Raw genomic sequence first — 115343 nt, forward strand, 5'->3', positions numbered from 1 at the left:
TGTCGGAAAAGCAAAGTGAGCTGTAAACCATAAATCAAGCGATTCAAGTATTATGGCCAGGCAAGACCAAAACAATAAGATCAGTCGAGCAGCATTCGAATCACTCGATCAGGAAACGAAGATTGCCGCGGTGGGCGGATCGGCGGTGAGCGATGGCAAAGTTATACCCGAATTTGAACAGGCCCTCAGACTTGCACCCAAATCGGACGTTCTCAGACACTTCGCTATTTCCCATATAGACCCTCAAGTTGAGAGCGCGGCGCTGTACATCGCCAACGACTTCAATACCTTCTATAGTGTCTCAGACTGGAAAGAAGCGCTGACTGACTTCGCTCAACACCTCGAAAAGCAGATGCAGGCGCACATATCGACTGGACATTCAGAGCAAGCTTTCAGTGGTTCCTGGATTTCGAGCTATATTGATACTTTGTATCCGCTGAAATGGCGCCAACAGCCAATCGGCGCGCGGGAACTTTGCTGGCGACGCATGGCTGAAGTGGCCGGCAAGCAGTTCGAGGCACCCTGTTCGTACGATGAAGCCGATACCTTCGAATGGCTCTCCACTATTCAAATTGAGTTTCTCAGCAATCCGGACCTGAGAAAGCGCATATTCGAAACGAAATCGGTTGTTGTAAAGGTGCTACGATCACTGCTACTAAGCGTCGAAAGTGCTCAACCGATTGACCAACGGCGCCTGGAGCGGACTATCGAAGAAGTGGCTGTGGCGGTTCGTGAGCGCCTGGATAAAGCTGAACTGGAGCAGCTTAAAAATATTGACCTCAAATATCATGACAAGATGTGCGTGACGCTGCCGAACTACCCCCTCGCCCCGGGTTACCCATGTCCAGGCGGTATCGGCGATCTTATGACCATGACATCCCTGGTGCTCTGTGAGGCTACGAATCGCTACTATCCTGAGCTGCGCGCCGCATTGTCGCGCTGGGAAGCTGAGCCGCCGCGTGTCGGTGTCGATGGTCGTGACTTTTTGCTGACCTGGTATGAGTGTCAGCCTGACTCGAACACCAGCCATTCCTGGACTCTCCTCCTACAGCAGATTGGGAAAGCGAAGAGCCTTGCTGAAGTAACCCAAAGCGAGTTGTGCGAAAAGCTCCATAGTCGACTTCGTTCAATTAATGTTGCTACAGTAGCTACAATAGTTGACTCGACTACTTCCAGAGAGGCACCTGAGAGAGTATCTTCTTCCCGACGCTGACTATCGGATCATTCGCTGGAGAAAGTCTGCGAAGAGCAGTTGGATGAACCATACCAATACGAAGCGTGGTGCTAAGGCATTTCGCCGTGCGTGGGAACGGTACTTGGAAGGACAATTCGAGTTCACGGATGATGATCTATTGAGAGCAGCAAACGAATTGAGCTACACAGACCCGGCACCGGGAGGTGACATAAAGGATCTTGTCCAGCGGGGGCTAATGCCGATGCTACGCAGGGGTCGCGGCCGCGGGCTTTGGCGGTTCGATATCCCGGACCCAGACACGAAAATTTGAGCTTTCCCATAGGTTTTCATTTTGAGTTTGTCACCCATGCTACAGCTACATGAACGTTTATGAATAGTCATCCTAATTCGTTTGAATCGAGCACTTTAGAACCTCGGCGATTTGAATTCAAGGGAAAGCGCGCAGAGAGTGTTGTAAATGAACTGGCGTTCCGCTCGTTCCTGAGCGAATGGTGCTTCCCGAATCCCAGGTGGGAGGACGGAAAGGAGATTTGCGATCTTCTGGTCGCATTTGATCGTATCCTGATAATTTTCCAGGTCAAAGTCATTGCTCATTCTGGGAAGGACCAACGATACCGACGTGAGGCTATCGAGAAGCCCACACAGCAGGTTCTTGGTGCTGAACGCCTCATGCGCAAAAAGGGAAGAACCCCACCCTTGACAGCGGCCTCGGGAGCAAAAGAGGCAATTGAGATCTCCGCTTTCGACCGAATCTATCTCGTTGTAGTTACCTTGGGAGATGGAAACGTTGGACTTCCAACGGTCCAGGTACTCAAGGGAAGAGTTGTGCATACCTTTGATCGCAGTTTTGCGTTGATTCTAAGTGAGCTTGATACAATCGCGGACTTTGTGCGCTACCTCGGCGCCAAAGAAGAAATGCTCGGACCGCGAGAGTTAACGATCAGCGGTCGAGAGGAGGACCTGCTCGCCGACTACGTCCAACACGGTAAGTCACTTGCACACTTGACCAATGTTGGCGCGATACAATATCCAGTGGGCTTCGCAGAGGGGCTATTTCAAGACGCGAAGTATCTGTCGAAGAAAGAGGCGGATAATGCAAGTTACCTCTGGGATCATTTCATAGAACTGGGCAAGTCTGACCCAGACCCAATATACAGACATGTGGTTCGAGAACTATCGCGACTCGATCGCGTACAAAGGCGAGCCGTAAGTGCTGCGTTTATTAGCGCCTCCTTGGTAACCAAGAAACTGGAAAAGGCTTAATTCGCTATTGGACCTGCGAACAAATGGATACGGCTTACGTGTTCTACTTTTGCAGTCACGGGTTATCGCGAGATGAGCGCCGAACCGTCTTGGGAGATATGTGTTTTGTCACGCGAGACAAGTTCAGGGACAAACAAAAAGTTATCGGAATCTCTACCTCTGCCGGTTGCCCTAAGTTCCAGCTGTATGAGTTTGTCTATCTGTACGCGGAGAACTGGGGGGAAGACGAGCAGCGGAAGAGCGAGATTCGCGCAAATACAGGGTTAATGCTGGGCGTCAAAGAATTCAGAGGAACGATTCGTGAGTACCCTATACTTCTCAAGCCTGAGCCAGTGCATTTCAAAGGGCCCAACGAAAATGTAAGCACGAAAATCGCAAGAAATGAGCAGTGCCCTTGCGGAAGTGGGAGGAAATATAAGCGTTGTCATGGTCGCTGACCAACACGTCACGCCTTCTCGGATTTCCTGAGGGTAGTGCTTAGCCGGTCGCCGCCATCCATTAAGTCTCTGGAAGGAGACACAGCAAAGGTGAAATGGTAATGCGGGAGCGTCACTCCGGGCAATGACTGACAGCATTCTCCGAAATTCTTACCGGAATTGCATGGACAAAAATCGCCAGGCTCCATCTCTTCAAATGCTGACCGGGGATACCACTTAGTAGTGTTCTTTACATCCCATGCGTGCCATGGTGACTTCAGCCTATCCATCAAATACTCAAGTACCGCGTAATCATATCGATCTCCTCTTTCCGATGGAGTTGCGCCGGACGGGAAACAGACCGAATATTTCTGAAACGGATTGTTCACCAACGCTATGTGGTCAACCTTTACGTCTTGCACAATGCGACCGCACAATTCACCATCGTAGATTTCGCCGGGATAGTGACCACAATGATGCCTGAGTGAGACGATTAGTCCACAGATGTTGCACTTCTTGCTTCCGTATAGCAAGGCTGGACTAAAGAAGAATCGATATGGGAAAATGGATTGGTAAGCTCTAGTCCGATTCCTATAAATTCCAGATAGTACTTGTCAGGCGAAAGAGCGAGATGGCGTGAAAGAAATATTAGCTTTATTTCAATTTGTTCGAGATCACACCATGCGCTATAGAACTCGGCTGAGCTCAAGCTACGAAAAGTCTGTACATACAGCAATTGAATGTCTAATATCTGTTGATAACACCAGATTTCTTTGGCAATGCCTTGCCTCCCAGCGGCAACCGCATGAGACTTCTCGCGTGCCAGCACATTGCGAATAGTTTCGACTGTGGATGGCCTTGATCGGCGCTTTCTAACATTGCGAAGAAATGTCAGGATGCACTTGAGCGTCATCGCCATTATCTATACCTTTGGCCGCTTCAATGACCTTGTCTAGGTGTTCGATTGGTCCATTATAGACAATTTGCCGTGATGCCCCGTCTTCGAAAACAACGATGACTTTCAACTTGATCCTTTGTCCTGACTCTTTGTCGGGACGTCGAACTTGAATGTAATTAACCAAGACACTGACCAATATCGGCAGGGCTATATCACGGACTACTATGTCTGCCAATATCCACCAGTCAAAGTGCAATGCGAGTTCGTGATAGTCTTTCTCAGACACGCAAAAATCTACGTGATGTCCACTGGGAAGATTGTCCCTCAAATATAGGAATAGCGATTCTGTGTCTTCTGGAAACGCGAGTGGTACCTGATCTGAATAGTTCTCCAATGGCACGAGTAGCACTGAAGCCCGAAGAAGATCCGGTCGAAGTGTTGCATCCACATACGGACGATTGACCCAAGAATGAAAGTTCTCCTTGCATGGAGCAACATTTATGCTGTAGTCTGACTCAGCTGCCAAATCGCTGAACTCCTTTCTTGAACGAGACAGGATGACGAAGAAGACCTCTGCAAATAGGATAGCGATGCATGACATGTGCGTAAAGAAGAAATTGCTCTGCCAAATCGAATTGTGATAAAGCGTGTAGGTGATTGATAGATAAGGCGTTCAGGCGGCACGTAAGGTAGACACCAATTCGAGTCGAGACACTCCAATAGAAGGAAAACTGGCCCCCCGGTATTTGATCTCAACGCTTTCTCAACATCCCTCTATTCATGACTGGTTCTTTAAGTTCACCTTTGGTGCTGCCCGCTTTCAGGTCAGTGACCGGCACTACTGAAGAAGAATTCGTTTTGTGTCCGCTAGCCGCGGTACACGGGAGTCCGAACTCCGCGGGCACGCCGGTGAGATAGTTAATGAGTCTTGACAAGTCAGAAATATCAATGTGACAATCGCCTGACAGGTCAGCTGCCTGCGGAGAGTCCAGGACATTCGATCGACGGATCATGTATGCGATCAGAGCGGAGAGGTCAAGAAGATCGATCTTTCGGGATAGATCAATATCGCCTTGTCGCCAAGTCCAGAAGCTTCCAACTGGCGACCAAAGAGTATCCCCCGCATTATTGGTCGCTTTGACGCGCCACCAATAGCGGGTATTGACCGCCAGAGGTTCAGTCAAAGTGAACGTGGTGTCAGTCAAAGTATCCCTGACGAGCCAAGGACTTAGAAGAGAATCATGACACACTTCCAACCTATATGTGGAAACCGTTCTAGGGTCAGGATCTTCGGCGGTCGACCAGACAAGTTTTGGGCATAAGGACGGAATAGCGTTGGATTCCAGAAGTGATGGAGAGAGAAGCATGAGGTAGATCATTGGTTCCTGGACGGAATTGAGCCAGAACGGCGAAGGAGTTGCCCAAGGTGAGTACTCAAATCCATCCCAAGCCCGAATTGACCACCAGTAAGCACCATTCTCAGTGAGCGATGCGTATGAATTCCATCTGACGGTACCGCTCTCCTGTTCATGAATCCCCGTCGTACTGTCATACCCGTGCTGCATAGAACTATCGTGCGCGACATAGAAGTCAAAGGTCAGGGGATCGCTTTCCGCATCGCCATTAGATGATGCGGCGAAGTGTGCCAGATAGTCGTTGATCACTTGAACCACTGGCGAGACAGGCGTCGGAATATTGGGGAGTGAGTTCACGCGAAAAGCAAACTGCCTCCACTCCGACCATTCTGAGCCGACAGCCACCTTCAGACGAACCCAATACTGTTTCCCTCGCTCCAGAGTGGCTCCCTGGTAACTTATGGAAGTATCGGCGCTTTGCGTTGGCCCGGAATCCCACAATTCTGCGCTTGACCAGTCAGAGTCAGTGCCAAGCATGATATGAAACGCAGTTTGGGGCGCCAATCCGGCAGCAACGGGGAGCCACACGAATTTTGGTGTGACGGTGCGAACATGGGCAAGTTCTTCGTGCTCTATAAGGAAAACGCGCACATGCACACCAGATTGCACGAGATAAGGATAAACGCCAATATCGTTTCTGGAATGGTCGAGGTCATTATAGCGTGTGTCGGGATCGCCGGCATCAATACATGGCGAAGAACCATCGAGGTGATAATCCCCACTCAACGGATCAGCAAAGACAGGATCAGCCAACAAGTTGGTGCCATCCAGTGCGGGGGGGCTAAAGACTGGGTCGATATCCTTAACGTTTTTCCAGAAGAGATTGTATCGAATGGTACCGGAGGAACGCAGGATGCCGGTGATTCGCGATCGGGTGAAGATGTTGTTCTCTACCAATCCCGGTCGCGAAAAATTGGCGGCATAGACACCGACGTCATTACTGTCGAAAACATTGTTCAGGATTCGAGCCGTCCCTCTTTCCAGGAAAACACAGCCGAGGCCGGTACAGTCGTAGAAGACATTACGTGTGATGAGTGGGTCGCCGTCATTGCAGGCAATGACGACAGACGAACTCGACACGTGAGCACTCCTGAAGTAATTACCGGTGATTGTCGGGCTGGCATTGGCAAGGATGTATATAAAGGGTCCTGAATGGTTGCCGGTGAGGGTGAACCCAGTCAACACGGCACCCTCCGCTTCGGTCTTGCGAAAGTCAGCCACGGTGTAACTCTGCGAAGCCGGGATTAACGTAGTTACCGAGGGGCCATCGGTTGAAGCGACCACGACGGCTTTGCCATTGTAATTCAGAGCTACACTGTAGCTACCCGGACTAACCAGGACAGAATCACCATCTATGGCGGTGGCCAAAGCGGTTTCGATGGTTAGGACTTCTCCGGGAACCCGGAATTTTCGCGGAAACCGGATATGGAATCCAGATTCCGTCCAGCGGCTCCACTGCACGCCATCAAACAATCGCACTCGAACAAAGCAGACATCACCTTCGAACAGTGAGACTCCTGAGTAGCTGACAATCGAGTCGGAAGACATGATCACGCCAGGTTGCCAGAACTCTGCAACCGTCCAGTCTCGATCGACTCCAACTTCCACCTCATAGGCAACCTGGGTACGGCCGGTCGATGATCTGAACTTCCAGGAGATGCTTGGGTTTGTCGACACCACATATCCATAACTGGCCGGCAATGTCGCCAGATCGAAGAGACGAGACGGATAGTTGGCGTCGAAAGGAACTGCGCCAATGTCGTTTCGAGTTCCATCAGGATCGAAGTAGATCGCCTCTGGATTGCCGGCATTAATGGCCTGAGAAGCGGGTTGGAGTGAAAAGTCAAGCCCGTTGGGATCAACCATCAAAGGATCCACCGAGAGGTTTCCCGTGCCGGGGACTGCGCCTGAGTAATAGTCTGGATGGTTGTTCCACACGAGGTTGTATTGTTGCGTCGCGTAGTTGTTTCCCCATATGCCGTAGTCGGTAGAGTTGATGACCATGTTGTTCATGGCAATGCCAGGGCCGGTGGAGAAAAATCCGCGAGGGTTGTTCGTGAATGTGTTGTTAAGTATGCGGGGTGCCGCAGGAGCGTAGCTGCCAATGCAGGCAAAACCTTTGGTATTATGGCAGAATATATTGTTCCGGATAATGGGCGCTCCGTTACTGATGCGGATGATCATCCCGTCGCCATCGGCTCCCTGAAATCGAGTGAAGATATTATTGCAGATGATGGGGGTCGCGCTGCCGCCAATACCAATGGCGGTGGTCGTTCCCTTTTCAAAGGTAAATCCAGAGATGACCGCGGACGAATCCTCGTCTTGACCAACTGTTATGGTGCACGCTCTGAGGAAGGTGGAGGATGGTCCAAAGGCAGATACCAGGGCCACTCTCTTGCCGCCGAAGTTGACCTGTTCGGTATAGATTCCTGGGAAGACCAGGATCGAATCCAGCTGCTCGGAGGCGCTGATGGCGCTTTGGATCGTTGGGTAGTCAAAGGGTACGCGGATCTGTCGGCCGAGTAAAATAGTGAAGCCTTCTTCGACCCACTCTCCCCAAGCTGTACCATTGGACAGACGAATACGCACGACATACGATTCGCCGTCTTCAAGCGCAGTGCCGCCGTAAAGGATTGAAGTATCGGCGGAAGTGATCTCGCCCGTGCTCCATAGCTCAGCTTCAGTCCAATCCCAATCGGTGCCGACCTCTACCTCAACCGCTGCCTGCAAGTATCCCTCACGGTCGAGAAATTTCCAAGTGAAGGTCGGGGTCAGCGAGCGAATCAGGTCCGAAGAACCACGCGGAGAGATGACGAGAACTGGAAGAGGCAATGCGGGGTAGTTGAGGTTATAGGCACCAATATCACCACGCGACCCATCTGAATCATTGTATCGGGGATCCGGGTCAGCGGCATCTATACATGGTGAAGTCGGCAACAGGCGGTAGTCGCGACCGGGGATGTTCCAATACAGGGGATCAACGGAGAGACTTCCAACGCCAGCTCGTGCACCTGACTCATAATTCGAGTGGTTCTGCCAAGCATTATTGTATTCGAGTGCGGCGAAGCTCCCGGCGATGCCGTATTGGATGGAATTGGTGACAAGATTGTTGCGGCCAACTCCCTGGCCGGTTAAACAGAAGAAACCGCGATTGTTGGCGTCAAAAGTGTTATTGATGATCTGGGCTGAGCCACTGTAGATCCCGACACAGCTAAGCCCCTGGTTGCCATAAAACAAATTGTGCGAGATAAGTGAACTATCAGTCTCGCAGCGAATGGCAACCTCGCCGGAGGTGTATCCGGTAACAATGCACTCGGAGATCTCTGCGTATGCATGAGAGTTGATCAGCACAACGTTGGTGACACTTGCGCCGATGAGGGTGAACCCCCTAATGACCGCGTGCTCCTCACCGTTTATCAGACGTATAAGAGGCCAACCATACGAAGGTTTCAGGATTGTAGAGCGGGCGCCATGGGTCGCCACAAGAATGACACTCTTACCATGGAAATTGATGTTTTCCGTATATGTGCCCGGTCGGACCAGGATCGAGTCGCCATCACTGGAGATATCGATCGCTTGTTGAATGGAGAATAACTGGTCCGGTACGTAGATGGTATTGGCGCTTACTCCAACACTGAGAAGGACGAGCACGAGCAAGACCGATAGTAGATACATGCGGATTCCCCGAGTTGTAATGCGTAGCCGTTAGTCTATGATAACGTTAACGACTTGATTTGTCAACGTGGGAATCGACCAAAACTTCGAGATTCAAGCTTGCTGTCGGGCGGAGTGACGGAGGACTTTCGCCAATCTCTCGGCGCCGACGCGGGTTTGGTCAAGCGTGGTCGCGGAGAATGAGATCCGTACGTGCCCTTCCCTGCCAAATGTCCCACCCGGGATCACGGCAACATCGTTTTCCATGAAGAGCTGAAGCAGGAAATCATCGGAGTCTTTCGTATGCGCCGGAACAAGCGACGATACATTAGGGAAGAAATAAAACGCTCCCTGAGGTTTGACCAGGTTCGGAAAGACAGTCGAGAGTTCATGGAAGAGGATATCCCGACGTTGCTGCAGTTCCGTGCGGAGAGAAGTGAACCAGGCATCGCGATTCGGTTTGTCCGTCAGTGCAACGGCATACGCATCCTGGATCGGCGTTGCGACCCCCGCGGTCTGGCTATAATCGGCTCGCGAAAAGAGGTCACAGATAAATGGATCACGACAAACGACATAACCGGCGCGAAGCCCAGTCGCGGCGTATGACTTGGACATGGTAAAAACGGCAATAGTCTGTTCGTTGTCGAACTCGAGCATGCTGGTGTGGCGGACATTGTCGAAGAGGATCTGATCGTAGGGTTCATCGGAAACTATCACGACGCCATGCTTGCGGCAGAGCTGATCGATGAGTTTCGTTTCTTCGCGAGTGAAGACCTTGCCGGTCGGGTTGTGCGGCGAATTGAAATAGAAGAGGTCCACCTTGCGCAACTCCGACTCGAGGCGGTCAGCATCGAAGGAGATGCCGGTCTCGGTCTCCTCAAGGTCGATAGTATGGAACTCGTTCTCACCATACGGGAAGATGTTGCCGGTCAGACAGGGCCAATAGGGGCTGAAGCCAAGGACTTTCTTGCCACGGAAAAGGCCAAAGGCGAGTTGCAAGCCCTCCTGTCCCCCATGCATGCAGACGATGTTCGACTTATTCAGGGTAACGCCTGACTCAGCATGGTAGGTCTGGACAGAAGCGATGAAATTCGGTTCACCACCGGATTTAGGGTAATTGGTGCGGCCGCGGCCCAGGGAGCTAACCAGAGCATCACGGACATACTGCGGCGTGACGAAGTTGAGATCACCGCGCTGAAACTTGGTGATAGAGCGTCCTTCCCCTTCAAGTCGGCGGACCTCTTCGCTGATGGCGACGATTGAAGAGAGGCCGAGATCGGTGAACGAGGGGTGGAACTTGTGGGCGAACTGACCTGACATGTGTAACTCCCTTACAGTGGCAAAACGATCGCGCTGTGCTGTGCGGTCCGGTATTCGGACGCTGCATCGCGGACAATATAAGTCCATCCTCGCACTGACACAAGCGGACGGGACGAAAATTCGCCTTGGAGTGCTCCCCTTGCGACAAACGTCACAATCAGAGTTACAAAGGCGAATATTTCGGCAAAGAAAAAGCCTGCGATGATTCGCAGGCTTTTTCGCTCAAAATAACATGGAAGCTGGATTAGTAGAGCATTCCCTCGTCGCAATGGCCAGGGCCGATCAAACCGTTGTTGTACATGTCGAGCATGTCTTTCCAACCGTTGACCATACTGCGATCGGCGCGAGACATAGTGGCCCAATCCAGGTAATCGTGGCTGGCCAGGAAGGCATCGGCGGCCGCGATGGTGGCGGCGATAGCGGAACCATCCGCACCATCGGCCATCGACAACTTGGCGCCGAGCATCTGCGCATACAGTTTGGTGATACCGTTTGAGGAGGTACCATAGTAGTCCTGGTTGAGGACGCGGACAGCCTGAAGCGCAGAGGTGACCTGCATGGACTTGGTTCCGCCATCGGTACCGAGCCAGATCGGCAGGTACTGGGTTACTTCGTCAGCCTGCGGGCCAAAGCCAGCATGGGTCTTCCAGTAGCCAATCGTGTGGCTGCAGCCGCCCATTTCGGGCTTATAGATACCGGCATCCCAAGTCAGATCTACTTCACCGGCGTCCAGCGTGGTGCAGATAGTCTGGCCAGTATTGATATCGGCATCAGAATCAAGCGCGTCGTCGCCGCCCTGATCCTGCGACGTGAAGACATAGTCAGCCGGCAGGTTGCTGAACTTGACATAGTAGCCGCCAGCCGGGAGGCTGTCGAACAGATAAAGCCCGTCGCCATCGGTCAGCATTTCGTCGAGAAGCAGACCTTCGCAATTGAACAACTGGACGGTAACGCCAGAGACGCCGGTTTCACCTTCGTCCTGGATGCCATTCATGTTGTCATCATACCAGACATAGTTGCCAAGGGCGCCGAGCTGTTCTTCGATCGTCGGGACCGGGAAGAGCACCAGACCCTGCTTTTCATACGGAGTAGCGGCGACGTTACCAAAGGTGATGATGCGGTTGGTTCCGAAATTCCAGGTAGCATCGCGCTCGTTAATGAAAGTGTCCATATCGATGTAGATAGTGTCGCAGCCCTGGTCGCTGCAAATGACGACAAACGGATGATTGAGATTCTCGGAATCGCTGGAGACGACCTCGGTACGAAGGGAGAGATTGTCCTGGTCGAGCAGGAGGCCGTAATTCATGTGGGTGCCATCGGCCCAGGCAGTGACCAGAGCGGTGACGTCGATCATTTCCCAGCCGACGGCATCGGCGACAAAAGTCGCTTCAACGGCCGGTGAGAATGCGGCGCCAAAGTTGTTCCAGGTGACGGTCATTTCATCCCAGGGGCCGGTGATACGATGGATCCGGACTTCCTGTGAGGAAGGAGAAATGACATAGAGGTGAAGGGTGGCGGACGTAATTCCGCTGACGGCGGTGGCAAGACCGAGTGTCGCGCGCTCGGAGCCATTCGCGGTCTGGCTGTTCAGATCGGAAGAGAGCGGTGAGTTGGGCTCCTGAGAGCAGCCAACAACCACCAGTGCAATCATCGCGACCAGCAGCAGCATTTTGGACAGTTTGAACATGAAGATGTTCCTCCGTTGTGCCGGTCGGTGACCGGCCAGATTCGGGTTTTGATTTGGCTTGAGGACTTGGGTCAGGCCGCGACAGTTTCTGCCGACAGTCTCAAGTGTTAGGATTCACTATTATCCAAGTAATGTGTAGAGAGAGCGGCGACTTGGTCACCGTACTCATCCGCAATATACACGAGAATCGGATTCTGTCAATCACCAAAACATGGATTGTTGCTATCTTCGATTGAATGGCAATCGAATTGCGCAAAATAAGGACAGTTATTCTCTTTTATCCTTATCGGTTGGCGGAGCGAGAGGAGAGCTGTATACTGTCGGAGCGCCGATTCAGGGGAAATGACTGGCGGTATGGTTGTCTTGAGTCATACGAGAAGGAGTAAGAGATATGCCCAATCAATTGCGGCCGTTGGGGCGCTCAGGAATATCTGTCGCCCCGCTGGCGTTTGGCGGCAATGTATTCGGCTGGACGGCGGATGAAGCGACCTCTTATCGATTGCTGGATCAGTTTGTTGATGCCGGTTTTACGCTGATCGACACGGCCGACGTGTATTCCAATTGGTATCCGGGAAATGTCGGCGGCGAGTCAGAGACGATCATCGGGAAGTGGATGAAAGCGCGGAATAACCGGAGCAAGGTAATTGTGGCGACGAAAGTCGGACACCACATGTCTGAGACTGATCGAGGATTGAAGCGGGGCTATATCTTGCAGGCGGTGGAGCGGTCTCTTGCTCGCTTGCAGACGGACTATATAGATATCTATCAGACGCATAAAGATGATCCGGAGACTCCAGTTGAAGAGACTCTGGGGGCGTATGATCTACTGGTTCGTCAGGGAAAAGTGCGCGTGATCGGGGCATCGAATCTCTCGCGCGAGCGGATGGCGGCATCGCTGGAGGCAAGTATGCGGCTCTCTCTCCCCCGCTATGAGACGGTTCAGCCCCGTTACAACATGTATGACAGACTGGATTTCGAGCAGAACCTTCAAGAGTATTGCATCGAGAATAAGCTGGGGGTTATCCCCTACTTTTCTCTGGCGAGTGGTTTCTTGACCGGCAAGTACAAATCCGAAGCCGACCTTTCGACCAGTTCCCGCCAATTGAGAATCAAGGATTATTTGAACGAACGGGGGTACCGAATAGTTGATGCCCTGAGAATGGTGGCGGAAGAAACGGCGACTTCTCCTTCGCAGGTTGCGATCGCCTGGCTCAATTCTCAGCCAGGGATCACTGCGCCGATCGCGAGCGCAACAAACCACCAACAAATGAGTGATCTTCTTGCGGGGGCCCGGCTGGAATTATCAGCCGAGCATCTGGATCTTCTCACTCGAGCCAGCGACTCTTAGGCCCGCTCAGGGGCAGGCAGGCAAGGTCGGGCGAGGCGTAAAGGTCAGATAAGATATCAGAAGTGACAGATCGCTCAGATCGATGCTATCGATACCGTTGATATTGGCGGCATCCACGCAAGGCAGAGCTGGCCTTGGTACGACGCTCAGGTAAGCGATCAGGGTCGAGAGATCAGAGAGATCAATTGTCCCAGAGCTGGTGACATTGCCGCGAGTTCCACTGCAACAACTGACTGAGCAGTTGGTGGCGCCAAAAGTCGGGCCGCTGACGGCAAACGCACCGGTAGCATCGGGGCAACGGGCCATGCTCGAGTCTGTCACCTGGGCTCCAAACACGACGGAATCAATCAAAATCAACGCAGAGTCGGAAAGAACGACTGCCTCCCCTGATTTGGAGAGGGCGAAGTTGGCATGGAGTCCGGCCTGCGTGACATCCTCATCGGCCCAGATCGTCATGTAGCTGAAGGGAGCAATGGCGGTATCAGGGAAAGTCCATTTGCCGAAATTCGTCAGTTTGTCGGAAAGGTGACAGCCGACCAGAGAGATCGGGGCGGCGGTTGGATTGTACAGCTCTATCCAATCCTCGAACTCGCCATCCTGGTCAGCCAGAGTGGAGAGGTTGTCGGCCATAAACTCATTGATCTTGACGGCGGAGACGGTTGGCGTCGTCACGATCAGGACTGAATCCTCGAATTCAGCGCGCGGCGGCATGAAGGTCGCGGAAGTGGCATTCTCGGCGTAAATATAGTAGTGGATGTCTGATGTCCCGGCGATCACGGAAGCACCAAAGATGCCATCGGAGGCCAAACCATCGTTGTGAGCGCCATCATCAAACATGGCAACCACGGTAAAGGGTGAAATCAGGTCATCACGATACTTCAAGGCAACCGAAGTGGCATTGCTGACGGACGCTGCGACCCAGGCGGTGGTACCGGCGGCGAGAGGGGTATTGGTATGGGTCACCTGAGAGATGACCGGAGCAGGTGCCGAGAAAAGTGGCTGACTGTTGAGATGATTGAGCCGCCCTGCCATCAGTTGCACGATTCCAGGGGTGGCGCCGACCGCGGACGTGATGTTGTTCAGAAAATTGGCATAGGTGGAGAACTTGTTCGGATCTGCCTGAACATGGGAATTGATGATGGCCTGAAGTTCGAGAGCACGAGTCCGATACCAGTCTGAGGCTATCATCTCAGACATGATCGTTTTCATGTGAGCGACATATCGCTTTTTATAGGTAGAGTTGGACAGGATCTTCTCGATGATAGGATAATCGTCGTTGGTTTCGTTCAGATACGGATTCAGATTCTGCATCTGGGTAACAGACAGAGGCCCGCCACCAATGATCTGACTGAATCCTCCCATATTCATATTGAGGTCCCAGATGATCGGATTGAATCGCTTGGAGGCATCGCGATAAAGATAGTAGTTGTGGGCGAAATTGATCGGCCCGTCGAGATTAACAAACAGGTTGTCGTAGGCAAGCATCCAGAGATGCCGGTCGACATCAAGTACTCTTTCAATTTCTTCCGTAAAATTGTTCAGGGTATCAAAGAAATCTATCAATTCGGACCATCCTTCATTGGACTCAATCTCGAATCGATCCATATAAGTGGTTGAGTCTTCTCCCTCGTATGTCCAGATTGGATAAACGGTCTGTGGGCCGCCAGCGACTTCGCCCTTAAACCTGACACCGGCATCCTCGTAGAAATGGGTGCGCATGAAAAGCTTGTCGACATCCTGCACGCTGACATACAAGCCCATCAAGGTACCATTGACGTAGACATTGCAGTAGTTCGCCCGGGAGGCGGGCATGTAATTGCGGGCGATCTCGTACGTGAGGACCTCACGCACGAAACTCGGATCAAACCAGACGTTGGCCAATTTGAGGGTACCATAGCCCTGGATCGTCTGGTTATTTATGATGTGGTCAAGTTTGATATTGAACGGATTTTTGGTGCGGTTGGGGTTGTACGTGCTGAAACCTTTGTAGCGTACACCAACGCTGTCGTACTGGACGCCATCGATAGTGACAGTGCCAATGAGCCGTTCCTCGCCTATCGCGTAGAGGCTGTCCAGTATGTGGTCCCAATTGGACTGAGTGAAAGTTATCTGAATGGTACGGACGGAATCAATGTCGTAAAAGTCCTGGCTGGTTGCAGGCAGAGCGAAGCCGAGAAGTAACAGTCCGGCCAAAATCAGTTTCCGCATGGCAAGCTCCGTTGAGGTAGCAAAGGTTGAGAGTACGGCTCTTGGGGTCATCGCAGTAATATAGATGGCTAACGGCCAAAAAGCGTGCGGAAAAGAATCGTCACCAATTGTTTCGGCATTCGCGCCAAAAAGGATGACCGGGTCGGAGGCCGACCCTGCCGCAAAGCGGGATGGCTCGCGCTCAGATCTTTCTCAGATCTTTTCCATATCCGACATAGGCTTTAAGCGCTGTATGGAACTCGCTCCATCCTTCGCACATCATAAACGCGTTGCGAAGGTGTTTGGTGGCGTAGCCGGAGTCATGGACGCGAAAAATCGTCTTGTTGCCCTTCCTGACAAACTCAAACCGGATAGTGAGGAGGTATTTTTCATCCGGGCCTGGGGCCAGGAAGATAATCTCCTTTTCGCGGACAAACTTGACCGGGATGAAAGTCCAGCTTCCATACTCCTTCCATGTCCAGGTTACCGGTTCCAGAGCGGGACCAAACTCGCCCAAGAAGTCATCGATGAAGTGCTTTTTGAGATGTTTCCCTTGGGTGGCAGCTTCCCAGACCTTTTTGAGGGGGGCACGAAAGACATTGGAAGTCGTATAGCCCAGTTTCCCTTTGCCGACTGGCAGCTTCTTAGAACGAGGAGTAGCCATGAGTCATATCTCCTTCTCTCAAGTTGACCGTGGTGTCCCCACTATATGGACATGGACTACTTCTGTCAATTATTAGTCAGTGATTCAGCATCAAAAGTGAGGTTATAGATTCCAGATCCGCTGGATGACCGGTTCGCCGTATTCGGCACCGCCGGTATGGACAGTCAGATTGGGGGCGGGTGAGAAGGAAGCTGTCCAGTGGCTATGGCCACACAGGACTGTGATGCGGGTCTGCGGGGAGGCGATGGCAGTCCGGAGCAACATCTCCCCCATTTTCCGGCTGGAGAAAAAAGGCTGGTAGTTGTCGCCGGAGATATGGCCACTGTAGAGGGAGGCTTCGCGAAAAGGCGGGACGTGCGTTGCTATCAGCAGATGAGAAAAGTTGGGGAGCGCCTCAGCAACCTGTGTCTCGAGATAATTGGTCGCCTCGGCCGAGAGCCGCTGCATGACAGTCAGCCAGTGGCGCCGGACCTCAGGATCGAGACGCGGGATAGTCTGGTCAGGGCGGCGGAAGTCGCGGATCAGCAGGAAGTCGTTCAGCAGGACCGGAGATCTTTCGTAGTCGCCATTGCGGCCATCGGGCCAGCCGTCATGACCGATCAGGCAGGTAGAATCTGATAATGGGATGATCCCGGATTGGGTCAGGTAGGTCAGTCGGGAGTTTTCCTGATTGAGGTGGCGCATCTGCTCGCGAACAGCTCCAATCGACCCGCGATAGAAATCGTGATTACCGAGGACGAAATAGATGGGGCACTGGAGATGGGCGGCAAGTGCACGAAGATAGCTTTCGAGAGAGTCAGCCTCGCCAATGTCACCCGTAATGACCAGGGCATCGGGCCGGTTTTCCGTCAACGTGGAGTAGAACGAGGCCAGTGCCGCATCAGAGAGAAAATTGAGGTGAATATCCGTCAGCCAAGTCAGTCTCATGAGCAGGTAGTTACAAAGCAGGAGGTTTCAACACAATCAAAAACACACAAGAGCCAAAAAGGTGCAGGGAAGCCTATCATTGACAAAAACGTCCTATTTGCTATATTGAAGGCATGAAACTCGCGCCCCCTTCCCTACCATGATGCCATCATGATCCGATTGCACATATCCCTTTACAGACAGGCAAAATTGAGCGAGGCAGGCGACCGCGCTCATGGTGCTGAACACAGGAGAGTTATCTGATGAAGAAATTCTGGATCGTCGTCGCGGTGCTGTTGCTGGCAGCGGCCAATGCCACTTCAGCCGATCTGTACAAAGTCACAGCCTCATCACCGCTGGACCATCAGCGGGTAGCGGCACTCGGCGGAGAACCGGTGGTTCGTCTGCTGGATGGTTACCTTGTGTTGATAGAACCATCCTCATCTGCAAACCTGGTCGAGAGTGGTCTGGAGTTTCGGCTGGTTGCCAACAATATCGAACGAGCAGATCTGGCGCTGGATAATCGGAAGGATCGCGCCAATGCGAGCAAGTATCGATTGCTATTCGAGGAGTCCGGTTTACGGCTCTACGATGTCGATCGGCTGATTATCGCCAGTCAGGCAGAAACGGGAGTGCCGGACCTTCGTCCGCTCCCCGAATCTTCCGTAAGTCTCCGAGTTGAGGAGACGACATTGCGCGCTGAAGAGATGCTGGCAGAGGTGGCGATCGCCGGTGCACCATTGGATTCCCTGATTGGATTGATTTCGCAGGATTCGCTGCAGGCCAACTTGCTGACACTTCAGGCATTTGGGACACGTGTGGCCGGAACAGCTCCGAATATCACTTCGCGCAATTGGATCCGGGACAAATTAATCAGCTATGGATATACCAGCGTGGTTTATGACAGTTTCACGGCCTCTGTCTCAGGCGGGACGAAGATGTGCTACAACGTGCTGGCCACGCAAACCGGGACAGTCCATCCCAATCACTTTGTGATCGTCGGGGCACACCGCGACGCGGTTACTGGTTCGCCGGGGGCCGATGACAATGGTTCGGGGACAATCGCGGTGCTGGAGATCGCCCGCGTGCTTAAGAATATTCCGACCGAACTGACAATGATCTATGCTCTATACGACGCGGAAGAATACGGGTTGTACGGATCAGCACACCATGCGGCAGAGCTAAACGCACGCGGGGACTCCCTCGTGTACATGCTGAATATGGATATGATCGCGCACTTCCAAAATACCGCAGACGCAAATTTGTATCATGGTTCCAATACTGAGTTTTCGTCGCTCTGGATCACCTTAGCAGATTCCTTGGTTGGGATCACGGGACATCTGGCGGGAAGCTCTTCCGGGTCGGATCACTATCCATATTCTCAATATGGTTATCCGGTTACGTTCGCCGCGGAGTACATCTTCTCAACGGTATATCATTCGGTTCGCGACTCATCGAGCTACATGAACTTCCCTTACATGACAAAGTTGGTAAAAGGATGTTTGGCGACCGGGTATACGGTTGCACAAACGGCCGGACCCCGCCCGTCGTTGGCGATGGAACTTTCGTCCGCGGCACCGATCATGGTGCAACCGGACGGATCAACGTCGTTCAACGTAACGATAACCTCGGCATATGACGGGACAGTGGTACCGGGGTCGGCGCGCCTGCACTACGCGCTTGATGGTGCGGCGTTTGTTGACGTTCCGTTAACACTCGTCGGCGGCAATGTATATACGGCAGTATTCCCCGAACTGACGTGCGGAAGCGACCTGCAATATTATCTGTCGGTGGACGAAGTGGTCTCCGGGACATTCAGTTTCCCGGATCTCGCACATCCGTATCAGGCGGTTGTGGGAACCTCGATGACGGTGGCGTTCGAAGATAATTTTGAGACGAACAAAGGATGGACAGTGACCGGAAATGCGGTAGACGGCCAGTGGAGCCGAGGAGTTCCGGTCGGGTTGGGCGAGCGCGGAGATCCTCGCTATGACTATGATGGTTCCGGCAGTTGTTTCCTTACAGATAATGTTTACGGAAACTCTGATGTAGACGACGGGACGACTTACCTAATATCGCCGACCCTTGATCTCTCTGCAGGAAACGCGCAGGTCAGTTATGCGGTCTGGTTCTCCAATAACTTTGGCGCGGCTCCATACGAAGATGTATTCAAGGTATGGATCTCCGAAGACAACGGGTCAGTCTGGAATCAGGCAGATGCGGTCGGACCGGTGACGGACGCCGGTGGTGGCTGGTATGTCCGGACATTCTGGGTGGGCGATTGGGTGACGCCGAGCAGTCAGGTCAGGTTGCGTTTTGAGGCGGCCGATCTTGGGTCAGGTTCGGTGGTTGAGGCGGCGGTAGACGCGATAGCAGTGAGACGGTTCGACTGCGCTCCTCCCTCATGCTGTACCGGTGCGACTGGGAATGTGAACTTGAGCGCGTTGGACAATCCGGATCTTTCGGATCTGGCGATGTTGATCAGTTACTTGACGTTGACCGAGCGACCGGAACTCCCCTGCGCCGATGAGGCAAACGTGAATCAGATCGGCCCATTGACGCCAGATCTGTCAGATTTGTCATTGATGATCGCCTATCTGACGCAGACTCCGCGCCCGGAACTTCCGGCCTGCCCATAATTCAGGCGATTGAATAGAATGAAGACGGGGATGGCATGTGCTGTCCCCGCATTTCTGGAGAATAAGTAGCCTCACGGAGTCCTGTTTTATCAAGAAAACTACTTGGCAGGAACCGAGTTAGCGTGTATCTTGTTATGACGACGAAGTAAATCCCGCTCGCCTACCCTCACTGGGCGCGTACACCAGACAGAAGGAATGTAGAAATGGTCACACTGAGATTGGACCTTCCCGGTGCTGTTCCGGCAGGTCTTCGCGCGCTTCTCACCATCACACTATTATGCATGGTCGGAGTTATCCTGTTGATATCCAGCGATGTTGCCGCGCAGGATGTCGGCTCCACAGGCGCCACCCAAATGCCGGAGAACGGCGAATGGTGCGGGACGCAGAAATTGTGGGAGCTCAAGAGTGTGGCGAATACTAATGAAGCGGCGGCCTGTATCGGTAATGGACCGTGCGATATTGCCGGGACGCGCAATGCGTTCATTCCGGAGCCGGACCAGTCAATGACCATCATTCGCTTGATGTTTCATATAATTACGCTGGATGACGGAAGTAACCCATCCACTACCCCGAGCATGATAGCACAACAGGTGGCGAACCTGAATGCGGATTACGCGCCGCTGCGCGTTTCGTTCGAATACGATTATCGGACGCATGCATCGACGGCTTACCGCTCGCTGAACGGGGGCGAATTCGATCTGATGAAGGAAGCATACGCGATCATGCCGGATTCTCAGATGAACGTCTTTGTTTCGTACGTGGAAGAATCATATTCGTACGGCACGTTTCCCTGGGACGGGGACGCCTTGACCGCCCGTGGCGGCATTGTTATGACGACCGGGCACTTTAGTTCGGTACAGTCGACACTGGCGCATGAAGTCGGACATTGCCTTGGGCTCTGGCACACGCACCACGGGGTCAGCGAAGTCAATCAGTGCAGTGATTGTTATGAAAAAGCAGCAAGCGGCGACGGAGACGTGACCGGAGATTTCTGCGAAGATACCGAACCGACTCCGTTGAGTTACGCGTGCGGCGGCCCGGGCGGGTCCGATCCGTGTAACGGTCAGCCTTGGGGGGCAACCGATCCGCAGAATTACATGGGATATGCGGGCGAGGGCTGCTGGAGCGAATTCTCCCCTCAGCAAAGAGGCAGAATGCATTGCTGGATCAATGATCGCCTGCTCGGCTGGTCATCGGGGGTCAGATTCAATTATTCAAACACGCTGGGCGAAGCGCCCTTGACTGTTGACTTTGAAGGTATCACCGCCAAGACGGTGAATGACTGGAATTGGACGTTTGGGGACGGGCAGTCGTCGACTGAGCAGTCGCCGAGCCACATGTATAATAATCCGGGACAGTATGATGTTCGTTTGACGATTGACGCGGTCGAGGGGACGTATGAAGCGATCCGTCGCGAGTTAGTCTGGGCCCACAAGGATACCCTAAAGGTGGCGACAGTGAGCACTGTTCCCGGGACCTCTCAGCGCATCGATATCTACGCACACAACTATTTGCCGGTACAGGAATTGTTGCTGCCAGTAAGCTGGGATGGCCCGGCGACGGTGACCTTTGATTCCGTCTCAACCGCGGGACTTCGGACAGCCTATATGGCAGTGCAGGACTATGCGCACTATGATGATTACAGCAAGCGGATCACCTATCGACTGGCAATCTCGCCGTCGGGGATGCAGTCGCCACTGGCGGCCGGGACTGGTCCGGTGTTGTCTGTGTACCTGACTGCTGCTCCGGGGACAGTGGTTGATAATCCGGTTTCGCTGATCAGCTACTCAACCGCGTTTCAGAGCTACGCGCCGACGTTTACCGTTTTGCCGGGCAACTATGGTCCGACGACCGTAGCCGGAAAACTGAAGGCGTGTCTGGCGGGCGATGTTAATAATGACGGAATCGGTCCAGACGTTACAGACCTGTCATTCCTGATCGGATTCCTCACCGGAAGCGTGCCGCAGTTGCCGAATCCGGCAACCGCAAACGTAAACGGCACGGGGCCGGTTGATATTTCAGATCTTTCATATTTCATTCTTTTCATGGTAGGCGGTGGGGCTGCGCCGGTCTGCCCTTGACCCTTGTTGAGCCAGGATTGTCGGAGAGACGATGAGTCGGTCTTCGCTTGATTGGTTAAAGAGATTGAACATACAGGGACCGGTTCTGCTTGATGGCGGAACTGGTTCTTTGTTATGGGAGCGGAAAGGGAAGGCAGGTGGGAATGCCGGAGCTCCCTCTTCCCTGTTCAACCTGACTGATCCGGGGATCGTGGAAACGGTCCATCGAGAGTTTGTGGCCGCGTCGTCTCAAGTACTGGTGACTAACAGCTTTGGAGCGGTATCGCGATACTTACAGCAATTTGGGATGGCGGGTCGTCAGGAGGAGATCAACGTTGCAGCGGTAACTTTGGCCAGGCGTGGCGCGAGTGGGGCGCTCTCGGAGGTCCTCATCGCGGGATCAATAGGGCCATTGCCGCCGGACCTTCCGGACGACGAGGTCCGGTCGCTCTTTTCGGAGCAGGCGCGGACCTTAATTCAGGCCGGTGTCGACCTGTTGCTGTGCGAGACGATGATGTCGGGAAGGCAGGCGGCAGAAGCGGCGAAAGCGGTAAAACGAGTGATGGCGGAACTTGATCGAGCGATGCCACTGGTAGTATCGATGGTTCCCCCACCAGACAGAAAGCCTCCGGATGATTGGGCCGCCGTAAGTGAACTGCTGACTGCCGGTGAAATTGACCTGTTTGGGTTGAATTGCGGAGAGGGCCCGGATGCGATCTGGAGAGTTCTGGACAGACTGGATAAAGAGAAATTTGGTCCCTATTGGATCAAGGCAAGCGCCGGTCTACCCCGAGTTATGGATGGGAAATTGGTCTACCCTATTAGCCCAGAGCAGTTCGCAGGAGAAGTTGCTGAGATAGTGAAATCTTTTCCGGTTGTCGCGGTGGGTGGTTGTTGCGGCGCGTCGCCGCAGCACATTCATTCTCTGGGCGCAGTTCTTCATCGCACGACAAGGGTTGAAGTGTGAAAAGCATGACACATCAATTTCTTGCCGAAGACGCGACAAGTAAACGAATTGTGGTGCACGGTCGTCTTGTGAGTGATATGCCAAAAAGTCTGGTCCCAATACAGAATATGTTTCGCCAAAGCAGTGCTCTCCTCTGGATACTTCTCCTGCTTGTCTGGCCAATGAGCTCAGGAGTGGCAAACAGTGGCAAAGGGTATATCCCGGGCAGATTTATCGTCAAATTCAATTCCGATATTGCGGCCGGACAGGTTCGTCAGGCGTTGTCCGCTACCATGTCGATGGAGCCGCTGTATCCGACTCCGATGCGCGCGGCCGCAACGGCGGGAAACGAATGGGGAAGGTACTTCATTGTGACTGCTGACAGCGGAGCGACTGTAGAGGCGATCCGCACCGAGATCGGCGATGGTTTGATCGCGTACGTGGAGCAGGATCAGTACCTTGAATTCTCCGACTGGCCGACCGATCCCCTCCTGTCGAATCAGTGGTACCTGGTAAATGAAGGTCAGGAGTACTTCGGTATCGCGAGAATTGACGGATACTTCAATGACCAGTTGGTTATGAAATCCGGGGACCCAGACGCTGATATCAAAATCAGAGCGATCTATGAGAATCCGCCGTCAGACACACACGATGTGGTGGTTGGCGTGATCGACACCGGCACCGATCCGTTGCATCCGGAGCTGGCTGGGCGGCTCTGGCAGAATCCGGGTGAGATCGCTGGAAATGGCGCTGACGACGATCATAACGGATTCGTGGATGATACGATCGGGTGGGATATGTCGGGGGATACATCGCGATTTATCGACATCGTCGGAGATAACGACATCACGGATATTCATGGCCATGGGACTCATATTGCAGGGATAGTGGCGTCGAATGCGGATGGGGTTGGAATAGTTGGCGTTGCTCCCTGGTCAAAGGTCATGACAGTTAAGATCCGGCCAAACGCGTTTTTGTCGATCGGAACCGCCGGTCTGCTGTATGCGATCAACAACGGGGCAAATGTCGTGAATATCAGTTGGGGGACACCCTTCCAGGCACTGGTTCTGGAGGATGCGTTGCGATATGCCCGACAGAGCGACGTGTTTGTGGCGATAGCGGCCGGAAACAGCGGCGATAGTACGCGGGCCAATCCGGCGGCAATAGATTCGGCGTTTGCCGTCGGCGCGGGGAATTCTCGCGGATATATGACCTGGTTCTCGACTTGGGGACCATTCGTGGATATTGTCGCTCCCGGAGAGGATATCCTCTCACTTAGAGCGACCGGAACAGATATGTATGGTTCGGAGGCGGGTGAACCGGGAGTCAGAATAATTGGGCCGGACTCGCTGTACTACCTGTCAGATGGTACCTCGATGGCCGCGCCGGTGGCGGCTGGGGCTGCGGCGCTCTTGAAATCGATCAGGCCCGACCTGGCAGTTGGTCAGATAGAAGATCTACTGCGCCTTGGGGCCGATGACTTAACCGATCCTCTCGAACGCGGCGATACGCTGATCGGACCGGACTCAGTCTGCGGTTATGGTTACCTGAACATTGCGCAGTCGCTGGCACTGGTGACACATGGATCAATCACCTTTAGCTCTCCCCTTCAGATGCAGCGATACTTCGGCGCCGTCGAGATCCGGGCGTTACCGCTCGCAGGGTACAGCGGGAACTGGACATTGGAGTACAGCTACGGGCTTCTCTCAGAAAACTGGCAGACGCTGGCAAGCGGCAGTAGCCCGATGTCAGACAGCGTGCTTTTTCTCTTCGATGAACCATCAATGAACGGCTGGATAAATCTTCGCTTGAGTGACGACTTCGGTCACCAGTCGATCAGGCGATTTTTGTATGTCAACGAGGATTCGTTGACGCTGCTGTCCCCTCGCATGGGTGACACTCTTCGCTATTCGATAGCAGTTCGCGGCAGTGTGTATGGTCCGACTTTCGACTCATTGCGGGTTAGTTATCGGTCAACTGGTTCGGAACAACTGCTCTTTCATGGAAGCCAGGAATACTTCGATTCAGTGATCACCAACTGGAATGCATCGGGACTTAAGAGCGGCAATTACACGCTCTACTTTCGAGGGTATTTTGAGGACTCGACTCGAGTTGATTCCGCCCGCATTTATGTAGCATCCTCGTTTGCCGCGGGATGGCCGCAAGCTCAGCCATCGCGCGGGGCGGCCTCAGTGGTGATCGCGGACCTGGAACATGACGGCGTAAACGAACTGATCGCCACCAGTGCTTATGGGTTGTTCGTTTTTGAAGCGAATGGAGTGCTCAAACCTGGTTTCCCGGTGCTCACCGACAAAGATATGCGCTGCATGCCTGCGGTATATGATGTCGATCAGGATGGCGTGGATGAGATCATCACGCTGAATCCGGAAGGGGTGCATGTTTTCAATCCGGACGGAAGTTATGCGAGTGGTTGGCCGCGCCTGATGGAGACCGGAGTCTCAACACTGTTTGGCGCACCAACACCATCGGTGGTGAACCTGATGGAAGGGCAGCCGCCGGTTATCATGTTTGTGGATGGGCTCGGTGAGGTCAAGGCGTATCGACTGAATGGTGAGCCATACTTCTTCTCGCTCGGTGGAATATTTACGACCTTTCCACCACATCCGACTCCAGTCTATTTCTTTGCCGGAAACTCTGTCTCGACAGCAGACCTGGATGGGGATGGGACAATCGAAGTAATCGTCAATTACTGTGGACTTGATCCCTGGGCAGGTGTGGCAATTTATGAAGGGCGGACCGGTCGGCCTGCGTTTCGACAAACCTCCGCTTTATCAGTATTTGGGATGCTTACATATGGAATGGTTTTATCCGACCTGACTGGCGATAGTCTGCCGGAAGTGATCGTGGTCGGCCAGAATGAGACGTTTCAGCGAACGATCTGGGTGAAAACACGTTCCGCGACGTGTGGCCTGAAGGATCTTCCCGGCTTCCCGATCGTGATGCCGGAGTACAATGGTTGGATCGGGAATTATCCGACGGTGGCGGATCTCGATCTGGACGGCATCCCGGAGATCATCTGCACCTTTTATGAGTTTGATATTTGTGCATTGGTGATCTTTAAGGCCAACGGGCAGCCCTATGTGACGGTGGAGGGTCATCCGGAGGGTGAGGCGTTCCGTGGGGCGGCGACGCTGAGTAATCCGATCGCGGCAAATCTTGTGGGAGATGAACATCCTGAAATTGTTGCTCGAGGTGGGTATATACTCCCCGGCACCGGGAATGAGACTATCTATCTCTTTGATTTCACAGGAGCATTGGTGCCGGGATATCCGATCGTTACACCGGCCAACAAGCGGGTGGTGATCTCCGATAACTTCTCCCCCCTCATTGATGATATTGATTCTGATGGACTGGTGGAGTTGGCAATGGCCGGAGACGGATCAGAGATATATGTATGGGATTACGAAGCATCGGCAGAAAGTGGCGACAATCAGAGCCGGCTTTTCCGGGATAGCCGCAATCGCAATATCTTCCCCGGCGCAAGTGTCGCGACAGATGTTGAAGAGGAAGAACCAAATCTCCCCGCGGCCTGGCGATTGGATCAAAACTACCCCAATCCGTTCAATCCGACCACGACAATTTCCTTTGACATACCTCGTCAATCACGAGTGCGGCTGACTGTCTACAATCTGCTTGGACAGGAAGTGCGAGTATTGGCGGATCGCGTCATGGCACCTGGGCGGCAGGAGATCGAGTTTGACGGATCATCGCTGGCAACCGGGCTTTATCTGTATCGACTCGAAGGTGACGGATTTGTGGCGACCCGAAAGATGGTGCTACTCAAATGAAGCGACTGATAGCAGCTCTTTGGCTGATCTGCGTGGCGGCGGCTTATGGTGAGATCCCGGATAGTCCGGACTATTCCCTACGTTGGTCCGGCTATACGGGTGTTTCGGTCATCGATAGCTACCTGGTCTGTGCGACCCACTCCGGGCTGGTCGTACTGGAACGGAAAGCAGGACCGACGCTGGCATATGAGATGGTCAATAACTTGCCGCTGACCACATCGTTGGTTTCGCAGAAGCTGAGTTATCCCTGGCTGTTGGTGCACACAGGTGCGGACCAGATCTGCCTGGTGGATGTTTCGGATCTCCCCAATATAGCAGTGGTGGCGACGTATGATATTGCGTTTCCATTCGAGGATTATGAACTTCGGGACAGCAGTCTATATGTGTCGATGGGGTTCGACGGTTTGTTGCGATATCGTTTGCATGGGATGACGGATGCGGAATATTTGGATTCCAGCATTGTCGGCATCAATTATACGCAGTTGGAGCGCAAGGGGGATACACTGTACGCACTGGACACCTACAACGGTGTCCTTCGGTATCTTCTGTCCGATACGGCTGCGCCAGCGTTTCTCGACTATCTCTATGTACCGTTTCAGGTGCATTCTTTTACCATTGAAGACAGCACGATCGTGCTGCTGACTCACAATAGCAGATTCCTGGTGGCCAATGCGGCAGTCACTCCACCAGTGATTGTCGACTCATTCCAGACAATCACGCAGCCGACCTGTCTGTTTGCGCTGGGAAATCTGGTGATCATGTTCGACACACTCGTAGAGACGATAGAGGTGATCGACCGAAGCACCGGGCGGGATATATTCGTTACGGTGGATGACTTGCCTGCCAATCCGGGGATCGGCGAGGCCTACACCGCAGAGACATTGGATTACCTGATCTACCCATCGACCATGGGCAATTTGCTGGCTATCGACTTGCAGTCATTATATTTCGGGCCAATCGCCCCTCTTCAGCTCGTCGAGCAGCGCGGTGCTTTGGCTGGCCTGGCGTTGCACAATGACAAGCTATTTTACGGTGGGCCGTTCAATCCACTGGAGATGCAGCAACTGGCGACCGATGGCGAACCGTTGAACAGGACCACCCTGTACAGCGGACTGACGGATGTCTCCGGCATGGAGCAACAGGGAGATTCGCTGTTGGTCCTATACCCACAGATCCGCAGGTCACTGACACTGGAGGTCCAGGCGGATACGAATATCTTCCGAGGGACGCTTTTTGTAGATACATCGCGATATCACATGTTGCGTCTGAACCCGAACAAGATCGATTCCATGCGGTCGTATTTCCTCATTGGTGATACTCGGGTGGATATCTACACCATCAGTGATTCGGGCGAGATCTCGCTGATCAACTACATCAACACGGTCGGAAAGATCACCGATGTTGAACTGGTTGACTCGCTGATCGCGGTGACCTCGACAAAGTTTGTCCGCTTCTATCGCTTGTACAACAACTTTGCGGTTGAATATCGGAGTCAGTTCAAGACGGAGTTGGAGATCACAGAGACGCGGGCGCATATGCATCGGCTGATGGTCTTTGAAGGGGGAAATCTGCAGATGGTGAATGTTTCATCGCCGACCAATCCGGTGATCGATACAACCATCCGACTGGACCGCCGGGTCTACGCGACCGACACGGACAACGCGATGATGTATGCCTCGACCAATCGAGATATTGCGGTATTTGACATCTCCTCCCCCACTCCCCGCCTGCTGGATGCCGGTGGCATCGGCGGGTATTTCATAACGGCAGAGAACGGTATCGCGGCAGTTTCGGACAGCTTTTCGATCATGCTCTATGACCTTCGGTCGATCCAGACAGATGTTGAGGAAGAGCAGTCGACGGTGCCAAGACAGTTTGCGCTGGCACAGAATTATCCGAATCCATTCAACCCGACTACGACGATCAGTTACACGTTGCCTCGCAGAGCAAACGTTATTCTTGAGGTATTCAATCTGCTCGGGCAGCGGGTCGCGACACTGGTCAACGGTGAGCAGTCTGCGGGGGATCACCGAGTTGAATTCGATGCATCCGGCGGGACAAGCGGGCGATTGGCCAGCGGACTCTACTTCTATCGTTTAGAGGCTGGGGAGATCCGTGAGACTCGTAAGATGCTGTTGGTGAAGTGAGCGGGGTCAACATGTATCTCCGCATAGCTGTCTCGTTTCTTCCGGCATTTTTGGCAATCTGGCTGTGCGGCGTGGCAGAAAGTACCCTTGCCGCAACCTGGCGTGTCAATAGTTCTCAAGACGCGCATGACCTGATTGCGGGAGACGGCATCTGCGGGGACCCTTCTTCCCCCGATTCAACCTGCACTCTTCGTGCGGCACTCGAAGAATCCAACAGCACTCTACAGGCTGATACCATTGTGGTGCCATTCGGTTATTCGCCGATTCGATTGCGATTGGATGAGTTAGTGATCGGTGATCGAGAGACACTACTCCGATCGGAGGATGGTTCGACGGTAATCGATGGAGCGAATCAGCCGCTCGGTTCGGATCTGCTGATCATCCGGTCACGAAAGAACCAGGTCGCAGGATTGACTTTCCGTCGAGCGCGCGGCAACGGTATCGTGATCGAGAGTGACAGCAACCTGATCGGCGGGACGGGCGCATCAGACGGGAATACGGTCGTGGGAGCGGGGATTGACGATCGGGACGCGTTTGGCATTCTGATAAGCGGCGCGTATAACCGCGCTAGTGGCAATTATGTCGGGATGATGCCAACCGGCGGAGTGGTCATTGGGAATGCGCATGGGATCGGAGTGGTCGGCAATGCGCATCACAATCTGATCGGTGGAAGCAGTCCGGCGGAAAGAAATATCATCACCGGCAATAGCGGTAATGGGATCTCTCTTTTGGGTGGGGCGCATCAGAATCAGGTGATCGGTAATTTTGTCGGGCCCGACCAATCCGGGATCACTGGCCCCGGGAATGGCGGTCACGGTTTGTATATCGGAGCAGGATCATCAGACAATTTCATCGGTGGGATCGGAATCACAAATCGGAATTATCTCTGTGGGAATCTTGGTGACGGGGTAAAGATCGAAGGACCAGATAGTGAAGGAAATATCGTGCTGGGGAATTCGATCGGCATGGATATCACCGGATATGTGGCGATGGGGAATCGCGGACATGGCGTATCACTGACAAATGGCGCGCGGCGGAACCAGATCGGTTTGACGGACTCGGGTTCGACAAATATCATCTCAGGGAATCTCGGACATGGGATATCCATAACCGGAGCGGGATCGGATGAAAACAGTATTCGCGGCAATTTGATCGGTTTTGATTCATCTGGATTCGGGCCGGTCGGTAATGGCGAGTATTTTGGCGCCGGGGTATATCTTGGTGAAGGAGTGGCTCGAACTGTGATCGGCGGAGCGCTGGAATCGGAGCGGAATTACTTCGCCTATAATTTGTTGGGGGGGATCTACCTCGATGGTTCGGATGACAATGTGATCCAGGGGAATTATGTCGGGGTCAGCCTGTTCAACTTGAGTGCGGGATACAACGGGAACGGGATTGTCCTTCGAAATGGAGCCTCAAATAATCTGATCGGGGGAAGTTCGGCAGGTGAAGGAAATACGCTCTCCGGGAATCTAATGGACGAGTTTCCGTTTGGTGCGGGGATACTCATGGCCGATCCCGGCACAGACCGGAATCGGGTGTTCGGGAATGTTATCGGACTGGATGCGACCGGTTCGCGGCGAATCCCCAATGCATCGGCAGGCGTGGTTATTTGCGAAGGAGCCAGTTATAACCAGATTGGCGGGGCGAATGCCGGTGAAGGAAATATCATTTCAGGGAACGGGTATGCGACGAATCTGGTGTCGATCGGTCGCGGAGTGCACCTGTATGGCGATGGTACGGCGCACAATGTTATCAGTGGGAATCTGATCGGACTGGCCGGTGATAGTCTCTCAGTGACACCGAATCTGGGGAATGGAGTCGGCCTGTATTTCGGCGCCCGCGACAATGTCATCGGCGGGACAACCGAAAGTGCGGGAAATCTCATTGCGGGGAATCGGTCACACGGAATCTATCTGCAGTCGGGTGATACCAGGCGAAATCTGATACGGTTTAACCGGATCATGGGGAATGATAGTCTGGGAATAGCCATCCGACAGTTGGCACAGGATGAGATTGAGCCTCCTCTGCTCGTCTCCTATGTAGCGGGCGAGGTCACGGGTATGGCTCTCCCCTTTGCGACTGTTGATATCTATCTGGCGGAGGATGATGCCTCAGGAGCGGGCGAAGGCTCAGTCTGGTTGGCAAGTGGCGCAGCCGATGCAAACGGCGAGTTTGCGATTGCGATCGACGCCCAGCCGGCGGACGCCCTGGTGACAGCAATCTGCACGGATCTGTCGGGGAACAGCTCGGCGTTTTCCAGTAATCTGTCACTTGACCTGATCACCGACGTAGGCGAGCCGGAGCAGTTGCGTCCGGTCAGATTTGCACTGGCCCAGAATTACCCAAATCCGTTTAACCCGAGCACATCAATCACATTCACTTTGCCGTTTCCATCTCGGGTGCGGCTGTCGGTCTATAATATCCTTGGGGAGAAAGTAACAGACTTACTTGTGGCGACGTTGCCTGCCGGTGAGCATAGCCGTATCTGGGACGGGGCCGACCAAGCGGGCAGTCCGGTGGCCAGCGGGGTTTACTGGTACCGGCTCGAGGCAGGCTCGTTCACCGCGACCCGCAAAATGCTCTTGCTTAAGTAGACGCAACACGCCGCTTCATCAACATTTCGATAATCTTCCACTCGCCTGCGGTAACCGGCTGAATTGAGAGCCTTGCGCCGCGCTGACAGACCATCATCTTCTCCAAACCCGGAGTTGCCCGCAATTCTGCAAGCGTGAGGATAGTGGCAAGCTTTGAATTGAAGGTAACATCGACGGTAAACCAGATCGGTTTATCGGAGTTGGCTTTGGGATCGAAGTATTGGCCATTCGGTTCGAATTGGGTTGGATCGGGGTAGCCGGACCGAGTGACAATGCAGGTCCCCGCTATGCCGACGGGATCAGTGGAGCTATGGTGGAACAGGACTTCGTCCCCAACTTTAACTAAATCACGTAATGTATTACGAGACTGGTAATTGCGTACGCCAGACCATGAAGTGGTCTGTTCAGGCGAACGATGCAGGTCATCAATCGAAAAACAATCCGGTTCGGTTTTGAAAAGCCAATACTGCTTTGCCATAGGTCGTCTCACAAAATGAGGTTCGACACAAAATACGGTTCACGGCCACAAAGTGCAATCACTTCATCAGGGATAATCTGAGACGCGGCAACGAGATAGCAATTGACATGGGGAGAAAGAACGGTATATTTGGGTGTACTCTTATGTTCTACTGAGAACCGCCGACCTTTACTGAAGACAGACCTAGAGGACGACATGAATTATCTGACTCGCATCACGATCATTTCAATTGCCGCAATCATGTTTGCCGGAATCGCCTTGGCGGACTCGGCTCCAACAATCTTACTGCGTAATGGCCGATTTTCGCCGGACCCCATCAATTCGGTAGATATTCAATCCGGTTTAGCCAATCGTCACGCCCTGATGCAGTTCGAGCGTGCACTTTCCAGCAGCGACAAAGAGGAATTGGAAGCCAGAGGGATCAGACTGGTCGCGTATGTCCCGGAGAATAGCTGGATCGTCCGTTTTGAAGGTCGTCTCGAGGATTCGGATCGGGGGCAGTTTGGAATCCGCTGGTTTGGGGCGATAGAGGCTTCGCAGAAGATCTCTCCCCTCGTTTCACTATTAAGCGGGCCATCGGCCAAAAAAATGGCAGATGGGCGAGTTTCATTTGCGGTGGTTCTTCACGCCGATGCAGACGCCTCGGTAGTGACGGAACAACTCCGTCAGACGATCGGCGCAGAACTGATCGGCGTGGATCCTTCGACCAACACAATTGATATCATCTGTGCTGTCGACCAGTTTGAGCAGATCGCCAGATTCGACGAGGTCCAGTGGGTCGAGCCATACGTGCTGAAGCAGGAAGAGCATAATGATAATGCGCGGTCGAATCTGAAGGCCGACCAGGCACAGGCGGCTCCGTACAATCTGGATGGCGAGTTTATTGTAGTCGCGGAGTGGGACGGTGGTGCCGTGAGCACGACGCATCCCGATCTCTCAGGTCGAGTGACCGTTCTTGGCGGGGCCTCGACTGCCGCGCATGCTACACATGTTGGCGGGACGATCATCGGAAATGGAACCAATTCCTCGGGCACTTATCGCGGAATGGCTCCGGCAGCCTCGATCGTCTCGCAGCTCTGGTGGAGCAGCAGTAGCGAGGTTTTCAGTGAATACCAGAATGTGCTGCAAGCGCACGGTGCATCACTTGGCACAAATTCCTGGGGATATTCGGTGGGAGATCCTGCAACTCAGCAGGCTTGCGAAGATGTTTTGGGAACATACTTCTCAGTCGATGCCACCCTGGACAATATTGTCCGTGGAAGTGCCGGTCGACCGGTAACGATCATTTTCTCCGCTGGAAACCAGCGTGGGACTGCCTCCAAGTATTGCGGCTCGCTTGGTTGGACCTATGGGACTTTGGATGGCCTTGCTTGCTCGAAGAATGTGCTTTCGATCGGCGCGATCAATTCAAATAACAGCAGTATGACCTCATTCTCATCCTGGGGACCGACAGACGATGGCCGCATTAAGCCGGATGTTGTCGGGCCAGGATGTCAGTCGACCGGAGACGGTGGTCTCACCAGTACAAACACAACCACCGGATACACGGTGATGTGCGGGACTTCCATGTCTGCTCCGGCAGTGGCCGGTGTGGTAGCACTGATGCACCAGCAGCAGTATCTCAGTTGGGGGGCGCAGGCGATCCTGCCTTCCTCAATCAAGGCGATCCTGGTCAATTCGGCGACCGATCTTGGGTCGACCGGACCAGATTATCAGTACGGACATGGTCGCGTTGAGACAGTCAACGCCGTGAAGAAAGTAGCAATAGGAAGTCCTTCCTATATCGAGAGTCAGATCGCACACGGAGATGTGGTGCAATACGACATTACGGTCCCCGGTGCGACGAGCCGTTTGAAGGTGACGCTGGCATGGGATGATCCGGGTGGAACTGCCATCTCTGGCAATACACTCATCAATGACCTGGATCTGGTACTGATCGATCCATTTGGAGCCGAGACCAAGCCATGGGTAATGAATCCAGCGGTGCCTTCAGCTTCGGCGACGCGCAATTTCAACCGCAGGGACAATGTGGAGACGGCGGAAGTCGTCAGCCCGAGCGCCGGACTCTGGAAGGCGCGGGTAACCGGATTTAATATCCCGGATGGACCGCAGAAGTTTTCTCTGGTTTTCACACCGGACAGCATTTATCAGCCGGGCCAATCACTGGCGATGGCGGTCTACGAGGAAGGGGATCAGGTCGTTCAGCCGGGAAGCAGTTCTCCGGTAAACTTCTGGGTATCCAATGTAGGCGGCTCGCAGGACTCGATCAGGGTTCGGATCACCGATGATCTCGGCTGGATCAGCACGACGATTGACACGACCGTGCTACTTTTCCCCTATGATTCAGCAATGTTTACCGTGACGGCCAGCGTCCCGGCGATGGCTTTCGCTATTGATTCGACCATAATTACTTGCCGCGCGAATTCGCAGACGGATACAACAGTTGTCACGACCAACGGTACGAGCATACGGGCCGCAACAACCTATGCCCTATCGCTGGCGACAGTAAATGCAGATACCGCCAATTCTCCGGAACAGGTGCCTCTGTCACTGAAGATCCGGAATGAAGGGAATGCAGTAGGTCAGTTCGACATTTATCCCGGCTCGATTGACAATTGGCTGGTGGCGCCATCGTATACTGCAACTACCATTGGCCCACGTGATAGTACTACCCTTTTATTTACCTTGCACATTCCAGAGGAAGTGCTTCACGAAAGTGATCATATCATCTCGTTACGGGTCGTTGGACCTGGCGGGACGGAAGATACTTCGGAAGTGACGTTCCATACGCTGAATCCGGTCTTCCCCCCTGCGCTGATATCTCCGGATACGGTATTGTATACGCAGGACCGCCGTCCACTTCTGCAGTGGGACGGAGCGGCAGACAGCTACACGCTATTGCTTGGCAATGACACAAACCTGAGCGTCGTGAGTCGGACATTTGCCGGCCTCACCACGACATCGTTTGCGTGGTCACCGAGTGATTCGCTGCCGGATGGTGAGTACTTCTGGGCAGTGAAAAAGTATGTGAGCGGGGATTCATCCTCGATTCAGCGATATCCCCGACGTCTGGTGATCGACAATATTGTACCAGAGGCGGTTGAGTTGTATTCGCCGGTCTCAGGCAGTGCGACTGCCTCGCCACACCCGGGCTTCGCCTTTTCAGAGCCCGCAGGCTCTGGACCAGGGACCGCGCCTGAGAACACACAGTTGGAGCTGGCGACCGATACGGGTTTCACGCAAGACCTGATCGTCTATCAGCCGATCATCGGAACCAGTTTTGTGGTGCCTGACTCTTTGTCGGACAACCGCTGGTATTTCCGTTTCCGCAGGCTTGACCTGGCCGGGAATATTTCGACGCCGGGAGTCGCGCCTAACTTAACGGTTGACACTCGAGTACCGGATCTCCCGGCAGAGCTTGTGCCGAACAATGGCCAAACTGTGGCGACCTCACCGGTCTTGCTACGCTGGACAACCACTCCTCTGCCGAGTTGGACAACTTCGCGCGAGTATTATTATCTGCATGTATCGACCCTGCCGAATTTCGGCGACTATACGGTGACTGGATATCAGTATGCTGACAGTTTCAGCTTCGGGTCGGCCGTCGCCGGCACAACATACTACTGGCGTGTGAAGTCGCTTGACTCGGCCGGACATGCGACGGCCTTTTCCGTCGGTCGGTCATTCACCTATCAGCCGTACACCTGCGGCGATGTTACCGGGAATGGCGGATCGCCTGACCTGACAGACCTGTCCTACCTGATCGCCTACCTGGTAGCCTCGGGGAATCCGCCGCCAGTACCGGCGGCTTCGTCCTTCGACTGCAATACGACCATAGATCTGACAGATCTGTCGATTCTGATCAGTTTCCTGACTGGTGGGTCGACCCCGCTCTGCTGCCCGTAGACAGACTAGAGTGGATCAGAGCAGAACAAAAGGCCGGTATATCCGGCCTTTTTTCATGTAAATCCCTACCCACCAGGTCTCCGGGAAGCTATATTGGTCCCGCCGAAAGGATTGGATGTGGCTGACCAGAAGCTATCGGAAGCGACGCTAACTTTGCGACGGAACCGGATGGTCGAGGAACAGATCATCAGGCGGGGCGTTGTCGATGTAGCGGTGCTTGACGCGATGCGAGCGGTCCCACGGCATCTGTATATGCCGCCGGTGCTCATTGAGGTTGCCTACGACGATTCTCCCCAATCGATCGGATATGGGCAAACGATCTCGCAGCCGTATATTGTTGCTTCGATGACGGAGCAGCTTGGGTTAACAAAGGATTCGCGAGTTCTCGAAATCGGGACCGGGTCCGGTTATCAGACAGCGGTGCTGGCGGAAATTGCACGCGAAGTGCTGACGATAGAGCTGATTCCGGAGTTGGCGGCGTCGGCCTCGAACATACTCAACCGTTTCTATCCGCATAGAGTGAAGATGCGGGTGGGAGACGGTCATGACGGATGGCAGGAGGGGGCTTCTTTTGACGGAATCATCGTCACGGCGGCAGCGGACGAGATTCCTGCACAATTGGTGAATCAAATGAACGTAAACGGACGTATGATAATACCGGTGCGCTCGGTGAGATCTGACCTGCAGGAGTTGGTTTTGGCCATCCGGACAGCGGCAGGTGTCACCTGCGAAGTGCTCTACCAGGTGCGCTTCGTTCCACTACGACGCGGGTAATCTTTTGGACCCCAGCCCGCTTTAGTGATAACCGTGCACAAACCAAATTGACGAAACACAGAACTAAAACCAAGGAGAGACAACCGATGCGTTTTTATCGCGTCTTCATGTCTGCCCTCGTGGCAGCATGCCTCTTGCTCAGCGCCGAGACATCGTTCGCCGGTCGCCGGGTCTACACCATGACCGGATTGAAAAAGCCGATGGCCGATAAACCGGCCAGACCTGGTGGGGATTCCAAAGATGCCGAGAAGCCATTTGCGGACCTGATCAAGGATCGCGTGGTGATCAGCGGGCTTTTCACGTTCTATGTCGACACCAACACCAACGCCATGTACATGTCGATCAAGCCTGACCAGTACGACAAAGTGTATATGTGCGGTACCACGATCTCCAAGTCCGAGGGAGCCTTTTTTGATAACGGCTCCATGAGCGACACCTACCCGTTCTATTTGAAGCGGGTCGGGAAAAAGGTGATGTTGATGGAGAAGAATCTGCGTTTCCGTGCCGACACTTCTTCCACATTGCACAAGGCGGTCGAAGCGGGGATCTCCGACGCGTTGATCGCGTCATTCAAGATCGAGTCTAAACCTGATTCGGCCGGAGCGATCCTGATCGATCCGTCGAGCTATTTCATCCGCGATGCTGAGAATATCAGTTACTTCCTTGGACAGCTCGGCCAGACGGCGATCAGCTTTGATAAGGAGAACAGCTATTACGAGACGATCAAGTCATTCCCATTGAATTCAGAACTGGATATCCGACTGCATTATCGCACGGTCAGAACACAATCTGCGCCGAGCCTGCAGAACGGCACCAGCATGTACCATACGTATCACTATTCTCTTTCGGCATTGCCCGAGGGTGATTATGTGCCGCGACTGGCGGATGACCGCGTGGGTCATTTCCTGACCCTATACCAGGACTACAGCAAACTGGACACGGAGAGCCCGTACGTTCGATATGTCAATCGCTGGAATCTGAAGAAGAAGGATCCGGCGGCATCGGTCTCTGAGCCGGTCGAGCCGATCGTTTATTGGATCGAGAACACGGTTCCCATGGAGTACCGTGAGGCGGTGAAAAAGGGGATCGAGTTCTGGCAGCCGGCGTTTGAGAAGGCCGGATTTAAGAATGCGATCATTGCCAAGCAGATGGAAGATACGGCGACCTGGGATCCGGCGGATGTGCGTTACAGCACGGTACGCTGGATCATGATCCCGGGTGGCACGTACGCGGTAGGACCGAGCCGCGCCAATCCGTTCACGGGTCAGATCTATGATGCCGATATCCGCGTCGGGGTCGATTTCATTCGCGCCATGTTTAACACCATGGAGAATTGGATCGGACCGGTAACTTTTGACGGTCAGTATGGCCAGGAAAAGACGGCGGTGCAGAAAGCGCTTGAAGAGATGCGCGCTGATAACCCGCACTTCTGCGACTATGAGTCGCAATCAGTGGAGCATGCAGCTTTCGGTCTGAATTATCTGCTGACGACGATGGGTGACTTTATCGACAAAGACTCCCTGACGCAGGAATATGTCAATCAGTACATCACTGAACTGGTGGCTCACGAAGTCGGGCACACGCTCGGATTCCGTCACAATTTCAAAGCCTCCACGATCTATACCTTGGACCAGCTTGCCGACAAGAACTTCACCAGAGTGAATTCCACCGGCGGCACCGTGATGGACTACACGCCGGCCAATATCGGCGGTGCGGGACGTCCGCAGGGCGAGTTCTACGCTACGGTGCCGGGACCGTACGACAACTGGGTCATTGAATATGCGTACACCGATTTTGGCGCAAAGACGCCGGAAGAGGAAAAGATCCCGTTGGAGAAGATCGCTTCACGGGCGACTACTCTCGGTACCATTTATGCAACAGATGAAGATGCGTTTGGATCAAGCCCCAAATCGATCGATCCGTTGACGAATCTGTTTGACCAGGGGAGCGACCCTCTCGCTTATGCGACGCACAAGATCAAGTTGACGCGTGAGCTGTGGACCAACGCGATAAAGAAATTCGAAGTACCGGGGACCCGGTACCAGAAACTTATGTCGGTGTTCCAGAGCGGGTGGCGGTCGTTTATCGAATCGTCACAGTTGGCGCCGAAGTATGTGGGTGGATTGTACCACTCGCGCAGCCACATTGGCGACCCGGATGGGAAACTTCCGTTCCAGCCGGTTTCAGCCGCCGATCAGCGTCGGGCGATGCAGTTCCTCCGGGATTATGTCTTCTCATCCGATGCGTACGATCTCCCGGCCGACCTGTTGAACAAACTGGCACCGGAACGCCATCCGGACTTTGCCTTCTCCGTCTACTCCGTCTCGCAAGTGGATTATCCGTTCCACCAGATGGTGATGATGGTTCAGAAGAACTCGATCGACAAGCTGTACAGCCCACTGACGGTTGGTCGGCTCCTTAACAATATCGAGCGGTACAAAGCTGGCGAAGAAAAGTACACCATGCTCGATATGTTCTCTGATTGTCGGAAGATGATCTGGACGGAGGCGGCCTCGCCGGCCTCGACCAACAGCTTCCGCCGTCAGTTGCAGTTGACGCATTTGCAGAAATTGATCGACATCTATTTGAGTACGCCGGCGGCGTATCCTTCTGATGCGCGGACTTTGGCGGCCAACGATCTCGAGGTGATCGAGGGGGCGGCGACGCGTGCATCGGTCGCCGGTGGGGTCGACGAAATGACGCGAGCCCATTTCAAAGAAGTGGTGCGCCAGATCAAGGCAGCCCGTTCCGCCCAGCGGACATTCCAGTCGGGAATGTCCTTTGGCATCGGCGGTTGAAACTTGCGCTGATCATTTCTGATAGTATACTAACGGACCGAATGAGGGCATTCGGTCCGTTTTTTTATGCGTGAAGGGATTATCCATGAATGAGCTGATGGCATTTCTGCAGAGCCATGCTTCGGTGCGACAGTTTACCGATCGGCAGATAACGGCGGAAGAAGAGCAGTTGATCATAGAGACGGCGCAGCAATCGCCGACATCGTCGAATTTGCAGGCCTATTCCGTCATCACGATCCGGGACCAGGCGACCAAGGCCAGGGTCGCCGAATGGTCGGGGAATCAACAGCACATTATTGATTGCCCCCTCTTCCTCGTGTTCTGTGCGGATCTCTTTCGATTGCGAAAGATCTCAGAGCGAGCCGGTTACCTTTGCAATAGCGAGTATGCCGAGATCTTCATGGTCGCCACGATCGATACAGCGCTGGTCGCGGAACGAGCGCTCATGGCGGCGCAGGCGCTCGGAATGGGAGGCGTGATGGTCGGGGCGGTACGTAATCGGATTCAGGAAATCTCCAACCTGTTGGAGCTTCCAGACCTGGTTTACCCGGTAATGGGGATGTCCCTGGGCTTTCCGAAAGCCGTGCCAAAGGTCAAACCGCGTCTCTCATTGCAGGCTGTCAGGCATGTAGAAAAGTATCATGCCGAAGATGTGCTGGCTGGCGTTGATGAGTACGACGGAAGACTTCAGGAGTTTGGCCATTTACAAGGGCGCGAGGTTCAGCCCGAGAAGTATCCGAATTTCCAGGGACCGTACACCTGGTCGGAGCATACTGCCCGACGCATGGCCAATGATGCACCGGCGGCTCTTCGGCCGCATATGCTTGAATATCTGCGGAAGCGCGGGTTCCTGCTGAAGTAACTACAACTTCTTCGATTTGGCTTTTCGGCGACCCGACAACAGCGGCGAAATGACGCTGGCAAACCGGCTGCTCAGATCAGCGGGCTGGAGCTGTTGCGAATCAAAACCCGCCATGTAGGTGCTGTTGCCGTTACCGTTTTCTACTGTCCGGAAGAAATACTTGATATAATTCCAGGCATCGCGCGCATTGTCAGCATAGACAAACAATTTGAGATCTTCGGCATCGATGGTTCCCTCGGACACGAGATAATCCCAATCGATCAACCGCTTCCAGTATTCTTCCCCAAAGAGAATGATCGGCAACGACCTGACCTTGAGTGTCTGGGCCAGAGTTAGGGCCTCGAACAGCTCGTCGAGCGTTCCAAAACCGCCGGGAAATGCGACCATCGCTTTGGCGCGAAGCATGAAGTGCATTTTGCGCAGGGCGAAGTAGTGGAATTGGAGGCAGAGTTCCGGCGTGATATAGGGATTGGGTTCCTGCTCGGTTTGCAGGGTGATATTGAGGCCGATCGACTTGGCGTTGACATCGAAGGCTCCCCGATTGGCGGCCTCCATAATGCCAGGTCCTCCCCCGGTCACAATCACGTATTCGCGCTTCTTGCGACCCTTTTGTCTCTGTGAATCCAGCGAGACCAATCGAGCAAATTCACGCGCCTCGTCGTAGTAGCGGGATTTGGCGAGGACCCTATTGGCTATTGCCAAGTCGTTCTTCAAAATAGCGGATCGAGGGTGGGCGCGAATCGCTTCTTTTAGTTCGGCCACTCGCAGAGCAGCTTGCTTTCGTTCGACAATGCGGGTTGCACCAAAAACGACGATAGTCGAGTCGATCTTCTGTTCGATGAAAGTAGTTTCCGGCTTGAGGAGTTCCAATTGGAGCCGGACTGGGCGGAGTTCTCCCGTATTGAGGAAATCGATGTCTTTGTATGCGATGCGGTAGGCCGGCGACGCTTTGAGTCGCTCGGTCATTCTATTCCGGTCAACCGGAGTAGTCCCGTTCTTAGTCTTCCTTGACATGCAGCGTCCTATTGCTTCGCGGGGAAAGGGTAAACCTTCTCCCCCGCTTATGGGTGCACGGTACTCAGATATTCTTCCAATGGAACGTCGTGTGGAACTCCGAGACAGATGCCGATCGACTGGGCCATCTTGATCCAGGCGTGGTCGGCGGTGACTCGCCGGAATTTCCCGGCGACCTCGGTAAGCGGCACAGACGTCATTTCATTTTTCTGCAGCGAAACCATGCGGCCATATTCTCCCCTGGCGGCAAGGTGAACGGCTTCCACACCGAGACGGGTCGCCAGAAGGCGGTCATATGCCGACGGAGAACCACCACGGACCAGATGGCCGAGGATAGTGACGCGGCACTCCAACTGTAACAGTGCTTCGATCTGCGCGGCGATGCGGTGGGAGACGCCTCCAAGGCGGACAGCATCGGGAGAATTCTTGATCATTCTGCTTACAGTCATATTACCGCCGGCAGGTTTGGCACCTTCGCCAACGACCATGATCGAGAAGTTCTTGCCCTGTGACTTGCGCAATTTGATCTGTTCGACGATCGCATCGAGGTCATACGGGAATTCGGGCAAAAGGATGATATCTCCGCCACTCGCCAGGCCGGACCCAAGGGCGAGCCAACCGGCGTAACGCCCCATAACTTCGATGATCATGACGCGGTGATGCGATTGGGCCGTGGTATGGATCTTGTCAATCGCCTCAACAGCGGTCTGGAGTGCGGAATCATAACCAAAGGTTTGGTCAGTCCCCATCAGGTCGTTATCAATGGTCTTGGGAACGCCGACGATGGGAAGTCCCTTTTCGGCTAGTTGGGCCGAGGCGGCCATAGTACCGTCGCCACCAATAGCGATCAGACCGTTGAGGCCAAGAGATTCGAAGTTCATGACTGTTTCAGTGGAACGGTCCAGATAGACGTAATCATCCCCCTGGAGGACGGGGAAACGGAATGGATCAGCTCGGTTGGAGGAGCCGAGAATGGTGCCTCCTCTGGAGAGGAGCCCCGGTACATCCTTCATGTCCAGCACCTTAAAGCGGTTCTGGACAAGCCCTTCGTAGCCATCGAGGAATCCGACGACTTCCATACCGTATTCGTTTTCAGCGGTCTTGACGACGGCGCGAATAACGGCGTTTAGCCCCGGGCAGTCTCCACCACCCGTCAGCACCCCTAATCTCTTGCGTGTTTTGCCCATAGTCCTTAGTGTACAATTTTGACCCGCCAAAAGGAAAATAATAATTGGCAGCGGTCGTTAAGCTATTTATCTATCAATCGGCATGTAAGAAAACGACTTGAGCCGAGAACGGGGCAAAAGGCCCGAATTACGGCTAAATGCAAGGATGCAGGTTAACTTGTGACGGTTAGGTTCGATACATATAAAGTCGACGAACTACGGCACAATTGATAGGACCAGCACAAGGATAGGCCATGCGCGTTAAACAGGTACTCGTACTCCCCACTGTCCCCGATAAACTGAAGCCTTTGCAGGAGATGGCCCACAATATGTGGTTCTCCTGGAATTTTGAGGTGGTCAGGCTATTCATTCGACTCGATCCCGAACTATGGGAGGCCTGCTACCAGAATCCGGTTGAGATGCTGTCACGCCTGCCCCAGGAAGCGCTGGCCAAAGCGGCCCAGGATGAAGCATTCCTGGTCTCTCTTGACCGAGTTTATCAGAAATATGTCGACTATCACAATCGCCGGAAGTGGTTCCACTACAAATATCCGGATATGGAAGATCAGAAGATCGCCTACTTCTCTCTGGAGTTCGGTCTGGACACCGGACTTCCAGTCTACTCGGGCGGCTTGGGTGTGCTGGCTGGCGATACGCTCAAATCCGCATCGGATCTTGGGTTGCCGCTGGTTGGTGTAGGACTGCTTTATCGATATGGGTATTTCCGGCAGATCCTCTCCCCCGATGGTTGGCAGCAGGAGCGCTACGAAGAAAACGACTGGTATCATATGCCGGTTCAGTTGGTCAAGAACGGGCATGATGAACCGCTACGAGTGACCGTTGATCTTGACGGCATGCCGGTGCAGTGTCAGATCTGGAAAGTAACAGTCGGTCATATCCCCCTCTATCTGCTGGATACGAATATTCCTGAGAACTCTACTAAAGCGCGCGAGATTACCTCGGTGCTGTACGGTGGCGACAAAGATATGCGGATCCGTCAGGAGATCGTCCTGGGGATCGGCGGCGTGCGTGCCCTGAAAGCGCTGGGAGTGATTCCCGGTGTTTATCATATGAATGAGGGGCATAGCTGGTTTCTGGCGCTGGAGCGGTTGCGGAGCCTGATGGCGGATGACGGCCTCACGTTTAACGAAGCTTCGCAGTATGTCTGGGCGACATCTGTCTTTACGACTCATACGCCGGTGCCGGCCGGAAATGAACGGTTTGATCCGGTGCTGGTGCATCGGTACCTCGGCGATTTCATTAAGCAGTTAGGGATCAGTTGGAAAGATTTTGTCTCGATCGGTCGGGTCAACCCGATGGATGAAAACGAGACATTCTGTATGACGGTGGCGGCGCTGAAATATTCGGCCCACAACAATGGCGTGTCACAGTTACACAAACTCGTATCGCGCGAGATGTGGCACAATATCTGGCCGGGTCTGCCTAAGGATGAGATACCTATTACCGGTATCACGAACGGCGTGCATTTGTCTTCCTGGATCTCGCACGAGATGAACGAGCTATACGAATCATATCTTGGCCCCCATTTTACCGAGCGACCCGGCTCGCCCGAGATCTGGGACAAAGTGACCAAGGTGCCGGATATCGAACTCTGGCGCATCCACAGTAAACGTCGCGAGCGGTTGATCTTCTTTGCGCGAAAGCGACTGGCCCAGCAACTCAGTAAACGTCAGTCAACCCAGTTTGAGATTCAACGAGTAGAACATATCCTGGATACACAGGTTCTGACGATCGGGTTCGCTCGACGGTTCTCGACATACAAGCGTGGCTATCTGATCTTTAGCGATCCGGACCGTCTGGATAGGATCGTCAACAATCCCAAGGCGCCAGTGCAGATTATCCTGGCGGGGAAAGCCCATCCACTGGATAACCCGGGCAAAGAAGTGATCAAGAAGCTGATAGGGTTTGTCAATCAGGATCGATTCCGGAACCGAGTGATCTTCCTGGAGGATTACGACATTAATGTTGCACGCTATTTGGTGCAGGGATCGGATATCTGGCTGAATAATCCGCGTCGGCCGGAAGAGGCCTCGGGGACATCGGGAATGAAAGCGGCCATCAACGGTGCCTTGAACTTCTCGGTATTGGATGGCTGGTGGGATGAAGGATATTCCGAAGCTACCGGGTTCAAGATCGGCAATGGTGAAGAGCACGACAATTCAGAGATCGGCGACCGGCTCGAAGCAGAATCGCTCTATAATACGCTGGAACGAGAGATCATTCCGCTCTTTTATGAGCGCGAGACCAGAGATTATCCCGACAAATGGGTCTCCAAGATGAAGGGATCGATCTCGATGGCGGGCCGGGTATTCTCGGCGGCGCGGATGACCATGGAGTACACGGACAATTTCTATATTCCGACGATGCGCAAGAAAGAAGAACTCTCGGCTGATCATTATGCCGAAGCGCGCAAGTTGACTTCCTGGTTAGAACGAGTTCAGGGGAGTTGGGATAAGATCCAGATCCGCGATATCGACATGCCGGAACTTGGGCAATCGGTCAATATCGGTCAGCGTATCCCGGTCAAACTGCACGTGTATCTCGATGGGATCAAGCCGCAGGATGTGCGGGTCGAGGTTGTCGCCGGGCGGTTGACCTCACAAGAGCAACTGGTGACGTTTTCGCCGGTTGAGGCACGACTGAACGGACAGGCATCCAATCCTCCATCGGATAACGTTTTCGAGTATCACGGCGAGGTGGTTTGTAAGGAATCCGGACGACTGGGAATCACTGCGCGAGTAGTGCCCCGGAATGAGTATCTGACTGATTCTCCGAAGCCGAAGATGATCAGTTGGTGGTGATAGCAGAGTCCAAATTGGCAATAAACGACGGGCCGGTCTCAATGGAGATCGGCCCGTTTTGCTGATAAAGGACCGCCCGCCAGGCGGTGAAGCCGAGCGGGCGGGGTATGAGAGAGGATCGACTGGAGGGTTATCGTTTGTAGTTGGCATCGCCGCGATAGTCGCGGTGATCATCGCGCGAATCATCGTCGGAGAAATAACCGGCGAGTGACGCGGCGCGATCGATCAGGTCAACCAGCTCGTTGGTTTGCTCGCTCGGCAGTTGACGGCGGACCGACTGGGCCATGCGGCTCAGGTCTTCAAAACTGGTGTTGCTTCCGTATCTGGTCTCTTTCAGCATTTCGCCGAAACGTGAAGCGATCACGGCGAGACGGAATTCGGCGCGAGCCGACTCAAATCGCGGGATCCCCTTCCCTGCCTGCACATTCTTCGTCAGTTCAACGACCTCAGACTGATCGGCATCTTTCCATCGGACAAAGATGGTAGCCAGTTTGGCCGCCGGCTTGGCCTGCTTTAGAATCACTTCATACAATGCGGTGACTTCGTGCCCGGCGCCGACCTCGCCGCCATCCTGGCGGTTGTCGCGGAACTTGTTGTCGGCAATGGCGCGATTCTCGTAACCGATTAAGCGGTACTGTGAAACCACGTTCGGATTGAAATCAACCTGGACTTTCACGTCGCGGGCCAGCACCTGCAGCGTGCCGACCAGACCATCGACGAACAGTTTGCGCGCCTGATCCTCGGTATCGATATAGGCATACTTACCGTTGCCATTGATGGCCAGGCGTTCAAGCAATACGTCGTTGTAGTTCCCCATGCCAAACCCGAAAGTCGACATGGTGATTCCCCTGCGAACAAACTGCTTGATGTCGCGCATGATGTCATCCGGGTCGGTCTTGCCGACATTAGCGACACCATCGGAACAGAGAACGACCAGATTGTTGTGGCCGTTCACATACTGGCGATTAGCCATCTCGTAGCCAAGGCGAATGCCGGCCTCGGCATAAGTTGAGCCACTCGGCTGGAGGCGGTCAAGCGAACGAAGTATCTGGCGCTTGTTGTCGCCGTTGGTCGGGTCAAGGACGATGAATGCTTTGGCGCCGTAGGCCACAATGCCGACCCGGTCATTGTGATCCAACTGCTCGATCAACATCCGGAGCGACTGCTTGAGCAGTTCGATACGGTTGCCGTAGTTCATCGAACCGGAGACATCGATGACCAAGGTCAAGTTGAGCGGTTTGCGCTCCCACTCTGAGATCTCGCGCCCCTTTGATGCCGATCTTGAGAAGCGTCGAGCGACGGTCGAACGGCGAACCGGACATCTCCGTAAAGATGCGGAATTTCGACTGGTCCGGAGTGTTATAGCCGTAATCGAAATGGTTGACGAATTCTTCGACACGGATAGCATCGGCCGGCGGAAGCTGGCCATCGTACAGAAAGGTGCGAGCCAGAGTAAAGGAAGCATCGTCAACATCGAGACCAAAGGTCGACAGGTGGTCCTTTCGGGTATCCACGAACCGATTCGTGCCGTAATCGTGGAAAAACATGTCTTCGGGATACGGGCGGTGATAGGAGTCATACTCTTCATTCCGGGGCCGCTCGGCCGGTCTTGAACTCAGATAATCTTCAGTGCGGCCTTCTTTGTCATTCAAGGCTTGAGTCGGACCGTAGAACGGGGTTAAGAGTTTTTGGATAACTGACCGCTCGGGAGATGTGCTTTGCTTCTGCGTCGCTGAGTGTTCATCTTCACTAATGTCAACATTGCCAGTCGAAGATTTGTAGTCATCCTTTCCGGTGGCCGAAGGCTCCTGTTTTTTTGCCTTGCCTCGCAACGGGATCAATTCGATCACCAGCGAGGTCGTCTTGCCGGAGAGAATTTCAATGTCATGCCGTTCGGCGGTTTCATAGCCATTGGCGGTGATGGAAATGCTGTAACTGTCCGGAGAAAGTTGGGTAATGAGGAAGCGGCCATCTTTGTCCGATACTGCCTGCCGCCCCTCCCCCATCAGGGTAACCAGGGCGCCGGGAACAGAGGCGCCACTGCCACTTTCAATAACGCGTCCGGAGAGATTGGCATCGGCAGGCGCGCCGAAAACGAGTTCGGCGGTGACACCGACCAGCAGGCCGGCTGCCAGCATGATCCAGATGATGCAGGTTTGTTTCATGGCTCATTTCCTCACTTTCACAGTTCGGTGAATTTCTTCTTCTAAGCTGAGTACCAGTGAGAAACGGGAATCTTCCCGCGAATCCAAAAGAGGACGGATTTGAGCGACATTGCCGTCGGGCGAGCCGCCGGGAATAGTCCGTAACCCAAGGTTTATTAGAAAGTTAGGATTGAGAAAGCGGCGAGAAAGCTTGACAGTCGGGTCTCGCTATTCTTTATTCTGTTACAAATTTCACCAACTCACTCATCCATGGAGGAGCGCATGATGAAGCGTACATTCTGGCCGTCGATGGTCTGCCTGGCAATGGTAGTCGCATTGGGCGGTATGGTCTTCTCTTTTGACTTTAGTACGGTCGAGAAGACAGTGACAGAGCATACCCTGAAAAATGGTCTCAAGATACTGGTAATGGAGCGTCACGACGCCCCGGTGGTGTCGTTTGCCACATGGGTCAATGCCGGTTCGGCGGATGACCCGAAAGGGTACACCGGCCTGGCACATATGTTCGAACATATGGCATTCAAGGGGACGACTACCCTGGGGACCAAGGATTACAAGGCCGAGGCAAAGGCAATCGCACTTGAAGACTCCCTGTTCATGTTACTTCGAGCGGAGAGAAACAAAGGGCGGTTGACGGACACTGTCCTGGTCGCCAAGCTTCAGAAGGACTACGAGGCGGCGCGCGAAGCATCGTACGCCTATGTCAATTCGAACGAATTTGGCAACATAGTCGAGCGCGAAGGGGGCGTAGGAATGAACGCCGGGACCGCGTACGACTGGACGATGTATACTTATTCGCTCCCGTCGAACAAGCTGGAGATGTGGATGATGCTGGAATCAGAGCGGTTCCTCAATCCGGTTTTCCGCGAAATGTACAAAGAGCGGGATGTGGTGGCGGAAGAGCGCCGGATGCGGATCGAATCCAATCCGATCGGGCGACTACTTGAGGAGTATGGATCGCTGGCATTCAAGGCGCACCCGTACGGCGTTTCAGGTGTAGGACATATGTCGGATATCCAGTATTACTCTCGTGAAGAAGCAAAAGCATTCTTCAGCAAATACTATGTACCGTCCAATATGACAGTCGTCATCGTTGGTGATGTCGACCCGAAAAACGCGATCGCGCTGGCAGAGAAATATTGGAACCGTATCCCGTACAAGCCGAAACCGCAGCTGATAGCGACAATCGAGCCGCCGCAGATCGGTGAGAAGCGGGTCGTGTTAGAGGATCCTTCACAGCCGATCTTTATTGCGGGCTGGAAGATCCCGGAACGGACTCATCCCGATCGCCCGGCGATCGAAGCGTTCTTGGAGTACTTGACTTCCGGACGGACCTCGGTGATGTACGAGGCGATGGTGAAGGAATCTAAGATCGCGGTACAGGTGCAGGCATTCCCTGGCTATCCGGGTGACAAGTATCCGACCATGGGATCGGTCCTGGCGGTTCCTTCGGCTGGGCACACTGCCGCGGAGTGTGAGGCGGCTGTCTTTGGGATCATTGACTCGGTCAAGGCCCTCAAAATCTCCGCAGAAGAATTGGATAAGATAAAAGTACGCAACAAAGCCTCGTTCGTCGGTCAGTTGGAGGACAACGATGGCATGGCGTTCCAGCTCGGCGCATACCAATTGTATTGGGGGGATTGGCGTGAGATGTTCCGGGAGCTTGACCGGATCAATGCGGTCACCCCGGAGGATGTCCAGCGAGTCGCGCAGCAGTATTTCATCAAGTCGAATCGAACTGTTGCGATCATGAACACGGTGGAAAGCTGAGCTGAAGGAGTAATAGAATGAAACGAATCAATATAATCATACTGGCGCTGGCGGCGATCATGCTGTGCGCGCTGACGGCTTCGGCCCAGGATGTGACCAAACTGAAATTTCCTGCGCTGAACCCAATTACGATCCCCAAAGTCGAGAAGGTGACCCTGGATAACGGGCTTCGGCTTTATATCCTTGAGGACAACAGCCTGCCTATCGTGCAGGCCTCGGTCAGAATCAATTGCGGCGGCTATCTCGAACCGGCCGACAAGCTCGGGCTGGCCTCGATCTGCGGGCAGGTCCTGCGTACGGGCGGAACCGCGAAATGGACCGGCGACCAGATCGACCTCGCGTTGGAATCGGTCGGTGCATCTGTTGAGACCAATATCGGCAATCTGAACGGTTCGGCCTCGATGTATACTCTAACCGAGAATCTGGACCTTGGTCTGGAGGTATTGGCGGAAGTGCTCCGCCGTCCGGCATTTTCTCAGGATAAGATCGACCTGGCGAAAGTCGGAATGCGGTCGATGATCTCGCGACGGAACGATGATCCGTTTTCAATCGGTATTCGAGAGTTCCTGAAAGCGGTTTATGGTGCCGAGTCGCCGTATGCCCGACATACCGAATATGCAACGATCGATGCGATCACGCGGGCCGATCTGGTAGGATTCCACCAAGCGTGCTTTAATCCGGAGAATTTCCAGATCGCGATCTGGGGAGATATCAAGAAGGATGAGATCATCGCCAAAGTGAATCAGTATTTTGGTGACTGGGCCAAAGGCTCAATGCCGATCCCTCCCCCGCCGGCGGTGGACTACAAGTACGAACCGGGTCTGGCGTATGTGGCCAAAGAAGATGTCAATCAGAGCAATATCTTCCTCGGACATATCGGCGGATTGGTGACCGATCCGGATTATCCGGCCCTGATCGTTATGAACAATATCCTGGGTGGATCGTTTGCCAGCCGGTTGTTCAACAACGTGCGTTCGAAGGAAGGTTTGGCTTACTCGGTGGGTGGCGCATATACAGCTAATGTGAGCTACCCGGGAACGTTCTACTCGTTTGCATCGACCAAGTCAGAAACGACAGCCAAGGCTATCAAAGAGATCATCACTCAGATCAAGTCAATGCAGACCATTCCTCCGACGCCGGCGGAAATGAGTATCGGCAAGGATGGATATCTGAACTCGTTTGTATTCAATTTCGACAGCCGTTCTGAAGTGATCTCGCGACTGATGTACTATGATTTCTTCGGACTTCCTGAGGATTTCCTCGCAAAGGAAAAAGAGTCTGTCGAAAAAGTGACCCCTGCCGATGTAATGGCGGCGGCCAAGCGGGCGATTCACTCGGATGCGCTCAAGATCGTAGTGGTGGGCAAAAGCGAAGATTTCGACACTCCGCTCGACCAGCTCGGCTTGGGACCAGTGACTGCGCTGGATATCACCATTCCAGCCAATGTCCCCAAGAAGGAATTGGTGGTTAATGACGAAACGTTGGCCAAAGGTAAGAGCCTTCTTGCCAAAGCGGCTACGGCGCATGGTGGCCTGAAAGCCATCAAGGCGGTGAAGTCGGTTGCAATGAAGGGAGTAACCACGATCACGACTCCGGGTGGAGAGATACCTATCGGAGTGGAGATGGTCTACCAGTTCCCCGACAAAGTGCGCTCGCAGGCCGATGTCATGGGACAGAAGATGATCGAAGTGCGCAACGGCGATGCCGGCTGGAAGATGGACCGGACCGGAGCGTACGTACCAAAGACTGCTGACGACATCAAAGACGACACCAAGGAGACCGCCCGTAATACGCTGGTACTTCTGGGCGGGTCCGACAGTCCTACATTGAAGGCAGTTTATGCCGGTGACGGTGATGCCGGCGGTGCCAAGGTCAGCCTCGTCGCTATCCTGGGCGAAGATGGAGCACCGACGGTTACGCTGGGGATCGATCCTGTCTCAGGCAATCTTCTCTCCAAAGAATACTGGGGTCAGGGAATGATGGGTGAAGGGAATATGCAGGAGATCTACGGCGATTTCAGCAAGTCAGGGAATGTGCTGTTGCCTATGAGCACAACCCACAATATGAACGGACAGAAGTTTATGGCGGTGAAGTTGACCGAAGTGACGATCAATGGCGCGATTCCGCCCGGCAGTTTCGACAAACCGTAAGGGAAGTTACTTGCATACTGAGACAAAAGAGCCGGCTGACGCCGGCTCTTTTCTTTACCGGACAGTCCAGTATTGATGCGATTGACAGAGAACTCCACAATTATCAGGCGGATACGTCTTAGGGGAAGGGCGGGCGATCGAAAACCGCTTGCCTGACCTGGCGAAATCAGCTACAATAAACCCGGACAGACGGTTACGTCTGTCGACTGGAAGGTACTGGGAACTGCAGCGGACGCACGCTGCGCAAAATTGATAAAGAGTGTGATTTATGTCACTCACCACGCTAATGCGAGCGTTGTTGGCACTCGCTTTGAGTCTTCTGGTGACGGCGGCGGCGTTTGCGCGCACGGCGGAACCAGTCCCTGATTCGACTCGCCCTCCACTTGTTATCTCCACCGCATCGCCAGCCTATTGCCTGACGACACACAATATCGGGAAGATCGTCCTTGGCGTGACCAACTACGGGATATTCGGTTCCGGGTCGGGATCGATCGTCGGGAGTGGCGCGGACTGTTTTACGGCCCAGGTGGTACCGTCGTGCGAATACCCCAAGGGGAGCGGCGCCTGGTACCTCTATTCCGGATCCCTCTGGATCGGTGCGGTCAAAGGTGAGGATACCCTGGTATCGGTCGGTTCGGACGGCTGGATATTTGGACGACGGGAAATGAATCCTTACGACCAATTTGCCAATCCGGATGCGGAGATGAAAACTCGGTCGATCATTGATCCCAGCGCGCCGGAGTACGAGCTGGCGGTATCAGAGCAGGATATGATCGCATCGTACACGGATTCATTTACCACCGGAGTAACGGGATTAGGGACCGACTTTTTGGATGGTCGCAATCACCGACCGCTTTATATAGACGTCAGTCAACGATCGTACGCCTGGTCGTATTCGTACGCCGAGGATTTTGTTCTCTTTGACTACTCGATCACTAATGCGAGCAACGAGCGACTAAATAACGTCTTCATGGGTCTGTACATTGACGCCGATGTTGGCGAGGCTAACAGCAATGAAGCGGCGCAGGACGATATCTGCGGATTTTTGTTTGATATCCCCTCCCCTGCGGTCTTTTCGGGGAACTGCGACTATTTCCGGGATACCGTGTTCATTGCCTGGATCGCGGACAATGATGGGGATCTGGGGAAGCAGGTCAAAGTACCCAATGTCACCGGAAGCCGCGTGATCCGGACGCCGGCTGAGACGCTGGATGTCTCATTCAACTGGTGGGTTGGAAATACTGATGCTCGGTTTGATTTCGGTCCGCAAGAGCGGCGGAAGCTGCGCGACCTGGGAACGGGCGGAAAAGGGACGCCGGAAGGGGATCGGAACAAGTACTTTTTCCTTCGAAACAAGGAGTTTGACTACGACCAGATCTTCACGGCTTCAATCTCCATAGCGGATTCGCTTTGGGATTATCCCAACCCTGCTCTGGCAGTCGATCTGTCGACCGGTTTCGACACACGCTACCTGCTATCGTTCGGGCCATTTCAGCTTGAACCGGGTGAGTCGGCGCCGATCTCTGTCGCGTACGTGGGGGGCGAAAACTTCCATACGCTGGCTTCGAACACACTGAATAATTTGATCAACACCTATAACCCGGACGAGTGGCTGCGGAATGTCAATTTCGACGATCTGGGACTCAATGCCGTCTGGGCGTCCTGGGTGTACGACAATCCGGGTGTTGACACGGATGGAGACGGTTCGCGCGGAGATTATCGGGTCTGTTATGGCGAAGTGACTTATGACACGATCAGTACTGATCCGCTCGAGATCGATACCACCTACGGTCAGCCGGACACGCTTTTCTACCGCGGAGATGGGGCGCCGGATTTTCGAGGAGCCTCGCCGCCACCGGCGCCGAAATTCTGGGTCTACCCAACGGACGGTAAACTCCGCGTCCGCTGGAACGGTCTGCGCTCAGAAACGGCGATCGATGTCTTTAGTCATGTCGCCGATTTTGAGGGGTATCGTGTCTACGCCAGTCGCGACGACCGACCCGCTTCCTATTATCTGGTTGAGTCGTTCGATCGCGAGGACTTCAATAAGTTTGTCTATGTGTCACAGAAGCCGGGTGGCGCGGGATTCATGCTTCTTGAGAATCCGTTCACTCGGGAACAACTGGTCGCACTGTACAGCGGCGGGAATACATCGTGGGACCCGGAATTCTATACAGCGACCAATCCATTCCGTCTCCCCGGATTCCTTGGTGACTCGATATTCTATTTTGCGCGCCAGGATTACAACCAGTCCGAGCTGGGCGTTTCGACACGTATTCGAAAGATCTATCCGGATGCGCTCAAGCCGACCATCCTGGAGCCGGACTCGATTCCAGTACCGGATCGCCCCACCTACCTGACTGAGGATGGGTACTTCAAGTATTACGAATACGAGCTAACGCTTGAGAATCTGCTACCGACTGTCCCCTACTACGTGAATGTAACTGCCTTTGATTTTGGTTCACCGCAATCAGGGTTGGGTAGCCTTGAAACATCGGTGACTGTGGGCTCGGAGATCGCATACGCACAGGCGGGAAGCGACGAGGTTGCAGCGGAAGATCTTCCGGTCTATGTCTACCCCAACCCATATCGTCTTGATGCGGACTATCGGGGGGGCGGTTTTGAGGGGCGGGACAGTGATACTCGTGACAATGCGCCCGATCGGCAACGCAAAGTACACTTTGCGAATCTCCCGCCGGAGTGCACTGTACGTATATTCACGCTGGATGGCGACCTGGTGAGAGAATTCGAGCACAATGTAGACCCTGGTGACCCGACGGCGACGCACGATTCATGGGATCTGATCACGCGTAATACACAATTGATCGTTTCGGGTATTTATTACTGGGTAGTGCAAAAGCCGGATGGCTCGACCCAGATGGGCAAATTGGTCATCATTATGTAGGTTGGATTGTTTGGAATGAATTATCGGATCGGAAAATTGGGCCGTTCCCGCATGCAGTGGCTGATTGGAACGGCCTTTCTAATAGTCGGCCTGGCACACGGCGCTGTGGCTCGCGAAGGGATGCCGCTTTCCAAGAAGGATGCGCTGGACCAGCATCTCCGAAGCGAAGTGTCGATCGCAACGCGTGCCGAACCGGTGCAGTATATCGCGCACAGTCGCGGGAACATGCAGCTCGCGTTAGCCAATAACGGGACATTTGGAACGTACGGTCAGGAATTACCTGACCCGTTCACCGGGCTCCAGATACCATCCTGCATCTACCCCAAAAACAGCGCACTCGTCTACCTTTATGTAGGAGCGTTTTGGATCGGGGCGATCGTCGGCGAGGATACGCTGGTCTCGTGTGGGACCGAGGACTTTTACCAGACCCTGGAGTTTCAGCCCGAAGTACCGGATTGCGACGACGCATTCGCCCGAAATGGATTCTGCTATTATTCAATTGATGAACAGAGTGATTTCTACACGCCGCAGGCTTTCTCAGAACAAGATTTGATCTGCTCTTATGTCGACACGTTTAGTTCACCGGCGATCGTATCCCCTGATCCAGTCGACAATCGGAGTCACCGTCCTCTGGGAATCAGGGTGACGCAGCGTTCGATGGCCTGGAGCTACTCGTATGCGGATGACTTCATCCTATTCGATTACCAGATTGAGAACATCGGTGACGATCTACTCAACGATGTCTATATGTCGATCTGGGTGGATGGAGACGCGTGGCATACGTCGCGTAACAGCCCCGAAGGATGGAATGACGACCTGGTAGGATTCTATCGCGAGCATCCGGCGCCGGAAGGATGCGGTTTTGTGGATACAGTCAACATTGCCTACCACGCAGATGCAGATGGAGATCCGGGTGGTTCCAGTTGGGATAGTCGATCAACCCGCGCAGTAGTAGGAACCCGCGTCGTGCGGACGCCGGCTGATTCGTTGGAGTACTCGTTCAACTGGTGGATCATCAACTACTCCGATCCCAAATTTGATTTTGGTCCGCGCAAGACCGGCTCTGTGGGTGATCCTTTTCGCAATATGGAGGGACGTTTGGGGACCCCGACCGGCGACGCCAACAAATACTATGTGATGAGCCGACGGGAGTTTGACTACGACCTGCTCTACACCGCGATAGATCATTCGGATTCGGGATGGTTGCGTCCACCGGCAAATGCCGTTGAAGTAGCTTCCGGGTATGATGCCCGCTACTTGTTGTCGTTTGGACCATTCGACCTGGCGCCCGGTCAGCAATTGCCGATCTCATTTGCCTGGGCCGGTGGAGAGAACTTTCATCAGGAGCCGGATGACTTCGCACGACTGTTCCGTCCTTCTGCACCGGACCCATACTATCAGTCCCTCAGTTTTGACAACTTGGCGGCCAATGCACGGTGGGCATCCTGGGTTTACGATAACCCGGGAATAGATACTGATGGCGATGGATATGTTGGGAAGTTCCGAATCTGCACCAAGGATTCAGTGATCGAACGGATCGACACCACAATTACTGAATTCGATACGCTCATTGATACGCTGTTCCGCGCCGTGCTGGCGGATACCTTTTTCTATGAAGGGGATAATGTTCCTGACTTTCGTGGCGCCGGACCGCCTCCTGCTCCTCTCTTACGAGTCATCCCTAGTCTGGGGAAACTGACGCTTCGCTGGAATGGATACCGGTCTGAGACCTCGAAAGACATCTTCCTGGGGAAGGTCGATTTTGAGGGGTACCGCATGTATATCGGATTGGACAGTCGGCCGGGGAGCATGTCGCTGTCAGCATCATACGACCGGGAGGATTACAATAGATTTGTCTTGAAACAAACAGGACCGGGGACGTTTGCCTGGTCATTGACGGAGATACCGTTCACGCTGGACTCATTACGGACGATATTCGATGACCCAGTATTCGATCCGAGTGCGCACCCGCTGGCAAATCCGTATCAATTTGGCGACAGCCTATTCTATTTTGAACCGCAGGATTATAACTCATCGAGTCTCGGACTTCAGGGCGGCATTCGAAAGGCGTATCCTGACGCAGTGGTACCGCCGTCCGACACGGCACTCTGGACGGACGATTTAGTGACCTACGAACATGGAGAACCTCTCCCCCGCTATTACGAATATGAGTTTGACCTTGAAAATTTGTTGCCGTCGATCCCGTACTATGTGTCAGTAACGGCGTTTGATTTTGGGTCGCCCAAAGCGGGCCTACTTTCTCTGGAAACCAGCCCATACAACGATTTTGTGGTGGAGTATCCGCAGATTCCGTCGGACTCGGTGGAGGCAGCCGGTCTGGAAGCGTATGTGTATCCGAATCCGTATCGGATCGACGCGGATTATGCGTCGATGGGGTATGAAAATCGGGAGCAGATCGACCCGGAGAGGGCGCGGCGGATCCACTTCATGAACCTTCCAAAGGTATGTACCATATCGATTTATTCGCTTGATGGGGACCTGATTCGGCGCATCGAGCACAATTATCCGGAGGGCGGGCCCGGGTCGATGCACGAGTCATGGGATCTGATCACACGGAACACGCAGGCAGTCGTGTCGGGCCTCTACTATTTTGTCGTTGAATCGGCCACTCGGACCCAGATCGGAAAGCTCGTAATCATAAAGTAGCCATTGACATCAGGGCGGGAAATTCCGACCTTAACGGCCTGTGGTCCGCCTGCATCGACGGTCTGGAATTCGGGTCAAAATCTGCCTGATACATTCCTCGCTGAACGGATTCACACTTAACAACGTCAATTATTGCGTACTTTTAACATGATGGAGTTGTGGAACGTATGTTCAAGAACTTGACGCTACGGGCAGTCTTGGCTGTTGGGATAGGACTGGTCGTGAGCGGCTCCGTGGTGGCTCGATCATTGCCGCGAGAGGATAACGGTCCGCGGGGGCCGGTCGTTGGCGCGACAGCCGCTCCAGCCTATTGTGCGGCCCTGCACAATATTGGGAAGATAGCCCTAACGGTGACAAATTACGGCAATTTTGGCACCAGCGATGGATCGTTCATTCAGGGAAGCACTTCCGACTGTTTCACTGGCGAAGCACTCGTCGGCGTGGAATACCCGAAGGGGTCGAACACGCAGTATTGCTTTGCGGCTTCATTCTGGATCGGGGCAGTCAAAGGGGAAGACACCTTGGTATCTGTGGGGGCTGACGGTTGGCTCCCGCAACGCGAAATGCAGCCATATGATGTTTCACAAGAAGGGTCCGAGTTGAAGACCCGGTCGATCATCGACCCGGAGTCGGATGAGTACGAACTGGCGGTATCCGAGCAGGATATTATTGCGGTTTATACCGATACGTTCACAGTCGGAGTGGGCGGTCTGGGACAAGATGAGATCGACGGTCGGAATCACCGACCGATCGGCTTTGAAGTGGCTCAGCGGTCTTACGCCTGGTCTTACTCGTATGCCGAAGACTTCGTGCTGTTTGATTACACGATCAAGAATAACAGCAATGAGCGACTCGATAACGTATACATGGGTTTGTATGTCGATGCCGATGTGGGTGAGAGTGGCGCTGCGCAGGCGTCCGTTGATGATATATGCGGATTCCTGAATGACATACCGTCACCGCCGAACTACTCGGGAAGCTGTACCTACTTCCGCGATACGGTGTATATCGCCTGGATCGCGGATGGCGACGGGAAGTTGAATGAGCAAACGCCGGTTCCCCATGTGACTGGAAGCCGTATCATTCGTACCCCGGCGGAGACACTGAATGTGTCATTCAACTGGTGGGTGTCGAATGGTTCGCCGCAACTTGACTTCGGACCCCGCCATCGCGACAAGGCCCGTGATCTGGGAACCGGTGGTAAAGGGACGCCGGCAGGAGATCGTAACAAATATTTCTTCCTGCGTAACACCGAACATGATTATGATCAGATCTTCACGAAAGATATCGCCATCAGCGATTCGCTGTGGGAGTATCCGACTCAGGCAGTAGCCCAGGACATTTCCAACGGATTTGACACGCGGTATCTGTTGTCGTTTGGTCCATTTACCCTGCAACCGGGTGATGATGGTCCGCTCTCGTTTGCGTATGTCGCGGGTGAGAACTTCCATACGGTGACCAACAACTGGGATGTCAATCTTGGTAACGCGTATCTCCCGTATACTTTCATGTCTAATGTCTCGTTTGAAGATATTGGCCTGAACGCCATGTGGGCTTCGTGGGTGTACGACAACCCGGGGATAGATACCGACGGTAACGGATCGCGCGGAAGTTTCCGAGTCTGTTACGATTCGTGCACGTATGACACGATTTCCTTAGACCCTTTCGTTGTAGATTCATCCTGCTTCGGCCCGGATACGTTGTATTACTCGGGTGACGGCGCTCCTGATTTCAGAGGCGCATCTCCGCCGCCGGCTCCGATCAAGTGGGTTTACCCGAGCGAAGGCAAACTCCGCGTCCGGTGGAACGGCCTGAATTCAGAGACTACGAAAGACGTGTTTAGCCGAGTGGCCGATTTCGAAGGTTATCGCGTATATCTTGCTCGTGACGAACGCGCGGCATCCTTCTCCTCATACGCGAGCTTTGATGTCGAGGATTACAATAAGTTTGTCTACACGACCCAGATGCCGGGAGGCGGGTCAGGGTACGTGCTCAAGGACAACCCGTTTACTCGCGAACAGTTGATCGCATTGTACAGCGCCGGGAACCCGAACTGGGCACCGGAGTCATTTACGATCAACAATCCGTACCGTAAGCCGGGCTTCCTGGCCGATTCGATCTTCTATTTCCAGCCGCAGGATTTCAACCGTTCGAATCTCGGCGTCTCCACGCCGATCACCAAGATCTATCCGGATGCTCCGTATCCGCCGTTCCTGGTAGCAGATTCGATCCCGGAAGCCTCGCGAGATACCTTCCTGACCGAGGATGGGTATTTCAAGTACTGGGAATACGAAGTGGAAATCGAGAATCTATTGCCGACCGTTCCTTACTATGTGAACGTAACGGCGTTTGACTTTGGCTCTCCGCAGTCCGGTCTCGGCAGCCTGGAAACCTCGGTGACGGTCAACTACGAAGTGGCTTTCCCGCAGGCCAATTCTGAGACAGTGGCGGCAGAAGACCTTCCGGTCTATATCTATCCGAACCCGTACCGTTTCGACGGCAATTATCGGGTGGATGGATTTGAGGGACGCGACAGAGCGACACGTGGCAAGGCGCCGGATCGCCAGCGCGTGGTCAATTTTGCGAACCTCCCGCCGCAGTGTACCATCAAGATCTTCACGCTGGATGGTGACCTGGTCCGCGAGATCACACATGATGTTGATCCGACCGACCCAACTTCAACTCATGGAGAGTGGGATCTGATCACTCGCAACACGCAGCTTATCGTTTCGGGTATCTACTACTGGACTGTTGAAGAACCGAATGGTAAGATCCAGATGGGCAAGATGGTCATTATCATGTAAGAGATTTCGACAAATAGTCGAAAGTAAAGGCTGCCGTACACCGGCGGCCTTTTTTTTGTCTGGTCCTCTCCCCTTACTCTTTGATATTGAAATGGAGCGGGAGTCGCCGTCCAAATCGCCAATAACCAGCGGCGGCAACCAAAGACAATGACGAGATCAGAAGCCAGGCGACGGCGGGCTGACCGCCGAAATGGTCGAGGATGACGCCGCCATACAACGGGCCAAGAGACCACCCTGCCGTCTCCATGAAACCACGAATTCCAAGGTATCTACCAAGCCTGCCGGGCGGCGCCAGACGCGAGGTCAGGGTCAACCCGGGCGGCGACATGGTGACTTCACCAACGGTGACGACGAACAGTGCCAGCATGAAATATTCGAACCCAATCAATATCCCCATCATGCCGTACCCGACGAAATAGAGCAAAGACCCGAGCATCAACTGAAATGTGAACGTCTTATGAGCGAACATGCGGGTGATGGGGATTTGCAGGATGGCGACCAGAAGACCGTTGACAGTAAAGAGCAATCCGAGCTTGGCCTCGGAAAGACCGATCATCTCCACTGCATAGACGGAGAACGGGGCTATCAGTTGTGCGACCACCAGATAAAGGATGAATGTCAGACCGGCATGGATGGCGAGATTTTTGTCGTCTTTGATGGCGATCAGATCCCGCATCCGGAATTTGTCGGTCGGCGCATTGGTGAGCGGAGGAACGGTCAGATAGAAGCGGAAGATCATGGCCGAAGCCAGGGTGAGCACGGCCGAGATGTAGAAGAGTGACGGATACGAGGTTTTGGCGAGAAAACCACCAATTGCCGGCCCGACTGCCCATCCCAGATTGCTGGCTGAGCGAGCGATCGCGTAGCCATAGAGACGTTTTTCCGGAGGGAGGATGTCCGAGACCAAGGCGTTCACGGCAGGCATGAAGAGGGAACCGAATATCGAGTTAACGGTGAAAAGGAGTGATATCCACCAGAATCCCCAGCCAAAGGCGATTGCCATGCCGAGAAACAGAAACGAGGCGGCGCGAACGGTCTGTGAATGAATCAGGAGGCCGCGACGCCCAAGACGGTCAGACATTTCACCGCCCACGGCCTGAAATACGGCACGAACAATCGCCTGGGCGGCGAAAAACAGTCCGATCTGCGAGGCAGACAGGCCAAGTTCGCCATGAAAGTAGATCGAGAGAAAAGGAATCGAGGCGGCAAAACCGAGGGCGGCGACGAACCAACCAGCGACCAGAACCCAGAGACGTGAGTCAAACTCACGGAAGAAAGCCATCAAGCGCCCTATCATCATATAGGCGGGAATATAGGCGGAAGGTCGTGGGGACCAAGCAGAAAATCGACCGACCGGTCGTCAGTCCGTGGAAAGGCCGAATTTCCTGCTGAAGAAGTTGACAATCGTCTCAAAGCCGCTGATATCGTGGGATCGCCAGCCGGCTTCGGCCATGTCACGCAACTGCCCCCGATGGCGCATGGTATCCAGACGCGATCCAAGGGACTGCGCGTGATTAAGGCTCGTTAGACAGAAGGCAACTTTGCGATCGAGGAGAAATTGTCGATTGAGCGGAGCAAAGGAGCCTTTGGGAGGATCGAGAACAAACATTGGCAGTCCGAGTCCGACCGCCCAGTTGGAACGTTCGTGGGACGGGGCGACGAAAAAATCAAAGTACGGAAAAAGCCTGCTGGAGAAGATATTCTCTTCGCGATGATTGGTGTGCAGAACCAAGGTGATCCCACCGAGGTCTATAGGCAGGTCGGAGCCAGCATCGACCAGACGGAACAGATGGTCGGTACCCTTCAGTCGTGATTCGATCATTCGATGCAACCGTCTCCCCCGTCTGGCAAAGATGATGGCTGAGTGTCCGGCTGCGACGGTCGCCAATGCTGCCGCGATCAGTTTGTCGACATGGTCGCTCGGCTCGGCGCCGGAAGAAAAGAACGCCCCGGTAAGGGGAGTGTTGTCGGCATAGTGGTGCAGGCGCGAGTGGTAAGCATCGACTGCCTGGCGGACCTTGGCCGGCTCGATACAGAGACCGGAGATCAGTATCTGTTCGGAGCTGTATCCGACCGCTCGAAACCGATCAGCGACATAGTCAGTGGGGACGATAACCATGTTGGCACCCGTGACGAGCGACTCATCGGGGCAACCAGCTCCCCATGCTGATAGATCAGGTGACACTTCTGTCTGAGAATCGGGACAAGGATCGGATGAGAGACCACAACGGGGTGCTCCGGGCGACCAAATCGTCGTGAAAGCCCAGCCCCAAGGACTGAAATAAGCGGGCCACCGCGATTCAAGTCGTTGCGCTGACGAAACCGGCTGTAGTATTTACCGAAGCGGCCGGGCGACGAACCGACATGGTAAAGCCAGTTGACTGTCCACCAGGCAGCGCGGGAGTGCAGCGGAGCAAGCGAAGTGAGGTTCTCTACTGATCTGACCAGGCCAACCTTACCCGAACGGTTGCAGGCCTCGATTATCCCCTCAAGGTAAAAAGGATGACCCCGTCCGATCGGGAGATTGAGAAATGTGATCCTCGTCTGATTCGACATATCGCCTCTGTAACGGAAAGTAGCATATCAATCATCCTGTGGCAAATAGAGGTTAGAGAAAAAACCTGGAGATTGAAGCGGCACTATCGTACCTTGTGTAGAAGAAAGTGGCAATGCATACAAGACTGAAGAAAATCGGAGTCTCCCTCCTGCTGTCCGGAATAATGCTGGCGCTGATCGTGGTCGGCTGTAAGAATGATATCTCCGGGCCGGGTGGTGACGAAGCCAATCTAATAACCAATCCCAGTTTTGAACCGGGTGACTATCCAACCTATGCCGGTTGGAATCTGAATGACTCGATCTTCGACAGCCTGCAGCATTTCACGAATGATGTCCCGATCCTGGGGGGAAACTGGTCATTGAAGCTGGTACCTGAGTTTTCGCCGGAGGAGGGTTGGGCGGATTACTATGTGGTAGGTCCGGCGGACCGGTATGTCTATCGTCTGGCGGTTTGGGCAAAAACGGTGGGCGACTGGGATGGCGGATCGGTGCAGTTTCTCCTTCGCGCTCCGGGTTCAAGCGAACTTCGGCAATTCACACCGGTCAATGTGGAAAGCTGGCAGTATTATTCGCTGGAAGATACAGTCCGGCTGTACGATGATGATACGCTGGTAGTGCGATTGAGCGCGGGTACCGGCAATCCGGACGGAAATGATGCGGTGCTGTTCGATGAGGTTTCGCTTCAACGGTACAAGTGATCTAATTAGGATGCAGATAAAGAAAAAGGGCCGGTCAAACCGGCCCTTTGTGTTTTCAGGCGATTGTTAGTTGTTGAGGGCGGCCAATTCGGCGGCATCGACAACTTTGGAGAGGTCGAGGAAGATGAGCAGGCGATCTTCGAGCTTCGCCACGCCTTTGATGTACTCGGCATTGACGCCGGTAACGATCTCGGGAGGCGGTTCGATTGTGCTAGAGGACAGTCGAAGCACTTCAGAGACGGCATCCACGATCATGCCCATGATGTTGCCGTTGATATCAACGACGACGATACGAGTGTTCTTGTCGTATTCTTTGACTTCGAGAGAGAAACGCTTACGGAGGTCGATGATCGGAATGACCTTGCCGCGAAGATTGATGACACCCTCGACATAATGTGGCGCCTGCGGGACGCGAGTGATCTCCACCATTCGGTTGATCTCCTGGACTTTCAGGATCTCGACACCGAATTCTTCGGAACCGATATTAAACGACACCAACTGGAGTTCATCACCGTTTCCAGCGGCGTTTTTATCACCATGGATCAACGAGTCGTTTTTCATGGTTGTTATCCCTTCGTGTAGAATGAGTTCCCCTTTTTTCTTGAGTATCGGCAGGTCGGTGAAAAGCTATATCGATTTCCTGCTGTCCCTTTGAACAACTTCTGGAATCCGCAACGTGGCTACCTATCTCGTTATATTCCAACGCTTTACGCTACATCTTTCGAGAATTTGCCAACCTCTCCCCGATTAGTTATGTTCGAAGCTGCTAAACGTACCAAGTTCACAGGAGCAAATGATGAAAGATAAACGGAATGAAGTTCTCGCGCGGCAGTTGATCGACTACTCGCTCGGGTTGAAAAAAGGTGAAGTTCTCTATCTCGAGATCAAGGGAAAAGAGACCCTGGAGCTGGGGAAGCAGATCATCCGGATTGCGACTGAAAAAGGAGCGATCCCGTTCTGGTATTACAACGATGAGTCATTGATCCGGCAATGGGTCAAGTCTGCGACAGATGACCAATACAAGATCCAGTCGGAGCTGCATTTGAAGTTGATGGAGCGAGCGGATGCCTATATCGGGCTGCGCGGCTCAGATAACCCATTCGATCTGGCCGATGTTCCGTCGGAGAGAATGGACAAATATAACACGCTGTTTTATAAGCCGGTCCACCTTGAGGAACGAGTCAAGCGGACCCGCTGGGTGGTGCTCCGTTATCCGAACAATGCAATGGCACAACTTGCGCAGACTTCGCAGGAGACATTCGAGGATTTCTATTTTGATGTCTGTTGTGCGGATTATGCCAAGATGTCCAAGGCCCAGGATAAGCTGTTCGCTTTGGTGAACGCGACTGATCAAGTACGGATAGTTGCACCCGGTACGGATCTTCGGTTTTCAATCAAGGGGATCCCGCCGATCAAATGCGACGGGCACCGGAATATCCCGGATGGCGAAGTTTATACCGCGCCGGTGCGTGATTCGGTGAACGGAACGATTCGATACAACACTCCCTCGCTGTATCAGGGAGTGGTCTACAACGACATCACGTTCACTTTTGAGAACGGGAAGATCGTGAAGGCAACTGCGGACGCCAATGTCGACAAGTTGAACAAGATATTGGATACCGATGCCGGTTCACGGTATGTCGGCGAGTTTGCGATCGGCGTCAATCCCTTTATCCTCCATCCGATGAAGGATACGCTGTTTGACGAGAAGATCGCAGGGTCAATCCATTTCACGCCTGGCCAGTGCTACGACGAAGCCTATAATGGCAACCAGTCGGCGATCCACTGGGATCTAGTCCTAATCCAGCGCGCCGATTACGGTGGCGGAGAGCTCTGGTTCGATAACAAGCTAGTCCGCAAGGACGGCGTGTTTGTCGACGCCGAGATGGAGAAAATGTTCTCCAAAGAGGCGCTTCGACCAGTCGGTCTGGACTGATACTCGATCCAATTTGCTAGTACTAAGGCGGCAGTCATACTGCCGCCTTACTTTTTCCCCCTGGCGATCCTTTGCATTTCTCTCTTTTCCATTGAAGCTACGAAGTGAATGACTGCCTCCATAAACCGGTAAGCCTGAGAGGCGGGGACTATCAGCTCAACCGGCCGTACGGATTTGTGAGCTGAGCTCTGGATTCGCAACGACCTCTCCCCCGATTCGCCGATCATCACATCAAAGCGATATCCGTCCACGGTGTCCGACATTCGCCTTGATGCAGAGTGAATTGCGGGTGTTACTGCCGACCTGTTTTTCATTATTCCTCCCATGAGCAATTTTGATTTGTGTCTCGGTCCTCCAACCCGGCTGATGGCAATCCGGATAGCAGGATAGGAATAGTCAGTGACAGCTACTGTCAGTGAAAATACACGCAGATAGAACACCCAAAGGTCGGCCGCCAAGGCGTTGCATTTCAGTACGTTATACGGACCATCACGGACTTCCCCAGCCTTTGTTAAGGAATTGTTGTTGAATGGAAAAGACGGGGCGCTATATTCGAGTTTTCAGGATTAGGAGAAGAGATATTACATGGCGCAGCATCTGGTCCGGGAGATCACCCGCGTAAAACAGCAGATTTTGACCTTGGGTGGTGAGGTCGAGGAGTCCCTGCGCCATGCCGTAACCTCGCTGATCAATCGCGACACGGCATTGGCGAAGCAAGTCCTCAAAAGTGACGCAGAGATCGATCAGCACGAAGTGGATATCGAAGAGGACTGCCTCAAGATCCTGGCGCTTCACCAGCCGGTAGCAATAGACCTTCGATTTCTAATAGCCGTACTGAAGATAAATAATGATCTGGAGCGGATCGGCGATCTGGCAGTGAATATCGCAGAACGTTCGATGTCCCTCAGCCTGCAGCCTCCGATCACCCCTCCATTCGATCTGGCGGCTATGGCTGACCGGGTTCAGGGAATGGTTCGCAAGAGCCTCGATGCACTGGTGCAACTGGACACGCAAGCCGCTCGGCAGGTGCTAGCCGAAGATGATGTGGTAGACGATATTCACCGGCAGATGTATGACCGGGTCAAAGCGGCGATCCGCCAGAACATTGAACGCACGGATGAATTGATTCAGCTTTTGGCCGTGTCGCGATATTTGGAGCGAGTGGCGGATCATGCGACAAATGTCGCCGAAGACGTGATCTATTTGGTGGAAGGACAGATTGCGCGGCATCGGCCGGAAAATCAAGTAGGACAGTAGCCCGAATTAGAGCATCAGCCTGATCACGTAGAAGCACCCTGCGGAGATCAGCGCAGCCGCCGGAATCGTCAGGACCCAGGCCCATACAATCCTCCCCGCAACGCCCCATTTTATCCCCGTCAGTTTTCGAGTCGCCCCGACGCCAATAATGGCACCGGTTATGGTATGAGTAGTTGAGACCGGAATACCGAAATGCGTTGCCATGAAAAGTGTGACAGCGCCGGCGGATTCAGCACAGAATCCCCCGACCGGCTTCAATTTTGTGATCTTCATCCCCATCGTTTTTACGATTCGCCAGCCGCCGAAGGCGGTTCCAATGGCCATAGCCGCATGACACGAGAGTATTATCCAGGCAGTATTCCAGTGAAAGAGTGAGAGCTCGGTATCCGGACGCATGACTCCGCCCGCAATGAGTAGTGCCATGATGATCCCCATGGTCTTCTGCGCATCATTTCCCCCATGCCCCAGTGAATAAAGGGCTGCGGACAGTAACTGACCTTTGCGGAAGATGCGGTCAACCTCGGTCGGTCGAAAGCGGCGGAAAATCCAGAAAACTGCGATCATCACGCCAAATCCAATGGCCAGTCCGATGAGTGGCGCAAGCGGGATGAACTTGACGGTTTTCATGATGTTGTCGATTCGCAGCACTCCCCACCCCTGATATGCCAGACCAGCGCCGGCGACACCGCCAATTAGCGCATGCGACGAGCTGGTCGGTAAGCCCAACCACCAGGTGATAAGATCCCAGATGATCGCGCCCAGCAGTCCGGCAAGGACGACCCATACGTACACTGTGTCGGTACCATCGATCTTGACGATCTTTGCGATGGTATCCGCTACTCGAGGCGCAAATACGAACATGGCGATGAAATTGAAAAAAGCGGCCCACAAGACGGCAATACGCGGGCTGAGAACTCGAGTTGAGACAACGGTGGCAATGGAATTGGCAGCGTCATGGAAGCCGTTGATGATATCAAAGATCAACGCCATGCCGACTGTTACGATAATGACTATCTCAAGCGAGGACATGCTCAGGAGGCCTCAATAACCACACCCTGGACGATATTGGCAACTTCTTCGCAACGATCGGTCGCGCGCTCCAGCCGTTCAAATATCTCTTTCCACTTAATAACGCGGATCGGATCTTTTTCATCCTTGAAGAGCCGTTGCAGAGCGGAACGCAGTATCTGATCTCCTTGATTCTCGGCATCGTATATGAGCAGACAGTGTCTATTAATGGCCTCGGAATCACGATTCAGATGGCGGAAATGCAGTATCGCACCATCGATCTCCGTAGTCGCCTTGATTAGCACCTCGGTGAACTGCTTCATCTCGGGCTTCGTTTCGTTCATTTCGTAGAGGACCATGCGGGACGTGGTGGAATCGACGCAATCAATGATATCATCAAGCCGTTTCATCAAGCGGTGGATATCCGCGCGATCGATCGGCGTGATGAAAGTGCGATGGAGCGCTTCGATACACTCGTGTGTGATATCGTCAGCAGCATGCTCGAGCTCTTTAATCCGCTGTGCCCTGACCTGCAATTGGTCGGGCTGACCGGCGATGGCATCGAGTTCTTTGCAGGCCTCGATAGAGATCTTGGTATGTTTCTCGAAGAAATCGAAAAAGCTGGTTTCCTGGGGGAGTAGTCGTTTGAACATCATGGCTCGCGGTGACATGGTTGTACTTCCTGTTCACAATCCCTGGGGACCGTTACGCGACAAATCGCCGTAACTCTAACACAAAGCTAACAAATGGTCAAGCGGCTTCTTGGCGAACTTTCATTCGCCGGTAACTCCTTACTATCGTTGCATTAACATAGTGTGGACAATTCACGTTACGGCTGCTCTTCGCCAAAAAAACAGGGCCGCTTGCGCGACCCTGATGCCATATGCACTGGAGGTGACCAATCAGCGCATATTTGGTGGCTCAACTTCAGTCGATCAGTGCTTTACTCCCGTCTCTTTTCCTCCATCAGCACCTTTCGTATCCTCGGTCTTCCCTTCCGCTTTCATCCGTTCATACCATGCGGGGTGGTGATGTTCGCAGGACTCGACCGTCATCTTGCCGGTGATCCAGGTGAGTGACATCGGATATTGATCCGGGTGGAAGATCACAAAGAAGAAGTGAAAGACGGCAATAGCGAGAGTCGCCAGCCACGCCTCATAGAGGTGGACAGTCTCAGCGATCTTGACCGTCCAGGCGGGCATAAATCCGGTGAAGAAAGTTGGGAACCAGAGGATGAAACCGGTCAACGCCATGATGAAGGTACCCCACACCAGGGCCCAGTATTCTGCCTTCTCAGTGTAGTCGTACTGATCGAATTTCGGGCGCTCCTTGACCATGCCGAGGTAATACATGATGTTCTGCTTCACATTCAGGATATCCTGTTTGTTCGGCCAGAAAGCGTACAGCTCTTTTTTGCCACGTCTCGTGAATAGCAGGAAAATGGCATGATGGAGCGAAATATAGCAGAGGAACACGGCCGCTATCCGGTGGATGACCGAGCGAGTATCTTCTTGTATACCGAGCGAACCAAGACCTCTCGCCCACCACTCATTCGGGTAACGGAGGGCAAAGCCGGTTATGACCAGCGTTATGAAGGCAATCGTCAGCACCAAGTGCTGGTAGACCATCCCCTTGGTGAATCGCTCTACGGTTGCCTGGCCCTTGTTGGCGCGGTGCTTGTCTATGACGAAACGTCCAACGATGATCATGTTGTGCGCCAGCATGCCGCCGATGATCAGGATGATCGCAATGATATAGATCTCAGCGACGATTGAGTTGAGATCGTGAAATTCGGTCTCGGCCGTATTGTGCGAGTAGCTGGATGCAAACGATGCGTTTGCCTTGGGATGGCACTTCTGGCAGGTGCCGGTCAAGTTGTCCGGATGAATTGACGATGCAACATTGCTTTTCGGAAGAATGTCATGCGCCCGGTGGCATGACGCACAGGTCGCCGCTTTGATCGATCCGCCTTTGACTGCCAGGCCATGGTACGAATCCTGATACGAAGTGAATTTGGCATCAGCTAAACCAAACTTCTCATTGATGCGCGGATCGTTGTGACATTTGGCGCAGACAAAGTCAGCGATATTGGCCGCATTGACCGGTGAATTAGGATCATCGATCTCAAGGATCTCATGCTCACCATGGCAGTCTGTGCAGTTGGGAGCGTCGAGAATGCCCGCTGCCAGCGCCTTGCCATGAATGCCGCGACTATATTGAATGTAGATATCATTATGACATTTGGCGCAGGTCGATGGGATGTTCATCTTGTTGACCAGCGATTTGGAATCGGAGGCCTTTTTCAGGTCGTGCATGCCGTGACAATCGTTGCAGGAGGCGGCTGAACCGACTCCTTTGGCGATCCCCTGAGCATGGATGCCACGCATATACCGATCATGCGAATCAGCGATGCGAATATCCGGATCCAGTTTCAGGGCCAGCTTGGAGTGGCAGGCCGAACAGGTATTCGGAAGATTCTTGGCTGAGGTCGTGGAGTTGGCATCGGATACCCGCAGAATATTGTGAGAACTGTGACATGATGCACAGGTCGGCGCATTCGGGTTATCTTTGGATGCCGTTCCATGCGCGGATTCGTTGTAGATCGGCTGAACATCGGAATGGCATGTCCCGCAGTCGACCCAGTCGGCAGTCTCTTTATGCGGGTAATCAGTAGTGCCAGCCAGATCGGTGTGGCAATCGACACAATTCATTCCGGCGTGGACGGAAGAGTCAACTGAAGCCTGCAGCACGGTCATGGGAAGTTCCTGACCGTGGCGGTCGAGTCCTGTCATCCCCTCTTCGGCATGACAGGTTAGGCAGGTCGCGTTATCATCCTGAGCGATGCCCGGCTGCCACAGAAGGAGCAGAGCCGCCAGGAGCAGTAGCGGGAAATAGCGTTTCATTTGGTCACCTCGTCAATCATCACATTCGCCCAGTCAGGTTGGCCGTTGGTCTCGGCATCCAAACATCGGGCTTTCTTTACCGTTCAAGCAGTCTGGAGCAGCTCCGGTCCGCTTTCGGTTGTGAATTTATGCACAATCTACCTTCTTTGTCAAGCATTATATGGACGAAAATACCTATATAATGCCGATTTACTCCTGTTATCGGAAGAAGCTCGCGGAAAGTCCAGTACTAGCGAAGAGTATCTTTGGGAAAACTATCACAAAGATGTATGCATTATTAAGTTAGTACTGCTAACGGGATTGGGGATTTGCTGGTTACTATCTTCGCAGCCCCTCTCTCTTGTCAACGCCTATGTCAGTGATTGTGAATGCAACGCTGTCTCGATCGAGATAGCACGAAAGTGCCTTGTTCCCCACATACCTGATAGTCAAAAGAACGGGCCGGAAGATATCGTATATCGACCGGCCCGCTCTCTATTTGAACTTACTGAGGATCAGGATCGAGTTGGTTGTACCGCTGTTTCGGTTTGAGCCTGTTCTGCTACCTGCCGGCTGTACATTTCGTCGCGGCGGCGCAGGAACGTGATCAACGAACCAAGCATGATGAGTATTGCGCCAATCCAGACGAAGTTGATCAGCGGCTTTTTGGAGACATCGAGTACCAGTTGTTCGGGACTTCTCTCAATCAGACCAGGTATGGCAATGGCCACGGCCCCTTGATCTGCCATGATCCGATCCAGGTGAATCGGGTAAGTCGAGCCGTGAAAGAGGATCGAATCGGGGCGCTGAGTTCGAATAGTTTCGCCAGCAGCGTCTTGAGAATGTTCAACAGCGGGCGAAGCCGTGGAGGTGGTGCCATCGTGCGCGATCTCGAGCTCCGCGGCAACCATCATTCCGCCGGTGGTCTCAGCACCATGCTGACCCATGGAATATCCCTTAAATGTGATGACCATGTCACCCACGCGCCTAGACTCTCCCTTGCCGATCACTAGCGCTTCCTGGTCATTCCCTTCCTCGATCGTCTCAGGCGCCATATAATAGTCGGCGGTAAGCGTGCGATCGACATACGGGCGACGCATGGTTCCTTGCATCCGTTCGGAGAAGTAGAGCTGAGGACGGGCTTCCTTGGTATCACCGTTATGGGCGATCAGGAGTTTCAACTCATTGTTGGGATGGGTGATCTCGTTTTCCATGCCATTGTAGGTAATTGAGCGCTCATATGCGTCACGGCTCTCCCCTTTCGGGATCACTATCTTTTGATTGCTGGTAAAGGCGGCTGAAGCGAGAATTCCGACCAGCATCAAACCAAATCCAAAGTGGGTGAGTTGGCCACCCATCAGTTTCCAGCGATCAGGAACAAAGCTCGCGAGGTGAATCGCGTTGGAGGTAGCAGCCATCAGAGCTGTGGCGAAAAAGAGCAGATAGAGATAATCAGTCACTCCGAGGGCAATTGATACTCCCAAGGTCACCGCGAAAACCGCCAGTGAAGGTATCAGTGACTTGAGCAACTCTTTCTTGAAGAGATACAGACCAACGCCCGTTACCACGATGGTGAAAATGACCGCAAACAGCAGGTCGGCTTTCAGCACGGCCACGAACAACCCAAACCCGATCACTGCGGCCGCGCCAGCGACCAGCAGTAGCTTGCGGCTCCAGTTCTGCAATTTGAATTCGCTGAATTGAACAAAAGGAGCAATGGTCAGCAGGAAGGCCATGATGGTTGCCAGCGGAAGGGCGAATCCATTGTAAGTTTCCGGATTGGCCGCACGAGGTTCAGCGCCGACAAGATTTGTCAGGAGCGGCAAAGAGGTCCAGAAAAGGACAACCAGGCCGAACAGAACCAGCATTGCCATACCGGTGAAGGTCGAGAATTCGCGGCCAAAGTAGCTGTAATTTAGTGGTGTGGACGGAACCTTGCGCATACGTGGCAAAAAGATAACAAGCGTGATCAGAACCGACACGACCATAAAGGCGATGAGGAGGTTGTTGATTCCCAGATCGGTGAAACTATGCACGGAGAAATCTGCCAGAACGCCGGAGCGGGTCAGGAATGTCCCATATACGACCAGCAGAAAGACGAACGAAGCCAGTAACAGGTTGGTCTTGCGGAGCGCACCGGAGCGACGCTCAATGATCATCCCGTGCAACAATGCCAGCGAGATAACCCAAGGGATGAACGAAGAATTCTCCACTGGATCCCATGCCCAAAAGCCGCCCCATCCAAGTGTTTTGTAGGCCCAGAAGCCGCCAAGGATATTGCCGCCAGCCAATGCAAGAGCGGTAATAGCGACCCAGGGAAACGCTCGCTTGAGCCATCCTGAGTAGTCATTGATGATCAGCGCGGCCATTGCAATTACAAACGGAACCGCCGACATAGCGTAGCCGACAAAAACGATCGGCGGGTGAATCACCATCCAGGGGTCGCGCAACAGCGGATTGAGGCCCAGACCATCGGGCTGCGCAACCGGCAGAAGCGCAAATGGCGAAAGCTTTACCAGAATAAACAGGAAGAAGAGATTGATCACCGAAAAGATGGTCATCGCCCAGTACTTGTATTGACCGCCCCGAGTGATGATGATATAACCGAAAAGCGCGTTCATGAATAGCCAGAGAAGGTAGGTACCTTCCTGTCCGCCCCAGAAGCCCGAAATGATATATTCGAGCGGCTGTGAGCGATCGCAATACTCGTAGACATATTTGAACGCGTAATTATGCGAAAAGAAAAGATAGTAGAGCCAAACTACAGCTACGCCGGTAAATATGGCGAAGAGGTGATAGCCGAGCGAGGCGAGGCGTTCATAAGAACGCTGACCGCGGGCGACCATAAAAAAAGCAAGGCCTGCTACAACATTGCAGGCCAGCGCAAAAAGAATCGCGAGTTGTCCGGGGATCTGAGCTGTCATGATCACGCACCAGTCGAGCCGACGGCATCGTCGTGTTTGCGCATATCCTGGTACTCAGTGCCACCTTCGCCCTGATACTTGGACGGGCACTTGACCAGCATCTGATCGGCTACAAAGACGCCTTCGTTCGGCTTGCCTTTGAGAACAACGGAGGTGGCCTGCTCAAAATTGCCCGGGACAACACCGTAGTAGTAAACGGGCATCCGCTCTGCGGCGAGCGTGTCTACGGCAGTCGCGTCGTAGACGGCGAATTCCAGACGGTTTTCTCCGGTATTGTAGTTGACCTTGGAGAAGTCGATCTTCCCCATCACCTGCACGGTGCGGGTACTGTGCGCGGCCTCGGTCAACGGCACATACTGGATAGTGGTTCTCAGGAAGGCAGACGCACCCCAGGCGAGAAACACCACTATGACCACAGCGCCAATAATGTACTTTGCCTTCATCGTTTATTCTCCTCGAGTTTTTTGACTCGCTTATCGAGGCGGAAGATGAACATAAACAGTCCAATCCAGACTGCCAGAGTCACGCCCAACGCCACGTAGTTGCCATCCATTCGTCAATCCCTTTCCTGTCGTTCGCGGAGCAGTCGCTGGACGCGATTCGCCAGACCGAGCATCCAGACAAACAACAGAGTGAACAGGGCCAGCGAACCGAAAAAGATCGTCCGGACCGCGGGACCCATAGTAAACTTCATATTTTCATCGACCACGGAGTCCGCCGGATGTAGCGATGGCGTAACTCGCGGTACTACAAAGATCAAGAACGGTACAGTGACAAAGGCGAAGATCGCGTAGACCGCCGACAAACTAGCCTTCTTCTCCTCCACCTCAACCGCTCCACGCAACGCAAAGTAAGCGCCGTAAATGAGCAGCAGGATGAAGATCGACGTTTCCCGCGGATCCCAATTCCAGAATGATCCCCAGGTCACTTTGGCAAAGATCGAACCGGACAGCGTGGCGAGAATGCAAAACACTAATCCGAGTGCGGCCGCTGAAGAGGCCTTGTCATCGTCAGCCAAGTTCTTCGTCCGGAGATATTTGATCGAGTAAGCCATGGCGACTGCAAACGCGATCACGCATATCCAGGCTTGAGGAATATGGTAGTAGAAGATCCGGCTGGATTCGCCGATGATCTGCTGAGGAGCGGGGGTGATAAAACTAAAGACGATCATCACCGACATCCCCAAAAACAGCAACCATTTCCACCACATTGAGCCTGATTCTCCTTGCCTTATACGCACTGGCTTGGCGATAAAATAGACTTGAATCGCCAAAATGCAACAAAATTCGTTAAGTTTGGTCTTTTTTTCACAAAGAGTACCAACCTCAGCGAACATCAACAACTAAATCCGAATCCAGTTCCCTCTAATTATCCATCTGATGCACAAGCAGTTGGCGGCACCCGACAGACAACTTCGCTTCGCCCGGTAATTCAGATACTTGTGCGTAGAATATGGCTAATTCTACCCGCCGAAAAGATCAGAAATGGCCCTCGTGATGATTGTATCCAGAATCACGCACTTTTGCGAAAAAAAGAGAGTCACGTTCCAAACTCCGGCTGAATTGACAAATTGCGTATCTTTTGGGTAGAGCAGAATTATATCTCAACGCGAGTTAGAGAGGCACTCGGGCTACAATACCTCGGTTACATGGTCAATATTCTCTGTTTTTTTTTGTTGCCACCCCTGTTTCACGCGGGTAACATGGCCATCATTACCCGATATGTGCAAAAGGGAAATATCCGGCAAGCGACGGATTGTCGCGCCGGTTTGCAGACGGAGGTCCGGAGTGACCAAGGTAAAAGATAAGAATTTGTTGGTGGTCCTCAGCGCGATCATGTTCAGCATAGCGCTACTGATCGGCATGTTGTTTTGGGCTCCTCCGCTCGAGGCGGAGGATACGACGCCTCAGGTGGCCAAAGATGTCAATTCCATGCTGGATCCTCAATTTGAGGGAATGTTGGGGAAATGGACCGGCGGCATCACGGTTCTCGGCAAAGAGATGAGCTGTGTTATCGACGTGTCGATGGACCTGAATGGTCGTTGGCTCAAAATGGAGATGATCGGCTACCACGACTCGACGAATCGCCATATAGATTACCATGCTCACGTTTACATTCGACCTGATTCGGCGATGGCGCACTATCGAGCCTACCTTGTCGACAATGCAGGGAGTGGCCAGGTCGGAAAGGCATCCGTCAAACAGGGAGTCTGGTCCTGGGTATGGGAGTGGGATGATGGCACGCGCGAGGACGGCACCATGGTGACGACCCTGCCTAACCGAATTACCTACGAGTCTCGCATCAACGACAAACTGGGGAATCCTCTCCCGGCAATCGAATTCGATCTGACAAAAACCGGAGATGGCGAACAGGTTCAACGCTAAGAGACGAACATTTCAGGCGTGGCTTTGATGGCCGGTGGGAAGTTGACTTACTTCTCCCCGGCCATTATGTTTGTAGCACGGGCAGATGAACGGGGAGTTTCCGATCATCACCGGGATGTGGGCTTGATTCCGCAACATAGGGTTCGGCATACTGCCCACTAACGTTGGAGCAATATCAATGTCTACTATTTCTCGTATTGGGGTTATCACCAGCGGCGGAGATTGCGGCGGCTTGAATGCCGTGGTTAAAGGAGCCGCCCAAATGGCCAGCCGCAAGGGCGTGGTAGCGGTGGCTATCCCGAACGGCTATGCGGGCCTCTACAATCTGATCAACATGGATCTGCTGGTTGAATTGACTCCTTCCCGACTTGATTCATTCAGCATCGGATTAGCCGGTTCTGAAGCCGGCCACTCGCGGGTAAAGATCGGCAAGATCAAAGATCCCCAGAAATGGGATCGCATCAAGGCGGGACTGGCGAAATTTGATATCGGCGGATTGGTTATTTCGGGCGGAGATGATACCGGTTCGGTGGTGCTGGACCTTCATCACCAAGGGATCCCCGTTGTTCACGCACCAAAGACGATGGATCTCGATCTGGTCCCCTACTCGGTCGGCGGCGATTCGACGATCAATCGGATAGCGGAGTTCATTCGCGATCTTAAGACGACCGGTCGGTCGCACAATCGGGTTATGATCATCGAGGTGTTCGGTCGCTACGCCGGCCATACCGCGTTTCGCGGCGGGATCGCCGGAGAAGCTGACGCTATCCTGATCCCGGAAATACCGGTCGATTTTGAAGAGCTCTACCGCCATCTCAAGAAAGTTTATACCAAACGAATTATCGAAAGCGACATCAAAGCCGGAACATATATGATCGTGGTGGCCGAGGGATTGAAGGATGCTTCGGGAGCGGAGATGTACGATGACGCGGCCGGAGTGGATTCGTTCGGGCACAAAAAGCTGGCCGGGGCTGGCAGATTTGTCTCACAGGAGATGACCAAACGATTGAGCCATGATCCGGAGATCAAGCAGTTCATGGAGAGCCAGGGGATGTTTGTCGAGGAGATGAACGCCATTCCCGAAGTGCGGGTTATCACGCCGAGCCATCTGGTGCGGTCGGGCATATCAAGTGCCTATGACGCCAATTTCGGAATGGAGGCAGGCGCCTGCGCGGTCATGTTGTTGCTTACCGGTCAAACCGGTGTGACCGTGTCCGGCTATTTCAATGGGACTATCCATTACATGCAGATAAAAGATGCGATCAAGCAGCGACACGTTGATCTCGAACAGGTCAACTTGTACGAACAGCTTGGTTTTACGTTCGGGCGTGTCCGTCACGAATTCCATCCATCGACCATGCAGGTCGACGGAAAGATCGAACGGATATACTAGTTGGAGAGACTGACCATGGAAATACTCGACTATGCAATGAAAATGGAACTGGATGGACAGGCGTTTTACGAAAAGAGCGCGGCCCAGACCACGGTTCCTGAACTAAAGAAGATACTGAAGCAACTTGCCGACGAGGAGTTGAAGCACTACCAGTTCTTCAAGCGAATGAAAGAAGGAGATCTGTCGACTGCGGCGGATCAGGTCAAAGCAACAGCTTCTCCCCTGTTGAGCGCAAAGAACCTGTTTCAGCAACTGGCCGAGCAAGGAAAGCAGAATTCATTCGGCGACCAGGCGAAAGCGATCTGGACGGAAGCGCTGAAGATCGAGGAACGGGCCGAAAAGGCGTATCGTGACGAAGCGGCGCGTGAGACTGATCCGACGAGAAAGCACCTCTTAACGCAGATCGCGGATGAAGAGAAAACGCACGTTTATCTGGTGGATAATATTCTGTCGTTTATGGCCGATCCGGGAGGATTCATGGATTCTGCGAATTATCGGAGTTTCATGAGCTGGGAAGGGCGCGATCCATCGATGTGAGATGAAGGTCAAATAGAAAAGGCGGGCCCGGCCCGCCTTTTGATTGCTGCGTAATATTAGTCCTTCAGCATCCGTTTTTCGAACTCCCCCATCACCATCCCCCAGGCTTTGTCGAAGTAGTCATAGACTTTGTCCCATCCATCCCCTGCGCCAAAACCGTATTCAGAGAGCCGCACGCGGACGGAATCGGCTGATACCTGCTCGAATTGGATGACAACGAAGTGATGCAGATCGCGCATTTCTCCCAGGGTGGGAGGCGCGTTCCATTCAAACGAGAGCATCTCATTGGGGAGAAAGCTGAGCACACGGCATCCCTCGGAGCCACGCACTCCTGCGGGGGCTTCCATCGAGAATAGGATTTCGAATTTGCCGCCAGTCTTTAGCTCGATCGTCGAGTTGGGCGTAAACCAGGAGCGTAGCCCCTCAGTGGTCGACCAGAGTTGCCAGGCTTTCTCGCGGGTCCCCTTGACGGTGATCTCTTTGCGAACCATCCGATCGACAACGGAATCAGCATACCGGCCCGGGTCGAGGTTATGGGACATTAGCGAACGAATCATTGGAGCCACGGTGTACGTATTGACGTTCTGGATGACCGAGGGGTCAGCATCGGCAATGGCCTTTGCCTCTTCCTCGCTTGATGCCTTCACGACAACCATACCCCAGACCGGATCGCCAAGGACTGGGCCTGCCATCAGGACTATACCTTTCTGTGTCAGGCTCTTGAGGTAAACGAAGTGTTCACCCATCACTCTCTGTTCAGTTTCATTCATTTCGAAAGGCATTTCGGCGCGTACCGGGTGAAGCTGGATCAGATAGTGCGAGAACTGCATGGCCGGTTTATCCTCTGCTGACGTGGTGGTTACAAGGAAGACTATTGCTGCAAGGATCAATCGCATTAACATCTAATTCTCCTGAAACAGCTATGAGAAGAAGCTGTGCTACAATTCAGTGATCAACACTCCAGTCAGGACCACAGCCGCTCCGACAAAAAAGGAAAGTCCCAGAGACTCTCCGAGCGTGAAGTAGGCGACGGTTGTGGCGATCACCGGCTGGATATTGGAAAAGACGGCCATCCGGGAGGCCGGCATATGTTTCAGGACATAATACCAGATGACATAGCCGATGACCGAGGTGGCGACGGCAAAATAGACCACGCTCATCCAGGCTCCCAGGGTCGACTGGCTGTAATCATACTGCATAGCCCGTATCAGGCCAAATGGAAAATAGACGGCGGTGCCACTGGCCAGGGCGTATGCGGTCATGCGAAGGGCACCATATTTTTCGGCGAGCGGTTTTCCCAGAATCGTGTACATCGCCCACGCGAGGACTGAACAAAAGATGATCAGATCGCCGAAGAGATATTCGGTCCCGACCTGTACTGCCCCGGAAGTCATGATAGTTGCGACGCCTGCCAGGGCGATGATGATCCCGACCACTCTGCGCCAGAGCAGTTTTTCCTTGAGAATGAAGAGTGCAAAAACGAAAACCCAGATCGGGGTGGTGGCAAACAGGACGGAGCCATGCCCAGCCGCGGTCAAAGACTGACCCCACAGGTAAAGAGTCTGGTTGAGCGGGATGATCAGGAGGCCGAGTCCAAATATGCGTAAGTAGTCTTTTCGTTCGACCGGGACGGCATGATTCGTGAATCTGACCAACAACAGAAGGACGATTGACGAAAGCACGAACCGGTAAAAAGCGAAGGTGAACGGTTCAATGATCTTCAGGCTGTAGACACCGATTGGAAAACAGAGAGCGCCAATGGTCTGCTGAGTCAGGATAAGCGGCATCAGGGCCAAAAGGCCGAGTTTGGCGGGCTCTGCTGTGCTCGGAGGTGAGGCGACGGCTGTTTTATCGTCCATGCAGTCATCCAACAGGCGACGGGGCACAAGGTTCCACCGGGTGGACCTTAGAGCAACGACTTATGCGAGCCACCATCGACTGGCAGGTTGACGCCATTGATATAACCAGCATGACTGCTCGCTAAGAACGCGATAGCGGCGGCCAGCTCTTCCGGCTTACCGACCCGTCCAACCGGCGAGGTAGCAGCGTAAGAGTGAATCACTTCATCAATCGACATCCCGCTCGCAGCGGAGCGCTTTGTTGCCAATTCGATCAAACGCTCGGTGCGGATGTACCCGGGGCAGACCGTGTTGGCCGTCACGCCGTACTTGCCATACGTGTTGGCCAGTGTCTTGCAGAAGCCGGTAATGGCCGCGCGATAAGTATTAGAAAGAAGCAAGTCGTCAATTGGTTGAAGGGCCGCGACCGACGTGATAAAGATCAGTCGTCCAAACGAGCGCTCGACCATGCCAGGGAGAATCGCTCTCGTCAGATTGACTGCCGAGTGCAGTAGCAGATCGGCGGTCTGCTGGAACCGTTCCTTAGGGTGATCAAGGAATTGACCGGGAGTAGGCCCACCGGTATTGGAGACGAGGATCTCGATTCCGTTGGGGAGCATGTCGGCCGCTCTTTTGGCGATCAACTCTGCGTTGCCATCGGGGGTAAGATCAAGCGACACACGCCTGACCTTTGCGCCAGTCGCGTTTTCGATCTTATGAGTGGCATCTTTGAGGCGGTCTTCGCTGCGAGAGTTGATGACCAACTCGCACCCTTCCATGGCGAGGCGCATGGCGGCTGCGAATCCCAAACCGGAAGAGGCGCCGGTAACCAGCGCCCCTTTACCTGTAAGACCTAGATCCATTGATCAGGCTTTCACTTTAGAGAGTTCGAGCGGGATCGCAACGGCCGTCTTGCAGCCACGTTCGAAATCGACCACCCGGAACCGTTCGTTCGGTGAATGGATGTTGTCATCGTTCTGTCCGAAACCGACGAAGATGGTGTCGATACCAAACGACTTCTTGAATTCACCGGCGACCGGGATCGATCCGCCCTCTTTCATGAAGACTGGAGTCTTGCCAAAGCCGGACTTAATAGCGCGGCCAGCGGCCTCCAGCCAGGGGCCATCGGTTGGGACAACGACAGCTTCGGCGCCGCCATGCTTGACGACATTGATCTTGACCGACTTCGGCGCGATCTTCTTCACATGCTTTTCGAATTTGTCCATGATGTCTTTGGGATGCATATCCGGAACGAGACGCATGGTGATCTTGGCGGAGGCAAATGATGGAATGATCGTTTTGCCGCCCTCGCCCTGATAACCGGAGGTCAGGCCATTGACATCGAGAGTCGGGCGAACCCAGGTGCGTTCATAGGTAGAGAAGCCCTTTTCGCCCTGAAGACCCGGGACGCCGATCGCTTTCTTGTAGTTGGCTTCGTTATACGGCAAACGCTTGAACTGCTGGCGCTCCCACTTGGTCGGCGCCTTGGCTTTTGCATAAAAACCGGGAATAGTGATCTTGCCATTCTTGTCGTGCAGTTGACCGATGATCCAGGTCAGAATATTGGCCGGGTTGGCGATGGCTCCGCCGAATGAGCCGGAGTGCAGGTCGCGGTTCGGACCGTAAACAAACAGCTCAACGGATGCGATCCCGCGGAGACCAAAAGTCACAGCCGGGAGATCTTTGTTGAACTGGGCGGTGTCAGAGACAACCACGATATCAGCGGCGAGTAACTTCTTCTGCTGTGCGATAAAAGCGGAGAGATTGGCGGTGCTCCCACCCTCTTCCTCACCCTCGATCAGGAATTTCACGTTCACGGGAAGCGTACCGTTGGCTCGCAGGTGAGCCTCGACTCCCTTGATATGGCAGAAAGTCTGCCCCTTGTCGTCGCAGGAACCGCGGCCATAAATATAACCTTCGCGAATCTCCGGCTTAAAGGGCGGTGATTTCCAGAGGTTGAACGGTTCAGCGGGCTGGACATCGTAATGACCGTAATAGAGAATGGTCGGCAGTTTTTTGTCGATCATCTTTTCGGCGTAAACGATCGGGTGCCCTTTGGTCGGATAAAGTGTGGCGGAAAGCCCGATGCTTTTCAGGTGATTGGTCAGCCAGTCGGCGCACGCCTGGATATCTCCCTTGTGCTCTGATTTAGCTGAAACCGATGGAAAACTCAAGAAGGTGAAGAGTTCATTGAGACGCTTCTGTTCGGTCTCTTTGAGAAAATCATAAGCGGTCATGATCTGTATTCCTCCAACCGTTGTAGTCAGTGTTGGAGCGAAATATAGAGGAGCAGGAGTGCGCTGTAAAGCCCGGATTAAGTCGATTGCTCGCGATCGGAGAACCAGGCAGCGGGGTTTTCTGCGAACTGGACGCAGGAGTTCAGGATCTTGGCATGCATCGATTCTTCGTGGATAAGCCAGGCGTAGAACTTCCGGATCTTTGGATTAGAGGAGCGTGCGACCTGCTCAGCGTAGAAGTCCTCAGCACCGTTCTCGAATTTGAGGGCTGTTTTGTAGGCCTCAATATCGGATATCGTCGGTTTGATTTCGTTGCGCAACTCGGCCAGACGGTCATTAAAGGCAACCAGACGCCGGTCGGCATCGCTTTCCTCGGTATCCGGGGCGTTTTCCCCTTCGGACTCCTCCAAAGACTGGTAAAACTCCTCGATTCGACGGATATGCTTGTCTTCTTCGGAGGCCAGAAATTCGAACGTCTGGCGGGCGGCTTTACCGGTAACGGTGGCAGCGGCCTCAGAAAAGAAGCGCTTGCCTTCCTGCTCAAGTTGAAGTGCTACTTTAAGCGGGTCGAGTAATTCATCTAACTGTTTTCTATCTGGCATAATCGGAACAACTTTCTCGTTAGAAGACGAAGCCTCAATAATCCTTACGGTTCAGGTAGAAAAGGGTGACCACCACAAGGACTGCGCCAAAAGCGCAACTGGTCCAGACTGGAATCCAGGATTCGACCGTCTGTCCGGTGGCCAAAGCGACGCCTACCCCGGCCATCTCTGAGGTCTTGGGGAGTATGTAGTAAACAGTATCAATGACCGCCGAGGCTATGTCTGAATTGAAGAACATCTTCATCGCCTCCCGGCCGGTCAGTATCGACTGGAAAATCCAGATCATGAAAGCGGAGACAATGACCAGCGCGGTTGAACCGCTAAAGACCCCGGCGGCGAAAGTAATACAAAGCCAGACGAGGATCTGCATCGCTCCAAACAGGATGAGTAGCAATATCCCGGGATCAAACAGCTTGTCCACCATGCTGAATGTCAGGTAGACCAGGAAGCTGGCAATCAGTACCGTGCTACCGTAGACCGTCCAGACGGAGCTCAGTTTCGACAAAAGGAGGAACCGCCGACTGACCGGTTTGGAGAGGAAATAATCGGCTCTCCCCCGTTCCAGCATGTGTGTGACCGAGGACGCCGAGGCCATGACCACGACGAAGATCAGGAAGGCCATGAACAGGTCGACCGCCTTGATGGCGCGATCGGTGGCCACATCGGCCAAACCCTGTACATCAGCGCCATCCACCTGCATCCGGACATCTATGCTGCGTGAGGCCGCCGCAAGCAGCATGGCGATAAGGGTCAGTACGGCGATCACCCAGATGATCTTCTGATCCTTCATTTCGGCAAGCGTATCGCGGGTCATGCCTCTCATACGGACTGCTCCTGTTTCCCGCGCACTGCCTCGAAAAACGACTGTTCGAGTGAGATCTTCACCGGCTTCACCGAAAGGATATTGATCCGCTTCATGCGGAGTTGGTCTATGACATAGTTGATATCCAGATCGTTTTGGAGTTCGAGGATCATCTTGTCAGACGAGATGGAGCGGATCTTCCCCATCTCTTCCGGAATTTCTATCAGGTTATCACCTATCGCAGCCTCGACCTCAAACTGACTCTGACGGACGGTCAGGGCGCTAACAGTCCCCACTTTGACGATTTGACCATGAGTCATGATTGCTACTCGGTCTGCCGCCTGCTCGACCTCCGAAAGGAGGTGCGAGTTAACGATAACGGTCTTTCCCGACGCCTTCAACCGCAGCAGGATTTCCCGAATCTCCACCTTTCCGACCGGGTCGATGCCGTCGGTTGGTTCATCGAGCATCAAAATATCGGGGTCGGCAATCAACGCCTGGGCGAGGCCGATCCGTTGGGTCATCCCTTTCGAGTACTTTTTGATCTTGGTGGTCGCCCATTTTTCCATCCCGACCATCGGGAGTAATCGACTTGTATTGGCATCAATATCAGATGCCGAAAGGCCGTAAAGTCGCCCGGTCGTGCGCAGGAGGTCTACTCCCGTCAGGTGGTTGGGAAATCGGTGATTTTCAGGGAGATAACCGATTCTGGCACGAGATTCCGGGTCCCTGGGAGGAAGTCCATTGATCATGGCCTCGCCCGAGTTTGCCCGGACAATGCCGAGTAAAACCTTGAAAAGGGTCGTTTTCCCGGCGCCATTAGGGCCGAGCAGCCCAAAAATCTCGCCATGCTGAATTTGGAGGTCGACCCTGTTCAGGGCCACGACATTCCCCTTCTTCAGGCGGGTATCGTAAATCTTGGTTAGTTCTGTAACTTCAATAACATTCATGGGTTTAGGGTCACGCTTAGCTCCCGCGTGACCGTCTAAAGTAGAGTGTTTAGCTCGGTAACACAACAACAAAAAAGCCGTCCAAGTCTTGACCTTTCTGGCGGTTGGGATGTATATTGGAATGATTTTCAGAAGCAAAATTCGAATTTTTTAGTATAATGAGCAGAATGAGACGGTATTGGCTAACAGCACTTTTGGTATTTCTCACCTCGCAGACATCCTTCGCTGAGCCAAGACTCCATATAGCGGGCAATCGGTTTGAATTCGGTACGACTCCTCAGGGGTCTACCGTGGTGCAGTATTTCTGGTTTAAGTCAGTTGGAACTGACACTGTGAAGATCACTGAAGTCAAGACCGGATGTTCCTGCACTTCAATGCCTTTGGAGAAAACCTCCCTCGCCCCGGGGGACTCGATGCAGGTAGGCGTTGTCTGGGAGATTGGAAAGAACATTACCGGCAGTGACGGAAAGTATCCGCGAATCTATGTTGAAGGGCAAACCGAGCCGGAGCGTATCTTTTTGACTGCGGACGCCACGATCTTTCCAGATTCGTCCCGGCCGATCTCGATCAAGCCCTTTCGGGCTGAGTTGACTCGGATGTCCGGCAGGTCGATCGATGAGATGAAAGTTACCTTGACCAACCATAGCACCCTTCCGGTTGCTTTGAAGATGGTCTCGCCGGAAATGCAGGAATTTGTTGTGAATATACCCGACTCCCTGCAACCGAATGAAACAGCGGTTGTTTTGGTGGGAGTTGCGGCGGAGTTCAAGGATAAAGAATTCAGCCGGTCGGTAACGTTGGCATATGATGGCGGCGCGGTTGGAGTGGTTGGAAGAATTACGATCCCGATCCGTCGGAAGATCATCTCCTGATGCCGATATCAGGATTGGGCAATGAGCGCAGACAGATGGTAGACGAAAGGATAGATATCAGACCGATGAAACAGAAATTGCTCGGACTATCGCTGGGCATCGTGTTGTTGTCGACGCAGGCGTTTAGCGCTCCGCGAATGACAATAAAGGAAGCCGAATTCGATTTCGGCTTTGTGCCGCAGAATTCGTCGATCTCGCACGTCTTCTGGCTGCACTCCGGTGGCGATGACAGCCTGCGAATTTTGCAAGTGGTGCCTGGCTGAGGATGCACCAAGGCGCCTCTTGAGAAAGAGGTGATTGCTGTCGGTGACAGCACCCGGCTTGAGATAATTTTCGACACGAAGTCCTATACCAACGTGGTGACAAAGTCGCCCCGGATACAGACGAACGAAGGGCCACCCGACAAATTTGTTCGGATCACGGCCAATGTGGTGAGCCGACCGGATTCGACCTATCCGGTAGTGTTCAAACCGTACAAGCTCGACCTGACTCAGTTTGGCGAGAAAGTGCGGAGCGAGATCAAGTTCACCATTAACAATGTCTCGGAGTCCGACCTCCAACCGACGCTGGTGTATGCGCCGGATCAGTTCCTGGAAGTTGTGCTTCCGAAATCGGTTCCTGCCGGAAAGTCGGCCGAAGGGACCGTGAGATTGAAAAAAGATGCATTGGATAAGCAGATCGACAAGTCGATCACTGTCCAATTCAATGATGAGAAGCAGAGCCGGTACACGATCCCGGTGAAGCGCCAGATACGCGGCACGGTCCAGGCGGCCACGTCGCCAGCTACTCCCCCCAAAGGAGGCACGCACTAGCGTACCTTCGACCGGAAGAGTAAGGATTCCAGGGGCCGCCAATAGCGGCCTCTTTTTTTTTGGTGTACTCTGAGAAGCAGAGGTCCGCTTGACGTGTAAAAGAGAGTAATGCACTGAAGGAATAGAATCGAAGGACCCTTGATGGAGGTGAGTCAATGTTGAAGAAAATCGGAGCGGTGACAGCCATCGTCCTGATGGTGACCAGTGGTCTGACAGCAGCGCCACGGTTGGTGATCCCGGAAGTAGAGTTTGATTTCGGCTTTTCGCCCCAGAATTCGGCGATCAGCCACCCCTTCTGGCTCAAGTCGGCGGGCGATGATACACTGAAGATCGTTAACGTAGTGCCGGGGTGCGGATGCACGAAGGCACCTTTGGAGCGGGACCAGATCGCCGCGGGAGACAGCACTCGAGTTGAGATCATCTTCTCAACCGGAAGTTATCAAGGCGCGGTAAGCAAGTCTCCCAAAGTGGTGACCAATGAAGGGGCGCCGGATAAGTTTCTGCGGATAAGGACAACCGTAGTGAACCGACCGGATTCAACCTACCCGCTGGTGATCAAGCCGTACAAGGTTGACCTTTCCCAGTTCGGTGAGAAGGGGCGTTCGGAAACCAACTTCACACTGATCAATAAGACAACCTCTCCCCTTACCCCATTTATGGTGGCGACGTTTCCCGATCATTTTGACATCAAGTTGCCCAAGACGATCCCGGCGGGAGGATCCGCCGATGGAGTGATCGTGGTCAAGCCGGAAATGATGGAAAAGGCGTGGGAGAAATCATTCACGATCGAACTGAATGACGAGAATCATAGCCGATTCACGATCCCGGTGAAGCGTAATCTGCGAACTCAGGCACAGACCTCGGTTCCACAGGATGTCAACGTATCGCACAAGTAAGTTGACCGGGCACTAGTAGAAAGGCCGCCTGAGTTTCAGGCGGCCTTATATTTTGGGTCAATCCAAACGTTCCGAGCTCAGTACGTATCCATCATCTCTTCTTTGAGAAAGTCCGCCCACGCCTGGTCATAGCGTTCTGTCGAGACATTGGAATGGACGAGCTTATACTCGTTATCGCCCTTCAGGTCCTGAAAAACGAAGAACTTCCCTTCCTTGATCCCCCGATAGTACCAGATCATGAATGGTTCGCCGGTGCGCGGAGTCGGAATGTCGCGGATCTCGTCGTATGGTCCATAGACCATATAGATCCTCCCGCGATCGGACGACCACCCATCGGTTCGTCCGGCCACCCGAGAAAAGAGATGGTTAGCGTGGCGATAGCGCTCGATCATTTTGATGCGGTTCTCAATGATCGGCGTGGCGGGATCATCATCATGCTCACGCCAATATTGCTGGAGGAAATTGAGTTTACCCTCATCCGTCAGACGGTTCATTATCCCAATTTGCTCGGATCCGAGCATATATCGCGTCAGGTTGATCTTCTCCTGCAGAGTCAAACTATCGTAGGGGTCTACAAAGGCAGCCGTCTCCACGGCTGTGAGATAATTGGTGCGCGGCTGTATCCGCTGGATCTGCACGATCGCGGTATCCGATTGGTGGCTGGTCAGGTCACTGGCTACAACGCGGAAGCGGAGTCTCGTGCCATATATTTCACGGATATCGAGTGGCTGGGCGATAACGGCAGTTGCGCCCGGCTTGGGTCGTTCCGAGAAACCAAAATCCTGCACCAGAGCGCCGGTTGAATCGAGTACCGAGTAGTGCATTCGGAATTTTCCGCCAGGATCGCCCGTCGACAAATTGTACAACTCGGCGTAAAAGTAACAATTGGTGTCGGTAGTGCTGAAAGTACCGGTTGGATTAGGAAGAACCTTGTAGCCGTGCTTCACCAGACGGTCATTCGCCGCAGAGAGGCTGTCCTTGATCACCAGAATGCGATGGGCCATGAGCGGCCCGGCGATCTCCAGTTTCAGTTTCTGGGGAGCAGAAACAACGACCGACTTGAGGAACACATCCGCCGTTCGTTTGCTGACAGCATCAATCACCGATACGTTGGCCGTATACAGACCAGGTTTTGCCAACAAGGTCAACTTGTTAAAGAGCGTCATTTCCGTGACGGCGGCGGCAAGTGTATCATCGACCCTGACTGAGAAATACGTATTGGCAGAATCGACCGGCATAGCGGTAGAATCAAAAAGCGTCACCTGGGCAAAAACACGACCGTAATATGAGGAATCAGTCGAATCCGGACGGAAGAAATCCAATCCGGTCTGATTGATTGTAAACGGAAACTCCAGCAAAGCCAGCGTGTCGAGAGTTGGATTGTTGTAACAGACGGAGTTGGCATAGACTGCCAACCTCTTTTCCGCGGCTTCTGGGGAGGAGGTCACGCAGATAAAAAACGCGGCTGTCAGTATTGCGGTCAGCCAGGCGAATCGACCCGGTTTAGAAGTCAGGTCGCTGATTAAGCCCGTCGTACGGGTATTGCAGTCGGTAGTCACCATCTTCATTTTGGTCCACAAAGGTAAATCGCCGGTATTTGCCTTCCCGATAGTAGTGCCAGATCTGGTACGGGAAATAGTCCGGCGATATGGGGTGGTCATCGATCTGGTCCGGTTCTCCAAATTGTACATATATCCTGCCGCGGTCAGTACGCCAGCCTTCGCGGCGAAGATGCCTGAACTGGTGGTTGGCATAAGTCACGCGGCGGTAGAATTCTCGTTTGGCCTCGTTCTCCTTGGTTCCCGGAGTCGGGTCGCGCTCCTCCCAGAACGCATTAAAGGCCTGGATCTTTTCTTCCATAGATTCCAGCTTCTTCATGTCCGAAAGCTCGCCGGAATTGGCTATAAATGCGAGTTGGTCCACTGCGGCGGAAAAATCGTGCCGCAGCAGAGCTTCTTGAGACCACTGAATAGTGAAGGACTCATTTCGAGAGTCGAGCCTTTTAGCGCGCCTCCCCCGTATGTAGATCTCAAGATTGTAATCACCCGGCAAGTAGTCGGCGAGTGCAATGTCGCGAATTTGACGGCTCACCGGCTCGGTCAGCTCCATCCAAAGCGTGTCACGATAGAGCATTCCACGAAATGGTGAACGAAGAATTGTCTCGATATACACCTTTTCGGTGGTGTCGACACCGCGATAAAGCTCAAAGTAATAGATCAGGCGAGTGGAGTCATCACCGCCAAAAAACCGAGAGACCGAGGGGACAATAGTCAGATTCCCTTTGTCAAAGATCCCGGAGTCGGCGGACCGGCTCTGCGCCTGCTGGACGAAGAGGATATCCGAACAGGAGGCATCTTTGCCGTCGTGCCCGTTCAGGTTGACACGGAACTCCCGGTTATGGATCTGGGCCGAGCCAACATCGCGCAAGGTGGTTTCGAGCGTGTACTTGCCTGGAGGGAGTTCGACATTTATCTGGCTGGTACGATAATCAAAGCGAGACTGGGTGGATTCATAGTCGGAAACGCGGACTATCCGTTCCTGTTCGGCAGTTTTGACTTGTTCGTTGTCGGTACTCAGGACCCGGACAGTGAAGACAAATTCGGCTACAAACTCGCCATCCTTTTTGTCGAATTGGAGGCCAAAATTGAAGACTTGGTAGTAGATCTCGAGACGGGCCAGGGAATCGCCAGGGAGGTCGAAACCGGCATAATCGACAAAGAAAGTGGGTTGGCCGATCTCAGTCTCATGGAGCCGTTGTTCGGCCCGCATGTCACGACTGGTCAGGGCACAACCGGCCAAAGTAAGGCAGCCGGCGCAAATGCATATGAACAGAATGGTGCGGTGCATGTCGGTGTCTAGTCTTTAACCTTTGGTTGAACGGACGGTTCCAATTTAGACCCGGTGAGGCAAAAGGCAAGTCTTAATTGGAGTTACGGAAGCGCGGGCTATTCGTAGCGGAGCGCTTCTATCGGGTCCAGACGGGCAGCTTTGATGGCTGGATACATGCCGGAGACCAGACCTACCGAAACCGCCACGACAAACCCGAGTACTATCCAAAAGACGGATACCGATAGCGGAAAGTTGAATGCGGCGTTGGCACCAATGCCAACTAATACGCCAAAGACGATACCGACCAACCCTCCGGTGGCCGAAAGGGTCATGGCCTCGGTCAAGAACTGCAGGATAATGTTGGCTCGTTTGGCTCCGATTGCCTTACGGACCCCGATCTCTCGGGTACGCTCGGTCACTGAAACCAGCATGATATTCATCACTCCTATGCCGCCTACCATCAGGCCAACAGAGGTGATGATGATCATGGCCAGGTAGATATACTTGGTAATACCGGCAATGAAGTCCTTGAATTGCTGTTGGGTCGACAAATGGAAGTTGTTGTCCTGGTTAAACGGGACTTTGCGATGAACACGCAGGGCATTGATTATCTCTTCCTGGGCTTGCTCCATCTGGGCGAGCGACTTCGCCCTCGCTACCAAAAACAGCTCTTCTTCCCACGGGTGAATCTTCTCGAAGGTCGACAGCGGCATGATGACGGTCTCATTCACCTCATCATTGCCAAAGCTCGACTTTACTTTCTCGAGTACTCCGATGACCTCAAAGACATTGTTATTCACCCGGATCTGCTTCCCGACGGGAGCATCAGACTCAAACAACACATCGGCGACATCGGCACCGATCACCACGACCATGGTCCGAAACTGCTCATCGGATTCAGTGATGAAGCGTCCCGCGGTGAGATTGCGATTATTGACCTTGAGGAAATCGGGCCAGGTCCCCATCAGCCGCGGCCTGCTGTACTTGCGATTCTTGTATTTGACATCATTGCCGCTGGGCTTGAAGTAATAATTCTGCGGCGAGACGCCTTCGACAGTTGGACAATTCAGGAGAATTGCGTTGGCCTCGCTCACGGTGATCGGCGGGCGGTTGCGATCTTCTTCGTCGATGTCCTCGTGGTCGACATCAGGAGCAAATTTAGTGATCCAGATGACATTTGAGCCCATCTCATCGATCTCGTTATTCATCTGGCCGTTGAGGCCATTGATGATCGAGGCCATAGCAATGACCGATGAGACTCCGATCATGACTCCGAGGATGGTCAGGCCGGAGCGGAATTTGTTGGCACGGAGTGACCCGAAGGCCATGCCGATACTGTCTTTCATCTCTACAAATGACATCAGCATAGCTTACTCATAACTCAGCGCTTTTACAGGATCAAGACGAGCCGCTTTCATTGCCGGGTAAATCCCGAAGAATAGGCCGACTCCGACAGAGATGCCCAGACCAAGGAAGATCGCCAGGGCAGACGGTTGAATCTCCATATCCATTAATCCGACCAGTGATCGGGCGATCAGGAAGCCGGCAATGATGCCGATCAGCCCTCCGGTCAGGGTCACCAGGAGTGATTCAAAAACAAACTGAACCAGTATATGATTGCGCTTGGCGCCAAGAGACTTTCGTATGCCTATCTCGCGAGTACGCTCGGTTACCGAAACCATCATGATATTCATGACGACGATCCCACCAACCACCAGTGAGATCGATGAAATACCGATCAAACCCCAGCGGATCACTTTGGTGAATTCGTTGAGCATGTCGAGAATATTGTCGGCGGTCAGCATATCAAAGTCATCTTCGGCATCAAACGGAACGTGACGCGCGGAACGCAGGACCATGCGGGTCTGATCCATTGCTTCCTTGAGATGCGCGACATCGACAGCCTTGATCGCGAAATTGAGCCCTCGCCGCTGCTGGCCGAACATCGTCTCAAACACCGAGAAGGGGATCATGATGAAGTTGTCCTGGTTGTTGCCGAAGGACGAACCGAGTTCTTTGGCGACCCCGATCACGGTAAATTTCTTGCCGCCGATGCTGATCTCTTTCCCCAGCGGGTCTATACCCTCAAACAGGTCTTTGCGAATCTGTTCACCGATATAGGCAACCTTGCGGTTGTAAAGATCATCTTCAAAGGAGTGAAACCTCCCCATCGCGACTTCGATATCGACAATGTCGACATAGTTCGCCGTAGCGCCGCCGATCAGCACGTTTCGGAGCGCCTGATCGCGATATTTAACGCGGGCTTCGTAGTATCCGCGCGGCGAGACCTTGTCGCAGTATTCACAGCCTTCTTCGATCTGCGTGACATTCTTGAGAGTAAGCGGTTTGCGTTTGATCTTCTCCCAGAACATCTCTTCTGACGTTACTACCCCCATACGGGTAACGACAAACGTGGCGGGACCCAAGCGATTGAGATCTTCGGCGATCGCCCCCTGCATTCCTTCGAGTGCGGAGACGATGGTCATTACCGAAGTAACGCCGATCACCACTCCGAGCAGGGTCAATCCTGACCGGAGTTTATTCGCGCGAAGCGCGTCATAGGAGATCCTCAGCAGGGCACCAAAGATCATCGCACTGTACTTACCCTCGCCTTTTCGCCGGCTCTATCACTGGCGATCTGACCATCGAGAATCGACAATACCCGGTGCGCCCGGGCAGCGATGTCATGTTCATGAGTTACGGTAATGATCGTATTACCTTGCGAATGCAGATGATCGAAGAGCTTCATGATATCTTCGGAGGTTTTACTGTCAAGGTTACCGGTCGGTTCATCGGCAAGAATTAAGGACGGATTATTCACCAACGCTCGCGCTATCGCGACACGCTGGCGTTGTCCTCCAGAGAGCTCATTCGGTTTGTGCATCATGCGATCGGAAAGCTGGACTTTGTCCAACGCTACCTTGGCCTTCTCGATCCTCTCTTTGGCGGGAGTGCCGTTGTAGATGAGCGGAAGCTCGACGTTGTGAAGAGAAGTCGCGCGGGCGAGCAGATTGAAAGTCTGAAAGACGAACCCGATCTCGCGGTTGCGGATCGTTGCCAGTTCGTCATCCGACATACCGCTGGCCAACTTGCCATTAAGGTAATAGTCACCCTGGGAAGGAGTATCCAGGCAGCCGATCAGGTTCATAAGAGTTGATTTACCCGAACCGGACGGCCCCATAATGGCGACATATTCACCCTTCTGGATCACGATCGAGACGCCGCGGAGCGCGTGGACAGTTTCCGCCCCCATCTGATAGGTTTTCCAGAGGTTGTTCGTTTCGATTAGCGCCATGTTACGACTTACTCTCTTTCCCATCCCCGGAAGACTCGTCGTGAATGACTTTGACGAAGTCTCCATCCTTTATAGTACGCAGTACGCGATACGGTCCAGAAATGACCGAATCTCCCACCTGCAGGCCGCTGGCGACCTGGACATTCTTCTGATCAGCGATACCGGTCTGGATCTCAACGAAGATTGCCTTACCTTCGCGGATAACAAACGCTCCCCTGAGTTCCTTCTTCTCTTCCGGCGACTTCTTCGCGGTATCCGCGGAAGTGGTCTCGGCGGCATGAACGGCATTAACCGCTCCGCCAGTGCTGGCCTGCGATTCGCGAGCAGCCTTGAGGGAGTCCATATCAAAGGAACGGACTACCACAGCGCTATACGGAATGCTCATGACATCGTCGCGTTGGGCAGTGGTAATGTCGACGGTGGCCGACATACCGGGTCGGACCTTGACCTCGGCTCCCTGAAAGACGACCGTCACCTTGAAGTTGGTTGACTGATCGGTTGAACCCAGGCCCTCAATTATAGCCGTATTGCCGATCTCGACAACCTCGCCGGGGAATGTCGTGTCGGGGAAGGCATCGACAGAGATCTCGGCGCGCTGGCCGATATCAATCTTGGCAACTTCAGTCTCGTCAACCTCTACCTCAACCTCAAAGACGTTCAGGTTTGAGATTGTGAGCAACGTCTTTCCCTGTGTGAAGGCGTTCTGAGCAGGTGCTACCTCACCAACCTCGACATCGACATAAGTAATGATGCCGGGCATGGGGGCAGAGATCCTGGTCTTTTTCAGATTGTCCGTCGCTTTTTCAAAATAGGCCTGCGATTGCTTGGCGGATGCGGAGGTTGCTTCGTACGAAGACTTGGCGGCCTCAAAAGCATACTTGGCGTTGTCGAAAAGTGATTCGGAGGTCAGGCCATTGTCGAAAAGCTGCTTCTGGCGGTTGTATTCGCGTTCAGCCTGTTCGAGATCGGACTTTGCACCAGTCATGCGAGCGGAGATCTCATTAAGTGTATAGCGAGCCTGATCGAGATCGGACTTCGCCTGAATCGTGTCGATCAGCACCAGCAAGTCGCCTGGCTCGACCGTATCTCCTTCTTTGACCGGCAGAGCGATCACTTTGCCGCTGACCTCGGCAGTGATATTAACTTTGCTCTTCGGCTGGATTCGACCAGAGGCAGAGACTTTTTCGACCAGATCTTCCTGGGCGACTACCTGCGCATTAACTTCGGTCTTCTGTTTGGAGTCCGCGGTCAGATTGAAGTAGAGGATAACTCCAACAACAACGACGGCTCCGATAATCAGCCATACTTTCTTGCTTTTCATACGATACAGCCTTTGCCTGCTTAGCAGACCTTACATCTTGCCCATTGAGTTTTCGAGACGCGAGACAGAGAGATTCAGGTCAAAATCGGCCTGGATCAGCGATACCTGCGCCTGTTTCAAGGAGACCTGGGCGTTCAGCAGATCAAGAATGGTCGCGGCGCCCAGATTATATTTTTCCTGTGTGATCTTCAGATCTTCAGTGGCCGCATCGACGTTTTCCTGCGAGACCTTTTTCTGTTCGCGCAGTTGCTCGATCTCGAGATAGGTCGACTTGATGTCGCTGGCGGTCAGGTTGCGAGCGTCGGCGGCTGACGCTTTCGCATTGTTGAAAGCAACACGGCGTGCGGTGACGTTCTGCTCACGCTGGAAGCCATCAAAGATATTCCAGGTCAGCGCGAAGCCGTAAGTCATAGTGGTGCCGGATTCCCATGAGGAACCACCGTTTTCAGTCCAGTCCTTGCCATAGCCGTATGACAAGAGTGGGGAAAATTTCGGCAAGTAGTCAGTCTTCGAATCTGTCAGGCGAAGTTTGGCCGCTTTGATATTCCGTTCCTGCGCCAGCAGATCGGGACTATGCGCAAAACCATACTGCAACGCCTCATCCAGACTGCCGGCGTATTCGCGGACGATGTACTCTGTCGAGAACTGGTGCTCCTGGGTAGGATCGAGGCCGATCGTGTAAGAAAGACTCGCTTTGGTGCTGATGACGCTGTTGCGCGCCTGCAGCAGGTTCAACTTGTCATTCCCATATTGGACGCGCTGCTTGAGAACATCAGACTTCGCCGCAGAACCGAGTTCAAAGCGGGATTGGATCAGCTTAAGCTGTTCTTCCGACCGCTTCACCGCTTCTTCCTGCACGCCGATATTCTGTTCCGCAGCAAGATAGGCGTAGTAGCGAGTCTTGACCGCCAGGATCAGATCCTGCTCAGAGGAGATGACATCGAGGCCGGCAACCACAGCATCTTCCTTGGCTGCGAGGTACCCAAGTACCGCGTCCGGAAGGGTAAAGGAAATTCGGCCACCAAAACCGAGCGATTTGTTGGTGAGAGTAACATCGGGGTATTCACCATCGACCAGCGTACCGGAGGAATCTGGTCCTTCAAACTTCTGATTGGTGTACTTATTCTTGTACCAATCGTAGGAAGCGTCGATCTTCGGCAAAAACGCGCCGAGAGCCGCACGCTTGCCGGCCTTGGCAAGCTCTTCGGATCCGCGAGCGGCGATGATCGATGAGCGGTTTTTGAGCGCCATATCAATGGCGTCATCAAGGGTCAGGACAGCGGCCTGAGCCACGCTCCCGAAAAGTACTACCGCGAATAGGGCGGCGAACAGACCACGTTGCAGAAACTTCATCTATCTCTCCTTACAATATTAAAACATCGATGCTATCCAGGTGTAAGCGACATGAATGACTGCTACCAGGCCAGCGGACAGCAGAGCGACTGCGTATCCCTTGTTCCTGGAGATCTTCAGACAGGCCGCGAAACCTATACTTAGTACAATGATCTCCCAGATATGGAAGACGGAAAGTTTGGACAACGCAATATAGGCGGGACTTTCGATGCCCAGATGAGCAACCAGCACCGCGGGCGAAAAGCTGACTGCCAGACTGCCTTTGGCTAACACCAGCGGCAGCAGCAGTACCATGGTGCCAAAAAGTAAAGAAGCTCTCCGTACAGTGAAACGGACAACAACTGCCTAAATGTGGCTTGTCCGCCAAAGACGAAATTCCCCCAAAATGAGGCGAGCGCGGCGATCAGGAGCGGAGCCAGCAATAACGCCAATGTCCCAAAGATAGGAGTGGTTACTGCCATGATCGATTGCATGCGTTCTTTGGTCATGCCAGGACTGTTTTGCATTTGCTCCTGGAATTCGGGGTTCTGCCATTGCGTCTCGAAGATGACATCGGCCATCAGAATGAACGAGATGGCAGCAATAATACCAATGAGTATCCAGGGAAGAAGGATCTTCGGGGATTCCGCCAGTTTCTGAAAGAAGCTCGTTGGGGCAGTAAAAACTTCCCATAGGCCGCGCAGAGCAAGGCCCTTGTTTTCGGGGAGCGCCGTTGCGCTCATATCGAGATTAGTCTCCGGCATAGTATTCTCCCTCATGGCTTTTGTAAACGGATGGATTGTCCAAAAGTTTCAGTACCTAGTGTACAGAGTTGCATACTTGCGGCAGAGATTAATATTCAGATAAAAAAGGATGGGTCGTCGTATCAGGCGGCCTAACCAGCGACTGTCTTCGGCATCCCTGCCCGAACGTCTGTTGTGTGCGGATCTGGTTAGACCCGCTGCGCGTGTCGATCTTCCAGCGCCTCGATATATTTTTCCGCCGCCACAGCCGCGGTGGTTCCATCGCCGACGGCATTGGTCACCTGGCGCACTAATTGCGCGCGGACATCGCCACACGCAAAGATACCAGGGACGGAGGTCTCCATCCGGTCATTGGTCAGGATATACCCTCCCTCGTCTTTGCGCAGTTGCTCGCGGACCAGATTGGAATTAGGACGGAAACCGACATATATAAAGACCGCGCCGACATCAAGTGTCGAAAGTTGACCGGATTTCAGGTTTTTCAGGGTAAGGCTGGAAATGATGCCACCATTTCCGTTGACCTCTTCAACCGCTGAATCCCAGATAAACTCGATCTTGGGGTTCGCGAAAGCCCGTTGCTGGATGATCTTCTGGGCGCGTAGCTCATCGCGACGATGTATGATGTAGACTTTGGAGCCGTACTTGGTCAGATATGCCCCCTCTTCAACTGCCGCATCTCCGCCACCCACGACCGCAATTACCTTATCCCGGAAGAATGCGCCATCACATATGGCACAGTATGAGACACCTTTGCCGCCATATTCCTGCTCTCCGGGAATATTGAGTCGCACTGGAGAGCCACCAGTTGAGAGAATGAGCGCTTTGGCGCGATAGGTATTGCCGGATGCGCACCGGGCGATACGGTCTTCGCCCTCAGTGTAGACTTCCTCGACCTCTTCCATTTCGATCTCAAGACCGAATTTCTTGGCATGGTCGGTAAAGCGCTGGCCGAGTTCAGCCCCACTGATATGTTCAAACCCGAGATAATCTTCCACTTCTCCGGTAAGGGCAATCTGCCCACCCGGGAGATATTTCTCAAGACAGACGGTTTTTCTGCGAGCGCGGGCGCTATACATACCGGCGCAGAGGCCACCCGGGCCGCCGCCGACTACAATCACTTCGTATTGCTTTTCCTGTGCCATTCAGTGCATCCTTTTCGACTTCACATTCGCGTCAAATCAGAAAACGAGCGAATGTGGTCAGATAGTTACCAATCGACCCCTTTTTGGGCGAGGATCCCTTTTTGGTAGGGATGTTTGATCTCTCGCATTTCAGTTACGAGGTCAGCTCGTTCCTTCAGCCAATCCGAGGCGCCGCGGCCGGTTATGACCAGATTTTTCAACGGATCGCGAGCGGCCACGATCTCTTCAAGTTCATCCTGAGTGACCAAACCCAAAGAATAGGCGACATTCAGTTCATCGAGAATCACTAATGGATACTGCCCTGAACGCAATTTCTCCAGGGCGAGAGCGACCCCATTGCGGGCAGCTTCGCGATGTTCTTCGAATGACTTCTGGTCATCCAGAATACCAACAAATCCTTCCCCGATAACATGCAATTCCACATTTGGTTCAAGTCGTTTGAGTCCCTTCAATTCACCATACTTCCACGAGCCTTTGACGAATTGAATCAAGCAGATATTCCAATTGTATCCGACAGCGCGAACACACATACCGAGCGCGGCAGTGGTCTTCCCTTTGCCGTCGCCCGTGTATACTATCAATAGTCCAGTAGTCGAGTCTTTTTGCATATATTACCTTAGAACCCGTAAATGTAGCCGAAAGGGGCACTTGGGGAAAGCACTTTTTCGGAAGTTCCTCTCTTTTGTCTCGCAACAGATTACCCACCTTTTTGTGAAAAAAGTAACGAAAGTAGTTGACTTAAAGGTCTATGTTCTGTAACTTTGCCGATATAAAGACATAAAGTATCGGATAAGTAGCTTATCCGATGAGAGGTTTCGTTTTTTATAACGTGGCCCTTGGGCAAGGTAGGTCGCTATGCAATTCACCAAGGCGGAAGAGTATGGGATGTTTGGCGTCCTGTATCTGGCGGAGAAAGACCGTCAAATCGTAACCCCGCTTTCGGAGATCTCGGAATCACAAAATATTCCGGAGAAATTCCTCGCCAAGATCTTCCAGTCACTCTCAAAATCGGGGATCGTGCGATCCCATCGTGGCGTCCGCGGCGGGTTCACTCTCGCTCGCGATCCGAAAGAGATCACGATCAAAGAGGTGTTGGAGACGATTCAAGGTCCCTACCATCTCATGAAGTGTATCAAGGACATTCGGACGTGCGATCGGAACGGGCACCACTTCTGTGCTTTGCGTGAAGTTGTGATGATCGCAGAGCGGCAGTTGGTCTCGGTTTTCGAGCAATACACGGTTGCCGATCTGATCGAATGGCAGCGGAGCAAGGCGGTAAAAGGCTAAGACTAAAAATGTCGCAAATGGGCGTTATTTAGTTTACTTTGCGAAAAAATTCACGTATAATCGATGAAACGTGGATTTTTCAGCGGAGGAAATGACGCCATGCCGGTAAAGTCAGATCGATGGATCATTGAGATGGCCAAAAACCATCAGATGATCGCTCCGTTCGCCGAAAGCCAGGTTCGTACCGGCATCAGTTTCGGGGTCTCGTCCTACGGCTACGACTTCAGTCTCGCAGACGAGTTCAAAATGTTTGACCCCGAGGCCACGCAGATCATTGACCCCAAGATACCCGGTTCAGCCGCCTTTGTAGACATTAAGGCGGCTTCTGTCGTTCTCCCCCCCAATTCTTTCATGCTGGGTCGCTCGCGCGAGTATTTCAAGATCCCGCGCAATGTCATAACGGTCTGTTTTGGCAAATCGACCTATGCACGATCGGGGGTAATTGTGAATGTCACACCTTTTGAACCTGAATGGGAAGGGTACGCGACGGTCTCGATGGCCAATAGCTCTCCCCGCCCGGTCAGAGTGTATGCCAATGAAGGAATTGCCCAGATCCTGTTCATCGAATCCGATGAGCTTTGTCAGACCTCATACGGCGACAAAAAAGGAAAGTATCAAGGGCAAAAGGATATAACGTTGTCGAAAGTTGAGTCAGCGCCGATATCAGAAGAGTGATATTGGGGCATAAGAATAAGCAGGAGTTGGTTATGTTAAAGGATGCTGTGAAAATACAAAAAGAGGGTTCCACCGGCAAAGAAAAGAAGCGCCGGATGGTGACCATCGACGGCAATACAGCGGCCGCCCACGTCGCTCACGCGACTAATGAAGTAATCGCGATCTATCCGATCACGCCGTCATCCAACATGGGTGAAATATGTGATGCGAAATCAGCGGCCAAGGAACGGAATATTTGGGGGTCGATTCCGACCGTTGTCGAAATGCAGTCCGAGGGCGGCGCTTCTGGTGCAGTCCATGGTGCACTCACCACCGGTGCGCTGACGACCACGTTCACGGCCTCGCAGGGTCTGTTGCTGATGATCCCGAACATGTTCAAGATCGCCGGCGAAATGACACCGACGGTGTTCCATGTCTCTGCTCGCGCTATCGCCACTCAGGCACTCTCCATCTTTGGCGACCATTCCGACGTGATGGCGACGCGTTCCACCGGATTTGGACTGCTCGCATCCGGCTCGGTGCAGGAAGTCATGGATATGGCCTTGATCTCCCAGGCAGGCGCGCTGGCCAGCCGGGTACCGTTCATTCATTTCTTCGATGGTTTCCGGACCTCACACGAAGTTCAAAAGGTCGAAGAGGTGTCGTTTGAAGATATGCGGCAGATGATGGACGAAGAACTGATCGCCAAGCATCGCCGCCGCGCCCTCTCCCCTGACTTCCCGACCATCAAAGGAACCTCGCAGAACCCGGATGTCTATTTCCAGGGACGCGAGACGGTCAATAAGTATTACATAGCCGCTCCGAAGATCATCCAGGACGCTATGGATAAGTTTGCCGCAATAGCCGGACGCCAGTACAAGTTGTTTGATTATTTCGGTCACCCGCAGGCTGAGAAGGTGATCATCATCATGGGAACCGGCGCCGAAGTGGTCCACGAGACAGTCGATCACCTGGTGGCCAAGGGCGAAAAAGTCGGCATGATCAAGGTCCGCTTGTATCGTCCATTCTCGGTTGAGCATTTTGCGAAGTCGCTCCCCGCTTCGGTCAAGAAGATCGCGGTGATGGACCGGACAAAAGAGCCAGGCTCGGTTGGCGAACCGCTGTATACCGATGTTCAGTCGGCGATCAACGAGATGCTGGACCGTGGCATTGCCCAGTTCCACACACACCCGCACATCATTGGCGGACGGTACGGACTCGGATCGAAAGAGTTTAATCCGCCGATGGTCAAAGCGATCCTTGATAACATGGACGCAAAGGAGCCCAAAAATCACTTCACCGTCGGTATCAAAGATGACGTGACCTTTACGTCGCTTGATCCCGATCTCAGTTTTGATATCGAAGGTGATACATTTAGGGGTCTCTTCTTTGGATTGGGCGCAGATGGTACCGTTGGCGCCAACAAGAACTCGATCAAGATCATTGGTGAGAATACAGACAACTGGGCGCAGGGTTACTTCGTGTATGACTCGAAGAAGGCCGGCGCCATCACCGTGTCGCACCTTCGTTTCGGCAAAGAGCCGATCCGGAAGCCTTACTTGATCAAAGAGGCACAGTTTGTCGCCTGCCACAACAGCAGCTTCCTCGAGAAGTATGAAATGGTCGAGAAGTTGCAGGAAAACGGTGTCTTCCTGCTGACCTCTATTTATGGGCCGAATGAAGTCTGGGACAAACTCCCTCGCGAAGTACAGGATGCGATCATCGCAAAGAAGGCGAAATTCTACGTGATCGATGCTATCGCCATTGCCAAAAAGCTTGGATTGGGCGCCCGCATTAATATGATCATGCAGACGGCATTCTTTGTCATCTCCGGTGTGCTGCCACGCGATAAGGCGATCGAAGCGATCAAGAAAGCGATCGTGAAGACTTATGGCAGTAAGGGTGACAAGGTCGTGAACATGAACTTCGCCGCGGTAGATGCCGCGATCGAAGGTATTCATGAAGTGAAATATCCGGCCAAGGCAACCAGCACGGTCGTCCGCCCGCCTGTTGTGCCGGCTTTCGCGCCCGAATTCGTGCAGACTGTGACAGCCGAGATCATTGCCGGTCGCGGCGATGACCTACCGGTCTCTGCTTTCCCGGATGACGGAACCTACCCGACCGGAACAACGCAATACGAGAAGCGCAATATCGCGGTCGATATTCCGGTTTGGGAGACTGACCTCTGTATCCAGTGCAACATCTGCGCCCTGGTTTGCCCGCATGCGGCGATCCGCCCGAAAGTCTTTGATGCCAGCTTCATCGAAAAAGCGCCAAAGGACTTCAAATATGCCAAAGCGATGACCAAGCAGTTTGAGGGGATGTATTACTCGCTGCAGGTCGCGCCGGAAGATTGCACCGGTTGTGTTGTTTGCGTGAATGCCTGTCCGGCGGTAAAGAAAAACGCCGACGGCACCAAGTCGGAATTCAAAGCGATCAATATGGCTGTTCAGGCTCCTATCCGCGAGCAGGAGGCCAAAAATTGGGACTTCTTCCTCAATGTCCTGCCGGATACTGATCCGAAGCTGTACAATCTCGAAACTCCCAAGGGCTCGCAGTTTGTGAAGCCGCTCTTTGAGTTCTCTGGAGCATGCGCCGGCTGCGGCGAGACTCCGTATGTTAAGTTGATGAGCCAGTTGTACGGCGATCGCGCACTCTGCGCCAACGCCACTGGCTGTTCATCGATCTACGGCGGCAATCTCCCGACCACGCCGTACTGCCAGCGGGCCGATGGTCGTGGCCCTGCCTGGTCGAACTCTCTGTTTGAGGATAATGCCGAGTTTGGATTTGGAATGCGTCTCACGGCTGACAAGCTGAAAGAGTATGCGTTTGAATTGGTCAAAGAGCTAGTGCCGACCATGTACGATGAGTTGCATGGCGCTGATCAGTCGAACCAGGAAGGGATCGAGTTGCAACGCGCCCGCGTTCAGAAGCTGCTCAAGGCTCTTGAGACCATGAATGGCTCTGAGAAGATCATCGCTCTGAAGAACGTTGCCAACTTCCTGGTCAATAAATCGGTCTGGGTGATCGGTGGAGATGGCTGGGCGTATGATATCGGATTTGGCGGACTGGATCACGTACTGGCATCGGGACTGAATGTCAACGTGCTGGTACTCGATACCGAGGTCTACTCCAATACCGGTGGTCAGATGTCGAAAGCGACTCCGCGTGGTTCCACAGCGCAGTTCGCGGCGGCCGGTAAGGCAACGCCCAAGAAAGACCTTGGGATGATGATGATGTCGTATGGTAACGTCTATGTCGCTCAGGTGGCAATTGGCGCGAGCCATAACCAGGCAGTGAAAGCGTTTGTTGAGGCTGAGAAGTACAACGGACCGTCACTGATCATTGCCTACGGTCATTGCATCGCCCACGGAATCGACATGGCCCAGGGAATGGGGCATGAAGATCTCGCCGTGAAGTCGGGCCACTGGATGCTGTATCGCTACAATCCGGATCTGCTCCATCAGGGGAAGAATCCGCTGCAGTTGGACAGCAAGGAACCCACTATACCGTTTGAGCAGTACGCGTACGCGGAAAACCGCTGGCGGACGCTCATCGGCAAAGACCCGGAACGGGCCAAATGGTTGTTGCAGGCTGGCCAGATGGACTGCCAGCGCCGCTGGAACCTGTATAAGCAGTTGTCCGGCATGGACTACAGTACGGTCAAAGACTGAGCTGAAAGTATATTGACGTCTTTAAAGGCGGGTCCCCGGACCCGCCTTTTCTCATGGGAGCGAACCGCTTGGGATGGTCAAGATTTGTCCTGATTCTTCCGATATTCCAGTTAACGACTATCAGGAACAGTTCGATACCCGGAGGAAAAATGCGTGTTCGTCTTGCTCTAGCATTGGCGGGAGTCGCCATCATCGCGTCATCCGCGATCTCAGCCCCGACTCCGAAAGAACAGGAATTGGTCAATCAATTCCTGAAAAAGACCGAGAAAAAGCATCGCCCGAAAAAGCTCGGCTGGGTTTCGGCAAACTTCACCGTGAACCGCATCAACCGGTTTAACGAGTACAATTCCTTCACCAACCATGTCAATAGCAGTCTGTCCGGCGGGAAATTCTCGACTCTGGATAACGCGTTGGCGGCCGGTCTCGAAGTCGGCGTAGGCATGAATCGCAAGCTGTCGTGGCTATTTGGCGGTGAATACTGGCTGAAGACCGGCGATCAGTTGTCCGGTTCGATCACGTATGCCCCACCGTCGGGTGGTGGTCCGGTTGAGTTGACCGATCCGCAGTCGGAGATCAAGGTGTATGGCGCTTATACAGGCGTCAGCTACAGCATCTGGAATCCGCGCTCGGCCGGCGATGTGTTGAATGGCGGCTCGGCTTGGATAACCGGAAATGTCGGCTATTATCAGGTAAATTGGGATCTTTTCCCCCAATATGAGAATTTGAACCTCTCTACTGCTACCCCCGATGGTGCCAATACGACATTTAAGGGGAACGCGCCGGGATTCAGTATCGGTGGCGGAGTTGACTATCCGGTCGGTTTTGGCGGTCTGACATTTGCGGCTGAAGCGAACTATTTACACCTGAACTTTAGCAATGTCGCTTGGTATAACTCTGCAGACCAGGAAGTGGTCGCCACCTACAACGAAAGTCCGGATAGCCGGGTTGACCTGAAGATGTCAGGTGTCCGAGCCCGGTTTGCGCTGAAAAAGTACTTTGGCTGGTAAGCCGGTTTCTCCCGGCACCTTGACAGGTGGCGATTCATCCCTATCTTGACGCCAGCGAAACTGTCAGAAACACTGGAGATAGAGAGTTTGAAACGACATCTGTGTACGCTTACTGCCGCCGTCCTGGTGATGCTCCTGAGCAGTCTTGGTGACGGCGGCTCTTCTTTTGCCCAATCAAAGCTCCCGGCCGCTCAGGCCGGAACCATCCCTGCCCGTCCTTCCGGACGGATCGCGTTCATCCGAGATGGCGACATCTGGGTGATGGATGCTGATGGCCAGCGCCAGCAGCGGGTTGCTGAAGTCAAAAATGCCGATGGCCGGATATCCTGGGCGCCGGACGGCAAACGAATCGCCTATACCCGTTCGGGAAAGATCCAATTCCAGGAGCCGGATAATTCCGGCGGCGTTAAGAAGCTGTACGATGTATTCGTCTGCTTTCTCGACTCTGCGGCGGTCGGCAACACCTTGTGGTGGCGCCGCCTGACGATGGATGTCGGGGGACGTGATCCGGAATGGAGCCCCGATGGGCAGTCGATCATGTTTGTGCGGGATATGAATGCCAATATCGTGAATGCCGAGTCGCCGAATTATCAAGTTTGCCTTATGGATGACGACGGTGGCGGACAGAGCATCCTGCGCAAAGACTGGCAGAACATGAAGGAGTACTTCATGAATCCTACTGTCAGCCCGACCGGAGATGTGGCGTTTGTACACATGTATGAAAACAAGCCGCAAGGACTCGCCGTACTGAATAAGGCGAACTTCATGGTTAGTCTCGAGTCCGTCAAGTTGCAGACCAAAAAGATGCTCAACTGTATTGCTCCAGCCTGGTCCCCGGACGGGAAATGGCTCGCTTATGTGCGGAATGATCTGCAGAAGTCTGGTATTTTCATTACGACTCCGGACCTGAAGTCGACGTTCGAAGTCTTCACGCCACCGGCCAATGCGGCGATGCGTCCGATCGCACCGTCGTGGTCGCCCGATGGCAAATGGTTGACCTTCTCGACTCATGATGGTTCGATCTACATCTGCGATATCACAGGTAGCAATCTGAAGCGGTTGACCGGCCCCGGTACCGATTGGGCTCCGGCCTGGTCGAAGGGGACTTCGACGTCAGCTTCGAAGTAGTCAGTCTGACTATCATATAAATGCAAGAGGCCGGATCGATCGATCCGGCCTCTTTTCGTTCAGGAGTTGTATAAGCTACTTCTTGGGTCGTCGCCAATTCATCAGCATGTGCGTCAGCAGGCGGACTCCAAATCCGGTGGCCCCTTTCGGCTGATAGGGGCGTCCCTTCGGCTCATAGTCGCAGTAAGCTATGTCTATATGTGCCCATGGCCAATTGCCAACAAAGTTCTCGAGAAACGCCGTCGCCGTCATAGTACCGGCGGGTCGTCCACCTGTGTTAATCAGGTCGGTCAGCGAGCCCTTCATCGCGTCGCGGAACTCATCCCAGATCGGCATACGCCAGGTTTTCTCAGAAGTGGCATGGGACGACTCGGCCAATTGAGCCATCAAGTCGTCGTTGTTTCCAAGCACGGGTGCTCCGGCGTACCCAAGCACAAAAAGCGCCGCGCCGGTCAGGGTAGCGATATCAATCACTGCCTGCGGGTCGAATTGATTGGCGTAGTCAAGTGCGTCGGCCAGGATCAGTCTCCCCTCCGCATCGGTATTGAGAATCTCAACCGTCAACCCTTTGCGCGAGACGAGGACATCGCCAGGCTTCGTGGCGGTACCTGACGGGAGGTTTTCGGTCAGTGGAGTTAGAGTGACGAGATTCACGGGGAGTTTAAGACGAGCTGCGGTAATGATGGTTGCCAGCATCGTGGCAGAACCGTGCATATCCCCTTTCATCTCGTGCATGTTTTCGGCAGGCTTGATCGAGATACCGCCGGCATCAAAGGTGACACCCTTCCCTACCAGAACGATCGGCTTCTGGCCATCGCGACGTCCGTTGTACTTGAGGATAACAAAGCGTGGTGGTTCTGCGGATCCACGCGAGACGCCGAGCAAGCAGCCCATCCGTTCACGTTCGATCGCCTTCTCATCGAGAACACGGCATTGGACACCGTACTTGCGGGCGAGTTCCTGCATCTTTTTCGCATATATCCGTGGAGTAAGATAATTGGCTGGAGTATAGGTCAGACGACGAGCCAGATTCTGTCCCTCTGCGATCACCTGTGCTCGTTTGATCGCCTGCTGAAGAGTGGGAATATCTCGCTTGTTGCTCACTGCGAGGTTCAGTTCGACAATTTTGCGGTTATCCTTTCGGGCGTCGCCGGAACGGAATTCGGTCATCATCCATGAGCCCAGCAGGTACCCCTCGAGCGAGGCCTGATAGAAATCGTCATTGGTAAAGTCATCAAAATAGACGACAACTTTACGGCTGTTGCTGAGTGTTTTGGATCGGGAGACACTGCCGATTGCAGAGCGGAAACTGTCGGCCGTGATTGCCGATTCTTCACCAAGCCCAACTAGCAACACTCGTTTGGCTTTGAAGCCAGCAGGGTTGAAAATGGCCGCAGATTCGCCCGGTTTTCCACTAAATTCGCCGTAGGTCAACAGCGAACTGACTGCGCCTTTGGACGCAGAGTCGAGCTGTTTCAGGAGAGATCCTTTGACGCTGGTGTAGGCGGCGACGGGAACTATAACACAGTCGGCGGACATATCCTGAATCCGACCGGATAAGGCACGTGATTGCATGAGAACTCCTCTTCTCTTTATCAGATCTGATGAGGGAATTAAACGAGAATTAATACGAGGAGTCAAGAAAGGCGCGATAATTGCGCGAGGTTTCTTCGATATTATCTGAACCGAACTTGGTCAGGAATGCGTCGGCGAGGACGAGCGCCAGAGCCGCCTCGCAGACCACTGCCAAAGCCGGGACGACGCAATTGTCGGTCCGTTCGACCAAGGCCTTGGCTGGCTTTTTGGTTTTGACATCAACAGAATCGAGCGGCTGGTTCAATGTGGAGATCGGCTTGTTGGCCACTCGGATGACCAGGTCTTCGCCGTTGGTAATGCCGGCCTCGAGTCCACCGGCATTATTTGTCTTGCGGTAGAAATGCTTGCGCGTTGCGTACCCTTTTGGGTCGTAGTAGATCTGGTCGTGCACTTTGGAACCACGCAATTCGGCTGACTTAAATCCCTGGCCGATCTCGATCCCCTTAACCGAATGGACGGACATCAAGGCAGATGCGATACGGCCGTCGAGCCGCTGATCCCACTGCGAGAAACCACCGAGTCCGACAGGGAGACCGCGGACTATCAGTTCGACAATCCCGCCAAGCGAATCGCGTTTTTTTTTCGCTTGCCGAATGGCTTCGATCATCTGCTTTTCGGTCGCTTTATGGAGGCAGCGCACTTCCGAGTTTTCAGTGATATCCTGTACTTTGGTCAGATCGGACAGATCTACCTTCTTAGTCATGGCAACTTCGCCGATCCTGACTACGTGTGACGCAAACTGCACGTCAAAGTACTCGAGCAATTGCCGCGCCAGCGAGCCGACTGCTACGCGTGCTGCGGTTTCACGAGCGGAGGCGCGTTCAAGCACATTGCGCAGATCATGATGGTTCCACTTGATCCCCCCCGGAAGATCGGCATGGCCGGGACGAGGCGTGGTGGTATCGTAGGCCAGACGTTGTTTGCGGAGATCCAGTTTTGGTGGGATCGGATCGAACGGGTGCATTATCTCCGTCCAATTCTCCCAGTCCTTGTTGCGAATAACCAGTGAGATCGGCGAGCCAAGTGTCAGTCCGTGGCGGATGCCCGAGACAAACTCAGCGCGATCCTGTTCGATCTTCATGCGCCCGCCGCGGCCATACCCCTTCTGACGGCGAGCCATCTGGAAGGCGATCCGTTCAGGATCGATCGGCAGACCTGCCGGGAGTCCATCGAGAATGGCAGTGAGCTGGGGACCGTGCGATTCGCCGGCTGTCAGGTAACGCAACATGGATAGAATCTATGCTCTGGCAATGGAAAGGTCAACGGGAAGGAACGTCATCCATGGCTGCATCATCGGGGAGGACCAGACCGGAATCCTCGGCCAATTCCTTGACTCTCCGGCTGATCCGGTCATCCAGTTTCATAGCCTGGGACATCGTATAGAACTCGACTTCATCGATAGGCGAAATGTCTTTGATCTCGGCGATGACCGCAACAGTCTTACGAACCGCATTTTCAATGACATCCAGGCTCCCCGGGAGCGATTCGAGTACTTTGGCCGTATCACCACGGTTAAGGCGCTGGCGGAGCAACTGGGTGCGCCCATACATCGCCATAGCGGCATTGTTGACGTAGTGAGAGAGGGTGGCGATAGCGATATTTTTCGATTCGATCATCCCCTTCTCGCGCTCTTCCTTGAGCAGTTTCTGGCTCAGTTCCTGGCGTTCCTGGAAGAGGTTGTGCACGATCAGGTAAGTGCGCCAGATCTCTTTATTTGCGCGCATGAGGAGGTCTTCGACCTTGCCAATATCGGTGTCGAGGAATTCTGCCGCCGCAAGAGCATCGGTCATCAGGGTGACCGAGATCTGCTCGATATCTTCCTTGGAGAGGTTCAAAACCTGCGCGAGCTGATTGGTCCGGGTCATCCGTTCAACCGGGTCCCAGCCGTAGTCATCGGCAGATGCATGCCCCAACAGGCTGGCCAATCGAATCAGGTTGGGAGTGCTGGGTCCGGGAGTAAGATTCGAGAAAACGTGGTGGTCGCGGATCGACTCGCAGATCGCGACCGGCAAACGCCAGCGGATCGACAAGTGATAGCCGACCTCGCAATGATCGGTGCCGAAGACCTGTCGTTCGGCCTCGATAAGGTTATTGGCGCGCACTTTCTTAAGCGCGATCTTCTCATATTGTTCAGGATAGTGATTGATGAAATAGAGTACGCCGACATCATGCAGCAAACCAGCGATAAAGGCTTCATCCGACGCTTTGACAGAGGTGACTTTAGCGATCTTTTCAGCAGCCACGGCGACCGTCAGATTGTCCGCAAACAGATGTTTGGTGTTCACGTACGCGGCGCGCGAGAATCGTTCAGCATTAAATACCGAGGAGGAGAGCGCCATGCACTTGACAGTACTGATCCCGAGCACCTGTACCGCCTGCTGAACGGTGGTGGTGCGACTGAATCTCTGGTAAAAAGATGAATTGGCCAGTTTGAGGATACGGGATGTCAGCGCCGGATCCTTGAGAATGATCCGGGCAAGCGATTCAGTCGAGTAGTTGGCCTTTTCGATCTCCCGGAGAAGTTCGTTCAGGGCCTGCGGCAATGAAAGAATGTCGTCGTTTCGCGAGATATCTTCGAGAATGGTCATTTTATCCATAGGGTAACTCACACCGTTGTTCCCTATGTCGGAAGATTTGGGAGAAAGTTGAGGAAACTGGTTGACCTGTTGCAGGTTAGCCTATTTTTGCGGCCAACGAACGAATAATATCGGTCAGTTGTTCGATCCGGAACGGCTTGAGAAGGATTTCGGTGATTCCGGCAGCATCGATCTCCGACTGGTCAAGGCCTGCCTCCCAACCGGTTACAAGGATAATCGGGACTTGGGGTTGGAAGGCCCGAATCTGACGGGCAACATCAAGGCCGGTAAGGTCCGGCATGGCAAGGTCGGTCAGGATGATGTCAAACTTCCCCGTAGAAGCCATTCTGAGCCCCTCAGAGCCGCTTGAGGCGGTCTGCACGTAATATCCGAGGGATTGGCACATGGCCGAAATCAGATCGAGAATGACCGCCTGATCGTCAATGGCGAGCACCCGCACCTGGCGACCAGATTTCGATGGCTGAGAAGCGGAAGTCGATCCTTTTACCGGAAACTTAAAGCTGAGATAGGCTGGAGTCGGACCGGTCTTGTCGGCCGCAAAATAACAGACACCCTGACTGACAGGTTTCAGAAACATATCGGATGGCCGATGCTGGAACGCCTGATCGGCCGGCAAATAGTCACCAAACGAAGCTACCGATTCCACCGGCGGGAAGTTCTTCCGGTGGCGAGAAATGTCCAGGTAGAGGAAATTCTCTTTCAAATAAGTGGCAATAGAAATGACGTCCTCGTCCGATGCAATCGCCGCAAAACGATTTAGAACGGACTCGAACAAACTTCTTACTTCGGTGTCAGCAAAATGAATGGCAGTCGCTTTGCCAAGTTTCAGGTCAAGCTCACGTGGCCGTCCACCTGCCATATACAGATCGCCGGAGATATGCACTTCTCCAAGTACTGCCTCAACCACATGATTGACTGTTCCGGAGTTTTCATCGGCTGCTACCACCGGTTCGGCCGGAAGGACCAGTGTCCGTTTCACCAGTTTAGCGGCGTGATCCGCTTCAGAAACAATCGACCGCAGCAGAGTCCGCAATTCGCCTGAGACCTCTTCCCTGCCGGCGGCCAGATCAGCTGAACCGATCACGGCGGAGAGATGGTTGTTAAGTTGGTTTATAAGTGGCGCGATCTTCTCGCTATCCCGAGCGGAGAACTCAAACTTCTCGGTCCTGCCCGCCAGAGATGAAAGGTTACTACGCAAGGCATACAGACCAACCGCCAGGGTCAGCAACCGTTCCCACTCCAGTTTTTCGTTTTCGGGGAGGTCATAGAAGAAAAACAGAACCACTTCAGAGAAACCGGTAGGACCTGCCAGCGGACAAGCGGCCATCATTTGCGGAAGTCGCCGTTCGCCAAACACCGAGTGCAGGATCTGTTGCGATGACGGACTGAAAGTCTCGATCGAAGACAGCACGGCGCGCTTTCCATAAACGAATTGCGGTCCACCCTGATTGATCGCTTCACCCACGAGTCCTTCACCAGGTTCAATAAGCAGATCGACCAGGTCGGTCAATTCCGCGCGATATGCATCGCCGGCAGAAAATGAACCGTTGGGGAGACTCAGCAGCGTGATCACCTGAGAATGTGTCGGGAGAATCTCTGCCAGATGGCGCATGAAGTAACCGGCGCGATGGCGTGCCGAATCTTCATCCGTGGGCGGTTCAATGAGCTGAATCACTTTCTCAAAACCGAGGCGGCGGGAAAGATCGCGTCGAGAGGTCTCACGTTGTTGCAGTGCAAATCGAGCGAGCAAACCAAAAAACGCCAAGAGCCGGAGGTCCTGATCGCTGACCACAAACGGTCCCCCGTCTTTGCGCAGCAGAAGCGCATCAGTGGCATCGTTCACTACTGGAAAGACCAGCGATGAACGGACGATCGAGGCATGGCCATCGCGCTCAGTAGATTCATGATTGATGATCAGGGGCTTGCGCCGCTCCAGAGCCTCGGTGAGTGTCAGGCGATATTGTTCGGTAAGATCAGTCAGTGATTCCGTGCCACCATAGACCTGAATGCTGCTGCCGGAAAGACCGCAGAGGTAGACCTCCGATGATCCGGCAAGTCCGACCAATTGGCGACAGAAATCAGGCAGACTTCCAGACCCGGCCAACGATTGCGCCGAGGCAGAGAGCCGATCGATCAAGACGCTCTGGCGGTTATTCACTTGCTCTAATTCGGTCCTGGCGAGCGACAACTCACGTGTCAATCGAGTTGTTCGGATCTTTTCGGCGACCCAGTCAGTGACAGGAGCCAGATAGAGAAGTTCAGCCCGACTGAACGAGCGTGGTTCTTCCGCTAGTAAAACAATGGCGCCGATTTTTTCACTTCCGGAGATCAGCGGGAGTACCAGACTCGACTGAAAACGGGATTGAACCGGCATACCCTTCGCATCGGTCAGTTCGAATGAACCGGCGATCATCGGATCGCCCAGGTCGATCGCTTGCGCGACGGCATTACGTTCAAGCGTAAAATGCTCAAGGTTGGCGATCTCATTCTTGGTCAGATTGGCGGTTGCGCCGAGGATCAGTTGGCGCTTTCCACGATTGATCAGGAAGGTCACCCCTGCCCGTTCGGGAGTCTGCAACAGTATCTCGCGAAGGGCCAAAGAGAGCAATTCCAGCAGTTGATAAGAAGCGCGCGTTTCGAGTTGGAGGGTCTGCAACAGCCCAAGTCGATTCTCCCGGATCTCCAGTTCCTCACGGTTGATGCGCTGGTTATCAGCGAAAAACGCAAGTGCCACGACCACCAGACCGAGACCAATTGCCAGCACAATGTACGCGGCGGCGCTCAGTATCGGATACGCGGTAATGACAAACCAGGTGGAGTAATCGGAGACCGAAGTAAATACATTCCAGGTCGCGACTAATATGATCAGGACCGCTCCGCCGATATAGGCGGCTCTTCCGGCGCCACTGATCCGATGTAGCTGCAGGCGAAGAAAAAGAAAGGTCAGCAAACCTGCCGCCAGCAAGGCCATCGGTATGGTGGTCCAGAGAGTGGTCATCAGTTCAGTTCCGCTATCTCCCCATGGAGGGTGAAAGCATCGGCCGAGTTTACCCTGATAGGGACAACCATTCCGGGCGACAACGGCTCATCAGTCTTAAACAGGATAGTCTTATTTCCTTCGGTTCGCGCGCGCAGATACTCGTCGGAACGCCGCGAGGCTCCTTCGATCAGCGATGACCGCACCTGGCCGATCTCACGTTGGTTCCGATCGTAACTCACCGATTGCTGCAAGGCGATCAGCTTGTTGAGACGGCGAATCTTGTCCTCTTCAGGAACATCATCCGGATACTGTGCGGCGGTGGTTCCCGGACGAACGGAGTACCGGAACATGAAAGCCGAATCGTACTGGACAGCCCTGACGGCATCGAGAGTCGCCTCAAACTCCTCCTCTGTCTCAGTCGGGAATCCGACAATCAAGTCGGTGGTCAGGGAGACATACTCGAGCTTTTTGCGGATATACTCAACGATCCTCAGATAATGCTCGATCGTGTAGATGCGCCCCATCTTCTGCAGGACCCGGTTTGCCCCGGACTGCAGCGGGAGATGGATATGAGGCATCACCTTGGGCTCATCGGCCAGAGTATCGACCAGCTTGCGGGAGAGATCTTTGGGATGGGAGGTCATGAAACGCACCCGCGCAATACCCGTTTCGCGGGAAACGCGAGCAAGCAGTCCGGGAAAGTCCGTCCCGTCAAATTCGTAGCTGTTGACATTCTGTCCCAGCAGTGTGACCTCAACCACTCCCTCATCCACCATCTTCTTGACCGCATCGACAATGTAATCAGCGGAGTGTTCGCGCTCTTTCCCGCGCACGTATGGGACTATGCAATAAGTGCAGTAGTTGTCGCAGCCCCGGGAGATGGTAACAAAACCGGAATAGGGAGTCTCCTTGATCGGCGCGATCATATCCATATTCTCATGACCAAACGCGGTCATGACGGAACTGGTCCCCTCGATTCCCTCGAGAGCGTCGGGGAGTTCAAACAGGCGATCGGTCCCAAGGACAAAGTCAACATGGGGGACCCGCCGTCTCAGATCATCCCCTAGTCGCTGGGCCATGCAGCCAACCACCGCCACCTTCAGGTGCGGCTTTTGCTTTTTGAAGCGGTAGATCTCGCCGAGCCGGCCATACACGCGGTCCTCTGCCTTTTCCCTCACGGAACAGGTATTCAGGATGATCAGGTCGGCCTGGGATTCGTCCGCAACACGCCGGTATCCCCTGGTTATCAGGGTAGACGCCAACGTCGACGAATCGGCGAGATTCATCTGGCAACCGTATGTCGAAATATGAAAGGTTTCTACTTTTTGTGCACTCTTCACGTAGGTACTCCGCGATTGGTATACAGCGGCCCGGACGTAACGTCTCATGATACTTATTCCACAGCGAAAATCAACATAAAAGGGGTCCTCTCCCCTGTCTCTCAGATCCAGCAAAAAGCCCCGGCTTTTGACCGGGGCTGTAAGTCCTGGATGACTAAGAATCGCTTACGGAGCGCAACCCACCTGCATGGTGACATTGCCGACCGTCAGGAAGCTGATCATGGTGCTCAGATCAGAAAGATCGACCACGCATGAGTTGTTGACATCGGCGGTAAGACCGAGCGGAATGGTCTGGCCCGGTATTGTCAGGTAGGCGATTATGAGCGATAAGTCGCTCAAATCGCACTGGGTGAATGACAAATTGACGTCACCGGGGACAAGCTGGCCCGGGCCTATATGAAGGGTAAATGTCGCCTGATCCGAGGTTCCGCCCCAGGTATCCCGATAGCGAATGGTAAACGTGAAACTGCCGGTGTCGGTGGGAAGCCCAGTGATGACTCCTTCGGCATCGATTGACAATCCTGGCGGCAGTGAGCCGGAGAGGAACGTTATGTCCAGAGCACCCTGCGAACCGCGCTGTTCGATGGTATCGCGATATGGGTGATATTGGGCTCCCTCGTCAAGTTCAGGCGTAGTCGTAACAATATACATACCCCAGGTCAGGTCGGTGAGATAGCGAAGGATCCAGCGGTTTGGATCAAACTCAGCGTTCACGACCTGCTTAGGGAGCGTGAGCTTGAACATCTCATCGCGCTCATCTACCATCACCGTCACGGTGTCGTGGGTTCCATCAAGATAATCAATAGCAATATCCACCGGCATGGTGAAGACCTGCGGATTGGTGGTCTGTGTCTGGGCCACGTGGAGGTACAGGTTCCATCCGCCCGGGGTATTTTCGCCATAATACGCGAACTGATAGGCCGGTCGATAGGTACCGTAGATCCACTCCTGGAAAAACCAGTCGAGTTCTTCGCCAGTGGTGACCTCAACCAGATCACGGAACTGCTCAGTGGTCGCTGACTTGTGCTGATACTGCGAGGTGACATAAGCATCCATCGCCTGCGCAAATTTGGTCTCACCCAAAACACCGCGGAGCATATGCACAACCCACGAGCCTTTGTCATAAACGATATTATTGAAGATATTGCCAACGGACGAAGTATCATAGACATAGATCGTGCCGCCGAGAGTGTAGTCCTGCGACTGCATATACGAGTGGTAATTGGTCCATCCGTCGCGGTTGAGGTAATAGACCGCCTCACCGTAGGAGGCAAAGCCCTCATTCAACCAGATATGGCCCCAGTTATTACATGTGATCATATCACCGAACCACTGGTGAGTTAACTCGTGGACAACCACCGCTTCTGAGAACCCAAAGTTTGAGCCGGTCATAGAGGTCATGGTCTGATGTTCCATCCCTCCACCCCATTCAAAGTTTGAGTGACCGTACTTTTCATCCAGAAACGGGTATGGCCCAAAAGTTTCAGAGAGTAGCGAGATCGCGTTGGGAGTAATTCCCCATCGCGGAAGCGCATATGAATATCTATCCGGGTAAGTGGCATGAACAACCGGCATAGTATCAAGGCCGCCGTTGTAAATGTAGTTGTTCGTCCAGACAGTGTACTTGGAGCAGGCGACCGAGAATAGATACGACGCCATCGGGTATCGGACGCAGTAGTAGTATGTACGAGTATTGGTGCTCAATATGGTGGAATCAAGGGTACCGTTGGAGCCGACATAGAAAGCGCTGTCGACCTGGATCGCGATATTGAACGAATCCGCTTTGTCATCCATACGGTCTTTGCAGGGCCACCAGGTGCGGGCATAGTACGGTTCGGATAATGACGACATCACCTTGCCGCTCGTACGAGTATCAAAAGCAAACGCCTGGAAGCCGCCCTCGATCGGATGACCGTGATAATGAACGGTCATTTCAAACTGCTCACCGGTGTTATAGGCATGGTCCAGGTCGATAGTGACAACATTGGTGGTTCGCGAATAGGTGCGGGTCCCCCCCGGCCATGTGATCGAGTCGATTGTCATATTGTCATAGAAGTCGACCTGCACTTGGGACACGTTGTCTTCGGCAGCTGCAGCTACAATACGAACAGTGCCGTAAATGATCTCCGTAGTATCGTTGATACGCATGCGAACATCATAGAAACCAACATCGTAGTTGGTTTGCGTGTTGGCCATCGGGGCGGTGGCAATCCGCTGAGTGGCAAAACGTTCGCTGAGCAATGCGCGGCTTTTGGCGAGCGACATCTGCTGGTGGATCTGAGAGGACGGGACATTGGTCCAGTCGGTGTCGGAGACTGAGTCTGCACTGGCAGTTATGGCGGTTGTCAGGAGAAACAGGGTGAGGATTAGCAGAAACCGGGGCG

At 53.5% G+C, this 115343-nt stretch carries 85 protein-coding genes (2 of these 85 only partly in view); 36 read left to right on the top strand and 49 right to left on the bottom strand.

What is annotated here, in order from left to right; translation table 11 throughout:
- The 4 genes from IPH75_05335 to IPH75_05350 all read left to right on the top strand — a co-directional run.
- A protein-coding gene (locus tag IPH75_05335) for a tyrosine-type recombinase/integrase (protein MBK7141481.1) crosses the window boundary here: on the top strand, positions 1-19 show its end. The gene continues 332 nt to the left of window position 1, outside the view; only the last 19 of its 351 coding nucleotides appear in the window; its start codon lies beyond the left edge, outside the window; the stop codon is at positions 17-19.
- A gap of 33 nt (positions 20-52) precedes the next feature.
- Entirely contained in the window at positions 53-1213 is a 1161-nt protein-coding gene (locus IPH75_05340; GenBank protein ID MBK7141482.1) for a hypothetical protein, read from the top strand.
- 351 nt (positions 1214-1564) lie between these two features.
- Entirely contained in the window at positions 1565-2458 is an 894-nt protein-coding gene (locus IPH75_05345; protein ID MBK7141483.1) for a hypothetical protein, read from the top strand.
- A 23-nt stretch (positions 2459-2481) separates the two neighbouring features.
- Positions 2482-2895 carry an SEC-C domain-containing protein gene (locus IPH75_05350; protein MBK7141484.1) on the top strand — a complete coding sequence of 138 codons (414 nt, stop codon included), beginning with the start codon at positions 2482-2484 and terminating at the stop codon, positions 2893-2895.
- Between the two features lie 8 nt (positions 2896-2903).
- On the opposite strand, the gene IPH75_05355 is transcribed toward IPH75_05350, so the two are convergent.
- The 6 genes from IPH75_05355 to IPH75_05380 all read right to left on the bottom strand — a co-directional run bounded on the left by IPH75_05355 (position 2904) and on the right by IPH75_05380 (position 11848).
- Positions 2904-3296, bottom strand: coding sequence for an SEC-C domain-containing protein (locus tag IPH75_05355; protein MBK7141485.1), 393 nt, complete (start codon positions 3294-3296; stop codon positions 2904-2906).
- 71 nt (positions 3297-3367) lie between these two features.
- A complete protein-coding gene (locus tag IPH75_05360; protein MBK7141486.1) occupies positions 3368-3793 on the bottom strand; it encodes a hypothetical protein in 426 nt (141 codons plus the stop codon).
- Positions 3747-4058, bottom strand: a complete 312-nt coding sequence (locus tag IPH75_05365; GenBank protein ID MBK7141487.1) for a hypothetical protein — start codon at positions 4056-4058, stop codon at positions 3747-3749. The genes IPH75_05360 and IPH75_05365 overlap by 47 nt, the downstream gene beginning before the upstream one ends.
- Before the next feature lie 466 nt (positions 4059-4524).
- Positions 4525-8862, bottom strand: a complete 4338-nt coding sequence (locus tag IPH75_05370) for a right-handed parallel beta-helix repeat-containing protein (GenBank protein ID MBK7141488.1) — start codon at positions 8860-8862, stop codon at positions 4525-4527.
- A 93-nt stretch (positions 8863-8955) separates the two neighbouring features.
- Positions 8956-10161 carry a pyridoxal phosphate-dependent aminotransferase gene (locus IPH75_05375; protein ID MBK7141489.1) on the bottom strand — a complete coding sequence of 402 codons (1206 nt, stop codon included), beginning with the start codon at positions 10159-10161 and terminating at the stop codon, positions 8956-8958.
- Positions 10162-10405: 244 nt separating this feature from the next.
- Entirely contained in the window at positions 10406-11848 is a 1443-nt protein-coding gene (locus IPH75_05380; GenBank protein ID MBK7141490.1) for a DNRLRE domain-containing protein, read from the bottom strand.
- Positions 11849-12239: 391 nt separating this feature from the next.
- On the opposite strand from IPH75_05380, the gene IPH75_05385 reads away from it, so the two are divergent.
- Positions 12240-13196: an aldo/keto reductase gene (locus IPH75_05385; GenBank protein ID MBK7141491.1), complete on the top strand. Its 957-nt coding sequence runs from the start codon at positions 12240-12242 to the stop codon at positions 13194-13196.
- Positions 13197-13202: 6 nt separating this feature from the next.
- On the opposite strand, the gene IPH75_05390 is transcribed toward IPH75_05385, so the two are convergent.
- The 3 genes from IPH75_05390 to IPH75_05400 all read right to left on the bottom strand — a co-directional run bounded on the left by IPH75_05390 (position 13203) and on the right by IPH75_05400 (position 16974).
- Positions 13203-15404 (bottom strand): CotH kinase family protein, encoded by a 2202-nt coding sequence (locus IPH75_05390; GenBank protein ID MBK7141492.1) that lies wholly within the window; start codon positions 15402-15404, stop codon positions 13203-13205.
- A gap of 181 nt (positions 15405-15585) precedes the next feature.
- The gene (locus tag IPH75_05395; protein ID MBK7141493.1) at positions 15586-16047 is read right to left on the bottom strand and encodes an SRPBCC domain-containing protein; all 462 of its coding nucleotides are present in this window, start codon (positions 16045-16047) and stop codon (positions 15586-15588) included.
- A gap of 102 nt (positions 16048-16149) precedes the next feature.
- A complete protein-coding gene (locus IPH75_05400; GenBank protein ID MBK7141494.1) occupies positions 16150-16974 on the bottom strand; it encodes a metallophosphoesterase in 825 nt (274 codons plus the stop codon).
- Between the two features lie 242 nt (positions 16975-17216).
- Between IPH75_05400 and IPH75_05405 the strand changes: the two genes are divergently transcribed.
- The 6 genes from IPH75_05405 to IPH75_05430 all read left to right on the top strand — a co-directional run bounded on the left by IPH75_05405 (position 17217) and on the right by IPH75_05430 (position 31151).
- Positions 17217-19592 carry a Zn-dependent exopeptidase M28 gene (locus IPH75_05405; GenBank protein MBK7141495.1) on the top strand — a complete coding sequence of 792 codons (2376 nt, stop codon included), beginning with the start codon at positions 17217-17219 and terminating at the stop codon, positions 19590-19592.
- A 203-nt stretch (positions 19593-19795) separates the two neighbouring features.
- Complete coding sequence (locus IPH75_05410; protein ID MBK7141496.1) at positions 19796-21673, top strand: PKD domain-containing protein; 1878 nt, start codon at positions 19796-19798, stop codon at positions 21671-21673.
- Positions 21674-21704: 31 nt separating this feature from the next.
- Positions 21705-22619, top strand: coding sequence for a homocysteine S-methyltransferase family protein (locus tag IPH75_05415; protein MBK7141497.1), 915 nt, complete (start codon positions 21705-21707; stop codon positions 22617-22619).
- A 173-nt stretch (positions 22620-22792) separates the two neighbouring features.
- Positions 22793-26407 carry a S8 family peptidase gene (locus tag IPH75_05420; GenBank protein ID MBK7141498.1) on the top strand — a complete coding sequence of 1205 codons (3615 nt, stop codon included), beginning with the start codon at positions 22793-22795 and terminating at the stop codon, positions 26405-26407.
- The gene (locus tag IPH75_05425) at positions 26404-28554 is read left to right on the top strand and encodes a T9SS type A sorting domain-containing protein (GenBank protein ID MBK7141499.1); all 2151 of its coding nucleotides are present in this window, start codon (positions 26404-26406) and stop codon (positions 28552-28554) included. The genes IPH75_05420 and IPH75_05425 overlap by 4 nt, the downstream gene beginning before the upstream one ends.
- A gap of 11 nt (positions 28555-28565) precedes the next feature.
- Positions 28566-31151, top strand: a complete 2586-nt coding sequence (locus tag IPH75_05430) for a T9SS type A sorting domain-containing protein (protein MBK7141500.1) — start codon at positions 28566-28568, stop codon at positions 31149-31151.
- Here the strand turns inward: IPH75_05430 and IPH75_05435 are convergent.
- Positions 31144-31629 carry an EVE domain-containing protein gene (locus tag IPH75_05435; GenBank protein MBK7141501.1) on the bottom strand — a complete coding sequence of 162 codons (486 nt, stop codon included), beginning with the start codon at positions 31627-31629 and terminating at the stop codon, positions 31144-31146. The genes IPH75_05430 and IPH75_05435 overlap by 8 nt on opposite strands.
- A gap of 195 nt (positions 31630-31824) precedes the next feature.
- On the opposite strand from IPH75_05435, the gene IPH75_05440 reads away from it, so the two are divergent.
- The 4 genes from IPH75_05440 (at position 31825) to IPH75_05455 (ending at position 39969) form a co-directional block, all read left to right on the top strand.
- A complete protein-coding gene (locus IPH75_05440; GenBank protein MBK7141502.1) occupies positions 31825-35535 on the top strand; it encodes a S8 family serine peptidase in 3711 nt (1236 codons plus the stop codon).
- A gap of 168 nt (positions 35536-35703) precedes the next feature.
- On the top strand, positions 35704-36309 hold the full coding sequence (locus IPH75_05445) for a protein-L-isoaspartate(D-aspartate) O-methyltransferase (GenBank protein ID MBK7141503.1): 606 nt from the start codon (positions 35704-35706) through the stop codon (positions 36307-36309).
- A gap of 86 nt (positions 36310-36395) precedes the next feature.
- A complete protein-coding gene (locus IPH75_05450; GenBank protein MBK7141504.1) occupies positions 36396-39107 on the top strand; it encodes a zinc-dependent metalloprotease in 2712 nt (903 codons plus the stop codon).
- 85 nt (positions 39108-39192) lie between these two features.
- Positions 39193-39969, top strand: a complete 777-nt coding sequence (locus tag IPH75_05455; protein MBK7141505.1) for an NADPH-dependent oxidoreductase — start codon at positions 39193-39195, stop codon at positions 39967-39969.
- Here the strand turns inward: IPH75_05455 and IPH75_05460 are convergent, their stop codons facing one another.
- Both IPH75_05460 and IPH75_05465 read right to left on the bottom strand, forming a co-directional pair.
- Complete coding sequence (locus tag IPH75_05460; GenBank protein MBK7141506.1) at positions 39970-40935, bottom strand: TIGR00730 family Rossman fold protein; 966 nt, start codon at positions 40933-40935, stop codon at positions 39970-39972.
- Between the two features lie 95 nt (positions 40936-41030).
- Positions 41031-42170, bottom strand: coding sequence for a 6-phosphofructokinase (locus IPH75_05465; GenBank protein ID MBK7141507.1), 1140 nt, complete (start codon positions 42168-42170; stop codon positions 41031-41033).
- A 233-nt stretch (positions 42171-42403) separates the two neighbouring features.
- Here IPH75_05465 and glgP point away from each other — a divergent pair, with 233 nt between their 5' ends.
- Positions 42404-44971 (top strand): alpha-glucan family phosphorylase, encoded by a 2568-nt coding sequence (glgP, locus tag IPH75_05470; protein MBK7141508.1) that lies wholly within the window; start codon positions 42404-42406, stop codon positions 44969-44971.
- Positions 44972-45101: 130 nt separating this feature from the next.
- Here the strand turns inward: glgP and IPH75_05475 are convergent, their stop codons facing one another.
- Positions 45102-46169 carry a DUF3520 domain-containing protein gene (locus IPH75_05475; protein ID MBK7141509.1) on the bottom strand — a complete coding sequence of 356 codons (1068 nt, stop codon included), beginning with the start codon at positions 46167-46169 and terminating at the stop codon, positions 45102-45104.
- On the bottom strand, positions 46096-47136 hold the full coding sequence (locus tag IPH75_05480; protein ID MBK7141510.1) for a von Willebrand factor type A domain-containing protein: 1041 nt from the start codon (positions 47134-47136) through the stop codon (positions 46096-46098). Before IPH75_05480 ends, IPH75_05475 begins: the two co-directional genes overlap by 74 nt.
- Positions 47137-47397: 261 nt before the next feature.
- Here IPH75_05480 and IPH75_05485 point away from each other — a divergent pair, with 261 nt between their 5' ends.
- The 5 genes from IPH75_05485 (at position 47398) to IPH75_05505 (ending at position 59429) form a co-directional block, all read left to right on the top strand.
- Positions 47398-48903, top strand: coding sequence for an insulinase family protein (locus tag IPH75_05485; protein MBK7141511.1), 1506 nt, complete (start codon positions 47398-47400; stop codon positions 48901-48903).
- 17 nt (positions 48904-48920) lie between these two features.
- Positions 48921-51053 (top strand): insulinase family protein, encoded by a 2133-nt coding sequence (locus tag IPH75_05490; GenBank protein MBK7141512.1) that lies wholly within the window; start codon positions 48921-48923, stop codon positions 51051-51053.
- 268 nt (positions 51054-51321) lie between these two features.
- Positions 51322-53958, top strand: coding sequence for a hypothetical protein (locus IPH75_05495; GenBank protein MBK7141513.1), 2637 nt, complete (start codon positions 51322-51324; stop codon positions 53956-53958).
- 51 nt (positions 53959-54009) lie between these two features.
- Complete coding sequence (locus IPH75_05500) at positions 54010-56625, top strand: hypothetical protein (GenBank protein ID MBK7141514.1); 2616 nt, start codon at positions 54010-54012, stop codon at positions 56623-56625.
- Positions 56626-56792: 167 nt separating this feature from the next.
- Positions 56793-59429, top strand: coding sequence for a hypothetical protein (locus IPH75_05505; protein MBK7141515.1), 2637 nt, complete (start codon positions 56793-56795; stop codon positions 59427-59429).
- 73 nt (positions 59430-59502) lie between these two features.
- Here IPH75_05505 and IPH75_05510 read toward each other — a convergent pair whose 3' ends face one another.
- The 3 genes from IPH75_05510 to IPH75_05520 are packed head-to-tail and all read right to left on the bottom strand — an operon-like array spanning position 59503 to position 61985.
- Complete coding sequence (locus IPH75_05510) at positions 59503-60729, bottom strand: MFS transporter (protein ID MBK7141516.1); 1227 nt, start codon at positions 60727-60729, stop codon at positions 59503-59505.
- Between the two features lie 60 nt (positions 60730-60789).
- On the bottom strand, positions 60790-61548 hold the full coding sequence (locus tag IPH75_05515) for a hypothetical protein (protein ID MBK7141517.1): 759 nt from the start codon (positions 61546-61548) through the stop codon (positions 60790-60792).
- The gene (locus IPH75_05520; GenBank protein ID MBK7141518.1) at positions 61476-61985 is read right to left on the bottom strand and encodes a hypothetical protein; all 510 of its coding nucleotides are present in this window, start codon (positions 61983-61985) and stop codon (positions 61476-61478) included. Before IPH75_05520 ends, IPH75_05515 begins: the two co-directional genes overlap by 73 nt.
- Positions 61986-62098: 113 nt before the next feature.
- Here IPH75_05520 and IPH75_05525 point away from each other — a divergent pair, with 113 nt between their 5' ends.
- On the top strand, positions 62099-62683 hold the full coding sequence (locus tag IPH75_05525; protein MBK7141519.1) for a hypothetical protein: 585 nt from the start codon (positions 62099-62101) through the stop codon (positions 62681-62683).
- A 66-nt stretch (positions 62684-62749) separates the two neighbouring features.
- Here IPH75_05525 and IPH75_05530 read toward each other — a convergent pair whose 3' ends face one another.
- Complete coding sequence (locus IPH75_05530; protein MBK7141520.1) at positions 62750-63244, bottom strand: chemotaxis protein CheW; 495 nt, start codon at positions 63242-63244, stop codon at positions 62750-62752.
- A 235-nt stretch (positions 63245-63479) separates the two neighbouring features.
- Between IPH75_05530 and IPH75_05535 the strand changes: the two genes are divergently transcribed.
- Both IPH75_05535 and phoU read left to right on the top strand, forming a co-directional pair.
- Complete coding sequence (locus tag IPH75_05535) at positions 63480-64619, top strand: aminopeptidase (protein ID MBK7141521.1); 1140 nt, start codon at positions 63480-63482, stop codon at positions 64617-64619.
- A gap of 585 nt (positions 64620-65204) precedes the next feature.
- Positions 65205-65876 carry a phosphate signaling complex protein PhoU gene (gene phoU, locus IPH75_05540; protein MBK7141522.1) on the top strand — a complete coding sequence of 224 codons (672 nt, stop codon included), beginning with the start codon at positions 65205-65207 and terminating at the stop codon, positions 65874-65876.
- Positions 65877-65882: 6 nt separating this feature from the next.
- On the opposite strand, the gene IPH75_05545 is transcribed toward phoU, so the two are convergent.
- From IPH75_05545 to ccsA (IPH75_05575), 7 genes are all read right to left on the bottom strand, one after another.
- A complete protein-coding gene (locus IPH75_05545; GenBank protein ID MBK7141523.1) occupies positions 65883-66905 on the bottom strand; it encodes an inorganic phosphate transporter in 1023 nt (340 codons plus the stop codon).
- 2 nt (positions 66906-66907) lie between these two features.
- The gene (locus IPH75_05550; protein ID MBK7141524.1) at positions 66908-67555 is read right to left on the bottom strand and encodes a DUF47 domain-containing protein; all 648 of its coding nucleotides are present in this window, start codon (positions 67553-67555) and stop codon (positions 66908-66910) included.
- A gap of 264 nt (positions 67556-67819) precedes the next feature.
- Positions 67820-69787: a cytochrome c3 family protein gene (locus IPH75_05555; GenBank protein MBK7141525.1), complete on the bottom strand. Its 1968-nt coding sequence runs from the start codon at positions 69785-69787 to the stop codon at positions 67820-67822.
- Positions 69788-70281: 494 nt separating this feature from the next.
- Positions 70282-72690: a cytochrome c biogenesis protein CcsA gene (ccsA, locus tag IPH75_05560; GenBank protein ID MBK7141526.1), complete on the bottom strand. Its 2409-nt coding sequence runs from the start codon at positions 72688-72690 to the stop codon at positions 70282-70284.
- A gap of 2 nt (positions 72691-72692) precedes the next feature.
- A complete protein-coding gene (locus tag IPH75_05565) occupies positions 72693-73133 on the bottom strand; it encodes a cytochrome c maturation protein CcmE (protein MBK7141527.1) in 441 nt (146 codons plus the stop codon).
- On the bottom strand, positions 73130-73243 hold the full coding sequence (locus IPH75_05570) for a CcmD family protein (protein ID MBK7141528.1): 114 nt from the start codon (positions 73241-73243) through the stop codon (positions 73130-73132). Before IPH75_05570 ends, IPH75_05565 begins: the two co-directional genes overlap by 4 nt.
- Before the next feature lie 3 nt (positions 73244-73246).
- On the bottom strand, positions 73247-74026 hold the full coding sequence (gene ccsA / locus IPH75_05575) for a cytochrome c biogenesis protein CcsA (protein ID MBK7141529.1): 780 nt from the start codon (positions 74024-74026) through the stop codon (positions 73247-73249).
- A gap of 451 nt (positions 74027-74477) precedes the next feature.
- Between ccsA (IPH75_05575) and IPH75_05580 the strand changes: the two genes are divergently transcribed.
- From IPH75_05580 to IPH75_05590, 3 genes are all read left to right on the top strand, one after another.
- Positions 74478-75074, top strand: a complete 597-nt coding sequence (locus IPH75_05580; protein MBK7141530.1) for a hypothetical protein — start codon at positions 74478-74480, stop codon at positions 75072-75074.
- Between the two features lie 187 nt (positions 75075-75261).
- Positions 75262-76467, top strand: coding sequence for a 6-phosphofructokinase (locus IPH75_05585; protein MBK7141531.1), 1206 nt, complete (start codon positions 75262-75264; stop codon positions 76465-76467).
- Between the two features lie 15 nt (positions 76468-76482).
- Positions 76483-77004 (top strand): ferritin family protein, encoded by a 522-nt coding sequence (locus IPH75_05590; protein MBK7141532.1) that lies wholly within the window; start codon positions 76483-76485, stop codon positions 77002-77004.
- Positions 77005-77060: 56 nt separating this feature from the next.
- On the opposite strand, the gene IPH75_05595 is transcribed toward IPH75_05590, so the two are convergent.
- The 7 genes from IPH75_05595 to IPH75_05625 form a co-directional block, all read right to left on the bottom strand.
- Entirely contained in the window at positions 77061-77906 is an 846-nt protein-coding gene (locus IPH75_05595) for an SRPBCC domain-containing protein (protein MBK7141533.1), read from the bottom strand.
- A 36-nt stretch (positions 77907-77942) separates the two neighbouring features.
- On the bottom strand, positions 77943-78863 hold the full coding sequence (locus IPH75_05600) for a DMT family transporter (GenBank protein MBK7141534.1): 921 nt from the start codon (positions 78861-78863) through the stop codon (positions 77943-77945).
- A gap of 47 nt (positions 78864-78910) precedes the next feature.
- Positions 78911-79705 (bottom strand): SDR family oxidoreductase, encoded by a 795-nt coding sequence (locus tag IPH75_05605; protein ID MBK7141535.1) that lies wholly within the window; start codon positions 79703-79705, stop codon positions 78911-78913.
- A 3-nt stretch (positions 79706-79708) separates the two neighbouring features.
- Positions 79709-81079, bottom strand: a complete 1371-nt coding sequence (locus IPH75_05610) for a dipeptidase (GenBank protein ID MBK7141536.1) — start codon at positions 81077-81079, stop codon at positions 79709-79711.
- A 77-nt stretch (positions 81080-81156) separates the two neighbouring features.
- Positions 81157-81681 (bottom strand): ferritin family protein, encoded by a 525-nt coding sequence (locus tag IPH75_05615; GenBank protein MBK7141537.1) that lies wholly within the window; start codon positions 81679-81681, stop codon positions 81157-81159.
- A gap of 34 nt (positions 81682-81715) precedes the next feature.
- Positions 81716-82504, bottom strand: a complete 789-nt coding sequence (locus IPH75_05620) for an ABC transporter permease subunit (protein MBK7141538.1) — start codon at positions 82502-82504, stop codon at positions 81716-81718.
- Entirely contained in the window at positions 82501-83433 is a 933-nt protein-coding gene (locus tag IPH75_05625) for an ABC transporter ATP-binding protein (GenBank protein ID MBK7141539.1), read from the bottom strand. The genes IPH75_05620 and IPH75_05625 overlap by 4 nt, the downstream gene beginning before the upstream one ends.
- A gap of 158 nt (positions 83434-83591) precedes the next feature.
- Between IPH75_05625 and IPH75_05630 the strand changes: the two genes are divergently transcribed.
- The 4 genes from IPH75_05630 to IPH75_05645 all read left to right on the top strand — a co-directional run bounded on the left by IPH75_05630 (position 83592) and on the right by IPH75_05645 (position 86013).
- A complete protein-coding gene (locus IPH75_05630; protein ID MBK7141540.1) occupies positions 83592-84305 on the top strand; it encodes a DUF1573 domain-containing protein in 714 nt (237 codons plus the stop codon).
- Between the two features lie 65 nt (positions 84306-84370).
- Entirely contained in the window at positions 84371-84568 is a 198-nt protein-coding gene (locus tag IPH75_05635) for a hypothetical protein (GenBank protein ID MBK7141541.1), read from the top strand.
- Positions 84569-84664: 96 nt separating this feature from the next.
- Complete coding sequence (locus IPH75_05640) at positions 84665-85117, top strand: hypothetical protein (GenBank protein ID MBK7141542.1); 453 nt, start codon at positions 84665-84667, stop codon at positions 85115-85117.
- 155 nt (positions 85118-85272) lie between these two features.
- Complete coding sequence (locus IPH75_05645; GenBank protein ID MBK7141543.1) at positions 85273-86013, top strand: DUF1573 domain-containing protein; 741 nt, start codon at positions 85273-85275, stop codon at positions 86011-86013.
- Between the two features lie 77 nt (positions 86014-86090).
- Here IPH75_05645 and IPH75_05650 read toward each other — a convergent pair whose 3' ends face one another.
- The 11 genes from IPH75_05650 to cobO form a co-directional block, all read right to left on the bottom strand.
- Positions 86091-87581: a GWxTD domain-containing protein gene (locus IPH75_05650; GenBank protein ID MBK7141544.1), complete on the bottom strand. Its 1491-nt coding sequence runs from the start codon at positions 87579-87581 to the stop codon at positions 86091-86093.
- Positions 87517-88122 (bottom strand): GWxTD domain-containing protein, encoded by a 606-nt coding sequence (locus IPH75_05655; protein ID MBK7141545.1) that lies wholly within the window; start codon positions 88120-88122, stop codon positions 87517-87519. Before IPH75_05655 ends, IPH75_05650 begins: the two co-directional genes overlap by 65 nt.
- Before the next feature lie 836 nt (positions 88123-88958).
- Positions 88959-90209, bottom strand: coding sequence for an ABC transporter permease (locus tag IPH75_05660; GenBank protein MBK7141546.1), 1251 nt, complete (start codon positions 90207-90209; stop codon positions 88959-88961).
- A 3-nt stretch (positions 90210-90212) separates the two neighbouring features.
- Positions 90213-91433, bottom strand: a complete 1221-nt coding sequence (locus IPH75_05665; GenBank protein ID MBK7141547.1) for an ABC transporter permease — start codon at positions 91431-91433, stop codon at positions 90213-90215.
- Positions 91430-92203: an ABC transporter ATP-binding protein gene (locus tag IPH75_05670; protein ID MBK7141548.1), complete on the bottom strand. Its 774-nt coding sequence runs from the start codon at positions 92201-92203 to the stop codon at positions 91430-91432. The genes IPH75_05665 and IPH75_05670 overlap by 4 nt, the downstream gene beginning before the upstream one ends.
- Positions 92139-93458, bottom strand: a complete 1320-nt coding sequence (locus IPH75_05675; protein ID MBK7141549.1) for an efflux RND transporter periplasmic adaptor subunit — start codon at positions 93456-93458, stop codon at positions 92139-92141. The genes IPH75_05670 and IPH75_05675 overlap by 65 nt, the downstream gene beginning before the upstream one ends.
- Before the next feature lie 30 nt (positions 93459-93488).
- Positions 93489-94811 (bottom strand): TolC family protein, encoded by a 1323-nt coding sequence (locus IPH75_05680; GenBank protein MBK7141550.1) that lies wholly within the window; start codon positions 94809-94811, stop codon positions 93489-93491.
- Between the two features lie 18 nt (positions 94812-94829).
- Positions 94830-95105, bottom strand: a complete 276-nt coding sequence (locus tag IPH75_05685; protein ID MBK7141551.1) for a hypothetical protein — start codon at positions 95103-95105, stop codon at positions 94830-94832.
- Positions 95078-95554: a YIP1 family protein gene (locus tag IPH75_05690; GenBank protein MBK7141552.1), complete on the bottom strand. Its 477-nt coding sequence runs from the start codon at positions 95552-95554 to the stop codon at positions 95078-95080. The genes IPH75_05685 and IPH75_05690 overlap by 28 nt, the downstream gene beginning before the upstream one ends.
- A gap of 188 nt (positions 95555-95742) precedes the next feature.
- A complete protein-coding gene (trxB, locus tag IPH75_05695; protein MBK7141553.1) occupies positions 95743-96696 on the bottom strand; it encodes a thioredoxin-disulfide reductase in 954 nt (317 codons plus the stop codon).
- Positions 96697-96761: 65 nt separating this feature from the next.
- Positions 96762-97304: a cob(I)yrinic acid a,c-diamide adenosyltransferase gene (cobO, locus tag IPH75_05700; protein ID MBK7141554.1), complete on the bottom strand. Its 543-nt coding sequence runs from the start codon at positions 97302-97304 to the stop codon at positions 96762-96764.
- 247 nt (positions 97305-97551) lie between these two features.
- Between cobO and IPH75_05705 the strand changes: the two genes are divergently transcribed.
- The 5 genes from IPH75_05705 (at position 97552) to IPH75_05725 (ending at position 104446) form a co-directional block, all read left to right on the top strand.
- Positions 97552-97983: an Rrf2 family transcriptional regulator gene (locus tag IPH75_05705; protein ID MBK7141555.1), complete on the top strand. Its 432-nt coding sequence runs from the start codon at positions 97552-97554 to the stop codon at positions 97981-97983.
- Positions 97984-98082: 99 nt separating this feature from the next.
- A complete protein-coding gene (locus IPH75_05710) occupies positions 98083-98658 on the top strand; it encodes a dCTP deaminase (GenBank protein ID MBK7141556.1) in 576 nt (191 codons plus the stop codon).
- A gap of 32 nt (positions 98659-98690) precedes the next feature.
- Positions 98691-102311, top strand: coding sequence for a pyruvate:ferredoxin (flavodoxin) oxidoreductase (gene nifJ, locus IPH75_05715; GenBank protein ID MBK7141557.1), 3621 nt, complete (start codon positions 98691-98693; stop codon positions 102309-102311).
- A gap of 149 nt (positions 102312-102460) precedes the next feature.
- Positions 102461-103318 (top strand): hypothetical protein, encoded by an 858-nt coding sequence (locus IPH75_05720; GenBank protein ID MBK7141558.1) that lies wholly within the window; start codon positions 102461-102463, stop codon positions 103316-103318.
- 87 nt (positions 103319-103405) lie between these two features.
- Entirely contained in the window at positions 103406-104446 is a 1041-nt protein-coding gene (locus IPH75_05725) for a PD40 domain-containing protein (protein ID MBK7141559.1), read from the top strand.
- 75 nt (positions 104447-104521) lie between these two features.
- Here IPH75_05725 and IPH75_05730 read toward each other — a convergent pair whose 3' ends face one another.
- The 6 genes from IPH75_05730 to IPH75_05755 all read right to left on the bottom strand — a co-directional run.
- Positions 104522-106021: a leucyl aminopeptidase gene (locus IPH75_05730; GenBank protein ID MBK7141560.1), complete on the bottom strand. Its 1500-nt coding sequence runs from the start codon at positions 106019-106021 to the stop codon at positions 104522-104524.
- Between the two features lie 49 nt (positions 106022-106070).
- On the bottom strand, positions 106071-107267 hold the full coding sequence (gene aroC / locus IPH75_05735) for a chorismate synthase (GenBank protein MBK7141561.1): 1197 nt from the start codon (positions 107265-107267) through the stop codon (positions 106071-106073).
- Between the two features lie 34 nt (positions 107268-107301).
- On the bottom strand, positions 107302-108651 hold the full coding sequence (locus IPH75_05740; GenBank protein MBK7141562.1) for an HDOD domain-containing protein: 1350 nt from the start codon (positions 108649-108651) through the stop codon (positions 107302-107304).
- Positions 108652-108715: 64 nt separating this feature from the next.
- Positions 108716-111637 (bottom strand): response regulator, encoded by a 2922-nt coding sequence (locus IPH75_05745; GenBank protein MBK7141563.1) that lies wholly within the window; start codon positions 111635-111637, stop codon positions 108716-108718.
- Positions 111637-112905 carry a tRNA (N6-isopentenyl adenosine(37)-C2)-methylthiotransferase MiaB gene (miaB, locus tag IPH75_05750; GenBank protein ID MBK7141564.1) on the bottom strand — a complete coding sequence of 423 codons (1269 nt, stop codon included), beginning with the start codon at positions 112903-112905 and terminating at the stop codon, positions 111637-111639. Before miaB ends, IPH75_05745 begins: the two co-directional genes overlap by 1 nt.
- Before the next feature lie 219 nt (positions 112906-113124).
- A protein-coding gene (locus tag IPH75_05755; GenBank protein ID MBK7141565.1) for a putative Ig domain-containing protein crosses the window boundary here: on the bottom strand, positions 113125-115343 show its 3' portion. The gene runs 13 nt beyond the window's last position; 2219 of the gene's 2232 nt are visible here — the last part of the coding sequence; its start codon lies beyond the right edge, outside the window; its stop codon occupies positions 113125-113127.

It is taken from the genome of bacterium (assembly GCA_016708025.1).
Classification (GTDB): domain Bacteria; phylum Zixibacteria; class MSB-5A5; order GN15; family FEB-12; genus FEB-12.

Coding starts and splice junctions, on each gene's coding strand:
- IPH75_05340 (MBK7141482.1), top strand. CDS start 53: ATGGCCAGGCAAGACCAAAACAATAAGATCAGTCGAGCAGCATTCGAA.
- IPH75_05345 (MBK7141483.1), top strand. CDS start 1,565: ATGAATAGTCATCCTAATTCGTTTGAATCGAGCACTTTAGAACCTCGG.
- IPH75_05350 (MBK7141484.1), top strand. CDS start 2,482: ATGGATACGGCTTACGTGTTCTACTTTTGCAGTCACGGGTTATCGCGA.
- IPH75_05360 (MBK7141486.1), bottom strand. CDS start 3,793: ATGGCGATGACGCTCAAGTGCATCCTGACATTTCTTCGCAATGTTAGA.
- IPH75_05370 (MBK7141488.1), bottom strand. CDS start 8,862: ATGTATCTACTATCGGTCTTGCTCGTGCTCGTCCTTCTCAGTGTTGGA.
- IPH75_05375 (MBK7141489.1), bottom strand. CDS start 10,161: ATGTCAGGTCAGTTCGCCCACAAGTTCCACCCCTCGTTCACCGATCTC.
- IPH75_05380 (MBK7141490.1), bottom strand. CDS start 11,848: ATGTTCAAACTGTCCAAAATGCTGCTGCTGGTCGCGATGATTGCACTG.
- IPH75_05385 (MBK7141491.1), top strand. CDS start 12,240: ATGCCCAATCAATTGCGGCCGTTGGGGCGCTCAGGAATATCTGTCGCC.
- IPH75_05390 (MBK7141492.1), bottom strand. CDS start 15,404: ATGCGGAAACTGATTTTGGCCGGACTGTTACTTCTCGGCTTCGCTCTG.
- IPH75_05395 (MBK7141493.1), bottom strand. CDS start 16,047: ATGGCTACTCCTCGTTCTAAGAAGCTGCCAGTCGGCAAAGGGAAACTG.
- IPH75_05400 (MBK7141494.1), bottom strand. CDS start 16,974: ATGAGACTGACTTGGCTGACGGATATTCACCTCAATTTTCTCTCTGAT.
- IPH75_05405 (MBK7141495.1), top strand. CDS start 17,217: ATGAAGAAATTCTGGATCGTCGTCGCGGTGCTGTTGCTGGCAGCGGCC.
- IPH75_05410 (MBK7141496.1), top strand. CDS start 19,796: ATGGTCACACTGAGATTGGACCTTCCCGGTGCTGTTCCGGCAGGTCTT.
- IPH75_05415 (MBK7141497.1), top strand. CDS start 21,705: ATGAGTCGGTCTTCGCTTGATTGGTTAAAGAGATTGAACATACAGGGA.
- IPH75_05425 (MBK7141499.1), top strand. CDS start 26,404: ATGAAGCGACTGATAGCAGCTCTTTGGCTGATCTGCGTGGCGGCGGCT.
- IPH75_05430 (MBK7141500.1), top strand. CDS start 28,566: ATGTATCTCCGCATAGCTGTCTCGTTTCTTCCGGCATTTTTGGCAATC.
- IPH75_05435 (MBK7141501.1), bottom strand. CDS start 31,629: ATGGCAAAGCAGTATTGGCTTTTCAAAACCGAACCGGATTGTTTTTCG.
- IPH75_05440 (MBK7141502.1), top strand. CDS start 31,825: ATGAATTATCTGACTCGCATCACGATCATTTCAATTGCCGCAATCATG.
- IPH75_05445 (MBK7141503.1), top strand. CDS start 35,704: ATGGTCGAGGAACAGATCATCAGGCGGGGCGTTGTCGATGTAGCGGTG.
- IPH75_05450 (MBK7141504.1), top strand. CDS start 36,396: ATGCGTTTTTATCGCGTCTTCATGTCTGCCCTCGTGGCAGCATGCCTC.
- IPH75_05455 (MBK7141505.1), top strand. CDS start 39,193: ATGAATGAGCTGATGGCATTTCTGCAGAGCCATGCTTCGGTGCGACAG.
- IPH75_05460 (MBK7141506.1), bottom strand. CDS start 40,935: ATGACCGAGCGACTCAAAGCGTCGCCGGCCTACCGCATCGCATACAAA.
- IPH75_05465 (MBK7141507.1), bottom strand. CDS start 42,170: ATGGGCAAAACACGCAAGAGATTAGGGGTGCTGACGGGTGGTGGAGAC.
- glgP (MBK7141508.1), top strand. CDS start 42,404: ATGCGCGTTAAACAGGTACTCGTACTCCCCACTGTCCCCGATAAACTG.
- IPH75_05475 (MBK7141509.1), bottom strand. CDS start 46,169: ATGAACTACGGCAACCGTATCGAACTGCTCAAGCAGTCGCTCCGGATG.
- IPH75_05480 (MBK7141510.1), bottom strand. CDS start 47,136: ATGAAACAAACCTGCATCATCTGGATCATGCTGGCAGCCGGCCTGCTG.
- IPH75_05485 (MBK7141511.1), top strand. CDS start 47,398: ATGATGAAGCGTACATTCTGGCCGTCGATGGTCTGCCTGGCAATGGTA.
- IPH75_05490 (MBK7141512.1), top strand. CDS start 48,921: ATGAAACGAATCAATATAATCATACTGGCGCTGGCGGCGATCATGCTG.
- IPH75_05495 (MBK7141513.1), top strand. CDS start 51,322: ATGTCACTCACCACGCTAATGCGAGCGTTGTTGGCACTCGCTTTGAGT.
- IPH75_05500 (MBK7141514.1), top strand. CDS start 54,010: ATGCAGTGGCTGATTGGAACGGCCTTTCTAATAGTCGGCCTGGCACAC.
- IPH75_05505 (MBK7141515.1), top strand. CDS start 56,793: ATGTTCAAGAACTTGACGCTACGGGCAGTCTTGGCTGTTGGGATAGGA.
- IPH75_05510 (MBK7141516.1), bottom strand. CDS start 60,729: ATGATGATAGGGCGCTTGATGGCTTTCTTCCGTGAGTTTGACTCACGT.
- IPH75_05515 (MBK7141517.1), bottom strand. CDS start 61,548: ATGGTTATCGTCCCCACTGACTATGTCGCTGATCGGTTTCGAGCGGTC.
- IPH75_05520 (MBK7141518.1), bottom strand. CDS start 61,985: ATGTCGAATCAGACGAGGATCACATTTCTCAATCTCCCGATCGGACGG.
- IPH75_05525 (MBK7141519.1), top strand. CDS start 62,099: ATGCATACAAGACTGAAGAAAATCGGAGTCTCCCTCCTGCTGTCCGGA.
- IPH75_05530 (MBK7141520.1), bottom strand. CDS start 63,244: ATGAAAAACGACTCGTTGATCCATGGTGATAAAAACGCCGCTGGAAAC.
- IPH75_05535 (MBK7141521.1), top strand. CDS start 63,480: ATGAAAGATAAACGGAATGAAGTTCTCGCGCGGCAGTTGATCGACTAC.
- phoU (MBK7141522.1), top strand. CDS start 65,205: ATGGCGCAGCATCTGGTCCGGGAGATCACCCGCGTAAAACAGCAGATT.
- IPH75_05545 (MBK7141523.1), bottom strand. CDS start 66,905: ATGTCCTCGCTTGAGATAGTCATTATCGTAACAGTCGGCATGGCGTTG.
- IPH75_05550 (MBK7141524.1), bottom strand. CDS start 67,555: ATGTCACCGCGAGCCATGATGTTCAAACGACTACTCCCCCAGGAAACC.
- IPH75_05555 (MBK7141525.1), bottom strand. CDS start 69,787: ATGAAACGCTATTTCCCGCTACTGCTCCTGGCGGCTCTGCTCCTTCTG.
- ccsA (MBK7141526.1), bottom strand. CDS start 72,690: ATGACAGCTCAGATCCCCGGACAACTCGCGATTCTTTTTGCGCTGGCC.
- IPH75_05565 (MBK7141527.1), bottom strand. CDS start 73,133: ATGAAGGCAAAGTACATTATTGGCGCTGTGGTCATAGTGGTGTTTCTC.
- IPH75_05570 (MBK7141528.1), bottom strand. CDS start 73,243: ATGGATGGCAACTACGTGGCGTTGGGCGTGACTCTGGCAGTCTGGATT.
- ccsA (MBK7141529.1), bottom strand. CDS start 74,026: ATGTTCGCTGAGGTTGGTACTCTTTGTGAAAAAAAGACCAAACTTAAC.
- IPH75_05590 (MBK7141532.1), top strand. CDS start 76,483: ATGGAAATACTCGACTATGCAATGAAAATGGAACTGGATGGACAGGCG.
- IPH75_05595 (MBK7141533.1), bottom strand. CDS start 77,906: ATGTTAATGCGATTGATCCTTGCAGCAATAGTCTTCCTTGTAACCACC.
- IPH75_05600 (MBK7141534.1), bottom strand. CDS start 78,863: ATGGACGATAAAACAGCCGTCGCCTCACCTCCGAGCACAGCAGAGCCC.
- IPH75_05605 (MBK7141535.1), bottom strand. CDS start 79,705: ATGGATCTAGGTCTTACAGGTAAAGGGGCGCTGGTTACCGGCGCCTCT.
- IPH75_05610 (MBK7141536.1), bottom strand. CDS start 81,079: ATGACCGCTTATGATTTTCTCAAAGAGACCGAACAGAAGCGTCTCAAT.
- IPH75_05615 (MBK7141537.1), bottom strand. CDS start 81,681: ATGCCAGATAGAAAACAGTTAGATGAATTACTCGACCCGCTTAAAGTA.
- IPH75_05620 (MBK7141538.1), bottom strand. CDS start 82,504: ATGAGAGGCATGACCCGCGATACGCTTGCCGAAATGAAGGATCAGAAG.
- IPH75_05625 (MBK7141539.1), bottom strand. CDS start 83,433: ATGAATGTTATTGAAGTTACAGAACTAACCAAGATTTACGATACCCGC.
- IPH75_05630 (MBK7141540.1), top strand. CDS start 83,592: ATGAGCAGAATGAGACGGTATTGGCTAACAGCACTTTTGGTATTTCTC.
- IPH75_05635 (MBK7141541.1), top strand. CDS start 84,371: ATGAAACAGAAATTGCTCGGACTATCGCTGGGCATCGTGTTGTTGTCG.
- IPH75_05645 (MBK7141543.1), top strand. CDS start 85,273: ATGTTGAAGAAAATCGGAGCGGTGACAGCCATCGTCCTGATGGTGACC.
- IPH75_05650 (MBK7141544.1), bottom strand. CDS start 87,581: ATGAAGATGGTGACTACCGACTGCAATACCCGTACGACGGGCTTAATC.
- IPH75_05655 (MBK7141545.1), bottom strand. CDS start 88,122: ATGGAGCTGACCGAGCCGGTGAGCCGTCAAATTCGCGACATTGCACTC.
- IPH75_05660 (MBK7141546.1), bottom strand. CDS start 90,209: ATGCTGATGTCATTTGTAGAGATGAAAGACAGTATCGGCATGGCCTTC.
- IPH75_05665 (MBK7141547.1), bottom strand. CDS start 91,433: ATGATCTTTGGTGCCCTGCTGAGGATCTCCTATGACGCGCTTCGCGCG.
- IPH75_05670 (MBK7141548.1), bottom strand. CDS start 92,203: ATGGAGACTTCGTCAAAGTCATTCACGACGAGTCTTCCGGGGATGGGA.
- IPH75_05675 (MBK7141549.1), bottom strand. CDS start 93,458: ATGAAAAGCAAGAAAGTATGGCTGATTATCGGAGCCGTCGTTGTTGTT.
- IPH75_05680 (MBK7141550.1), bottom strand. CDS start 94,811: ATGAAGTTTCTGCAACGTGGTCTGTTCGCCGCCCTATTCGCGGTAGTA.
- IPH75_05685 (MBK7141551.1), bottom strand. CDS start 95,105: ATGGTACTGCTGCTGCCGCTGGTGTTAGCCAAAGGCAGTCTGGCAGTC.
- IPH75_05690 (MBK7141552.1), bottom strand. CDS start 95,554: ATGCCGGAGACTAATCTCGATATGAGCGCAACGGCGCTCCCCGAAAAC.
- trxB (MBK7141553.1), bottom strand. CDS start 96,696: ATGGCACAGGAAAAGCAATACGAAGTGATTGTAGTCGGCGGCGGCCCG.
- cobO (MBK7141554.1), bottom strand. CDS start 97,304: ATGCAAAAAGACTCGACTACTGGACTATTGATAGTATACACGGGCGAC.
- IPH75_05705 (MBK7141555.1), top strand. CDS start 97,552: ATGCAATTCACCAAGGCGGAAGAGTATGGGATGTTTGGCGTCCTGTAT.
- IPH75_05710 (MBK7141556.1), top strand. CDS start 98,083: ATGCCGGTAAAGTCAGATCGATGGATCATTGAGATGGCCAAAAACCAT.
- nifJ (MBK7141557.1), top strand. CDS start 98,691: ATGTTAAAGGATGCTGTGAAAATACAAAAAGAGGGTTCCACCGGCAAA.
- IPH75_05720 (MBK7141558.1), top strand. CDS start 102,461: ATGCGTGTTCGTCTTGCTCTAGCATTGGCGGGAGTCGCCATCATCGCG.
- IPH75_05730 (MBK7141560.1), bottom strand. CDS start 106,021: ATGCAATCACGTGCCTTATCCGGTCGGATTCAGGATATGTCCGCCGAC.
- IPH75_05745 (MBK7141563.1), bottom strand. CDS start 111,637: ATGACCACTCTCTGGACCACCATACCGATGGCCTTGCTGGCGGCAGGT.
- miaB (MBK7141564.1), bottom strand. CDS start 112,905: ATGAATCTCGCCGATTCGTCGACGTTGGCGTCTACCCTGATAACCAGG.